Raw genomic sequence first — 115,343 nt, 5'->3', positions numbered from 1 at the left:
GTAAAAATATCCATGCCCACAGAGACCAAAATCTATAGGAGTAACAGTATCTTCATGAACAATAAGGTTAGTACTCGATAAATCAGCATGTATCAATCCCTTGGAATAAACAGTTCTTTTATCAAGCTCTCCCATAAGCTCACAAATTTTTGTTGCACCATTTTGTATAATTCTATAATGGTCTGCGTCCATAAGCCCTAAATCAACTGCCTCTTCGATTGAAGCTATTGCAGATCTTACTTTAGATGTGTCATATTTATGTCTCTTAAGTGTTCTACCTTCATCCCAATTAGATGAAAAATCATGAAGCTTTGCGACCATAATTCCTGTTTGATACGCTTGCTGCTTCCAATTAGGATTTTCATAACTCATTGTTTCGCCTTTAATCCATGTTAGGATTGTTGCATATATAATTTTATTGCTATACGGGTCAATTATTTCTGAGATGAATGAGTCATTTTTATTAATAACTGGTTTTTGCATGGGTATATCAGTATTTTCTCCAATAGCCTTAATAAAAGTGAGTTCTGAGTATAAATTATAATATGTATGCTGTGTAGTCTTCTGTGAAAATCCTTCTATTGGTGTATGGAGTCTATTGGCACATTTAACATTCTGTAAATCCTGACATTTCGTCTTATAGTTATCTTTTCCATAATGCCGTTCTTTCTACTTAAGTTCTATTCCAATAAACCTCTACTGGTTTGTATCCACCCGCTATGATATTTTTTACTATTTAATGCTTCAATAATTTTTCTTGAATTCTCTTCTATGCTCTCAAAAGCCGTATTTATTTCTATGTCGTAGATTTCAGCTTTATGTACATACTCCAACTGTTTTTTAGCCTGTCCAATGTTTCTATCTCCCCTTGCTCTTTCTCTTCGTTCTAGCTCCTCTAAAGGACAATGAACACCAACAAATAAAACTGGATAATCTGCTAAAATCTTAAAGCAATCCTCCCTAGTAAAATTATCATGTAGAATATGATCTACCACAAGATTAACTCCTTTATCTGAAAACATAGCTACTGTACGATGGAAAAAGTACTCTGTTTCAACAGGTATCAAATGATCTCCTTCTCTATCTTCCATTCTCTCTATAAATACATCAAAATCATCTATACTAATATGAAAATAATCTGGCATCAGTTTAACTAACTCTCTTGATAGTGTTGATTTTCCTGAACTTGAAACTCCATTTAGAAAAATAATTTTCCCTTGTCCCATTTTTATCTCACCTATCTATCTTGACTTTATCTGTTCAACATAATCTACTATTTCTCTTAACGATTGAATAGTCCACTCATCTTTCGATTTATTGCTTCTATCAATATGAAATGATGTAAATCCTAAAATCCTTGCACCATCGGCTTCTATATCGTAATCATCAACATAGATACTTTCTTCTGCCTTTACACCCAAAGATTCTAAGGCTACATTATATATCTTAGAATCTGGCTTCATAACACCAACTATATCTGAACAGGTATAGCTGTCAAAGTATTTTCCTAATCCTAGGTTTTCAAGTGTTAATTGTAATGAAGGAGAGGTGTCACTAATAACCCCCATCTTGTAGCCCTGACCTTTAAAATATTCCAGTACATCGATTACTTCTTCAAATAACAGCCGCTCATTATTACACCAGAACTCAGTAAACAACAAATTTGACCGTTCTTCTAAATCCTTTTCAATACCTTCGCCTATTAACATTTGCAAATAATAGCGCTTCCAAAATTCAATTTCATCTTCAACCTTTTTAAACCCGTTTTTATCATATTCAGCCTTGTCAAACAAATCCATCATTTTATCATAATCCATCTCAAATGTCTTCCCTGACCAGCTTTCAATAGTAGTCTTTCGCCATTCAATCTTTTGTGGATTTGCATAAGTTAAAGTGTTATCTCTATCAAAAAATATAGCTTTATATTTCATCCTTTACCTCCTTTGTTACTAATAATAATGTAACTTGAACTTAACAGTTACCATTTAGGATACAATTCACCTGTTCCACTTCCTGCAGAGTATCCTTGGTTGGCTTCATTGCTAAAAGAAGCTATTTCTTCGCTGTAAAAAATGCCACCTTCTGTTTTAATTTCTACCCATACAGCATATGAACCTTCCTTTTTAAGATAATCGCTTAAGTCTACATTAAAGTAAATAGCCTCATCTAGTTCATAAATAAATGACTCCTTGATTTCTGTTGGTTGCATTTCTTTTCGACCTATCTCTGTATCGGTATAGTTGTCTCTTATCACTATTGTTGCAGTAGGGGTTCCCTTTAATAGAGAGCTTGACTTTTCATCTTGAGTATACACCACTAATGTGAGAATTTCAGTATTTCTTACTAGAGGAGTATTCTCAGCATCCCATCTACTTTCATATCCTAATGCAAGCAATTTATCGATATTGATTTCTGGTAAAACTTCTTGCCTTATTCCTGTCGGTGATTCAAATGAAACCGTAGGAATAATTTGTCGAGGCATTTCAAATACAAATGTTGCAGTATATTCTGAATCATTAACAGTTGAAGTCTCCTTCTTTTCATCTCCTATAGATAGATAAACTGTTTCATCAGAACGTTTTTCTTTTGGCACGACTTTAACTGTGACTTCAAGTCGTTCGTTTTTATATTCTACCTCTGTTTCAAAGGAAGCTAGCAGGCTATCCCCTTTTTCAATTGCATCTAGTAGTTCATTTTGCATATTATAAATGTTTCGATTAGCATAATTTATATCATTGCTAAAGTTAGAATGCATCCTTCCAACCTCGTTTTTCAGATTCTTTACCTGGTCTTTCAATGAAAGCATTGTCCAAATATTTACAACCATAAATATACAAACTATAATAACTGCAATTTTTTTGTATTTATTCATTTTGTAGTCCTCCTATTAAAGCACTGTTATGGTTATAAATCATTTCTCTAGTTAATTCTGATGATTAAATCAACACCTAAAATAATCTTCTACGCTAACTTATCCAAACATTTCTGTCCCATATAACTCATCTTTTAACTGATTATTAAAATGAGTAATGAATTTTCTTTTTTCACTCAATATTGATTCGCTAGCCCTATTAAAAGAATCCCTGCTTAGCATTGTCATTTTAATTTCTCTAAACAACTTCTTAATTCACTAATAAATAGAGTGAGTACTGTTTGTATCTATTTACTTAATTCTTTCCCCACAAATAGACTGTGTCTATTGGCCCATTTTCGGTTTTGGAGACAAACTCAACTTCATATCCTCCTGTATCATACACAATAGTCCACGTTCCATATGCCAATTCCGATTCCTCATTTTGCTCAAGGGTATTTATGTAAGTTGGTTCGCCTAATATTTCTTTAATTTCATCAAAGGTCATACCTATTCTTACGTTAAAGACTTCTTTGTCTTCCTCAAATATACCTATACCTTTTACTTGACCATGTATTATTTCATCATTGATGTTTTCGGCATTAGTAAAGAACAAAGTGTTTTTGTCACCATATCTAAATTATAGTCCTCCTAGAAAATAATCATATATCTCCGGAAGGCCCCATTCTTCAATAATTTCATTAGTAGGAGAATCTATTGCAAAATCAATACCATCAATTCTTCCTTGACTTGCTAATTCTAATAATGGATTGTCTTCATGAGTTATAAGTGTGGTATCCTCGTTTTCTTCATTGTAATTCTCTTCATTATTATCCTCATCATTGCTAATTTCTTTCTCATCGCTATTTTCCTTGTCATAATCCTCCCCAATGTTATTGTCACTGCTAGGTTCGATTTTGTCTTCAGGCTGTATATTCACTTCCTTCTCCACTTCTCTTATATTATCTTCTTTATTAGAAGCATTTCTATCACAAGCAGTTATAGATAAAAGGCTCAACATTATGAGCAGCACAATTATTTTTTTATCATATCATTGCTCCTTTCATTAGTATTATGTTGTGCAACTTTTATATAGGTAGTATTGTAATGATGTAACCACCAGCAATTAAACTTAATAAATTAGCTACAAAAACATATAATATCCTTCGAAGCTTAGAGTGTTCTCTTATAAGTCTTAAAAATAATAATGTCTCAACAATAAATACAATTATTTCAGCAAATATTAGTGAAAAAATCAAATAGCTACTAATAGGGAAAAATCCGTTAATCCAAATATTTAGTGCTCCTTGGGTAAGTAGATTTATTATAAGAAAAGTTGACCATGATCTTTGTTCTCTAAAACCAAATATCATAAAAACAACTGCTTCAATTATAATTGTCGAGACAATACGCATAGAAACTAATAGAATTGATCTTGATAGTAACCTTCCAGGTATAAGCGTTTGAGCCTCTAAATCTAATGTATATATATTGCTATACATTCTCAATGGTTTCTCTAATGTTATTTCATAATCTATGTCTCCTGTACTAATGTTAAATGTATAGTCAGCAGCCTTTTCAAGCTCTCGAGAATAAAAAGTGTAATAGGTTTCAATTATCTTGTCTGTTTTACCTGCCTTTGTAAAAGCATTTCCATCTCCGATGCTTATTTCCAAATCATCTGGCGCATCAGGAACTATAATCAGAATTGACGGTGGCTCAGCTGAGTTCCCATAGCTAATACTTGGTATAGATATAGATATAAAAATGAGCAAAAGTAAAATAATTAACACCTTGCTTTTCTTAAACATACTAATATACACTTTTTTTGCCCCCTTTTTCATTCGAAGAGCCTACTTATGATTTTCTTAAAATATAAATATTGAATTAGGGCTCCTAATTGACATTGACAATATCCTTGTGTAGCCAATCCAATAACTCATTAAAATTTCCCCTAAGCCATCTCTCATATTTTGCCATAATCATACTCCTTATTAGAAAATAATATATTGATGTGGTATATATCAGCCAAAATTCTATAGCCCTTTTTCAAGTTCTAACTTAATGCCTTTGATGTAAATGAAGCTATATTCATTATACTGTGAATCAATATACTAGGGATTAAGCTTCCATTTGCTTTCTTTTCATTCAACCAGAATTGTAGATAACCCACTATTCCAGCAGTTATAATAAGAGTTATGCCAACAACAGATTCTTTATAAATAATCATAAATGGTAATCCATGCGGTAAGCCAAATATTAATGCTTGAATAATATTGCCTGCTAAATATCCAAACTTGTTAGTAATTCCTTTACCTATAAGACCTCGGAAAAATATCTCTTCAGATAAAGCTGTTTGAATTATAGCTTTTAATAATATTATAATTACAATGCTAATACCTAATCCCTGTTCGCTTATAGTTTTGTCATAAAACATTTCAGCAGTAATATATCCTAAGTATTGAAACAAAGCAAGCGGTCCAACCATTATAAATAAAGATACTACAAAAACTACGATGCTACTTTTAATCCAATTCCTATTTCGAGGCAAACATAGTCCAATCCAATTAAAGAAACCATTCTTTTTTCTACACAACACAAGATAAGAAATTAATTCTAATGTTAAAACAAAAGAAATCTGTATTCCAGCTGATATTAAAACATCATTCATAAATTCTCTCCTCTAACTTTATTAAAAGATTATATTTTTTATTGTTTCTATAGAAATAAACCTAAAGCTTCATATACAGGGGCAGTGTCAACTTTGCAAACTGTTATCAGTCCTGTTCAGTTAAAATCAGTGGACCATTCTTGGTAATAGCAATGGTATGCTCATACTGAGCTGATAAGCAGCCATCAGCTGTCCTAGCTGTCCATCCATTCTCATCAATTGTAAGGTTGTAAGAACCCAGATTTATCATAGGTTCGATAGTGAAAACCATACCTTCACAAAGCCTCGCCCCCCTGTTGGGAAGACCATAATGGAGTACTTGTGGATCTTCATGCATTTCATTACCTATACCATGTCCTGTAAACTCACGTACTACAGAAAACCCATTGGATTCAGCATTGACTTGAATTGCATGTGAAATATCACCAAGCCGATTTCCGATAACTGCTTTTTCAATGCCAATATAAAGGCATTCTTTAGTTACCTTAAGCAATTTTTTAGCTTGTTCAGATATTTGACCTATCGGATAAGACCAAGCAGAATCAGCCAGCCAGCCATTGAGATTGACAACCATATCAATGGTGACAATATCTCCTTCGTGGAGAGGAATTTGGGTGGGGAATCCATGGCAGATTTCATCGTTGACTGAAGCACAGGTCGCAAAAGGATAACCTTTGTAGCCTTTTTGCTCGGCCTTCGCCCCGTGTGATTGGATGAATTCATCTACGAAGTGATTGATTTCCATAGTAGATATACCTGGACGAATAATCTTACGAAGTTCTCGGTGACAAGCAGTTAATATCCTACCTGCTTCAGCCATCTTTTCAATTTGTTCTGGGGTTTTTATAATAATCACTCTTTTTACCTCCTAGTTATAATAGTTTTATATTTTCCTATATATATATTTTATTTTAACAAATTCTCTATAACCTAAAAGTGTGTCTTTCATATAATGATCCACGATACTAAAGCCTATCTTTTTATAACAATTTATCACTCTTTCATTGAAAGTACGAACTTCTAAAACAATCATTTATATGTCGACCTATACATTCACAATGTATAATGGATTTATGTCAATAGTTTGGACAAAAATTTAGGTTTTTTGTAGATCTCCGCCACCATTAACAATCCAAACATAAATGTTCTTAAATTCTCACCGAAGGCGATGAACTCAAAGCAAGCTATACTTCCTGCCTTCCTGATATAAACCCATCCATCATAATAATTGTATATGGTTCTATGCCACTAGGAAGTTCTACTTCATAGGTTACTGTAGAAAAGCTCTTCCAAATATATGGTCCACAAAATCCTGATGTATCCCCACATAAACATTCATAACCTTCTCTTTTAACAATCCTTTCAATTTCTTCTTCAATATTATCATCATCTAACAAGTCTGACTTTGATCCACTGAAGGTTTTTAATTCTTGAGAAGCAGTTTTTTAGCCTCTTCATTTTACAGATTCATCTAAAATACATTTCTGTAATATTTTTGATGGATTTTTCTATATCTCCAATATTCTGATTATCTGTTCTTTTATAATATTGTCCTTCTTCAAAAATATTTATATATTTCTGAAGCCAGTCTTTTCTATCTTGGAATTTACTGAGGTAATTTACTGCCTCATGTAATTTCCCTTTCCACAGATATGATTTAAATTCAAGTTCATAAAATTTACTCATGTTTTATTCCCCCTAAAAACTTGCCTTATTATTAAGCATCAATATATTGCTGCGACGCTTAAATCTACTATTACGTAGCTCTTGTTTTTCAAAAAATAGACCTCCAAAGAACAACCTAGATATTGCCATTGCACATAACGTTCCAGTATTTGCGGCGTCTCTGAACCGGACCCCGGTAGATAGACCCCCTTTGGCAGAGCTTCACTCCCGGTGAAGGGATGTGGTACACATTACCCTAAGATTGTGCCCGAGTGCACCTTTACGCAAATACATTGTTAGATAATGTTCAATAAATTGACCCTAACATAAAATCTGTTTATTTCCAAGTATATTATGATATAATACTATTAATTAAATTTGTAAAGCGAGGTGTTTTGCTATGAGTATTAAAGTGACCGTCGTTGTTCAAAAAGAAGACAACTGGTATGTTGCAAAATGTCTTGAAAATAGTGTTGCTTCACAAGGCAAGACTATTGAAGAATCAATTGATAACCTACGAGAAGCACTTGAGTTGTTCTATGAAGATACAACACCAGAAAACGTCAATGTTCCTACCTTTGTCACTACAATGGAGGTAGCGTTGTAATGGGTTCAAAATATCCTGTATTATCACCTAATGAAATCATTAAAGCCTTAGAAAAAACCGGTTTTCAAAAGATTTCTCAAAAAGGAAGTCATGCTAAATATAAAAAATTTGGAAATCCTTCAAGAGTTGTAATAGTACCAATGCATGATGAGATTGCCAAAGGCACTTTAAAAAGCATTTTAGAACAAGCTGACTTACCACTTAAAGAGTTCTTGAATCTTTTATAATAGCCCATTCTTACGAATGGGTTTTCTTTTACCCGTGAGATTATTGAATGTCATCTAACGTTCCCGTATTTGCGACGTCCCTGAGCCGGACAGCAAGAGCTAGACCGTCTTGACGGTGGTCACACCCGGTGAAGTGATTTGGTCTGACTTGCCTACTTGACGTTCCCTCTAAGACCCTTGTGTGAACATGTTGTTAGGAGATGTTGTTTTCTCAGTTTCAATTGCTTGCTATAACTTTATTATTTATTTCTTTTTTAATTAATATCTAACCATTTTTCTCTAGTTAATTTATAATAATTCCGTTTAAGTATTTTTTCTTTTTTCTTAAATAATTCTTCTGTAGTTTCAAATAATTCATAACCGACAGATTCTAATGACTTACAAGAGTTTATATTATCTCTTAAAGCGTCAGCTATAAGCACTTCTACACCTAATGTATTAAAAGCATAGTTATACATAAGTTTTCGAGCTTCTTTCATATGTCCTTTTCTCCAATAATTAGAATGTAGTCTTTGAGAATCACCTGCTATTAATTTCCCATCATTTTTTTCAGGGAAAGAAAGTCTCATCATTCCAATAACTTCATTGTTTGACTTCTCTTCTATCATCCATACATATAGTACCTTTATATATATGTTTAATAATTCTTCGATTTCATCTACTGTTTTTGGAACTGTGTTACCAGTCCATTCATGCATTTTTTCATCTTGGAAAATTTATAATAGCTATACTTGTCCTTGTCAATTTCCATCGGACGCAAGCGTATTATATTTCCTTCTAAAATTGGTATTTCTATCATTTTTCTACCTCCTAAAATCCCTGATTTTTAAATTACAAATATAATCTATATACATCATCTTTAAGAACCTAATAGATATACTCTGATATGAGAAATCAATTTCTCCTAACGTCCCGCATCTGCGACGTCCCTGAACCGTGCCCAAGAGATAGACCTCCTGCTTGAGCTTCGCTCCCGGTGAAGGGATATGGTGCACATTGCCCTAGGCTTGCGCCCGAGTGCACACTTGTGCAAATGCATTGTTATCGGATGGACTATGCCAATTTCCCATTACAAAAACTCACCCAACAAAAAAACCTCAAGAACTTCTATCAAATTTCCCAAGGTTTTATATTTCTTAAATCTCTTGTTCCGTGTACAATTGTTAAAATTAGTATATAGTTTTCATCTACTTTATAAATAATACGGTAATTGTATAGTAGTATTTCCCTAATTTTAGGATCATTTACTTCTGGAACTTCTCTCCCAATATTAGGAAACCTCGATAGCTTTTCAATAGCGTCGAATATTCTTTCTACTACAATTAATCCGTAATATTCTGAGTCTCTTGATATATAATCTCTAATATTCTCTAAATCAATAACTGCTGGTTCAGTCCATTCTATCCTCATTTCTTCATAACTCTCTTCCTTACATCTTCATGGGGCATAATTCTTCCTTCTTCTGCAGCATCTAATGAATCTGTTATTTTCTTCTTTAGATAGAATTGGTACATTATATCGTCCCATGTAGCGTGTTCAGGCAAACTCTCAATTATCTTTCTAGCATCGTCCTTAGCATAACTCAAATTATCCACCCCATTTCAAATGTAATTTTCTAACTTAATTATATCATAAACCATCTTTATGATTCACTAATATTCAAATATTTTCCTATAAAATTCACAAAGCCTTTCAGTCTGTCCGATAACGTTCCGTATTTGCGACGTCCATGAGCTGGACCCCAGAGATAGACCCCCCTTGGTGGAGTTTCGCCCCGGTGAAGGGATGTGGTGCACAACGCCCTAAGATTGTACCCTAGTGCACCTTTATGCAAATACATTGTTAGGCGATGGAACACGTTGACCTGCAGAGAACCACCCTAACAATTCTTTTTATACATTGTCAAATCAACTAAATCAATAATTACACCTACTGACCTTAGGAAATCTAGACCTATAAGTCCATTAACCCTCTCATAAGGATCTATCTCTCCAAAATCAATCTTCATATTTGTTAATGAAATATCTCCAATTGTTACTTTATCAATCTTTTTCCGTACTGAACTCATCTGTAATCCACCATATCCTGAAGATTTTACAAGCTCGTCATCTTCTGTAAATTCAGCATCTAAATCCTCTAGATAATCTGTTAGAATAATTGTATGATATGCACCTGTGTCAACTATAACATCTTCAACAATAATAGACTTGTCCCCTTCCTGTAAAATAATAGAAGCATATAAAAGTCCATTTTTATAATGTAGATTATACATACTTTATACGCTCCTTCTAATGCCTATATGTTTTACTAGGTCAATTATTAATTTTTCGTTCTTAGTGCTATAAATATATTCCCCTTCTTTACGTTGTATAAATTCTTTCATAGCTTCTTTACCGTCTTCAATAGCTTTTATGATAGCAACTTCATCAACGTATTCCTTATTTCCTTCAATATGAGACTCTATTATTTTGAACTTAACAAACTGATCAGGATATAACTTTCTTACTTCATCCCAAGTCATAAAAATCTCCCCTTTTATATATTCCATACTATAACTTTATTATATCAAACTTTAATAATAAATACTCTTCTCAATTAGCTAAAAGCAGGTGCAACTACTCCAGCTAAAATAATCAAAAGAGAAATAGCCGCAATCAATATATTTTTCCCCGAAGCATTTTCATTTTTTATAATTTCAGCAAGACCAAAAGCAAAAGAAAAAACGAATACAAAAGGCCAAACAAACCAAGTCCAGTAATAAAAAATCCCAATTCCCTTCATAAGCTCAATTAACATCTTGATTCCTCCCAACTTCATTAAACATAAATAATCACTATTTGATGCTATCATACATTCCTAAGTTACCTGCCCTACTAATACAAACTGACCCTAAAGCCTATCTACAAACGTGCTTTGTCGCATAACGTTTAGGCATAGGAGACGTTTCAAAGACTTTGCTTAGCCTTTGAAATGTGTGCTGGACTACCTCAGAGCTTGGCCCTCTTCAGCACGAACTCCCATGCGGTGTTAGCAGACGCGATAAATTTTACCTATTTCTTAAATAGTACATACGATTTATCATATTATATTGTTTATATTCAATCACTTCGTATTTTTCAATAATGAAAAAGGGATCAATGTTTTTTTCTACCATTTCATTGGTTAGATTCCATAAATATAATCCTGAATCTTCTTTATAAAATTCATGAGAAATTTCTATAAACTTATATTCTTCTCTTTGTTGTCTACTAATATATGGATTCAGCTTTAATAAAATCTTACCATTTGATTTAACTATTCTATGTATATTTTTAATTAATTCAATGGCATCTCCTGGTGTTAAATTATCTAATATATTAAACAAAATAGCACTTTCATAGCTATTATCATTAATTTCACTTAATTTTTCTATTCCGCCACATATTACATCAGCTTTATCTTTATAATTGAATTTCTGTATAACGCTATTAGCTATTTCTATTGCATTATTACATATATCTATTCCATAAACATATTTCATCCCTTTGTTCAAACAACGGCATAGTACTCTTCCATTCCCACACCCAAAGTCTATTGTAGATTTACTGTTTTCTACAAGCCAGCTAATTCCATTTTCAATCTCTTGTACCTGTATCATTTGAGTAGGATTATATTCTATGGCTTGTCCAAAAATACTATCCCAATATTTTATTGTTTCATCATAACTATTCACCATTTTACTCCCCCACATTTTAGCTTAGTTCTCTCTATACTCTTATCTGATTTAATGTCTGCTAACGTTTCCGTATTTGTGGCGTCCCTGAACCAGACCCCAGAGATAGACCTCTTGGCGGAGCTTTGCTCCCAGCGAAGGGATGTGGTACACATTGCCCTAAAATTGTGCCCGAGTGCACCCTTACGCAAATATTATTTTCGTATTATTAGCTTATACCAGTTTAATCTTGGTATAAGCTTTTTTAGTCAATAATCTATGTATAAACTAGGTAAAGAACGTATATTTTGTTGGGGCCTAGACCCCGCCACATAAACTGTTCAAGCCTGGGCTAGATAAGTTACCTCGATTAAGCTGGTTTGGGGCTTTGACCCCGCATTACTTCGCGAACCTGCGGAACTGTCGATGCTTAGGACCTAGTAAATAAAGGAGGTATTCTATGAATCCAATTTTGTCCATTGATGTATCTAAATCTAATAGCTATGCTACTGCATTTCTTTCTAATTCTAGTCCCTATACTAAGCCATTTAGGTTTAATCATTCTCCAAGCGAATTAAATAATCTTTTGTCTTTATTAGCTGAAATGGAGAATAAAACAGGTGCTTGTCCTAGTGTAGTTCTTGAAGCTACTGGCAACTACTCTAAACCTATTGCTACTTACTTTATGAGCCATGGTTATGATGTTGTAATACTTAATCCTCTTCAGACACATGAGCTTAAGAAAAAAACTATACGTAAGGTTAAGACTGACCCTGTTGATGCTAATAGAATCGCTAAAGTGTATTACCTTAATGACTTCAAGCCTGCTAAGTTGCCTGATGATATAATTATCAATCTCAGAAATATTTGTAGGCAATATGAAGGCTTTAATATCCTTTACACCGAGGCTGTTCTCAGACTAAGGAGTATTTTAGATGTTGTTTTTCCTAATTACGATAAGCTCTTTTCTTCTGTCTCTAGCAAGATTTCTCTTAATTTTTTATCTAAGTTTAAGACTCCTGAAGACGTCTTAAATGCTGATTTCAATGACCTTGTAAGTGCTCTAATAGTACGTAGTAGATCTAAATCTTGGTCTATTGAGAAGGCTAAGTTAATAGTAGAGACTGCCAAAGAAAGCTTACCAGATAATACGTCCCAGCAGTCCAATGTTTGTGCTTTAGATGAGTATATTAAGTTACTCACTTGCATACAAGGTATATTGGCTGATGTACGGGATCAAATGATTAAATGGGCTAAGCTTTCTCCTGAGTTTGAGCTTCTCCTATCCATTCCTGGTGTGGGAGATATGACAGCCTCTACTATTCTCTCAGAAATTGGTGATGTTACTAGATTCCCTACCGAGAAACAACTTGTTGCATTTGCTGGACTTGATCCATCTGTTTATCAGTCTGGAACCTTTAGAGCTTCTAATAACAAAGTATCAAAACGTGGGTCAACATATCTTAGAAAGGCTTTGTATCAAGCTACGTGTGCTGGAATTTATAGAAGATCTAGTGGTTATTCTAATACTTTATTAAGAGCTTATTATGATAAAAAAATTGCTGAAGGAAAGCCTTCTAAAGTAGCTATTATTGCTACTTCTAATAAACTGTTACGAATTGTTTATGGCATCTTAAAAAATAGTAAACCTTTTGATTTAAACTATTAGTTAGTATAGATTATTACCTTGCAGTTGCATTTTTTAAACCTATTTTCCTATAGGTTTATTTGCTATGCTTATTTTTACTATATTCTACATTTTTTCAAAAAAACCTTGACAACGATTAGCTGGTTTATGTGATGTATAGCCCCTAAGATTAAGACCTAAAACAACTCTTAATTGTATAAGTAAACCTTGTATTCCAACGTATTTTCAATTAAAGTCTAGAGCCTTCCTTCTATCATTGGCTATTTGTTGCAACATCTTTACTCATACTCAATTCCGTTATCTGCACACCATTCAATTGCTATAGTTCTCAATGCTTTATCCCGATACTCATACCAATCTTCTTCAATATTATACTTTCTAATATTGTCTTTAAATTTACGAAAAGCACCATTTCCCTTGATAGAGTAATACATAATATCGCTTAAGTTATTGTTCTTTATAGATAAACAAAACCTTTCCATAATACTGTACTCATGTATGTCAAACTTTGAAGGTAACGGAATCCATAAATCCCCAAACAATATTTCCTCGGCTATTTTGATATTTTCTTGCTGCCAATCTGGAAATTTTTCAATTGGTTCTTCATCTTCTACTGCACTAAACTCTTCATATGAAATACTTACTATCTCTTTAGTCTCCTTATTAAAAAAAGATCTTGTCTCATCAAATTGAAAATCCATTTCCTCCACTATTAAATCTAATTTAACATGACTATCCACTTGTTTTTTACCTTCTTTCTAGAAATAATCTCTCTCCTAAGAGATTCATTTAAAAAAATTAGACCACAAGGACCTGCCCCGATAGGCTATATGTCCTATAACGTTCCGTATTTGCGACGTCCCTAAGCTGGACCTCAGAGATAGACCCCATAGTGGAGCTTTGCTCCCAGCAAAGGGATGTGGTGCACATCGCCCTAGGCCTGTGCCCTAGTGCGCCCTTGCGCAAATATTTTGTTATAGGATGTGATGACACTTTGCATGCCAATATTCCTTACATAATATAAAGAATACGTCTTAACTACCACTATCTATCTTTTACATCATAGCTTACAATCTTATTATTTTTATATGTCATTAGTATAAAAGTCCCCGATGAATCATATGCTTTTACCTTTGTCTCTTGTCCCCTTATACTTCCAAAAAAGTTATCAGAATAAACTTCTAATCCATGCATATCTAATTCTTCTTCTAAATATTTTTGTGCTACTAACTCTTGTTTAACCATAATTCTACCTTCAGAGCCAGATAGTTTATAATAAGAAAACATGAATGTTGCTGCAATAACAATTCCTATTGCAAGTGCAATATTTTCTTTTACAGACCCTTTCCGTTTAAACGTAAAGCATAGAATCGTATTTATTACGAGTAATAATAAAAGAAAATATTGTGGATGAATAAGCATATTTTGGATAGCCTTGATTAACAAATATACCATAAAAGGTAGTCCTACTACATATGATGAATACTTAAGCCATTCTACATTACTTCTGTCATTAACTATACTTATTAAAATAAAAGTAATAGTACTTAAAAATACATATAAAACTCCAATAGCAGTATCTGTTATAATATAAGATATTAAAAATAATAAACAAGTAATCAGCACTCCAATAAACAATCTCACTTTGTCCAAACCTTTATTCTTTTTTATATAAATACTTCTTTCTAATCCTGCTAATCCTATTAATATTATCGATAATATTAATACAATCATGCTATATCCCCTTTCTGAAAGTAAGTAATTGAACTATTTTAATTTAATTCTAACTATATGAATATTTGACATAGATGACGCCATAATCTACAAATATGTCATAGGCAGTTCCCTAATATCTGCCCTCTTTTCAAAGTTTTATCAAACAAAACCCGCAAAGAACTGTCCAGATATCATCATTTCCTAGTCACGGTAGACGTGCTGGTTACCCAGCACACCCCGCACGGATCCCGGCGTGCAGATTTCCCGCACCGGGCTCTTCAAATATATTCGCTTCCGTAATCTAAGCAAAACAGTCTTCTATCCTTATTTGATTATCTATCTTTTCTGTTATCTTCGGTCTGATAAGCCCATACCATCTCATTTTCTTATCGAACTCTTCCCATGTAAAGCTTCTTCTCTGACTTCTTCTATTTAACCATTTATAGAGTATTTTCATTGCTGGTCTATAAAAATCATATAGTCCTTTGCTGTTTCCTATTACTCCGTAGTAATTAAAATATCCTCGTAGCTTTACATTTAGTTCTTCTACTATGCGTTTTATCCTATTGTGCCTGTTTTCTTTGCACCACTGTGTAAACGCCTTCAGCGATTTCTTTAACTTTTTCCTACTTGTCCTTCTTGCTATTATGTCTTTACCTTTGCTTGATACTCTCCAGCGAAACTCAAATCCTAAAAACTCAAAGCTTGTATTCTCGTATTTTCTAAATCTAGAGAAACTTATTATCTTTGTCTTTTCTTCTGCTAGCTCTAGGTTAAATTTTGATAGCCTTTTTCCTAAAACTCTATAAAACCTGTCTGCCTCTTCTTTGTATCTAAATGCACATATGAAGTCGTCTGCTACTCTACATAGATATGCTTCTCCTTTACATCTTGGTTTTACTATCTTTTCAAACCATAGGTCTAATGAGTAGTGTAAGTATATGTTTGCTAATATTGGACTTATGACTGAACCTTGTGGACATCCTGTTTGTGGGTTTATTACCTTTCCATCTACATCTAGTATGCCTGCTTTTAGCCATTTCTTTATTAGTTTTATGAAGGTCTTGTCTTTTATCCTTTCTTGTAGCATCCTGATTAACCGCTCATGATTTATGTTGTCAAAGAAGCTTCTTATGTCTGCTTCTACTATGTAGCTATATTTTCCCATCAGTTCTTTTGTCATTTCCCTTACTGCTTTTTGTGCTCCCGATTTTGGTCTGTACCCATAGCTACTCTTTAGAAAGTCCTGTTCATATATTGCTTCTAGTATGGTTGTTGCTGCTCTTTGAATTATTTTATCTCTTAGTGCTGGAAGTCCAAGAGGTCGAGTTTTTCCTTCGCCTTTTGGTATGTTTACTCTCTTTACTAGTCTTGCCTTATACTTTTTACTTTTTAGCTCTGTTAGTATGGACTCTATGTTACTATCTAGATTTCCTTTGAACTCTTTTGCTGTTTCTTTGTCTATTCCTGGTGATGAGCTTTTCTTAATGTTCTTCCATGCCATATACAGTGCTTGTTTATCTATCATCGTGTATAAGTTACCGAATTTGTATTTACTGTCTTGTTTTGCTTTTCTTGCTATTCCCTGCAGTGATGTTTGCATTATTTCCTCCAGTCCTGCAGTCTGGATAATGTTTCATTTGCAGGCTGCATATATTTGTTAGTCCCTTCCCCATGTAATCGGCGCTACCGTTTCAGAGTACTATGGACTAATCCGAATTCCTACGAGCATTGGTCGTCCTCTTTTTCGATTGGATGGACCTACCGACTTTGTTATCGGAGCTATAGGATACCTCCCAAGTTCCTGTACAATTCTCTTCATACATGCCACGTTCTCTGACCCCGACAGACCCTCGGAAATCTCACCTTTAACGATTTCTCTGTATTGGCTTCCGTGACGTTAAACACGTCGCCATCTGTATTTAAACGGTTACGAGGCTGAATATACTTCAGGGATTACGGTTTCCCCTATGGCCTGCATGATTCCCTGTGTACGCTTAACCTAACTGTTGCCAGCTTCAGTCCAACACTCGGTATGGGTGGTTGGCTAGACCTTACCCAACAAGGACTTTCACCCTGTAAGAATTGCCAAGCTTTCTTGGCGCACTAACGTCCCGTATTTGCGACGTCCCTGAACCGGACCTGAAAGATAGACTTCCTGGCGGAGCTTCGTTCCCGGTGAAGGGATGTGGTGCACATCGCCCTAGAATTGCGCCCTTGCGCAAATGTTTTGTTATAGGGCGTGATGATAATTTTACCCGCCATAAACCTTCACATAATATAAAATATGTATCATAAGTCTTAACATTAAATGCTTTCTTATAATCTTTATCCACTAGTTATTAATCCAAAATTTCTTCTACCTGTATTAATACGTTCGTATGGTGTCCCCCAAATATAGCTTCAAATAAAGTTCCCTGGATTCTCACCCTCTTACCTATATAATTATCCAATAACTCGGTTTTTTCTTTTCCAATAGGTACTACTTGTATTTCAGTAACTTCAAATACATCTGAGTTATAAGTATCATCTTCCTCTGCTATGACATCAATTGGATTATCTAGTTGCAAAATAAAGGGATATTGCTTAGTATCAGTATCAGGATTCTCTCCATAATTTGGTGGTCCATAATACATTCTTGTAATTAATTTTCCTTCGATTATTGATATACTTGGCTCAAAATAGTATTTATCTAGATTTTTTATCATTACACCATCGTTTACTTCTTTTTTACAAGAAATTAAAGAAAGTATTGATATCATTATAATTATACATATAGTAGTTTTTTTCAAATCATAACCTCCTATTTTAAAATTTGTGACGTATAAAATTACAAAAGCGTCACAAACGGCTTATTATATATAATATCCTTCTTATTTATGTACCTTTTTTGAAACAAGACCCCCAGAGAACTGCCCTGATATCATCATGCCCTATAACGTCCCGTATTTGCGACGTCCCTGAACCGGACCCCAAAGATAGACCTCTTGGCGGAGCTTTGCTCCCGGTGAAGGGATGTGGTGCACATTGCCCTAAGATTGTGCCCTCGTGCACCCTTGTGCAAATACATTGTTAGACGTCGTTATTTAATCAAATCCTTTGATAGTTCCATTCTCTTTTTAATAATGGTATAATATAGATAATAAGAAGATTATGAAAGGATGAAATCTATGCCTACAATATCCATGTTCTTTGGCATTATTATTAGAATGTATTGTGCTCCAGGTGAACATAATCCTCCACATTTTCATGCATATTACCAAGATTATAAAGCTATAATAGATATAAATTCTTGTGAAATTACAGATGGTTCTTTACCTAACAAACAACAAAAACTTGTATTAGCTTGGGCCGAAATTCACAAAGATGAACTGCTAGCTAATTGGGCACTTGCAATGAACAGCGAATTACCTTTTAAAATTGAACCTTTAAAATAGGAGGTGTACGAATTATGTATTTAGCTATTAAGAATGTTAAACCACTAAAAAATTATTTTTTACTACTAACATTCGAAAATAACGAAAAAAGAATATTTGATATGTCTCCACTATTAGATAAAGGTGTTTTCCGTCAGCTTCAAGATGTAGATTTATTTAATACAGTTAAAGTAAATTTTGACACAATTTCTTGGGACAATGAAGCAGATTTGTGTCCAGAGCTACTTTATGAGCAAAGTCAACCTTATATGAACCCCTAAAGATATCCAGCAAAGGATATCTTTTTTATTAACGACAAGTTTCTATGCCCTGCTATAGTTCTTTTAATGATGTCTAACGTTCCCGTATTTGCGACGTCCCTGAGCTGGTCCTAATAGATAGACCCCATAGTGGAGATTTACTCCCAGCGAAGGGATGTGGTGCACATTGCCCTAAGATTGTGCCCAGGTGCACCCTTGCGCAAATATATTGTTAGACGAAGTACACCTTCAGCTAATCCATCTCACTTACCTTCTGTATAAATGCTTTTGGATTAATTATACAACCTCCATTGAATGGTGTACCAGTTTCTCTTAAATATTGATATATCTCTTCTTGTTCAAGATTTGGATTTATCTGAAATCCCAAGGCAATCACTCCAGCTAAATATGGAGCTCCCCAACTTAATCCACCTTGAGCCCAGAATGTATAGTCATTTTCTCCTTTATAATCTGCTGTTGCCCTATTATCTATTGGAACAAACAAAAAGTCTCTTGATTTTAAAAACGAATCATTGTTTGCAAAATAACATATGTCATAGTTTTCAGGATTATCTCTATCTTCATATAACTTGCAACCTACCCCGAAAAAATCTTCAATTCCCTCATCAGAGCAATGAACTACTATAACTCCACTTTCCTCAGCTTCTTTAATTTTCTCCTTCCACATTGATAAATTATCTTCATCTGGGCTAAATCCTTTTGAAACACTAACTACTCTTATTCTCTCGTTTAAAGGTTTGTTTTTATTGTGCTCTATGATTTGACCTAAAGCAGTTGTTCTATATATATAGTCTCCTTTCCAAGAAGGTTCTGCCCAATAATATAGTGATGCACTAGGCGCAACTCCGCAGTCCTTTCCGACTAATATACTGGCTACTGCTGGACCATGCATTTGCGGTCCTACATCCTCGCATTCTATGGCAGTATATTTTACCACTTTATCTTTATATTCTTCATGTCCTAGTAACAATGGTTGGTCAATGATTGCCACATTTATTCCTTGCCCTGTAATGCTTTGATTATGTAAATCTCTTATCCCTAAGCCTGGATTTTTGCCTATTTCAATTATTTCTTGTGGATTAAACTCTTTTGGTAATTTGTCTTTTGATGGCCATTCAGTACGTGTGTCAAAGGTCACTTTAAGTAAAGTATCATATCTACCTGATAAATCAAGATCTTTTATGGATTTTCCTTCCATTACCAATACATCTTGTCTTAAGTCAGAGAACTCACTAATTTTCAAATCTATATTTTCTATTTTTTCCTCAACTGTATCCGATTCATTGTCTTCCGTATTCAGGTGTGTCTCAACATGTTCTGTTTCAATATTATTTTCCTTAGTACAACCGCTAAATACTAAACTTATTGAAACTATCATAAGAAAAGTACATACTAATATTTTCTTCATCTTAATCCTCCTAGCTTTTTTAATCTTTATTCAACTAAAGTATGCGATTTGTTTTTCGTCTTACGTTCCCGTATTTGCGACGGTCGGGTAGAAAAACAGGCGCGCACATTTTCTTTGAGTAAAATCACGTTTCCTGTAGCCCCCCTCTCATCCCGGACGGTCGGATTTCCCGAGTCCGGTTGGCGGTAACAGCTTTTCTTACGAGATACCCTTCCTTTACTATCCTAGGCTTAAGTGGCTACTCACATACACCCATTGATATTAAAGTTTGATACCTTGCTAGATATGCATTGAGGTTGGCACTGTTAATCCGTTCCGGCAGTACGGACAGTGTTTCCTTTACTATATCCTCTGTTTACCGAGAGTCCCTTTGCCTACTTATGGTGTTACCATTAATTAGAGCAATGTCTTGCATTGCTTCGGTCAGAGTTACCTGACCTTCTTAGCTCCTACGGGCTCATGCGCCAGACCATAATCCTCCTACCATCTTTGTTCTCCTTATAATCATAGGTCTTTACAGTTGTTCGTAGCTACCTGCTGGAAGATGGCCCTTCCCGTCGTTATCTCTGAGAATCTTTCACTACATGCCAGAACCCCTATCCCGGTTGCTTCTATGGTGCATTTAACCGTTTCTTCCCATAGAACTTCGGCCTTCCACATCAGGGAATTGTGTCGGCGCTAAACAAATTTCCTTTCAACAGCTTCTGAAAGGAGTCCAATTTCGGGACTGCAGTATTCGTTAATTCCTTCTGGCCTATAGCTTTGCTTGCCACGCAGGCTGTTCCGACCCTATGTTCTCTACATAGGCCGCCGTGACTTTTACTTCCGGGCACACCATGGTTTGTTACCTCCCCATGTTCCGGATATACTAGTTACCTGAATCGGTCAATTGGTAACAGGAGACTTTCACTCCATTAGATTCTCAGCCTTGAAGGCTGCTCCTCCCTGAGCTGGACCTCAGAGATAGACCCCATAGTGGAGATTTGCTCCCGGTGAAGGGATGTGGTGCACAATACCCCAAAAACTTGCCCGAGTGCACCCTTGCGCAAATATTTTGATATAGGATGTAGTTACTTCTTTTCCATTAAAGTCTAAACTTATGTCATGGAATTATATGTATATTAAAAATCTAAAGCCATACCTATTTCATCTTCAGAATCATCGCCTGAAAAATAAAATCCACAGCTTTTATAGAATTCCATTGCACCAACATTTTCCCTTGAGCAGCCAAGCTCAACCCTACTATACTTTCTCTCTTGTTTCATTATATTAATAACAAGCTCTAGAGCTATTTTCCCATATCCTCTCCCCTGAAACCGCTCATCAACCATAAACTGATCAAGAATGTAACATTTTGGTGGTTCATCGTAATTTCTATACATAAGAATCCCAACCATCTCATCATCATTATAAATAATATAAGTACAACTTCCCTCGTTTCTATAGGCATAAGCTCTTGCTAAAATTGCGACATTAGGTGCAACACTACGATTTTCCTTTTGTTTTTCACTAACTTTCAAGGCACAACATTGCCTGTAATTTTGCCAATTAACCTCTTCTAGATGTACCATATTTATTTTCCTCCCACTGTAAAATAATCTTTATTTTATATCTCCATTAATTTCTTAAACCAAGTTTTTAAAAATAGACCTCAGAGAATAGCCCTGATATAACTATGTCCTATAACGTTCTGTATTTGAGACGTCCCTGAGCTGGACCTCAAAGATAGACCCCATAGTGGAGCTTTGCTCCCGGCGAAGGGATGTGGTGCACATCGCCCTAGAATTGTGCCCCAGTGCACCCTTACGCAAATATTATGTTATCTGGTGGCTCAACCTTAGGCCCAGACTAACAATAAACTTCCTTCTATATTAAATTGCCTTGATATCTATCAATCTTTCCTTTATCCTTTTCATTGTTGGAAAAAATTGTTCCCGCTTTATGTATTCGCTCCATGTATTTTCATCATCTAGTGAACACCATACTAAATCTAATATCTTCCTATAATCATCCGTTTCGTTTCCAACCCTTCCCACGTTTTTATCTTTGGGAACACACAAAAATGTAACATATCTTTTATAAACATCAATTCCAGTTCCCTTGTCATCAAGTAGTATATCTATTACATCTACATCCATATTGGCTTCTTCTTTTATTTCTCGTTTTACACATTCTTCTTCTGTTTCATTGTTTTCTAGGCCCCCTCCAGGAAGCATCCAGTATTCTTCTTTTCTAAGAGAATTGTACTGTCTCATAACCAAAACCTGTCTATCTTTAAGAATCACGCCCTGACATCTTACTTCTCTTCCCATATTCCCCTCCAAGTTATTATGTTATTTTTGATTTTAAATGTCACGTATGTATTAGTTCTTAATTTTTTCCGTTCTTTCTGTTTTTTCTCGCTCCGATAGTTCTGCCCCGAAATTGAGCTATCAGATAACGTTCCGTATTTGCGACGTCCCTGAACCGGACCTCAGAAATAGACCTCTTGGCGGAGCTTCGCTCCCGGTGAAGGGATGTGGTACACATTGCCCTAAGATTGCTCCCCGTGCACCTTTACGCAAATATTTTGTTATAGGGCCGTGATGATTTTTTACCTTCCACAAGTTTTCACATAGTATGAGAGATACACTAGAGTAAAAAATGGGAAACTAATTCTGTTTATCTTGCAATAATTGTTCTATCTTCCTTTCTAATTCATCAATCCTTGAATACTGATTTATAAAAAGTTTAACTAATATAGCTAACATAAAGGATGCCAAAATAATAATTGCCCATATATTTGTAAATAATAAATCACCTAAGAAAAGAATAGCAAGCAGGCAAAATATAAAGCACCCTAAAAAAATGCCAATAAAATCCTTCATTTTACCAACTCCTTTCAATAAAAATTTTATTAATAAAATCCTATTATTGTAACGTTGTATCTACTTAAACAAGTATCCAAATCAAATTCCCTAACGCTATGTCCCTTTTTACAGTTGTTGCTTTATTTATATTACAACCCTATATCCTTTTTCTATATTATTCCACCAAGCATACTTACGCAAGTTTGCCACAAATGGCCTTTTAGATATATCATCTTTGTCTTTTATGTATTTTTTTCAAATAAAACCCCCAGAGAACTGCCCCGATATCATCATGTCCTATAACGTTCCAGTATTTGCGACGTCCCTAAGCTGGACCTCAGAGATAGACTCCCTGGTGGAGCTTCGCTCCCAGTGAAGGGATGTGGTGCACATTGCCCTAGGCTTGTACCCTGTGCACCTTTGCGCAAATACCTTGTTATAAGATGTAGCGACCTCTTTTCCCTATAATTCTTCATATTAGAAAATATTACGAAATATCCTCAATACTATAAATTGATTTTATAGCATTTGACTTCTTATTTCTTCTTCGTTTTCAGCCATAAATTGATAGCTCATATCCATAAATTTTTCTATGGAATTATTAATATAAATTTTATCTAAATAATCATATAATGGTCTACCATTAATAATCATATTGTAAAAATAAGGATAGGCATTTCCGTTTTTATGATAAGGATTAATTCTGTCAAATTCTTCATCTCTCAAAATCTGTTCTACCACAGCTTCACTTAAAACCCAAACTAAACTAGGAGACTCATACTGCTCATATGAACCCTCATACTTTTGATTCCATAAATAAAACCATAGATAATGAGCAATCTCATGTAATGCAGAACCCAGTGAACCTTCATCACTATTCAAATAAAACACATCAAAAACACACTCCCTTAAATATCTAGGACTTATAGGATTCAATGTGATATTACATATTAAACTATTAAAAACCTTATTAGTATCAAATTTAAATATTGAAGAGAAGCGCTCATTGATTAGTTTTTCATGACAATCCCAATTTTCTTGATATGAGATAACTTTACTCTGTATTTCTTTTTCTCTTGATTTATACAATTCAACAACTGTTCCTGAAATCTCTTTAACAATATCCTTATTATCAGTACTCTTATTATGCAAGCCTTTGAATTTTAGTAATTCGGGAAAAAAATGAAAAATTGGTTCACTCCAAAATTCATCCTGTTTTATAAACTCTGAAATTGAATTTGCAGAATATTTGTATCCTGGATCTCTATATATCAATTTCATTCTAATGCCCCCTTCAAATATTGTTTGTGCGTCTAATTCTCTCAATGTAAAAAGTTCATCAACAGAAATGCCCATCGTAATCCTCCATAATGTATTTCGCAATAACTTACAAATATGCCACAAATGACTTCTTAAATATATTATTTTTGTTTTTAAAGTATCTTTTCCAAACAATACCCCAAAGAACTGCCCCAATATCGCTATATCGTATAACGTCCCAGTATTTGCGACGTCACTGAACCGGACCTCAGAGATAGACCCCCTTGGCGGTGCTCGCACCCGGTGAAGGGATGTGGTGCACAATACCCCAAAAACTTGCCCTAGTGCACCCTTGTGCAAATACATTGTTAGAAGATGTGGCGATGTCTTTTCCCCAACGATTCTTCGCATAAGATAAATAATGTTCAACTACACTAATTGAAATATTCCTATACAAAACTAAAAAACTAAAAACAAGTACCTACGTTATTCCAATAGTATATCTTTATGCCTTTTTCATACCTAGTAACCTCTACAAAAAATCTCTACTGCATATATATCTACAATTCTATTGTATCAGTATATGCTTCCAAATTCTAACTATAAAAAAATAAAATTTTTATTCAACACAAAAAAAGATAGCTTACAAGCTATCTAAAAATGAGTATTAATTATCTGTTTAAGAAGGTTTAAAGATATGCCATAAAAAAATAAGAAAAGGGACTCCAAAAGTAAAAAATATCACTGCCTTAAAAAAAGTCTCCTCTTTTACTTCTTTTCCTGTTACAAACTTATAAATCCCTGATATTGCCATTAATGACAAGACGACTAATATGAAGTAAAAAGAACCTCCTTCTTCACCAGTAGGTGCCATAAAAAGACCTCCTTGATATTAGTTATCCTAAAAATTTATTTATTAATTCGCTTTTTCTTTCATTGAACTCATCATCATTTATAAGATTGTTTTCCTTTAATTCCTCAAGTTTTTTGAGTTTGTTTTTTATTTCTTCTGAATAAGAATTGATTTCCGTTGCTTTTTCTATATCACTGCCAGCTTTATTCTCTACAGGTTCATTGCTTTTGGTCTTATTAAAAATAGTCCCACCTATAGATATAATTGCAACTACAAGCATTACAGTATAAAATTTTGTTTTCATATTTGTCATTTCATCAGCTAGAGATTCAGTAGCATTAAGCGCAGCTTGATATACCCCTCGTTCATAGTATATCGGAGGAAGACTGGTAATGGAACGATTACGTTCATGTTCCTTTATGTAAGGAACCAACGAAGAATTCATCACAAAGTATAATGCTATAATTATCGCTATCCCACCAAAAAGAAAAAACTTTTGTTTGCCATTCATTTTTATCCCTCCAAACATATAAGTACACAAAATATCAATATAGATATTTACTTTCCGATTAAATATTACCAAGTATTGAAGAATACGTCAACAAATTCTTAGAGCGTTTTAGAGCGTTTAGGTAGCCTACCATGACAGTAACTGATTGAGAGTAGAATGTTGACTACAATTACAGACCCCCAGAGAACTGCCCCGAAATCGCCATGTCTTCTAACTCTTTATTATAGAACTCCATTTCGTAAATACCAATAAATATTATGGTATTTACGAACTCATGTTCGGTAACTTTTACTTCTTGCTGTATTAATAACTTATTTTTATTCCTCACTGCCTAAAAGCCTGTCTAGTGGACTTTGAATTTTACTTAAACTTTTATTGCTTACATGAGTATATATTTCTGTTGTTTTTGAACTTTTGTGACCTAGCAATTCTTGTATATACCTTAAGTCTGTCCCTCCTTCCAATAAATGTGTAGCAAATGAATGTCTTAAAGCATGTACAGATACATTTTTGCAAATCTTAGCTTTTTCACATGCATTACTAAAAATCTTTTGCACAGACCTTTCAGTTAAAAAACTTCCCTCCTTTCTACCCGGAAAAAGCCATGTTTCTGGTTTATCTATAGCAGCATATTTTCTAAGAGCTTTTAATGCTACTTCAGAAAGCAATGTGTATCTATCGTTTCTTCCTTTTCCCTGTTTAACATGTATCATCATTCTTTCAGTATCTATATCTTCTACCTTAAGTCTTACTACTTCTCCTACTCTAAGACCAGAAGAATATACTAGATACAAAATAGCCTTATGCTTATAATTTTTTACCTGATTAAATATTTTTAGCACTTCTTCCTTATTAAGCACGCTTGGAAGCTTATTTTCTTTTTTGGGTCTGGGTAGCTCACATAATGGTTCATTTTTATTAAACACATGTTTGTATAAAAATTTGATTGCACTCAACGACTGATTTACATAGGAATGGCTATTCTGTTGTTGATTCAATAACTCAAACATGTATTTTTCAATATCTTTTTTTGTAGCATCTTCTCCTTTTTTATTAATAAACTGTAAAAAGCGTTTAGTATGCCCTATGTATGCTTTAATTGTCTTATGCGTGTATCCCTTTAATATTAACTGTTCTTTTAATTCATTTATTATTTTATTTGTATCATTATCATATGGCTCTATATTTGCACCTTTATACCAAAATATTTTTTCATTTTTGAAAAGGTTTTCTATTTGTCTTTTACTATTTACTGTATTTGGAACAATCCAGCACTTTCCTTCACTATCCCAACTACGCCCTGGTACTCTTTTTATTTTATTTATCCAATAGATATTGTATTTAAATGAAACAGCTAATTCCTTTTCATCGACCTCCTTGATGATTATCCCATGCTATCACCTCTTATATAAGTTTTAATTATGAAAAATATATTATATAAGTCCTATAATACTTCTACATATTTCATCCTAATCCTTCCACATTTTTAGTTATTTTACATAAACATGCAACCAATTAATATGATGCCACTCTTAAATTTCAAGACAAAAAAACCGGGCATATGCCCGGTTACTAATTTATACTCCTAGATTTCTTATTTGTTTAGTATACATAGTCTTTGCAAACACATAATAGAATGTCTGGAATACTAAGTATATTGCTGCTATAGTTAGAAAATATAAAGTAATATCGTCTGAAAGCAAATTGCTTAAAGCTATTAACGCAAAGGATGCATGACTAAATGTTACTATGAATGGTAAAAAGAATACAATAAATGATTGTGTAGATATGATTCTTCTCATTTCACCATTCGTCATTCCCATCTTTCTTAGAGATATGAACTCTTGTCTATCCTTTTGGATTTCATTAAACATTTTAAAGTATATAATACTGCCTGTAGCTATGAAAAACAGTATTGAAATAAAAGTTCCAATAAATAAAAACAATGAAGTAGTTTGCATTATGTCTGCAAAGTCTGTTATTTTTTCAGAAAAAAGAATGTTTTCATTTTGAGGAACTATAGATCCTATTTCTTTTACTGCATTACCAGACTTTAACCAGTCTTTAATATTATATCCATAGTACATAATTTGCTTTTCTTTAGGAGTATTAGCTTTAAACTTATCAAAGTCAGCATCACTTACTATGGCTACATTGGTTTTATTACTATCAGCATCTATTACTCCTCCAGTTGCCTCACCTACAAGTTTAAATTTATTTGGTTCTCCATTTATTATTAGCGTCAAGAACTCATTGCCAATAAATAGTTTCTCGTCTTTAGCCCCCATGATTACAAATTCATAAGAATTAACGTAAACCTTACCTTCAGTCAATGTTATTTTTTCTTTTCTAAATTGTTCTGCTAAAAGATTATAGTCAGAGTTAGACATTACATAGAAATCTTCTATATTTGGTTTACGATATGGGTTTTTCTCTTTATGGTCATTAACAGGTTTGTCTTGATTTTTAGCTTTCAGTAAGGAAACCTGATTTTTATTACTTAATTCATTTCCGTGCTTTTCTAATATCTCTTCTGATTTTTGTAGAATTGACATATCATTTAATCCTATTCCTGTTTCCATGAAGCTTATATCATGTGGATGACTTAATTGTACTTTTGCTTTTATACTTTGCTGAACAGAGTAAACACTAGCTGATGCAGTTAATGTAATTGCTCCAAGTATAGATACTATAAACAATACCTTTGCATTGTCCTTTAGCTTATATATTATCTGAGATAATGTAATCATATTAGTGCCATTGTAAAATACCTTTTTATTTCCTTTAAGCTTACTAGTTACAAATACACTGAATTGTGAAAATAAAAAGTAGGTTCCTGTAACAGTAAAAAACAAAACAGGAAACATTGTCAGAATTATCCACATTCCTGACAATACTGCCATTCCGTAGCCTATGCCAATAAATGAAATTGCTATAACTGTCTTTGCTACTGAAAATTTAGGTATAGGCTGAGCAACTCTAGCTCCTTTTAGTAATTCCGCTATATTATTGTTTTTAATTCTAAATGTAACTATAAAGCTTATTCCCTGAAATAGTGCAATGAAGCTTATGGCAGTAATAACCACAGCTTTAACAGATATTAGAAATGGCACTTCTACGTCTAATACCATAATGACTGTTATAGCCATAAAAAATAGTTTTGAAAAAAGTATTCCTAGCAAAAGACCTGAGATAATAGATATGAGGGAAACAAACAGATTCTCATAGATTACATATCTTCTTATCTCTGCCTTAGTGAGTCCAAACATGGACAAAAGTCCAAACTCCTTTTCCCTAGATTTGAGAAAGTTAGAGATTGAGTAGAAGGTAAATAAAAAAGTAAATACTAGTATCAAAACTTCACATACTATCATAGTATTAGCGGCTAATACTCCTTTAGTGCCTAATGTGCCTACTTTAGATACAGTAGGGTTAAATATGAAGTTAGCAAATATGAAGAATACTAATACTACAAGGGTGTTGCTTAGATAATACATTACATATCTATTGAAGTTTCCTTTAATGTTCTTATATGCTATATCACGCAATGTCATTATAGTTCCCTCCTAATAAAGAAAGAGAATCTAGTATTTCTTGGAAAAATGCTTGTCTGTTGCCACCCTTTACTATCTCTAAAAAGAATCGGCCATCCTTTATCATTACTATTCTATGGCAAAAGCTTGCTGCAAAAGGATCGTGAGTTACCATCATTATTGTAGCATTTCTCTCTTCATTTAGTCTTTTTATGGATTCCATAACTTCCTGTGAAGATTTAGAATCTAGGTTTCCTGTAGGCTCATCCGCAAGGATTATAGATGGATCGTGTACAAGTGCCCTTGCACATGCTGCCCTTTGCTGCTGCCCCCCAGATACCTCATAAGGTCTCTTGTTGAGTATATCTTTAATATTTAATAGTCCTGCTATATCATTTACCTTTTCTTCTATTACTCTTGCTCCAACTTTTTCTAATGCTAGGGGAAGTATAATATTCTCTTTTATTGACAATGTGTCTAAAAGATTATAGTCTTGAAAAATGAATCCTAGCTCTTTTCGTCTAAATAAGGCTGTATGCTTTTCGTCTAATTTCATAGGATTTGTTCCATTTATATAAAGCTCTCCCGAAGAAGGCGTATCTATAGTAGCTAATATATTTAATAGAGTAGTTTTCCCACTACCAGAAGGACCCATTACTCCTACAAATTCTCCATTCTCTATGCTGATGCTAAATTTATCTAAAGCCTTTACTGTTAGGCCTCCTTTTTTATTACCATATATTTTGGTTATGTTATCTGCTTTTAAAACTGACATATTCCTATACCTCCGTTTACTCTCTATATTTCTTGTTTACTAAATAAAATACTAAGAGAAACATTTGCAGAACATGATTGTAATTCTTAGCGAATGTAAATGAAAAATCTGTTAAGAAATTTGCATGTCTGAGCGTAGCGAGTTTGCAAATTTTAAGATTTTTCATTGGAATGAGCTTTAGAATTACTCATGTTCGAAACGTTGAACGTGTATTTTATTTAGTAAACACTCCTTTACCATCCCATGGGTTAGTTGTTTATATATTTATTATAAAGAAAAAAAGGAAATCTTAGTATCGATTTCCCTTTCATTATAATTGTATATCTTACATTATTGAAAGATTAAATATGTTTTTCCCTTTATAAAAGATTATAAAAAACTTGGTGCCTTTTCCTTCTTCTGATTCTAATGTCAAGCCATGGCCTAATTCATCGCATATTCTCTTAGATAAATACATTCCCATTCCTGTTGATTCAGAGGTTTTTCTTCCATTGATTCCTGTGAAAAAAGCATTAAATACTCTAGCTCTATCCTCTTTTGGTATTCCAATGCCTTGATCTTCAATAGACAAGATAGTCCTTGCCCCTTCATCTTTTATTTCAAATGTAATATGTTTATCTTCAGATGAGATATCTTTTGAATATTTTATTGCATTCACTAGGATTTGATTTGTTACAAAGTATATCCACTTATTATCTGTTTCTACAGTTATCTCTTCTTCACATATTATCTTAGGATATATGGAATTTCTTATTAGGGATTTTTTATTATCGTTTATCACTTTTCTTATAATGGATAGTATATCTACCTTTTCAACTTTAAAATCTAGATTAAATTGACTTAATCTTGCATTGCAAAGCATCATCTCTAATCCATGAGTTATCTTTTCATTTTCTTCAGAGATACTTTCAAGTATTTCCTTATAGTTTTCTTTATTTTTGTCTTGTAGCAATAGATTAATCACAGATACGGGGGTCTTCATCTGATGTACCCATTGATTGATGAAATATATATATTGTTTTTGGTTTTCTTCGTATTTGGATAGCTTATCACTATAGGACTTGTATGTTTCATTTAAGATTTTATTATACATTAGTTGCTCGTAGGTTCTGGCTTCTGTCATGCTTAAGATATTATCTAAATTATTAGATGAGTTAGCAGCTTTGTTAAGATAATTATAAAAAGGCCTGTTTTTAAAATAATCGTATGCCATAAAAAATAAAAATAATATCAATGATATCAAGAAAGAATAAAGTACATTTTCCTTTGGAAATTTCTTTTGATTAATGATTAAGGTTAGGTACATTACTAAAATTATCAGAAGCGTATTTGCAAAAAACGCCACTATATAGCTAATTCTATCCTTGATATAATTTTTAAAATTCATACACAGTACACCTCTATTCCTTAGGCTATCTACTCCAATTGTTTACTATTTTATAGCCCTGTCCTCTCTTAGTCTCTATAGCATCTTCTATTCCTATGTCCTCAAGTCTTTTTCTAAGTCTTGTAATGTTTACTGAAAGTGTATTATCATCTACAAAGTCTATATCATTCCATAATATTTCTAGCAGTTCTTCCCTTGAAACTATTTGATTACCATTTTTAAGCAGAGAATATAATAATAAAAATTCCTTGGTACTAAGCTCGGTTTTTTTATCATTATACTCTATTATATTTTGATGAATATACAGATATAAGCCATCTACTTCATAAACTTCACTATGACTATTTTCAGAGTACTCTCCATATACTCTTCTAATAACTCCCTTTATCTTTACTATGAGCAAATCATAGGAAAAAGGCTTGGTAATATAATCGTCTCCTCCATTTTCTATTGCCATGACCTGATCCATATCTGAGTTTCTAGCAGAAATGAAGATTATTGGAACCTTTGAAACTGTCCTTATATCTCTGCACCAATAAAAGCCATCATAATACGGAAGGTTAATGTCCATTAGAACTAAATGAGGATTATGATAGACAAACTCTTTTTTTATTTGCGAGAAGTCCTCAACTACACAGGTTTCATAGCCATACTTTCCCAAATGGTTTCTAATTAGCTCTTGAAGCTTTTTGTCGTCTTCAATTATCATTATCTTGTACATAATAGCACCTCTACTAAAATTATATGACTTGCAAATATAGAGTTTCACATTCGACTAATATAAGGAGATAAGAGATCCTTCGCTGGCTCTCAGGATGACAAAAATGTGGTTTTTCGTACCTCTGATATTTTCACAGCTTTTCTATTTCAATTTAAGCTTAGATAATGCATCTGCAAGTGCTGAATTTATTGGCTCATCCTTGCTTTTCTTTTGCTCCTTAAGATATCTAGACACATCTTTTTTGGAAACTGTATTTTTTGATTCTTTTCTTCTTTCATTAAATGCAGATAACTTTTCTCTATATCCACAGCTACAGACAAATATTTGTCCTTCTCCCTCGCCATGTAACTGCAATCTTTTTTTACAGTTCGGACATCTGGCATTAGTTTCTTTTGAGATGTTTTTTCTATGCCCGCACTCTCTATCCTGACATATAAGCATCTTTCCCTTCTTACCATTTACCTCAAGCATATATTTGCCACACTCAGGACATTTAGTTTTAGTAAGATTATCATGTCTAAATGTATCTTCACTTTTCTTTATCTCACCTACAACTGCTTTAGAATAGCTTTTCATTTCATTTATAAATGAATTTTTGTTTAAATGTCCTTTTGAAATGGCTCCTAGCTTTTGCTCCCATTCTGCTGTTAGAGTTGGTGATTTTAAATCCTCTGGTACTAGTTCAAGAAGCTGTTTACCTTTAGACGTAATATATATGTCTTTACCCTTCTTTTCTATTAAAAATGTTTTAAATAGCTTTTCTATAATATCTGCTCTAGTTGCTACTGTACCTATACCGCCAGTTTCCCCTATTATTTTGATTAGAGCCTTGTCTTCGCCTTCCATATATTTTTTCGGATTTTCCATAGCAGATAGCAAGGTTCCTTCATTAAAAGGTGCTGGTGGTTTAGTCTTTCCTTTGGTTTGTGTGATAGATGATATTTTTATTATATCTCCCTTATTTATATTAGGTAATATCTGTTCTGCAACATCTTCTTCATAATCTTCTTCAAAATTATTTGAATAAACTTCCTTCCAGCCTTGCTTTAGGACGATTTTCCCTTTAGCAATAAATGTCTCATTTCCAATGCTAGCTTTTATAGTGGTCTGCTCGTATTCAAAGGCTGGATATAACACTGCTAAGAAACGCTTTACAACTAAATCATATATCTTTCGTTCTCTATCATTTAGTTCATTTAAAAATACTGTCTGCTCTGTTGGGATAATAGCATGGTGGTCTGAAACCTTGCTGTCATCCACAAAGGATTTGTTTGTTTTTATAGGATTTCTTAGAACTTTAGTGGCTATAGCTGTATATGGTCCTACACTACAGGCTTTTATTCTGTCCTTTAATGTATCCACTATATCAGAAGAAATATATCTAGAATCAGTTCTTGGGTATGTGAGTACCTTATGGCTTTCATACAATTTCTGCATAATAGAAAGAGTCTCTTTTGCTGAATAACCAAAAATTCTATTTGCATCCCTCTGTAACTCTGTTAAATCATATAACCCCGGAGAGAAGCTTTTTTTATAGGACTTATCAACTTCTATTACTTTAGCATCTTTTCCCTTTATAGACGAAAGTATTTTATCACACTTTTCTTTATCAAAGGTTTTTATATCTTTTGTATGACTATCCTGCCATGTTAGCTTTAAATTCTTTGATAAAGCCTGGATTCCATAAAAATCCTTTGGTTTGAAGTTTTGAATTTCTTCTTCTCTTTTTGCAATCATAGCAAGCGTAGGAGTTTGAACTCTTCCACAGGAAAGCTGTGCATTATATTTGCAGGTTAAGGCACGTGTAGCATTTATGCCTACAATCCAATCAGCCTCAGCACGTGCCACTGCTGATGCATATAGATTTTCGTATTCTTTCCCGTCCTTTAATTTATTGAAGCCTTCTTTTATGGCTTTATCTGTAACAGAAGATATCCAAAGTCTTTTGATTGGCTTCTTTACATTAGCTTTATCAATTATCCACCTTGCAACAAGCTCACCTTCACGTCCTGCATCTGTGGCTATTACAATCTCATTTATATCTTTTCTATGCATTTGTTCTTTAACAGTTTGAAATTGCTTGCCACTTTGTTTGATAACCGTAAGCTTTAACGGCGATGGAAGAATGGGTAAATCTTCAATTTTCCACTCTTTATATTTTTTATCATAATCCTCTGGATCAGCTAAGGTAACTAAATGCCCTAATGCCCAAGTAACTACATACTTATTTCCCTCTAAAAATCCATTTTTTGAACTATTACAATTTAGCACCTTTGCTATATCTCTAGCTACACTTGGTTTTTCGGCTAATACTAATATTTTACTCATATCTACATTCCTTTCAAATAGACTATCGTCTCTTGTTTTTTTCAATCTCTTCCGCTAATTCATTTAAATAAACCCATCTTTGCATTTTTTCATCTAGTTGCTTTTCTAGGTCTTCTTTTTGTGCTAATAGTTCTTGTAATAGCACATAGTCACTAGCCGCTTCACTGATTTTAGCCTCTACATCCTGTATTTTCCCTTCAAGTTCGGCAATTATGTCATCTATTTCATCATATTCTTTTTGTTCTTTAAACGTAAATTTCAGTGGCTTTTCTTTTTTTGGTTTAGTTTTGTCACCTAAATCAAGATTTTTATTAGTTACATCTTTATTTTTATTTGAATAGTCATTAGAAGTATTATTTTCATCATCAATAATTTCATTTTCCTTAAATAATGAGTAATTTCCTGTATACTGCTTTATCCTTCCATTCCCCTCGAAAACGAAAATCTTCTCTGCCATTTTATCTAGTAAATATCTATCATGAGAAACTGCAATAACTGCGCCTTGAAATTCCTCTAAATAATCCTCTAAAATAGTAAGGGTTTCTATATCTAAATCATTAGTTGGCTCGTCTAAAAGTAGTACATTAGGTGCATCCATAAGCACTCTTAGCAGATGCAACCTTCTTTTTTCTCCACCTGAAAGCTTGCCTATTGGTGCCCATTGCTCATTAGGAGGAAATAGGAACTTTTCTAGCATCTGTGATGCACTTATTTTTTCTCCATCGGCTGTGGACACGAATTCTGCTCCCTCTCTTATATAATCTATAACCCTAAGATTCTCATCCATATGATATGTTTCCTGAGAAAAGAATCCGATTCTTACTGTCTCTCCTATATCTATTCTTCCACTATCAGACTCTAGTCTTCCACTTATTATATTAATAAGTGTTGATTTTCCAATACCATTTGGACCTACTATACCGATTCTATCATCTCTTAAAACTGTATAACTAAAGTCATCTATTACTTTTTTATCATCAAAGGATTTATTGATATTTTCTAATTCAATTATTTTTTTACCTAGACGGCTGCTAGCTACTGATATATCTAGCTTATCATTAGCTATATCAACAGCCCTTTCATTGAGCTTTTCAAAGCGTTCTATTCTAGCCTTTTGCTTAGTACTTCGTGCCTTTGCGCCTCTCATTATCCATGCTAGCTCTTTCCTTACTAGGCTTTGTCTTTTTCTTTCGCTTGCAGCTTCAATTTCTTCTCTTTCTAGCTTTTTCTCAAGGAAATAATTATAATTACCCTTGTATATATGGAGATTTCCAGTATCTATTTCAATTATTTGATTTACTACTCTATCTAAGAAATATCTGTCATGGGTAACCATTAGAAGTGCGCCTTTTCTCTTGTTTAGATATTGTTCTAGCCAATCTATGGTATCATTGTCGAGATGGTTAGTTGGCTCGTCTAGAATAAGTAATTCTGAAGGTGTAATTAATGCAGAAGCTAATGCTATTCTCTTTCTCTGTCCTCCTGACAATGTACCTACCTTTGCTCCAAAATCTAATATGCCAAGCTTTGTTAATACCGCTTTTGCCTCGCTTTCTATTTGCCATGCATTTGCTGCATCCATAGCACTTGTAAGCCTTGTAATTACTTCAGCTAGTGCAACTGGGTTTTGAATAGCTTTCTCATATTCTCTGATTACTTTCATAATCTCCGAATTTCCTCTAAAAACCTGCTCAATTATAGTAGCTTCTGGGTCAAAATCGGGATTTTGTGAGAGATATTCTATTCTTACAGAATTTCCTTTTATAATCCTGCCTTCATCTGCCATCTCTACTCCTGCAATTATTTTTAATAATGTAGATTTCCCTGTACCGTTTATGCCAATGACACCTATTTTATCTCCTTCATTTATTCCAAGATTTATATTGTTAAGCAATTGTTTTTCACTATATCTTTTTGTAATATTCTCTATACTTATAAGGTTCATACTGTTTTCCCTTCCTATTCATTTGTTTATAATTCTTTATAACATATACATAAGTAGATAGCAAGAATCTTTGATTCTAGGCTAGTCACTTATGCAGTAGCTTAATAAAAGCGCAAATGCGCCAAAAACAAACTATTTCCTAGCGCATTTACTATATCTTTCTACCTTTTTCAAATAACCTGTTTAAGTACTTTGCCTATACTCTCATTAAATGTCAAAGCTGCTCTACTATCATATTGCGTTTGGGATTTATTTATTAGAATTAGCTTATTTCCATTATAATACTGAACTAAATTAGCTGCTGGATAAACAGTTAATGAAGTCCCTCCAATAATTAGCACATCTGCATCGTGTATATACTTTAAGGCTCTATTTAATACATTCATATCTAGACTTTCCTCATATAGAACTACATCTGGCTTTACTATGCCGCCACACTGGTCACATGTTGGTACACTGTCAGATTTCATAATGTAGTCAAGAGCAAAGTATTTGTTGCATTCTGTACAATAATTTCTATAAACAGAGCCATGTAGCTCAAGTACATTTTCTGAGCCTGCCATTTGATGAAGTCCATCAATGTTTTGGGTAATGACTGCTTTAAGCTTACCTCTTCTTTCTAGTTCAGCTAGGGCAATATGAGCATCATTAGGCTTTGCATCTTTATATATCATTTTTGTTTTATAGAAATCATAAAAATCTTTCGTATGACTTACAAAAAAGCTATGACTTAACATCATTTCTGGTGGATATTTTAGATTGTTTTCAGTTGTATAAAGGCCTGAAGCAGATCTAAAGTCAGGTATATTGCTTTCAGTAGACACCCCTGCTCCTCCAAAGAATACAATGTTATTACTTTCTTCTATGATGTTTTTAAGTTTTTCAATACTCATTCCAATTCCTCCTTCTAATGGCCTAATCTAATTATATCAGATGCAACTTGCTATAGAATAATGGTCACATTTGTTAACTAAAACAATTCATCAAGAAGTATATAATAATCAATTCTTTCCCAATCTGGTTTTAAATCTAAATGTTTAAAGAACAAATCGGTATACTGGTCTGTTCCGAAGTTATGTTTTAAAGATCTGACGCATAAGGCTATATCTTGGTATATATCGGCTACTCCACCTCGCCCTAAATCTATAAACCCCTTAACTTTACCATCTTTGCAGAAAATATTAGGAAGACAATAATCTCCATGAGTAAATGAAGGTGTATAGGTTTTAAGTTTATTTTTCTTCAAATAATCCAGTAATTCTTGCGGAGTATTGTGTCTATTATTTTCCTCCCAATCAGACATATCTACAAGATTATTTTCTATATTATACAATGCTTCCTTTAGCTTTATTTCAAGGTCATTGTCAAAGGGACAATTATCAATTGGAATGGATTTAAGCATTTTTATTCCATCAGCTAGAAGTTTCACGGTTTCCTCTGGTTTGGATAATAAGTTGTCTGAGCAAAGCATTTCTCCATCTATTTCAGTCATAAGTAAATAATCAAAATCATTATAGGAGTTAAAATATATTATTTTTGGAACTGGTAATTTACCTCCCAACCATTCTATTATTTCTCGCTCTCTTTCAAGACCATGTAAGACAGGTTGAATCTTTAAATAATATGAAATTCTTTCATTATAATATCTATATACTCCTGCTGTTGAACAGCCAATATCATTTTTCTCACATTTCATTCCAGCTAGGAGCTTACTTAAATCTTGCGGATAGAGATTATTTAAAACGCTCATAGTATCACCTTCCTTTAGCATAAGTAAATATGTGAACTGTTATTCCTTATTTATTAGTTTGTGGTATGCATTTATTATTTCAATCATTTTATTATTATCTCCACCGCGATCAGGATGATGTTTTTTTGCAAGCTCAATCCATTTTCCTTGCAATGTTGAAAGTAGACACTATAAAAATATTCATCAAATATTTTCTCTAGCTCCTGCTGGTTTAGTTTTATGAGTTTCCACAATGGATACTTTACAGTTAAGTCATTAAATGATTTTGTAGAAAAGTAGTCTTCCCAGACATATTTCATAGGTATTGAGGATGACTGGTAATTAAAACGTATTCGTTTTTCTGTCTTCTTCAGCTCTCTCAGCTTACGTTTTAATTGTTCAATTTCCATATCTCCTATCCCTCCAAAATACAAAGACTTTAATTAATACATGTTTAAAGAATTATTAAGATTGTTTTTCTAAATATCAATTATTTCATAGATCTCCTAATGATAAGTATAACAGAAACTCCTACTATCGTAAGAAAAGCAAATATACCTGTAAAAAGATGTGGTGATGGTTGACTTGCGAGAAAAATACTTGTTGGTCCATCAGCTCCTCCTATAATTCCTATAGAGCTTGCATGATTAATTTCTCTTTTTAATTTGAATGATAAAAATATAGGCAACAAATATTCAAAACCTAATCCTATAACAGTGACTATTCCAGTAATAGCTGTAAATATGGCAACTATTTTTATTAATTTTCTTTTATCCAATTTAATTCACTTCCATTCTTTTTTCACAATTTGTTAGTGCTTAGTTAGAAATTTTTGTTATAATTCACTGTAAAGTCCTAATTTTCTTATTCTATAATTATTTCTATAATAATTACCTTTCTCCTTCTTAAGAAACATCTCTTATAAACTAAAAATCATGAAAAATGCGGTAAGATTTCACTTTCTCCTACCGCATTAATTATAATATAATACTAATATTTTAATCTAATGGAATATCAATAATCTTATTATAGGCTTGAGTATAAGCCATCTTTTCTATACTCAATTCATATTTACTACCTGTTTTAGGAAAATGCATTGTTCTTGTATGCATGATTGTTCCATCCTCTAGCTTTTTAAGATCACTACTAGTTGTTTCTTTAAGATTTATTCTTTCTCCATCTACTATAAGAACTACTCTAGTTAGTACAACATCTTCACTCGTAGTAAAAGTAACGTATGTGCTTCTATCTGATTCGTATACCTTATTTATCTCTATTTTCTGCCCCAAGACTTCAATTTCCTGATTTTCTAAATCTTCATTAATATCAACCTTCTTGTTTACATCCCTATCTACAGAAAAGCTAACTATATTTAATTGAACTGAGGTTAAATCATATGGCAATGCATCGTATTCGCTATGAAACCTAATTCCTTTCATATCTGTGCTCATTCCTCCTCCTTGAGGCTCCACGTCCTGTCCATTAGCTATCAATTTTACATCTACATTATTAGGGCGAAGTCTTTCACCAAGCATTTGATCCTTTGCAAGCTCAATAATGTTTTGTATTTTTCCATGTAGTACAGTTTTTGTAGGGGATGCTACAATTGACTCTATATAAATTTTTGTATCTCCTGCCTCTATTGTTTTATTGATTCTTTGCTTAAGAGTATGGCCCATTGCCTTGCTTGGATCTATTCTAAAGCTAATCTCTCCTCTTTCACTATTATTCTTATCAAATAAAGTAAGTTCAAATTTCAGTGTTTTCTCAAATGCAGAAGGCTTTTCGAAACTATGAACCCATTTTATTTCTGTTTTTTCATTGTTGATTTCTCCCTGTCCACTCTCTGGGTTATATTCTCTGATAAACCCTTTCATAGACATACCAATATGATTTATCTCATCAACTGCTCCATTAGGGTCCTTTACTGTGTAAAAGGCTAAAAGCTGATTTTCGTCGACCATTATTCCATCTAGAGTTACAGTTAAACCATTTTTAAAGGTATAGCTTTTTCCAATGGGTTGCCCCTTACCTAATTCATTTAATTGTTTCAAAGTACCATTCATTACACTATCATATCCAAGTAGCTTTTTTCCATAATATGCTAGAGCATTAAAGTTATATCCTATTAGTAGAAATACAATGCAGGCTGCTGCAACTACTGGCTTCCAATTTTTCTTCTTTACTCTAATTGACGAACTGCTTTCTAAAGCTTTATATAGTCTTGATTCTAACTCATCTGGCACCTCTATACTATCTATGTCTTTCTTTTCCTCGGCTAATATTCTTTCAACTTCTTTCATAGCCATCACCTCCAAGACTTTCCTTCAAATTTTTGAGACCTATAGAAATACGTGACTTTACTGTTCCAAGGGGTATTTTTAATATATCTGATATGGTCTGATAATCTAAATCTAGAAAATATCTAAGCTTAATAACCTCTTGGTGCTTCTCATTAAGTCTTGATAAATGCTCCTCAACCATAATTTGCTCTTCCTTTATGCTCAACTCACCCTCACAGCCCTGTTGTTCAACAGTGTCTAACAGCACTACCTTGCCTTTTTCCTTTATGAGCTTTCTACAGCAGTTTACTAAAATAGTCTTACTCCAGCTATAAAAAGATTCTGCTTTTTTAAGTTGGTGAATTTTCTCATGTAAAATCATAATCATGTCAGACATTGCATCTAATGAATCGTCTTTATTTTTCATATATATAAAGGCTAATTTATAATAATCCTGCTTTTTTTCCATAATTAACTGGACCAATGCATCCTTATCACCTTTTTTTGCTTTTTTCACTAGTAATTCTACGTCCACCTTAACACCTTCTTTCATATATAAGAGTATATCATTATAGAAAAAGTTCACTCTATTATTCAATTTTTAATAAAAAATAATAAGAACCCTAATAAGGATTCTTTATCAAGTTTACACCTATAAAAAATTAATGATTTACAACACAAGTTTAAATACTTATGCTTTAAATCTTTAACTAATTTAACTAATGCCATTAGAGTCATAAAGCTTATTACAATCTTCCATATCAACACCTCAATAATCTCTATTCCATAAAGTCATACAATAACTCCAACTTTTTCATATTATAACATTTACTATTGTTCTATATATTGCTAAAAATTCCTTTAAAATCATAAGAGTTTTGAAATATTGATTTTTATTAGTAAATTTAGACATTAAATAAAACAGCTTGAACTATTAATCAAGCTGTCTATTATATAAACTTATATGTTAAAGTAATTTTAATAACTAAAACGCTCTGCATCCTGTATTTCCTGGGAAATACTCCATGCGCTGTTCTTTTCAATCTTGTTTCAATTAATGCAAAACATTAACACATTCTATATTTTATACCCTGATAGCTTTTCCTTTTTTTTAACTCCATATCAATCTCAGATAATACTCTTAGTTTGTCTAAACTCCATAGTGGCTCTACTAATAATGCTCTTTTCCCATCTCCAGTTAACCTGTGAATAACCATCTCTGGGGACAGTTGCTCTATGCTGTCTACTATCAAGGATATATATTCATCACGAGACAATATGTGAAACGGTGAATTTTTATAGTATTCATGAAGATCAGTTCCTTTTTGTATATATAACAAATGAAACTTTACTCCCCAAGTGTTTGTATCAGCCACATATTTTACAGAAGATAATATACCTTCTCTAGTTTCATTAGGTAGTCCAAATATTAGGTGAGTTACCACCTTTATATTCCTTTTGCCTAGCTGCCTTATAGCTTCATCATAACAGTCTAGAGGGTAACCCCTTCGTATTAATTTTGCAGTTCTCTCATGAATAGTTTGTAGCCCAAGCTCAACCCAAAGAAAAGTCTTTTTATTAATCTCTTCTAGTAAATCCAATACCTTTTCAGATAGGCAGTCTGGTCTTGTGGCGATAGCAAGTCCTACTATTCCTTCCTGAGAAATGGCTAAATAATATTTTTCTTTTAGATCTTCATAGCTAGAATAAGTGTTAGTGAAGTTTTGAAAGTAAGCAATATACTTCCCACTATCCCACTTTTTAGATAAAAGCTGTTTTTGGCTTTCTATTTGCTTAGTTATATCTAAACATCTAGAAGCTGCAAACTCTCCTGATCCTTCTTCTCCACAAAAAATACAACCTCTATAACCTAGTGTTCCATCTCGATTGGGACAAGTAAAGCCTCCATCTAAGGATAGCTTAATTATCTTAGAGTTAAATATTCTTTTCATTTCAAAGTTGAAGGATCTGTATCTTTTATCTCCCCACATCATATTATCACTGCCTTTAGTTATCTTAAGTATTTTTTTATTTCCTCTGAAGATATTGCTTTTCCAACTACTTTAACTTCTTCATCAACTACAAGTGTTGGTGTTTGCATAACACCATAGGCTACCATTTCTCTTATATCTGTTACCTTCTCAATAGTGGCATCTATGCCTAGCTCTTTTACTGCATGTTTTACGTTTACCTCTAGCTTGTCGCATTTTGAGCATCCAGTTCCTAAAATTTTAATTATCATCTAACTTACCTCCTTATACTCTACATGATTCAAGATATTTTTCTGCATGTCTACTTTTATCAATATCCTTTTTTAAGGTTTCATAATTATCTTTATTATCTACAATGTTCTTAAGTATATCCATTAAGACTTTATCATGAATATTTAAGTCGTAAAAAATGAATTGCTCTTGGCGCTCATCTTTTACAAGTCCCATATCCCTGAGCTTTGCAAGATGCTTTGACACCTTAGGCTGTGACTCTTCCATTATTCCACACATTTCACATACACATAGTTCTTTATGATATAGTAAAACTAAAATCCTCAATCTTGTATCATCCGAAAGCATTTTGAAAAAATTAATTAGCTTATCAATAATTATCACTTCCTTTCTAATTTGACAAACTTCTTTATCGTAGCTTCATCTCTTTTCCCACTATTTCTTCCCAAGCACTAAATATAGGTCTAATAATTTGAGGTCCTATTTTAGATATTATTACTAGCTGAGAGTCTGGTTCTTCTTTATCCGTAGCTTTATAATCTATTCTCTTGCCAACTACATCAACTTGATTCCATCCATCTTCAAGCTTGAAGAAACCTTTTATCCTATAGCTATCCTTTTTAATGGTGTCAATAAACTGAGTAAGCTTTTCTTTAGTTATTTCACCATTATATGTTAGAGTTAGTGTCTTAGGTTTATTTTCTGGAGAATTTGTAGTGTCTTCAGTACCTACCCAATCATCCTCCATAAGATTTTTTTCTAAAAAGTTATAGTCCAGTCTTCCATTTATGGCAATTTGTATTTCTGCTTTATCATTTATCTCTCTAATTTTGCTTTTAACTTTATTTAAGGTTTCTTCATCTATTAGATCAACTTTGCTTATAACCACTAGGTGACAAAATTTAAGCTGTCTCTCTACTGTTTCAATATCTTCTATTTGTTCTAAGAAGTTTACACCATCAACTATGCAAATAGCCCCACTATAGTCGTATGCATCTCCCTTTGCGATTTGTACAGCATCTAAAAACTCTCCTATATTTGATGGGTCTGCTAATCCAGAGCTTTCAACAAAAACATACTCCATATTACGGTCTGCCATTTCTATAAGTGCCGATACGAAAGAAAGCTGCAGGCATGAGCAAAATATAGAACCTCTATTTATTTCTATAAGCTCCATATCATCCTTTTTGATAATAGTTCCATCTATGCCAACTTTTCCAAATTCATTCATTATGACTCCTACTCTTCTATCTGTTAAATCATTAAGTACATTAGTTAAAAATGTTGTTTTTCCTGATCCTAAAAAACCTGTAAGTAGGTATAGCTTTGTTTTATTTTCCATTTATGACTCCTCCTTAATAGTAAAAGTTTAATAATAAGCGACTAATTGCTTAGTCTAATCTAAAGCATACTCGTTCCAATCTCGAACATGAATATGACAGTATACTACAGTTCACATGTTTATATGCGTATATGGGTATATAAACATGATATTCTTTCTTGTGCATATTGTCAACGTTTTAACTAATAATTTAAGAATTATTAATCAAAAAAACAGTAAATCCTAGACTATAAGCCTAGGATTTTTGAAACTATTGTTGCCCTTTTTTAACCCAAGATGCAACTTCTAATGTACGCTTTGTTTGATGCTTAACTGCATCTTTTACGTCTTCAACCATATTACCTTCTCCATCTATAGTTACTGATGTTCCATAAGGATTTCCGCCTGACTTAAATGCAGAACTGTCGGTGAACCCAGGAGGAACTATTATGGCTCCCCAGTGCATCATAGATGTATATATTGCATGTACTGTAGCCTCTTGACCACCATGAGAATTTTGTGCTGATGACATTGCTGATACTACTTTATTTGTTAATTTACCCTGAGCCCATAGCCCGCCTTGTAAATCCATAAACTGTTTGATTTGAGAGGCTACGTTACCAAAACGTGTAGGTGAGCTGATTATTACTGCATCTGCCCATTCTAAATCCTCTGATGAAGCTACTGGCACATCCTTTGTCTCTTCTACATGAGCTTTCCATATTGGATTTCTTTCTATTGCTGATTCTAGTGCTAGCTCCTGTACCTTAAGTACTCTAACTTCTGCCCCTGCTTCCTTTGCTGCCTCCTCTGCCCATTTTGCCAATTTATAGTTGCTACCTGTCATACTATAGTAAATAACTGCTAATTTAACTTTTTCCATTATGTTTCTCCTTTCAATAAAATGTTTATTATTATTCAAATTATTGTCTTAACTTGTTAATTATAATATACCCTCTAATAATATTATTTAATCAAATATACTCCTAGGGAGTATATTTTTTCCCCATGTTCAATATTGAACTTAGACTATGATCAACAAGTACAAAAAAAAGCACCTACCTATAAACTGTAGATGCTTTTAAAGCTTAATCATACTACTTTATCCTATTTTACCCCATGCTCCTTGAAGCTACTAAATCTATTTCAGTTCCCAATATATTTTTTATAATAACCTGCCCAACCTTTATCGGTGCTTCGATTTCAAGTGAATTTATTAATTCCATACATTTGAAGTTCATATCCTTTGGTATAGCGCCATTAGTCTTTACAGGCAGTCTCTTTAGATGTGCATTGTTTATTTTAACAGTTGATGTAATTACCCTAGTAGGATTTGTCATCTCCAGTATTCCGTAGCGCTCTCCTCTTTTACACTGGTTCCCAGTTACTACATAACCATCGGGACTTGAAGTATCTTTTGATATAGTTAATCGGCATCCAATTGGACAGACTATGCAAATAGTTTCCATACTATTGTCCCTCCTTTTCTATTTCTACAACTAAAGTTTCTGCGACAGTATCTTTTAGGAGGTTAATATCTATATTTACTCTCTCCATTTCTCCTGGAGTGAGGGTTCTCTTCTTAATCCTTCTAATTACTTCTTCACCTAGCTTCACATTCAATGTTTCATTAGAATATACGTCATCTGATCTCATAAAAAGAGTTATTGAATTGTCTATATTTTCTAGTCTTATTGCCTGAGGTACTATATATCTAATCCCTTTTCCTGCTTTGGTTTGAATAACTCTTTCTGACTTACTAAAGCCTTCTAAGACATATTTGGCTGCATTTTTACCTGCTCTGCGTCCTTCCTCACTTACGTAATCAACCAGGTCATGAACATGAACTACATTACCGCATGCAAAGATTCCTTCTATAGTTGTCTCCATAAATTCATTAACTATAGGACCACCTGTTATATTATCAAGCTTTAGATTTGCACTCTTTGAAAGCTCATTCTCAGGTATTAAGCCTACAGATAATAATAATGTATCACATTCATAATATTTTTCTGTGCCTGGAATAGGTCTATTATCTTCATCTACCTCTGATAATTCTATTCCATCAATTCTGTCTTTTCCATCAATTCTTGTGATAGTATGGCTTAATAATAATGGTATGTTATAATCATGAAGACATTGAACGATATTTCTCGTAAGCCCTCCTGAATAAGGCATAAGCTCCGCTACTCCTATGACTTCTGCTCCTTCTAGTGTGAGCCTCCTTGCCATTATGAGTCCAATATCCCCTGAACCTAGTATAAATATTTTCTTGCCCACCATGTAGCCTTCCATATTTATATATCTTTGGGCTGTTCCTGCTGTAAATATACCTGCGGGTCTTGTTCCAGGAATGTTTATGGCTCCTCTAGTTCGTTCTCTACAGCCCATAGAAAGTATTATTGATTTTGCTATTATATTGATTAGCCCATTCTTTGAGTTTACTGCGCTTATAATCTTATCCTCTGTAATGTTAAGAACCTTTGTATCAATCTTGTATTCAATATTAAGCTCTTTTACTTGATCAATAAACCTTTCAGCATATTCAGGACCAGTTAATTCTTCTTTAAATTCATGAAGACCAAATCCATTATGAATACACTGTTGAAGTATGCCCCCAAGTTCTCTGTCTCTTTCTATTATAAGAATATTATCTACTCCACTCTTTTTAGCTTCTACTGCTGCTGCTAACCCTGCTGGACCTCCTCCTATAACTACAATATCATAGTCCACTCCATCACCCCCTTATTGCTCTCCTTTATTTGTTTTACCAGTCAATATATATGAATCTTCTCTATCCTTCACTATTTCATCCATATCCTTGTTAAGCTCTCTAGCTAATATCTCAACTACTCTAGGTCCGCAAAAACCTCCTTGACATCTCCCTGTTCCAGGTCTAGCTCTTCTCTTAACTCCATCTACTGTAGTTGCACCTGCATTTCTATGTATAATATCTACTATTTCTCCTTCTGTGACGCTTTCACATCTGCATATTATCCTTCCGAAACGAGGATCTTTTTTTATGAGCTCAGCTTTTTCTTCGTCACTAAGCTTGTCAAATCTAACGACTCTTCTTCTCCTTGGATTAAAGTTTTCCTTTTCTTTAAGTCCTCCCGCTATATCTTTCATTATGTCAACTACATATTCTGCTATAGCTGGTGATGAGGATAGTCCCGGTGATTTAATACCTGCAACATTAATGAATCCCTTTGCATCCTTTGCTTCTCTAATAATAAAATCTCCAGTACTTACCTCTGATCTTAGTCCTGAGTATGTAGTTATTACTTTATTTACAGGAACTGTATAAGCTGACCTTCTAGCAACTTCTTTTATGTATTCTAGGTTTTCTGCAACAGTTGCTGTGTCATCTTTATCTTCTATATCTTCTGCATCAGGCCCTAATAACAGATTGCCATGGATTGTTGGTGTCACTAATATACCTTTTCCAACCTTTGAAGGACATTGGAATACTACTGTATTTACAAAGTCTCCAACGCTTTTATCCAGTACAAAATATTGCCCTTTTCTAGGAGTTATCACAAAGGATTCACTAGATACCATATTATTTATTTTATCTGCATATACACCTGCACAGTTTATTACATATTTGGTATCTATCTCACCTTTATTTGTAATTATCTTGTAGCCTACTTCAGTTTTCTTAATATCTTGAACCTCGTTATTTAATAGAATCTCTATTCCGTTATCCGCTGCATTTTCTGCTAATGCTATAGTTAGCTCCCATGGACTAAGAATTCCACAGGTAGGTGCATACAAGGCCCCTTTTATTGTGTCACTTAGATTAGGCTCCATTTCTCTTACCTTGTCTCCGTCAATTATCTCTAAGTCTTCAATGTTATTCTCTTTTCCACGTTTATATAAGTCTTTAATGGTCTCCATATCTGCATCATCAAAGCCTATAACGAATGAGCCGATTCTTTCAAACTCAACGTCTAGCTCTTCACATATTTTATCGAACATAGGATTACCTAATGAATTGAACCTTGCCATATTAGTTCCAGGCTTAGCATCATATCCAGCGTGTATTATTGCACTGTTAGCTTTTGACGATCCATTGGACACATCATTTTCCTTATCTAGCAAAGTTATGTTAAGTTCATATCTAGAAAGCTCCCTTGCAATAAATGCTCCTATTACACCAGCTCCTATTATTGCAACATCATACATATATAAATCCCCCCTTTTTCTAAAATCCAGCAAATGCTGATATAATAGAAACACACACTCACGGTTTCGGTTGCGAATAATTCTATAGCTCATTCCGGTAAAAAATCCTACAACTTGCAAACTCGCTACGCTCAAACAGTGCAAGTTGCTTGACGGATTTTTCACCTACATTCACTAAGAATTATAGTCGCGCCCTGCAAATGTTCGCTTAGTGTTTCTATTATATCAGCTAAAAAAGCCGCACAAATCTACCCTATTCATCATAGGTGTAGACTGTACGGCTCTCTTGCTCTAGTCTTAAATATTATTATCTTTTATTGATAGCCTTAAACAAGAAGTAATCGCCTAGACCTATGCTTCTTCCCACTTAAGTGCTCTACCTACTGCCTTCTTCCATCCATCATATAATTTAGCTTTCTTATCTTCGTCCATTTCAGGATTGAATTCTCTATCTACGTTCCACTTCTTAGCTATTTCTTCTTTGCTTTCCCAGAATTCAACTGCTAGACCTGCTAGGTATGCAGCTCCAAGAGCTGTTGTCTCTATAACCTCTGGTCTATGAACAGGAACACCAAGAATATCCGATTGGAATTGCATCAAGAAATTGTTAGCTACTGCTCCACCGTCTACCTTAAGAGCTTGAAGATCTATACCAGAATCCTCTTGCATAGCTTCTAGAACGTCTCTAGTTTGATAGCAAATGGACTCTAAAGCTGCTCTAATAATATGATTTCTGTTTGCTCCTCTAGTTAGGCCTACAATAGTTCCTCTTGCATACATATCCCAGTATGGAGCTCCCAATCCAACAAATGCTGGTACTAAATAAACTCCATTATTATCTTCTACTTTTGTTGCAAAGTATTCGCTATCCTTTGCACTATCTATTAGCTTTAATTCATCTCTTAGCCATTGAACTACTGCGCCAGCAATGAATATACTTCCTTCTAGTGCATACTCAACTTTTCCGTCTACTCCCCATGCTATTGTAGTAAGAAGACCGTTCTTAGATGGAACCATTTCTTCTCCTGTATTCATTAGCATGAAGCATCCAGTACCATAAGTGTTCTTAGCCATACCTGGCTCAAAGCAAGCCTGACCAAATAATGCAGCCTGCTGGTCTCCTGCTATACCAGCTATTGGTATCATAGCTCCACCAAAGGTTGCCTCGTCTGTATAGCCATAGATTTCACTTGATGGTCTAGCTTCTGGAAGCATTGATTTAGGAATATTTAATTCCTCAAGAATTTTCTCATCCCATTTAAGCTCTTTTATATTATAAAGCATAGTTCTAGAAGCGTTTGAGTAGTCAGTTACATGAACCTTTCCTCTTGTAAGATTCCAGATTAGCCAAGTATCAATATTTCCAAATAACAAGTCGCCATTTTCAGCTTTTTCCCTAGCACCTTCTACATTGTCTAGTATCCATTTTACCTTGGTTCCAGAGAAGTATGCGTCTACAACAAGACCTGTATTTTCTCTAATATAATCTTCAAGTCCTCTTGCTTTTAAAGCATCGCATATGGAAGCAGTTCTTCTGCATTGCCATACTATTGCGTTATATACTGGCTTTCCAGTATTCTTATCCCAAACAACTGTAGTTTCTCTTTGATTTGTAATACCTATAGCAGCAACCTCATCAGGTCTAACTCCTGCAGTTTCTAGAACCTCTCTAGCCACTCCACTTTGAGTTCCCCATATTTCCATTGCATCATGCTCTACCCAGCCAGCTTTTGGGTATATTTGTGTAAATTCTTTTTGAGCAACATTTACTATTTTTCCATCATGGTCAAATAGTACTGCTCTCGAGCTTGTAGTTCCTTGGTCAAAGGCTAATATATATTTCTTTTCCATGTAGTTACCCTCCTTATTTCAGTTTAGTTCTTATATTTCAAATATTCAAGTGTGTTTTTTACAAGAAACAAGATAAAATAAATCCTCCTAAGGTGCCTCCTAATAATGCTACTATATAATTAACAGCACCTTTTCCAAATTTATCTCCACTTACTACTGAAGCTGTAAATAATCCGATTCCAGCTGCCCAAGCCATGTCTATCCATGCACCTGTTTGATAAATCATACCAACACCATGGTTTATAGTCCAAGCAAGACCAACTATAAATCCAGCTGCCATCCATCCTCCAATATTTCCCCAATTTTCACACATTTTTCCCCATAATAATCTAATTAGAAATGGGAATATAAATCCTCCTGCAAATGTTGCTATTGCCAATTTAACTGTCATCCTTAGCCCCCCTTTTTAATATATTTTGAATTTTCAATAAATTTGTTCCAAATCTATCCCTTTATTTTGAAGCTAAATACTTCTCGAGTTTAGCAGCTGTAAAACCGCCTACTATACCACCTATAAGTACTATTATTAAAGTTGGCAATGCATCTACAAATACCTGTCCTCCGTTCATAAATACGTCTCTCATTGTACCTGCCATTCCTATACCTACTGCCATGTCTACAAATGCACCATCATTATTGACTAGTCCTAATGCATGATTCATAAACCACATTGTGCCTATAATAAGAAGTCCTGCAAACCATCCGCCAGCAATTCCATATGCTCCAGCAAATGCTCCCCATACGCTCATAACGAACATACCTGCTATGGCAGTTCCTATAATTGTACCTAAATGTTTCATCATTACACCCCCTTATTTTTTTGTTTATACAACTAGGCTAATACCTAGACTGTACCCCATCACATATACCAAATCTCTTCCTTGCTTGTGGATACACCAATTGCTCCAGACTTTAGATTTTGAATTACATCATCTTTCTCGCTTATTAATCCCCCTGTAATCACTGGAATCCTAGTCTCGCTATGTATTAGCTTAGTTACTCTAGGCATTATTCCAGGTAGTATTTCAATGGCATCTGGTCTAGTGCTTCTAATTGACTTTATGCCAGTATCTAAGGATAGAGAGTCTAAAACAAATAGCCTTTGTATTGTAAAAATATTCATTTCCTTTGCAGCCTTTACTATGTTTCCTCTTGTGGTAATTATTCCATCTGGACCTATGTTTTCATTAATAAACCTTAGGGATATAACATCTTTTGAAAAGCCTTCCATTAAATCTATGTGAACATAAATAAGCTTGTGATTTTCTTTTACTCTTTCTACAATGCTTTTTATGTTAAATATGTCTCCAGCTAATAAAAATATTATTTTACAAGGTGAGTTAACAGCAGCCTCTGCTTTATCTATGTCATTTATAGCTGCAATTATTGGATTGTTAATGATGTTGCTAAAAAAAACATCCCCCATTTAACACACCCCTTTATATGTATGGATTGTCAAATATGTTGGTAATAAACATCTAGCTAACTGCTAACTTTATTCATATATTTTGCTTCCGTCCCAGCCCTTGTTATGTCCTCCAAATCATTTGAAATACATACCTGTATAGCCGCTGCCAAGCTACCTTCAACTATAGGTGCATCTAGTATAATAGTCTTTTCCCTTATTTTCTCTGGCAGCATCTCTATTGCCATTTCTGAACTCATTATAGAACTTCCCATATCTGCCAATATAACTACTCCATCACCACTATTGGCTTCTTCAATGACTTCCATTATTAGAGTTGCATCTGTCCCCAATCTCCCATCTCTAGTGCCACCAGCAGATATTATCTTTATGTCATCTCTTGCCATTTCCTTGCATAACTCTACTATTCCAGTAGATATTTTATTGCTATGGGATACTACGACTATTCCAATCATCTTAGAGCCTCCTACTTCCCAAGAAAGTCAATAATTGCTTTCATGAAGCTAGGTAAATCTCTAGGAGTTCTAGATGTTATCATGTTTCTATCTACAACTACTACGTCATCTACATAAGTAGCACCAGCGTTTTCTATGTCGTCGATTATTGCATTCACGCAAGTCATTTTATAGCCTTTGACTACCTTAGCTGATATGAACACCCAGCCACCATGACAAATTGTAGCCAATAGCTTCCCTTCATCTGCAAAATCTTTGACTAATTTCAGTATTCCAGGGTATCTCCTCAATTTATCTGGCGCCCAGCCTCCTGGCACGACAATTCCATCATAATCCTTTGATGTAATAGCATCATAATCTAAATCTACCTGCACTGTAGTCCCATATTTTCCCGTATATTTCTTTTGGCTTCCACTGCCTACTATGTCAACATGGTATCCTTCTTCCCTCAACCTTATAGCTGGGTACCAAAGCTCTAAATCTTCATAACCTTCCTCTGCTAAAACAACAATCTTCTTGTTCTTTTGTTCCATACTAATTAACCTCCTTTAGTGTATCTTTTATGACCTTTAAAATGATATAGCTAGATGTAGCCCCAGGATCTTGATGCCCTATGCTTCTCTCTCCTATATAACTAGCCCTGCCCTTTCTTGCAATAATAGTTTTTGTGTATTCTACACCTTCCTTTGCAGCTGTTACGGCTTTCTCAAAAGCTATAATTATTTCTTCTCCATTTTCCAAAGATTCCTTGAGCACTTCATATGCAGGAATTAATGCGTCAAGCATTGTTTTGTCTCCCTTATCAGACTTCCCTCTACTTTTGATTCCTTGTATAACTTCGAATAGCATTTGTACTGTATCATTTCTATCTATGTACATCTTTCCATTAACAACTGAAGCTGCTTTTAAGAAAGCTGTGCCATATAATGGCCCTGAAGCTCCTCCTACAGTAGATATTAATGTCATAGCTACTGTTTTTAATATAATGCCACAATCTTTATCTCTCACTCCATCGAGCTTATTAAGCACTGCTGAAAATCCCTTGCTCATGTTTATTCCATGGTCAGAATCCCCTATTGCAGTATCTAAGTCTGTAAGGAATTCTTTGTTCTCTTTTATTGCTTCTCCTATGTTGTTGATCATTGTTAAGAGTGCATCTGGCGTAATCATAGTTAATTCCCCCGTGAACAATAGTTGAACAGTGGTTGAACAATAGTTAAACAGTAGTTGAGCAATAGTTAAACAATCGTTAAACTATCGTTACACTATCGCTAAACTACGTTACACTATCTTTAATCAGCTTTACATGTCTATAATTGTTTAAATGCTGGTGTATCAGCACTTGCATCTAAAAGCTCTCTTAATTCATCATCTAGCCTAAGTACTGTTATTGATGCACCTGCCATTTCAAGAGATGTCATGAAATTGCCTACGAGAGTCTTATATACTTTTATTTCTTTTTCATTTAACTTCTTGTGGACTTCTCTATTGACTATATAAAGCTCCATTAGTGGTGTGCCGCCTAAGCCGTTAATCATGACAGCTACTTCCTCATCTTCCTTTAATTCAATGTCACCTAGTATTTTTTCTAGTAGATGATCTGCTATTTCATCTGCTGATTGTATCTTTTCCTTATGAGTTCCTGGCTCACCGTGTATACCTAGGCCTACTTCCATTTCATCTTCGCCTATTTCAAAACTAGGTTTGCCTACTGCTGGAACTATACACGGAGTTAAGGACATTCCCATGGATCTAACATTTTTAATAACTTTTTCAGCAATTCTTTTAACTTCACTTAGTTCTAGACCCTTTTCAGCAGCTGCACCAACTATTTTATGAATAAATACAGTTCCAGCAATTCCTCTTCTTCCTGTGGTATATGTGCTATTTTCAACTGCTACGTCATCGTCTACTACAACATTTTCAACAGTTATGCCCTCTGCTATTGCCATTTCTGCAGCCATTTCGAAGTTCATAATGTCTCCAGTGTAGTTTTTAATGATTAATAGTACTCCTACGCCTCCATCAACGGCCTTTATAGCTTCAAAAACCTGATCTGGTGTAGGTGATGTAAATACTTCACCAGCTACTGCTCCGTCTAACATGCCTGTTCCTACATATCCTCCGTGAGATGGCTCATGCCCACTTCCTCCACCACTTACCAAACCTACTTTACCTTTTATTGGTGAATCTTTTCTAACTAGTACATTGAAACCTTCTACTCTTTTCACATACTCAGGATAAGCTGCAACTATACCTTGAAGCATTTCTTCTACTACGCTTTCTCTGTCATTAATAATCTTCTTCACTACATCACTTCCTTTCAATAATTAAATTTACTAATAAAAACGCCTTTCTTTTAATTTGATTAATTTCCTAAGCCTTCACATAGCTTATAAATTCAGACTCTATGTTGTATTACATATATATTTTTAAGAACTTAAATTATGACAAGCCTTATAACTTTTTTGTTATGCAAAAAACCGCACTTATCTAGCCTTATGTTTTCATAAGTTAGATAGCGCGGTTCTCCAAATCTCCATTAAATATTTAATTAATATTATCTGTCCATTTGCTTATACTATAAATATGCCTCTCGTTCTAATTATATGCACAAGCCTTCAAATTTTTTATATATTATAGTTTCCTTAATAAAATAAACATTTTAAGCTGTTTCAGTGTGACTTCTCTTTCTTCTAGCATAGATTCTCTTCTAAAAAACCCAACACTTGACTGAGAGCCTCTATTGTTGCAAGTTTTTTCATATCATTATCAAATAAATGTCCTTCATTCTTAACAGTTATTAGCTTGTTATTTATTCCATATTCCTCTAACTTTTCTGCCATCTTAACCGATTGTTCATATGGCACATCAGTGTCCTTATCTCCGTGAATCAAAAGAGTAGGTGGAAAATCTGAACTTACATTATATATTGGACAAAAAGGTATTATCTTTTCTTTTTGAAATAATGTGTGATACCCACTTACTTCTTTTGTCCATATCCCTTTTTGTCTACAATATAAATAATATATAAATCTTTCTCTAAAACCCTGTGTTATAGCTTCATTGTTTATTACACCATAGGCTTCTTCTCTGGTAACTAAGGGCATTTTGCAGTAATACTCACTAGGCATACCATACCATTCTGCAAGTATGTCTCCATATCCGTAGAAAGATACTATTGAACTAGGTTTTTCTTCAAAAGTTCCAGAAAGTAAACCCAAATAAGCTCCAGCAGAACTTCCTACTACTACAATTTTATTGGGATTGATATTCAGTAAAACTGGTCCCTTTTCATCTAGCATATTATATGCCGAAAAAATTGTAAAGGTGGTATATTTTATGTATCCTACTTTTAATTGTATTAGTAAATCATCAGTTAATTTGATAAACAATTTCCGCATGCCATGGGGATAACATGCTGCTTGGGCAAGGATCGCTATCATAAGTACAGTCTTTAGCTTGCAGATGAGGACTTTGTTATAAAAAGACTTCTACGAAATCTACTTGACTTCGCATATGCCCTAAGACATTTCTATGGAGATATGATTGCGTCTAGATTTGGTCAGTTGCTAACAGAACATCTTACTATAGCAGCTTTATTGGTTGAGATGAAATTTGATTTTTAAATTGAGGTATGTCTATTATTAATTATGATTTGTCATAACATTAGAACATTAAGTTAAAATATATGATATAATTATTATTGATAATTTTATATAACTAAAAAATTCTACGAGATTGTGTTCCTACAGGCACTAGCTGCTACGGAAGCAATCCTATAGGGTATAATTGGAAACGATTATGCCTCCCTTTTGGAAAGTAGATAACTAATAAGCCAATCAATTCTTAATGGTTGACTCTGTATGTTACGGTTTCTAAAAGGAAGCCGTTTTTTTATTGCGGCTCTATATATTATTATACTAACTTTAAGGAGGAGTTTACTATGAGAAAAGAAACAAAATTATTCTCAACAATCAGTTTATTAATTGCTTTTTTAATGATGTTTTCAGTAATTTCTTTTGCTGACTCTACAGAAGGTGTTAAAGAAACTGAACAACCTCAATTCAATGAATGGGTACATAAGGGATGGTCACGTCTATACGAAAATGATACGTTTAATCCTGACAAAGCACTATCCAGAGTAGAATTTGTAGCTTTGATTAATAGCTTGTTTAATTTTAAAGAAACTGCAGCTATAAATTTTACTGATATACCAGAACAAGCTAACTATTACAAAGAAGTAGCTAAAGCTTTTAAAGCAGAATATGTTGTTGGAAAAGGTAACGACGTTTTTAGTCCTGATGCAGAAATTACTAAGGCAGAAGCTTATATGATGTTAGCAAGAGCATTAAAGTTAAATGTACAACAGGAAGCAGACAAGCTTTTACAGTTTAATGACTCTAAAGAAGTGCCAAAATGGGCAATAGGTGCTGTCGAAGCCTTATCCCAAAAGGGTTGGATAAATGATAAAAATAAAGTAAAACCTCTAGATAAAGTATTAGGTTCTGAAGCAGTTGTATTATTAGAAAAAGCTGTTGCCTCTAAGCCTGAAGAAGCCACAAAAGATGCTGAAGAAAGCATAACAAGCGAAGAGCCTTCTAAAGGTAATGGAAAATCTCCACTTTCATTTAAAGGAGCTTATTTTACATCAATTGTAGATAATAAATCCGTAGATTTAGCTAAGTTAGATGAAGGACTAAAAAACAATGAAAATATTATTATTAAATTAGAATTTGATCGTGGTATTGTCCGTGATAATTGGGAAAATAATCAGAAACAAATATTGCTTAAAGATAATGACGATCAAGAAGTATTAAATGAAGTATTTAGAATTAATGGTGTAGATAATGAAAAATCATATATATTTATTAAACCACTAACTGCTCTTGAAGCAGGTAAAAACTATAAAATTATTATGAGCAAGGATTTAAAAGCTAACAATGGTAGTTCCCTTGGTGAAGAAATAGTGGTTACTTTTTCAGTTCAGTAAAATACAGGGGGAGCTTGCTTCCCCTGTATTTTTATCATTATTAACTAGATAGGAGGCAAAAATGAAAAACAATAGACAATTTTATAAGATAATTATGCTTGTTTCAATACTCTTCTTTGTATCTATTGTCTCAGTTTATTCCAGCGAAGACGGAAAATCTATCCATTTAGACCTAGTAGAATCTATTCCTTCTAATGGAGAAGAATCAGTGGACAATGATGTACTCATACACCTTTTATTTAATAAGAATGTAGTTAATATGTCTGTTAAAGATAACAACGCAAATTGCTTTAAGCTACTAGATGAAAATCAAGAAGAAGTACCTATTGAAATTCTTTTTCCTGATGATCAAATAGAGCCTGAACGAAAAAGACAAATAGATATAAAACCAATAGATACCTTAGAAGAAAATAAATCTTATACCCTAGAAATCTCTTCAGAACTCAAGTCTAAAAATGGCATGTCCTTAGATAAAGTAGTTACTATTTCCTTTACTACTAAGGCATTAGAAGACAATACTTCCAGTACTTCTTCTGAAGATATTGAAAATGATAATATCAGTTCTACTGTGATAGCTTCCGAAGAAAAAGAGTCTCTTAATAAAGAGAATATAAGTGAAAATTCTTCTGATGAAGCAGCAAAGCAAAATGAAGCTTCAGATACCGAATCAGAAGAAAATAATAAAGATAGTAATGAAGAAAATACCAAAGATAATTCTAATGAGAAAAAATCAGAAAATAGTTCTAATGAAGATAATAACATTACTATAGAAAAAGAAGATTCAAATAATAATCCTTCTGACAATCTAGAAGATTCAAAGGAAGAACCTAGCATTAATACAGTATATTTACTTCTACCTATAGTAGCCCTTGGAATTGTATTAGCAATAGCAAAGGTGAAATCTAAAAAGAGGAATTCATAATGAAAAATAAATTAATTAATTTATTCATTTTTTTATCTCCATTTATATTAATTATCTTAACTCTTTTTATAGGTAGATATCCTATTCCCCTAAAAAATATAATATCTGTGCTTATTGATCCTCTTCTTAATAATCAATCTAGCTTACCTGAGCCCTTTTATACAATAGTCTGGCACATTCGTATGCCTAGAGCTATTGTAGCTGCATTAGTAGGAGCATCCCTAGCAGTTAGTGGAGCTGCCTTTCAGGGGCTTTTCCGTAACCCCCTAGTAAATTCTGGGCTACTTGGAGTAAGCTCTGGTGCTGGCTTTGGTGCTGCACTAGCTATAATATTATTCAACCAATCTTCTTTCTTTGTGTATATTTTTGCATTTTTATTTGGGGGATTAGCTGTATTGTTAAGCTATTTTATAGGACGAATTTACAAAACTACTCCCACTATAATGCTAGTACTAGGAGGAGTTGTAGTATCTTCAATATTTTCTTCTCTTATTTCTTTTGTAAAATACGTAGCAGATCCATATAATCAGCTGCCAGCAATAACCTTTTGGCTAATGGGTAGTTTTGCCTCTGCTAGGTATAAGGAATTAATAATAGCTGGAGTCCCAATGATAGTAGGGATATGTGGTCTTATACTTACTCGATGGCGTATAAACGTACTTTCTATGGGAGACCGTGAAGCACAAACATTAGGTATTAATCCAAGCTTTGACAAAGGTATTATTATTACATTTGCAACATTAGCTACTGCAGGAGCAGTTTGCATAAGTGGAACTATTGGATGGGTTGGCTTAATAATACCCCATGTTGGAAGGATGTTAGTAGGAAATGACAATAAAGTTTTGATACCTATCAGCTGTGCTTTAGGTGCTTCCTTCATGGTCATTATTGACAATATAGCCAGAACTCTCACTAGTGGAGAAGTTCCTATTGGTATTCTGACAGCTCTTATAGGGGGGCCTTTCTTTATATATATACTGAAGAAAACTAAAGGGGGAGCTTGGTAAAATGAGTGCATTTGCAATAGAAGTAAAAAATGCTTCCTTTAGATATGGTGAAAAAGAAATCTTTGAAAATATTAGTTTTTCTGTAAAGGCCGGTGAAATTTTTTGTATTCTTGGTCCTAATGGTTGTGGAAAAACTACGTTACTTGACTGTATTCTAGGAATTCTAAAGCTAAATAGCGGAGAAGTATTAATTAATCAGCTTTCTAAAAATAAGCTCAAACAAAAACAGTTAGCTGAGATAATGGCTTATGTCCCTCAAATACATGAAAGAACTTTTCCCTATACAGTAGAAGAAATAGTGTTAATGGGTCGTGCCCACAAAACAGACTTGTTCTCTTCTCCTACAAAAAAAGATAAAGAAATTGCTATGGAAGCCATGAAAAAGGTAGGCATAGAACAGCTATCTAAAAAGCCTTATACACAAATAAGTGGTGGTCAATGTCAACTAGTAATGATTGCTCGAGCTCTTGCTCAGCAGCCTAAGTTAATCATTATGGATGAACCCACCTCTCATCTTGATTTTAAGCATGAACTTATATTATTAGAAACTATAGTAGATTTGATAAAGGAAAAGAACATATCAATAATAATGGCAACTCATTTCCCTAATCAAGCCTACTATTTTGAAAATAACCATATTAACACTACTCTTGCATTAATGAATAATAGCTCCTTTGAAATAATAGGAAGTCCTGAAAAAGTACTTAACGAAGAAAATATCAGAAAAACATATAATGTAAATTCAAAGGTGATCATGTATGAAGTCAATAAAAAGCAAAAAATTAGACAAATTATGCCTTTATCCATTGATAGAAGAGATAGGTATCGATACTAGGAGGAATATTATATGATTTCATTCACTAGAAATAAAAAAACAGTAGCTCTTGTTTGTATATTAATATGTGTGTTCATTCTCCAAGGCTGTACTCCAAGAGAAATAGATAAAAATACTGTGAAAACTGGTACAGATAACAATACATATCCTGTGACTGTTGAAGATTATCTAGGTAGAAAAGTAACTATCTCAGAGCCAGTAAAGCGTATTGCTTGCGGATATGCCTATGTAGGCCATGTTACTACAATGCTTGATAGAGGAGAAGATATAGTAGCTGTAGTAGGTGGTTTGCAAAGAGACAAAATATTAACCTCCTTACATCCTCATATTAAAAACCTACCAGTCCCTTTTAGTGCTGGCGCAATTAATATTGAAGAATTACTGGCATGTAATCCAGATATTATTTTTATTAGGACCGAAGTTGCTCTTAACGAAAGTGAAGTCTCAAAGCTTGATAAAATAAATATACCTTATATAGTTATAGATTTTAATTCTATGGAAGAGCAAATGAAAAGTATTTTAACTATAGGCAAGGCTTTAGGTGCAGAAGAAAAGGCTATTAAATATATAGATTATTATAAAAAAGCTATATATGACACAAAGAAAATTTCTGACACAATTCCAGCAGAAGAAAAAGTAACCCTATATCATTCTGTTAATGAAGCAACACGCACAGATCAAGTAGATAGCTTACCTGCTGATTGGATTAATATAACAGGTGCAATCAATGTATCAGTAGGAGAAAAGCTAAAAACATTAGAAGAAAAGACCTTTGCTAGTTTAGAGCAAATATATTTGTGGGATCCAGACATTATTATTGCAAATGAAATCGGAGTACCTGAATACATCTTAACTAATGAGCAATGGGCTGCTTTAAGAGCAGTTAAAGAAAATAAAGTATATCAAATTCCAAACGGTATTTCTCGTTGGGGTCATCCTGGCTCCCTTGAAACACCCCTTGCAATAATATGGACTGCAAAGCTAATATATCCTCAGTACTTTGAACATATAGATATAATAAAGGAAACAAAAGAATATTATAGTTCGTTTTTTAACCTTGACTTAAGCGATGAAGAAATAAACAGAATATTATTAGGTGAAGGAATGAGAATACCCAAAAATATCAAATAGAAAAGGTGATAGGTATGAAAACTTTAGTGTGTATTGATGATACCGATAATCTAGAAAGCAGAGGAACCGGAAAATTAGCACAATTAATGATAGAGCATATTGAAAAAGAAAAGCTTGGAAATTGTTCATATATATCTAGACATCAGCTGTATGTTCATCCTGATATTCCATATACTTCTCATAATAGCTCCATGTGCTTTATGGTAGAAAATACTAAGGATTTAGCTGATTATTTGATATCTTACGGTTCAGATTTTCTAGTAAAAGAAAGTGCAGAAGGCTCTGACCCTGGACTTTGTGTAGTATCCTTAGAAAAGCTGAAAGACTACGATGCAATAATAGCCTATGGGCAAAGAGCAAAAAAAGAAGTTCTTACTAAAAAGCTTGCCTATGAAACAGCAAAAAGACTTGGTATACATCTTTCCGAGCATGGTGGAACAGGTCAAGGAGTAGTAGGTGCTTTAGCTGGAGTTGGTCTTCGTTTAAGCGGTAATGATGGACGTATTAAAGGAAAAATACATTTTGAAACTGAAAATGGTTTTTTAACTGCTAAGGAAATAAAGAAGCGTTCTAATATAGAGGTAATCCAAAGCTTAGACTATGAAGACATAGATGATAATGAACTGATAAAGCTAGGAGAAAAAGTAAAAGCAGTACTGCTATACAATAAACAGGTGTTACTAGTATATAAAAAATACGATGAAGAGATTCAGAAATATGTATGGCATTCATGTGAAAAAGAACATTATAAAAAATATTAATAAATACTCTTATCTCCTCATTTGTATTGATGTCCGGCTTTTGATTAGTACGAGCATATTATATTCTGTTTATGGTAAGATATAGCATTTTCAATTTTTGTGTGAAATGCTCATATTTAAAAATGCTATAGAAGTTGGTTAAAAAACTTCTATAGCATTTGATTGTCCTTTGGACTTATAATTTTTCTTAACAACAGCTTAAAGTGGGACAAGGTTCATATTTTCCTACCCACTAGTCTCAAACCATCATCTACCACTTTCTTGCAATTCTTTAGTATGTTCATCATGTAATCCCATGAGCTTGCAGATGATAGTAAAAGTTTCTCCTCTTGTTATGTTATTTTTGGGCTTATATGTATTATCTGGATAGCCTACGATTACTTTGCTTTCAAATCCTGCTTTTACACTTTCCTCTGCCCATTTAGAGATTTCATCTTTATCTTCAAAAGTTAATTCTAAACCTGTATCCTCTAGCTTTATTTCATAGGCTCTTGTTAAAACAGCAATCATTTCTTCTCTAGTAATATAATTATTCGCTCTAAACAACTTAAATGGATAGCCCTTGAATATTTTAGCCCTTGTTGTAGCTGTGATATATCCCTTAGCCCAACTTGGAATAGTATCTACATATTCTGTAGTAAATGAACTTTCTTCTGTTAATCCCAATGCCCTACCTATTAATACTGCAGCTTCAGCTCTGGTTATAAGCTTATCAGGAAGAACAGCTTCACGAACATAGATCTCTGGAGCTACTGTACCATTTCTATAATCTTCTATATTCATTGACTCATGAGGAAAACCAACTATAACTTTATGGTTTAGTAAAGTTATTATACAATCATGTGCCCAATGTGCTCCTATTATTTGTACAGGCTCAATTATAGCTTCTTTGTCATCCTTGTAGTCCTTATCATCATTATTATCATTCTCATCTATAATTGGATTTTCGTGAACATTTATATAAATTGGCATGGAGGCTATCACTGATTCTAGTTCTTCTCCTGTTTCTTCAACCATATGTAGCGTATATTTTAAGTCTATGGTTTCCCTTTTTTTTATAATAAAGCTATCCTTACTATCTAATGTAAACCCTCTATAGTTTTCATTATTTTGTTCATATAAAAAGTTTCTGAGACTTGTATAATCTACTAATGTTTTATTAAAGGAAAAAAATATTCCCTTCTCTATTTTGAGCTTAATATTATCTAAGAAAGAATTATAAACATCATTTCTTGGATAATTATTGTCTATTATTAATTCATCCTCTTTAATTCCTAGTCCTAAATTGCTAATCTTTATTTGACCAAATTGATTATTAATTCTAATGACTCCACTAACTCCACCGATTCCCTTTTCCGCATCTTCCACTGTACTTGGATATAGCAAACCATTATCAAATAGACTCCCTTCTTGTACGAAGTCACCATTGCTATTAATAGTAATAATAACATTAGGTTTTTTATCTATATTAGATGCAAAGGTTGACTGAACTAAATTAGTAGCAGCATAACCCACTGCTAATAAAACAACTAGAAATTGCAGTATCCTACTCAATATTTTCTTATTACCTTTCAATCTCTTCACCTCGTCAGTATTACATATACTTATCCACCATTATTGTATCCGTTTAATATTACATTTTCTCCATACATAAGGCTACTTTGTTGTACTACTTTTTAATGATTTAAATAGTACAAAGGAAGTATTATAAATAAAAAGTAGAGTCCTAATGGCTCTACTTTTAGATTAAGATTCTATTTTACTTTCTTCTTTTTTATCTTCTATAGATTTAGACTTAAACTCCTTTATTTTGTCCATAAGCTCTTCTACTTCATTAGATGCTTTCTTGTCTTGTTTCTCAGATTCCCCTGCGTTCAGCATACTATTTAAGTCTAGTATATAGATTTCTTCTTCATTAGTTACATAAAATTTATTTATCTCCTTATAATCAGGCCTATATTTATACATAATAGGCTTACCTACTTCGTCAGCAATCCTTACTAAGTCGTCTATGGATTTAACCATAACCGCACCTTCCAAGGTAACAGCTGGATTACTGTTCAAAGCTACTAGTCTATCTCCATGCTTTTTAAATATTTGTTTTAGAAGCTTCTCGTAAGGATCTTTAACAACTATAATAGCTTCTGTGAAGAATATTAATAAAGCTAATACTATAACTAATACTCCAAGAATGATTCCATAAAACATTACTTGATTTTTATTAACTGGTAATTGAACTTGTTTTGTTTCTTCTATAGCTCCCGGTTTTTCAATATTTGTATTACCACTTATTTGAAACATATTAGTATTAAGCGGTATCACTATACTAGGAGAGATGCTCTCTTCTATTTGATTGTTGTCTATACTTCCTTTGAGATTAATATTCATAATAACGTTTAGGTTAGTTTGACAGTTGATTTTAGTAGCTTCTGTAATTTGTTTAACAAAATCATTGTATTGATCAAGGCTTATATTTATTTCTTCTTTTATAGCTTTAGTTCTATCATTTATATTGAAGTTTTTTTGAGAAACTAATGTATAGTTTTTTTCCCATATGCTCATGACTTGTTCTTTCTCCATGTTAAAACCTTGAACCTTTGCTACTATGTCATATGTTCCTTCTATGTTAACAGCTCTATCCCCACTAAACTCATAGTTAAAGGTAGTCTTTATATAGTCTACGAACTCTGTTAGATAAATCATGCCTTCATCAAGTGAGTTAGTTGGGTATAACATATTTGGTTTTAGAAATATCTTGTAGTTGACAGTGCTTTTATTATTATAGCTGTATAGTGGAATCTTTTGTTCCTCGATGACTGGATAGTTTACTTCTTTGAATAATAAAAAAGAAATAAACCCAACTGATAATACTAAAATAGATATTAAGCCAATCTTAAGCTTTTTATTGATTTTTATCTTCATGCCCAACACTCCCATATTTATAGGTCTTTTGTACTATTTATTCTATAAAATATAAATATTTCCTGCATTTATTGTGCGACAAATTAGGTCGTAATGTTACAAATAATAAGTTAATGATTATTTCTATATTTAGTAGTCATATCTACTTTTAAGACAGCTTATATCTATTAACCGAATTTAATAAAAGCCCCTATGTATTATAGGAGCTTCCAGTATTGGAGTTATTCAATTGCTCTATAAATTATGTTACCATTCTTATAATACTACTTATTAAACTGCTTAAATGAGAATGTTAAATCAAATTGTTGGGATGATAAGTTTTGCAAGTCATTTCCTGTACTATATGGAAGATGATAAATCAAACAATTATTAGATTCAGGATCATATCCAGGGACAGCATTTGCTATAGCCTGCTTGATTTCATCTAGATTTTCAGGTAGATTATGATAATCCGCTCTAGGTACATCAAATAAAATATTGTCTCCTATCTTAATATTCCAACCTTTCATTCCATCTAGTACAGTTTCTAGTTCACTAAGTTTAATATCTATAATTGGTATAAAATTCTCTACCCAGTCTACGTCGCCAAGTATAGGTACTTTTTTCTTTGTCAAATGGGTTACAAAACCGCTTACTCTTAAATTTTCATCAAGCAAGTCATTGGTTTTGCTCAAATCAACTGTTACATCCTCTACTATTGCTGGAATTGTTCCAACATTCTTAGCTCTCAAGTCGTATAGAAAAGTAGTTCCAGGATATAAGCCATCTACAGTTACAGATACTGTATTGGTATCTTGATCCACTTCTGTAAATCCAAAATAATCATCCTCCAAGAGCAAATTATCAAAGCTACCAAAAATAGGATGAATGACATCTGATTGAAATTCAATTGCTAACTTACCTGTTGCTACTACATTATCTATTTGTAATTGTTCTTGCCAAGCCGCATAACCAGCTCCCATCAATATGACTGCAATTACAAGAGAAAGTGTTAAAAGCTTTGTTTTTTTCATCCCCTTACTCTCCTTTTATATTTATTTCTATTATATAATGAGCAGAATTTTTCCTGCTCATTATATATTTTTCCACTTCTTAATTCCATTGATTATAATTTGTTGTTATAGTAAAAGTAGCAGATAAATCTTCATTATAATCCTCTGGTGCATCGTCTCCTACTACCATTGTAACAGTAATAGTACCATCTTCCCCAACTGCTAATTCATCAGCTTCTGCAAAATTAGTTGTTACAGTTAACCATTCTGGTGCATTAGTTACTATAGCATCAGCAGCATGAACTACTGGTATAGTACTATTGTTTTTAACATTAATTGTAGCAACTGCTATTGCACCAGGATAAAGATTAGTTACTGTTATTGTTGCTTGTTGTTCTAATGCCTCTACCTCTTCTGTACGGTTGTTTAAATTATCTGTAGTTACATTTACTGAGCCACTAGTCATATCAACGTCAACGTTACCTGTTGATACCTTATTGGTGATCACTAATGTTTCATTCCATGCTGCATACCCTGCACCCATTAACATTACTGCTACCGCAAGTGCCAATGCTAAAAATTTTGTTCTTTTCATTTTATAACCTCTCCTTTTTTATATGTATTATTTGAGCATTTTTAAAGCCCTTTCACATATGATTATAGACCCCTTATACTTTCATTACTCCATTCAAAAGTGTACTTTTGCCTTATAATTTAGTGGTGATATACTAGTGCGAACGTCCTATATGTCTACTACTTTTGTGCTATACGAATGAGATTCTTCATTTTACTTCGTTTCATTCAGAATGACATGAACCCTGACTTTTTTAATGACATAAAAATAGCAGGATATTAAACCCTGCAATACAATCATATTAAAATTCTATCTCATCTAATGGTATATCTTTATCACTCTTTATTAAAAGTGTAGGCCAGCCTATTTTAGGTACAGTATATACAACTATTCCTTTTATATCCTGTGGCTTTACTAATTCTATATCAACACCTGAGTTGTTATCTCCTTTTGTTCTAAAACTCATACCTTCTTTCTCGTCACTTATAATCTCTATGATTCTGTGAGATATTAATACACTATCTCTTTTAAACTGTATTACGTCTCCAACCTTTAGAACATTAATTCCTTTCATATCAACTATTTTCTTTACTAAAATAACATCTCCAGGCTTTATCATCGGTTCCATGCTTCCAGTGGCTATTACTGACGGATATATAGGAAAAACACCCACTGCAAACCAAATAATTGCTATAGATACTATACTTGTGAGCATCCAGCTAAGTGGACTTTCTTTATCTTTATCTTTTTCTTTTATTTTCATTTGTTTAGACTCATTTTGATAAATTGCCTGCAATGACATCATAAAAAAAACTGGACAAAGTATTCCTATTAATGCAGTAGTTATCCATTTTAAGTCTGGAAGTATTGGTGAAAACCAATGAAAGCCTTGTATGATGCCAAGATATATGATAGATGCTGCAGGTCCTCCTATATATACTAAATAAGATGCAAATAGGTTTTGTGCAAACCCTGGTGCAAAGTATTGAGCTATAAATTGTACTAAACCCTCAAGGTCTTTTATATTAGTATACTGATTAATAGAGAAGTCTATAATAGTCATAAATAAAGCAACTAATATAAATACTAGATATTTTTCTTTTTTAGTAAAGCTATTCACTAGATAACTTCTTATGAATTCTCTACCTACTAGTGCAGAACCTACAAATATTATATTAGTCAGAATTCCTGTCAATGAATGATTATATGGGCTCTTACCTAATGCATCAATAAATCCTGCAAATATTGAAACAACTATATATATAATGGCAAAATTTATTGTCCAGAAGTAAATAGTACTTCTTAACTTTAGTAGCCCCTTAGATCTCACATGTGGAAAGATCAAAACTAAACAAGCTAACCCAATCCACAGTATTGGCCTTATTATATAGTTAAATATAGTGCTGTCTATAAATGATGTAATATGAGAGTTTTCTAATATGTATATACAAATTACTAATCCAATTAAAATAAAACACTTTTTAATCGAATATCTTGTTGGCAAAAATTCTTGTTTTATAACCATACTTGTCCCCCATTTGTATATAATTTAAACAAAGGCTTCCATAAAGCCATTGAGGCTATAGAAACCTTTACTAAGATACCTAATTATTATTAATATCTTCTTCAGTGTCACTATCCTGTTCATTTTGATCGTTTACAATATCATCTGTAGCAGTAATAGTATTATCTTCTATATCTGATTCATCTGTAGATGATCCAACATTTATATCTTCAACTGTAGTCTCTTCAATAATAGTTTCTTCGTTACTTTCATCATCTTCTATTATATTAGGTTCACTATTTTCATTTTCTTCAAATTCAATTTCTTCTTGACCCTCAGGTGGTGTAGTGTTTTCTATATCCTCTGGCTCCTCGTATTCACTACTTGGGCTAGTATTATCTGTCTCTGTTGGCTCTACTGTTCCTGGTGTTTCTATCACTTCTGGTGTTTGTTGCTGCTGGATTTCTGCAAAGGCTAGCTCATGTAATCTTTGCAGTTCATCTAATTTCGCGTTCAGTTGTTGACTTTGATTTTCTAATGACCTTTGCTCATTGGATAAAGCTTCTTCTAATGCCGCAATAACCTCAGGATCTTCTCTAAGCGTCAAATTCCCTTCTATGTTTAACTCTTCCGTCCACAATCCATAGCCTGCAGTCATAATAATAAAACTAGTTGTTAAGCTTATAAGAATAACTATTACTTTTCTCAACTTTATTCCCCCATAAATTACATTGTATGAGTTGTCGTATAAATCTCAATTACATTAATGAATTTGTATATATTGAATACTATGATTAAATGAATGCTGCTCGTTTATACTATTTGCCTCATTTATTAACTTTTCTAAAGCACTAATTGTCTCTTGATGCTTATTAATTGAACTTTCAAGGCTTTGAATTTCCTCCTGACAATTCATAATGTCTGCTAGATAGCTACTATCTTGATAGTCCTGAATATCACTATCAGAAGTTGTAACTCGATAAGTTTGAATACGATTTTCGTGTTGCTCCGTGTCGTAAGCATATAGTGGTGTTGGTTCTCTATCAGATTGTATATTAATCATAAACTCCTCATCTGATAGTTCCTGTAAATTGCTTATGCCAGTATTAAATGACATGGTTCTAACTGCCTTATTGTTATTCAAAACAACAGGTATACTACCTTCGTTTTTAACACCTATGCTTATATCAATAATAGAGCTTGGATAATAAATTCCTTCTATGAATAACTTCTTCTTATCCTCTGATAAAGTTGTCTTTACTTCACCATTTTCTGATACAGTTGATACACTATCAAATCCCGGGTCAATATCACCTGTTGTTATGGAGACATTCATATTATGAGTCTCTTCCCACATTGCATAGCCTAATCCTATAAAGTTCAGTGCAACTATTGCTGAAATATATAAAATCGAACTGCTCCTGAATCTTTTTCTAGTTTTTCTTCTTCGCAATTATATCACGCTCCCACCACTTAAAACTTAATTTAAGTTGCTATACTTATTAAATATTGTCAAAAATTAGCTAAATTATTCATTAATAATGCAGCTTGAGTTCTGTGAGTCAATTCTAGCTTTGATAGTATATTACTTACATGCTTCTTTACGGTATGTTCTGATATAAATAAATTCTTTGCTATCTCATAATTACTTAGTCCTTTGCCTAGCTCTATAAGTACATCCTGTTCTCTAGGCGTTAATTCATCTAAATATGTATTTTCTGAAGCATTTGTTACTTCATATTTAATAACCTCTGAATCAATAAACCGTTTACCCCTTAAGACTACATGTAATGCATATAATATATCTTCTGCAAAAGCTTCTTTAAGTATGTATCCATCTACACCTATTTCTTTAGCTCTTATATAATCTTCCTTTTTTATAGATGAAGTAAGAATAACAAATTTGGTTTTAGCTCCATCTTTTCTAGAACTTGATACTATTTCTAATCCATCTTTATTACCTAAATTAAGATCTACTATAGCTAGAGTAGGTTTTTCAGTTTGTATTATCTTAATTGCTTCCTCTACATTAGAAGCTTCTAGTATCCTCTCTATGTTCTCCTCAAAAGACAAGGTAGATGATATCCCTTTTCTCACCAATGGATGGTCGTCAACAATGAGTATTTTCATACAATAGCTTCCTTTCCTTTTACTATTAAAACATTATTAGGTACCGAAACTTCTATTTCAGTACCAATACCTAACTTACTATCAATCTTTATTTCTCCACATAAAGACTCTGTCATTTGATATAGATTCTGAATACCTAATCCCTTTGCATTACTTTCACTTACTTTGTCTAAATCAAATCCCTTGCCATTATCAATTATGATCAATGTAATATTGTGTGAATCTATCTTTAAGCTTACTTCTATCACCTCTGCTTTTCCATGGCGAATTGCATTTCCTATTCCTTCACATATCATTCTATGCAAGGCTTTCTTTTGTTTACATGATAAAAGTTCATCGCTTCCTACGATACTAAACGGAATAATAACATTGTTTAATTTTTTAATATCCTCAATATATCTTTTAATATCCATAGCAAAACTACTAGATCCTGATTTCTTCCAGCTAAGACTGTATATTTTAGCCCTCAACTCTTTCATTACAGTATCTGTTGTTTTTCTAATAAGGTTTAGCTCTTTTTGTATCTCTTCTAAGGAATATTTATCTAACTTTTTCATTAGTGAGAATACCCCACAAGACATGCTAAAAAGCCTTTGAAGTACACTATCATGTATTTCATTTGCGATCCTATTCTGCTCTTCTGTAATTAATAATCTTTCGTTTATCTCTTCCAAATAGAATCTTTCAAAGGCTATTGATATTAATTCGGATAAAAACTGGAGTTGATGCATATTATTCTTATAAATAATATTTTCTTTACTATTAGTTGCTTCAAAGCCTAATATGCCATAATCTTTGTAGGCAGATTTTACTGGTATTATTTTAAATCTTGTATTTAATACATGCATTTCCACAGGTTCTTTATATTCAAGTATTTTTTTTAAATCCTTTGTTATAATCTCCTCTAGGAATTTTAGTAAATCATTATTGCCATCTAAAGTTACTTTATTATAATCTGATGATAAATCATAATAAAATACAGTATTACTTCTAGTAATCTTTTTAGCATATTCAAATAATAATTTTATTAGACCTTCTTTATTTCCTTGATTAGTTAAAATATTAACCGACTGGTATAGTGCCATTATATGGTCAACCGATTCTAAAATTATTTTATTAGCCGATTCTAATTGAATGTTAACTTCTTCAAGTTTCCTGTTTTTATACTTAATTTTTTTTACATATATAGACCATACTTGAACCGCTGCAGTAATCATTAAGAAACTAAGCATAAGATTGGATTCCTCATTTAAAAATTTTGGTATATCCAAGTCAATGTCATTACCAAAATAAACTATTATGCTGGAAGTCAATATGTAAGCTAAAATGTTAATCCAACAATATCTTTTCTTTAAAAATAATGAGCTTATCAAGATAGTGTTGAGGGTGTACCAAATAAATGGACTATTAACCCCTCCTGATGGTATTAATAGGATTGAATTACCTATAGTTTCTATAAAAATTAAAATCATAATATTTTTATTTGACTTCTCATATACAAGATAGAGATATGATAACATTACAGCTGATATAGCGAGACAACATATTATAAATATTTTTTTCTCAATTGAATGTTCAGGATGATTTAAAAAATAGAATGCAGAAGTAACAAATAAAGATATGTATCTATATATGAATAAAATTTGTGATTCTTCTAATCTTTTTCTTAAGAAGGAGAAATTTTTTGTTAAGATTTTTAGTATCAAAGCTGGCCCTCCTTTTTGTATAGTATATTGATTTATTATGTCTAGACTTTTATAAATATGTCTTTTTACCTCCAAAATCCAAAGCAATAATAGAATAAAACATAGTATCCATTAAATAGAAATATATCCAATTAATCAAGAAGTATACAATCATTTTAAACTCACATACTATAAGTTATTTTTGAAAAATAATAAAAAACCAGCCAAATATTATAGCTGGTCGGTTGCACCATTTACTCCATACATTCCAGGTGCCCATATACAGAATGTATTTCATAGTACCCTTATTTAATTATTTATTAAAATTATATCAATCACATAAAATGAAAAATGTAAAATCCTGTTTCTCATTTACAGATTTACTACTGTTTTTAATTACAAAAATTACCCTTAAATCTTAGCATATGTCCTATTTCTATAAGTTTTTCTTAAAAATAACGCGCAAACTAAGCATTTTTTGACGATTTAAGTAAAAGCCACTAAAAGTTTACCTCTCCACTTGAATCTAAATCTAGTATATTTTCTTCTTGATAAATTTGAAGCCTTCATTTAGTATCAACCTAAGTTATCAGAAATAAAAAATACTATATACCAGATAATTTTTAGCTACTATTTTGTTTTTTCTTTTTTATCAATCCTACAGTTAATAGAATCAAAGGAAGCAACAAGCCCATAATAAATATAAGAGACGCCCATGTAAATGAGTCCCACTTTTTTTGATAAGCTACATCAGGATAAGCAATAAAAGATAATCCTAATGCAAGAATACCTAGGGCTGTAGTTATATATTTATAATTCTTAAGACCAAATATATGAGATAGACCTTTTAAAGTTGTATACATATAGAGAAAGGTTCTATAAAAAATTGAAACTATCCATATTACAGCGATTATTGGCTCCAATCTTTGAAAAAACTGTAGCACATTAACCTTTTTTGCTAGCAAATAAGTAGGAAACTGTGATTGTGAAGTAGTCTTGTAACTCAATACAAGTAAACAAAACAGCACGGTAATAAATATAATAAATCCACCTATAATGTATCCTATAAAAAAAGACTTTTTATAATCTTTTAGGCTATTAGTCCATGTTGATGGTATGGTCAATAATATAATTAACGGAAGACATAGTATAGTTATTTCAAATATTGATGAACTTAGTATAGGCTTTACTCCATATTCAAAAAGCGGTTGTAAATTTTCATATTTTGATTGAGGTGAAACTAGTAAGATTACTAAAACAAATAGCAAAACAATCACTGGAAAAATAAGTTCAGAAGAGCGTGCCATAGTCTCTAATCCTAGTCTTGCTCCGTATATTATTACAACTAAGTATATAATATGTATTGCATAAATAGGAGTATCAACTAAAATATGAGTTGTCATAAAATTCCCAACATACCAAGTTAATTGTGATACTGAAATAAGTGATACAAAAATAATAAAAATAGTAGCAATCATACCAACCCATTTTCCAAGTACAATTTCAATAATTTCAAAAATATTTTTATTTGGATATAAACTAACGATATTCATATATAACCATATTACTATAATACCTATTCCCATGCTTATGAGAGGTACCATCCATGCATCGTTCTTTGCCCTACTAGCTACAGCTGCAGGAGTAACTAAAATAGTTGTACCTATTGTAAAAACAGCAATAATAATTGTTAATTGTCTGCTACTTATTTTAGTCTTTTCCATAGAGGTATACTTCCTTTCCTTTTCTATTCCTCCTGTTTATATTCTAAAAACAAATTATATTACAACTAATTAGGCCATAAAACATAGTTCATCTCAAAATAATCTATAGAGTCTTTTCTAAAAAATTATTTAATTACTTATTTTTATTTGTTTTCTTTTTTATCAATCCTAAAATTAATAAAACTAAAGGAAGCAACAACCCTACAATTAGTATAATAGTCACCCATATTGTTGCATCCCATTCCCCTTGATAGGCTTTATTAGGAAAAGCAATAATAGACAATCCTAATGTAAGTATTCCTAAAGGTGTAGTTATGAATTTATAATCCTTAAGACTAAATATGTGAGATAACCCAATTAAAGATATATACATATAAAAAGATGTTCTGTAAAAAATCGAAACTATCCATATTATGGCAATTATCGGTTCCAATCTTTGAAAGAAATCTAGTGCATTAACTTTTTTGGCTAGTATATAAGTTGGGAACCGTTGCAATGAAGTTATTTCAAAGCCTAATACAAGTAGACTAAATAAGGTTGTTATAACTATAACCACTCCACCTATTATATATCCCATAATAAAGTTCTTTCTATAGTCACTTACAGGATTCACCCATGTAGAAGGAATAGCTAATAATATGATTAATGGAAGACAAAGTATGGTTATTTTTAATAATACCGTACTTAGTATAGGCTTTATTCCATGTTCAAAAAAAGGCAGAATGTTTTCATATTTTGATTGAGGTGAGACTAGTAAAATTACTAAGATAAATAAAAAAATAATCACTGGAAAAACAATTTCAGCAGAGCGTGATATAGTCTCCATCCCAAGTCTTGCTCCGTATACAATCACAGCTATGTATATAATATGTGTAGCATAAATAGGGATATCGGTCAGAATTTGGACACTAAGAAAGTTCCCAACATACCAAACTGTATGTGTCACTGTAATAAAAAAAACAACAATTAAAAAAATGTTGACAAGCATACCAAGGATTTTTCCGAGAATAATCTCATTTATTTCGAAGATATTTTTATTTGGATATAAGCTTACTATAGACGTATATAGCCATATCACTAGAACACCTACTCCTATGCTTATGATAGGCACCATCCATGCATCATTTTTTGCTCTACTAGCCACAATTCCCGGAGTAATTAAAATAGAGGTACCTATTGTAAAAATAGCTACAATAATCATAAACTGTCTGCTGCTAATTTTAGTCTTTTCCATAGCTACAATACTTCCTTTCCTTATACTATAGTATCCTTGACAATAAGCTATTTAGAGGGCTAAAAATTTTCTCAATAATAATTGAAGGACTTGTAACATTTATACCTAAACTTAAAAGTGAAAGTAGTCCCAACCCTGTCACGAGAAGAAATATATATAATATTATTTCTTTATTTAGATTTTGCCTTCTCATCTTTGGTACTTCTAAAGCTGATATTATGACCCCAATAATAATAAAACCCAATGTTTTTACCATAACACTACTCCATTTCTTCCTTTGTAGGTAAATTAATGATTGTTCCAGTTTCTTTAATATCAACATTAACAGTAATCTTTACTGGTATGCTGTCAAACTCATTACTCCAATCTTCTTTTAATTCCCTCCAAATCTTGGGGTAAGTTCTATGTATAGCTTCTCCAAATCCAAAAATATCTGTTTTTAATTCATTTTGAGCTTTTTTTATAGAACTTTTACATAAATATTCAATTTTTTCTTCTGCTAGTTTTTCTATTTTATTTATACTATCTACATTAGCCAGATCTGTTTGTATCTGCAGCTCTTCTATATTAGCTTCTACTTTAATATTCACATTTATTACTGGTGCACCATCAGATATCTCTGCCTTAATCTTAGATTTTGTTTTCTTTACTTCAATAGCTATTATCCCTTCCCCTAATCCTTCTAACGATTCAACAGTGCCTTCAATTTTACCAACAATATATGAATATCCTTTACTTTCATCTTCATCAAGCCAACCTATAAGCTTATCTTTTTTGAATGCAGCTATGTATTGCAATCTCAGCACATTAGGTGGAGATGTTTTTTCTAGACTTTTTGCTTCTTCTCCTTTTTTTTCATCACCTAATTCTAAAACCCCTGCTAATACAAGACTTTGTCCCTCTAAGCTTAATATTCTGACAAGCTCATCTAGTTGAACATCTGTAGTAGTCCCCCAAATTTTCCTAGACACCCCTACAAATTCATGTATATGATTTGCAGGTACCTTCTCTATGGGAGTTAAAGTATTCAATATGTTATATGCTGTATTATTCTTTGCAACTAGAACATAAAAATCTGTCCGAAATTCATGCTCCCTTGAAATAAAATCTATAACCTTATTAATACCATCCCTAGCAACTTCCTCTCCAAACACTAATACTTGTATATGAGATACATATATTTTCCTAGACGTCTCTCTAGACATCCTACGAAAAGCTTCAAAAATAGTTGTGGCAGTTGCTGTGTAAACAGTTATAGGTGATTGGCCTTTGGAATATCTTGAAGAAATTTCACTTGGAATAATAATCTGTGCAGTTACTCTATATCCGTTCTCTGCTTTATCTATTCCAATAGCTGCTGCTATTGCAAGCTTATCTATTTCGTTGCTACTTCCACAGCTACATAAGATTATATTTAGCAATATAATTATTATAAAAAAAATAATTCTTCTATTCATAGTATCTCTCCTAGTATTTTACTGTTTTTTTCTAGGCTTATGTGGAGCATCCTTACCTTGTCTTCTTAAATTCTTTTTACTAATGTCTCTAGGTCTAAATATCATACTCCATATTGGAAATCTGAAAATACTATCCTTCATTTCGTCACCGATAAATGGAGATAAAGGTGATGTATAGGGTACTCCAAAGGACCTAAGGCTACATAAATGTAGTATTAAGGCTATTAGGCCCATAGCTATACCGTAGAGCCCAAAAGTAGTAGCTAAAATAATAAAAACAAAACGCAGTATTCTTGCAGATAAAGCCATACTATTATTGGGAGTAGTAAAGCTGCTTATGGCTGTTAATGAAACAATAATAACAACAAAAGCTGATATAATCCCTGCTTCTACAGCAGCCTGCCCAATAACAAGAACACCTACTATGGATATAGTTGAACCAACTGCCCTAGGCATTCGTAAGCTAGATTCTCTTATAATCTCAAAAGCAACTTCCATAATTATGATTTCAATAAACACGGGAAAAGGAACACCTTCACGTTGTGCTGCTATACTAATAAGTAATGGAGTAGGTATCATTTCCTGATGAAAAGTAGTCATGGCTATATAAAAAGCTGGAACAAGCATAGTTAAGAAATAGGAAAAATATCTTAATATACGAATAAGTGAGCTAGTAAAAAAGTAATTATGATAATCCTCATTAGCTTGAAAAAATTGAATAAATAAAGCAGGAACTATTAGTACAAATGGAGAGCCATTTACAATAATTGCAACTCTACCTTCTAACAAACCAGCTACTACAGTATCAGGCCTTTCTGTACTAAATACAGTAGGAAATGGTGTATATGTATCGTCTTGTATTAGTTCCTCGATATTACCGCTGTCAATTATGCCGTCTATGTCAATTCTCTCCAAGCGAATACGTACTTCTTTAACTATTTTTTCATCTACGATTCCTTTTATATACATCATATTTATATCTGTTTTCGTAGTTCTGCCAATGGAATATGTTTCTATTCTTAGGTTCTTATCTTTGATTCTTTTCCGAATAAGAGAAGTATTTATGTCAATATTTTCTATAAAACCCTCTTTAGAGCCTCGAATAGCTGGTTCTGTTGTAGGCTTTTCAACTTGTCTGCCTTCGATATAACTAGTATTTATTGCTATGGATCTTTCATAGCCTTCTTGCATTATAAGAGTGAAGCCCGATAAAATCTTTAGTATTAAGGATTCGAATTCATATATTTCTTCAGTCTTTCCAGCAAATAAAGGAAAAGATATCAGGTGATCAAGTAGATTTCTTTTCGAACTAATAGAACTATTCTGATTTATAATACTATTTGCTATTTCAAGCAAAAAGTCTTGGATAAAGTTTTTATCTACTAGCCCCTCTATATAAATTAACGCAAACCTTATACTAGAATTTTTATTTAGGTTAAATTCCCTAATAACTAAATCCTTACTTTCTCCTATTTCCTCTTTAATGTACCTGATGTTGGCTTCAAGGCTTTTATTAATACTTGAAGTATAGTTATTATCTCCTCTACTATTTTGCTTGTATGTCATTTGGCTATAGCCCCTTTAATCTTTTTTAAAAATCATATGCTCGTTAATGTTAGTTTTTTCATAATTCGTTAATTATATTCAAAAATAAAAACAACCATACTTTTAATAATACTAGTAAGGTTGTCTATATCTAATTTGAACTTATATAAATTTTTATTCTAAATGTTAGGCCTCTGCACTCCTAACTAATGTCTCAGCTCTTGCCACGACAAAATTTAAAGTTGTGGAGTATCCCTAAAGGGAGATATAATTGATTTTATTCTTTTACCCTATTTCAAACAAGGTGTGCTAACAGGAATCTTTCTAAAATGCGTTGCTTGTTCAAAAGCATATGCAATTTCGATTAACTTTGCTTCATCCCATTCTCTACACAAAATCTCTAGTCCTACTGGAACTCCAATAGGTGCTGAATCTGTTGGTTTTGTGAAGCCAGCAGGTACTACACAAGAAGGGAAACCTGTTACCGAGCCTATTACTCCATTTCTTTCAGCTTGTGGCTCTCCTACCTTTACTACTGGTCTTTTTTGATGAGGATAAACTATTGCATCTAAATCGTATTTTGCCATAAGCTTCATGACAAGGTCCCTAAGCTCCATTCTTTTAATAAGGCGCTCATTATATGCAGGAGTATTTATGTCTAAAGTTTCTGCAAACTTAATATTTTCTTCTATTCCCTCATGATATTTACCTGAAGCTATGACTTCTGCAAGAGAGTTTACTTTAGCACGTGAGCCTAAATCCTGTAAGTATATATTTAAATGAGCCTTTAAATCATAAAGATGTACGCTTACTTCTTTAACAAGCTTATCTGCATCTATATTTTCTTCAATCGGTACTAAAGTAGCTCCATTTTTCTTCATTTCTTCTAGGCTGTTGTTAACAACATGGTTCACTTCTTGATGTATATCCTTCTTTCCAAAAAAGCTATTTAATACTCCTATTCTCTTTCCCTTTAATCCTTCTTTATTCAAGAATGCCGTATATGTTTCTGGAATATGTCCTATAGACCATGCTGTTTGAGAATCGGCAGGATCGTATCCAGCTATTACGTCTAACACTTTAGCTGCATCTTCTACTGTTCGCATAATAGGGCCAGCAGTGTCTTGGGTAAATGAGTAAGGTACTATACCATCTCTACTAACTAATCCAACAGTTGGTCTAAGTCCTACTAAGCTACATGCTGAAGCAGGAGAACGTACTGAGTTAATAGTATCAGTTCCTATTCCTATAATACCAAAGTTAGCAGAAATACCTGCTCCTGTACCACCACTAGAACCACCTGGTGTTCTAGTTAAATCATATGGATTTAAAGTCTGACCTAAAATGGAGCTAGCTGTTTCACCCCATACTGCGAATTCATGTAAGTTTACTTTTGCAATTATAATAGCTCCTGCTTCCTTTAACTTCTTAGTAATGAAGGCATCATCCTCTGGAACTACTCCCTCCAAGCTAAGTGATCCTGCTGTGGTTGGCATATCTCCTGTATCTACATTATCCTTTAACAATACTGGTATTCCATGAAGTGAGCCAACAAATCCTGATTCTTTAAATTTCTTGTCTAGCTCGTCTGCTATTTCTAGAGCCTTTGGATTTATCATAATTACAGAATTAAGTGAAGGTCCTTTTTTGTCGTATGCTTCTATTCGTTTAATATACATTTCTACTAGCTGGCGACAAGTTAATTCTCCTCTTTTCATTGCAGTGTGAACTGATGAAATTGTCGCTTCTTCTAAAATAAAACCTTTTTTCTCCATACTCACAATATCACCTACTAAATAAATTTTTATTTCTATGTTAATAAAAACGTTTACATTTCGCCTTATACCTATTATACATTTATATCTCCTATATAATCATTGTTATTTGAATACAAAAAAGATGTTGTAGTCTTATGAGTTTTCCATAAGTAAAAAACCTTCTAGATTTTCTCCAAAAGGTCGTAAAAGGTCCAATTAATGTTTGCTAATCTTTTTCATTAAAATTATTTAAAGTCTCAGTCCAATTCTCTACATAATCTCCTGTAGCCCATTCAGCCATTATTACAGCTTCATTATCTTTTAAATCTATCCTCTTTAAAGGTGCTTTCCCTATTTCACCTTTTTCAATTCCATAGACCATTATTTCTTTTCTTGTAAAAACAAGGACTATATCTCTATTAGGAGAAGTAAATGCATCAATTGCTTCTGGCACTCTATTCTTTATATTAGTCCAAGGAATGTTTAGGTCATCATAGAATACCAGCTTATAAGGTGGAATAATATTAATATTATAATCTGCAAAATGGAATCCATCATCGAACATATAATTTATTCTTCCCTTAAAAACCCAATGTCCCATTTTTCTCTCTAGACCAAAGCTATCTAAGAATTTTTCTTTATTTATAAGGTCGCTTTCTTTAATTTTTAGTTTATCAGTTATTTTTTCTATTCCAAGCTTTAAAGATGAAAAGTCCTCTTCTCCAGAAATATCAGTAAACTTAACGTTTTTTTTGCTAGAAAGACTATCTATAGGCAAAATGTTAAGAGTATTTTCATACCACTTCTTACCGTTATGCTCATAGCTTCCATTTCCCACTGCTTCAATAGAAACATAGTCATTACCAATATAATCAATGCGCTTATGAATCTGTCCTAGTTTTCCTAGCCAGTTTAAATAATCAATTTGTAGTTCCTTTACTTCATCTATATTATCCGTAGAAATATTGTAAGCAAATAAAAAGTCTTCTATTCTTTCAGATTCAATATTTCTTTTTGTTTCTATTTTCCAAAATCCACTTCTTCTTGGAAATATTATTCCTTCTGTTTCCAAAACAGGATTTAATATTTTGTTATTTGACGAAATCCATATGGTTCTATAGGAATATTTATTAGAATCATTAGAGCGTAAGCCTAATAAGACACCAGAACGAGTGAGAGAATCCTCCTTATAGGTTAAAAGATTGTAGCTATTAGTATCATTTTGATTCTCTTGTGCTTTTAGACTAGTTTCTACTTCATTATATATCTTTTTTAAGTGAAAACTATAATTGTTAATGCTCAAGATTAATTCATCTTCATTAATTCTAATAATTTCGCAAAAGTATTTGTCCTTATCTATTACTGTTATAACCTCTATCTCAGCATCAGGAATATCAAAGTTTTTCAAAAATGGCTTATGATTATATAACATATAATCTTTTCCATTTACTTGTTTAACTTGATACCTAGGACTCTCCAAATAATAATCCCCTAATGACATATATCCCTCTGAAAATTCAAGGGTTTTCTCCTTCCATTCTTTATCATTGGGATTTTCAGTGTTTAAATTTCCTTCAACTACTTTTATTATCTCCCAAGTCCCTGAAACAGGAGAATAGTTGTTTTTGGGAGATGAAATTCTATCAGTTGATTCGGTAGGTAAAATAGCACATCCTGACATTATTAAAGTGCTTAGTATGATTAAAATAAAAAATCTAATTCTTCTCATTTACTCACGCTCCTGCAAAGGGAGTGTAATTATTACTTCAGTCCCTTTATTACACTGACTCTTTATCTCTAAACTTCCATTCATCAAGTTGACTATTTCATCGCATATAGATAATCCAATTCCATTTTTAGATTTACTTGTTTTACCCTTATAAAACTTTTCTTTAATCCTTGGCAGCTCTTCTTTAGGTATTCCACAGCCTGTATCCTTTATATAAAAAATGTAATTAGGATACTCATACTTAGTTTCAAATATGACTTCCCCTCCAGATAAAGTAAAGTTAAAGGCATTATCTAATATGTTTATGAACACTTGCTTTAATCTGTTTCCGTCAGAATAAGTCTTTGGCAAGTTATCTTCATAAGATACATGAAAGTCAATTTGATCTCTTATAGCCCTTGGAGTCAGTTGTTTCTTGATATGTTCTATAATGTCTACTACATTAACTAGCTCCCTTTCAAGAATAATTTTACCTGATACGAATTTTGAAAAGTCAAGTAACTCCTCTACCATGAAAGTAAGCCTATCGCTTTCTTTCTCAATTATATCAAGTCCATCTGCTAGAATTTCTTTTGTTTCATATCCTTGTTTTAATGTAATAGCCCACCCCTTTATAGAAGTAAGTGGAGTTCTCAATTCATGGGAAACAGAAGAAATAAAGTCAGTTTTAAGCTGTTCTCTTTTCAAAATCTCATCTGACATATAGTTTAATGTATCAGAAAGCTTTCCTATTTCATCATCATATTTTTTCATGCTTTTGGTTTTAAAATCTCCTAATGCCATTTTCTCAGCTGCAGTAGTTACTTCTTTTAATGGCCCAATTATTGAATTAGCAAATAAAATGCTTACAAAGCCTGAAATTAAAACTACTACTAATCCAAGCCATAAAAAGACTGATGCTATTTCTTTGATATCACTATTTACTTCTCTTAATGAAGTAATAAACCGTAAAACTCCAACAATATTATCTCTTGATTTAAGAGGATATGAAATAGCCATAACCTGTTCACTATCATAGTCAACCTTTCCAATCCATTTGCCCTTCTGTCCGTTAAGTGCCTTATTTACGTCCTCCATCTTTGTGTCATCAAAAGATGTAACTCCTATGGAATCCATTATAATATTCCCACCTAAGTCAATAATCTGAACTTGAGCTGTAGTTTGTCTCCAAAAAGTATCTACATTATTTAATACATTTTCATAGAGAGTAGCATCTGAAAAATATTGATAGTAAAGGTCAGAAGACATCTTTATTTGATTATATAAATTATCTTCTAAATTCTTATAATAGTTTTGCTTTACAGTATTGATTAGAAATATCTCTAGTGTTACAACTGTAATTATTATGATAAACATGAAATAAATAACTAATCTCTTTTTAATACTCTTCATGTTATTTCTCTCCTCGCAACCTATATCCCACTCCCCATACAGTTTCAATTATTTTAGGATTAGAAGGGTCGTCCTCAATTTTTTCTCTAATTCTCCTAACATTTACATCTACAATTTTTATATCACCAAAGTAGTTTTTACCCCAGACTAAATCCAATATTTCATGCCTGCTCAATGCCTTGTCAGGATTTTGAAAGAACATCTCCATAATTGCAAATTCTGTAGGAGTAAGTTCTATTTCTTCTCCTTTTCTATAGAATCTTTGAGCATCTTTGTCAATTTCCATGTCCAATAAACTAAGTCTTTGTTCCAATGGTTTTCTTACATTATGAATTTTTCTTAGATTTGCATTTATTCTTGCAATTAACTCCATAGGATTAAAAGGCTTTACCATATAATCATCTGCTCCAATTTCAAGGCCACTTATTTTATCAGTATCTTGACCCTTTGCAGTTAGCATTATGATAACCATATTTGATGATTTACTACGTAAATAACTACATAGTGTAAAACCGTCAATCCCAGGTAGCATTACATCTAAGATTGCTACCATCGGTTTAAATTCGTTAATTATCTCTAATGCCATTTCACTAGATTCTGCCTCCATCACTTCAAAGCCAGCCCTGTTTAGATTAAGTGCAATAAATCTTCTAATAGAAGCCTCATCCTCGACTACTAGTACTCTTGTTTTTATTTCATCCACAATTATCACTCCAGAATTGTATCTTTCTAATTATAATTATACCTTGAATGTTTTTATCATGTAACCATTTTTCAAATGTAATAATTCCCTTTTGTTTTTCTCATACCTACTTAATTTCAAATGTTCTATGATATTATGATAAACCTTTGTGTATTTTAAAGCTTTACAAAAAAGTTACGATTTATCTTTACTAGATAGCTTTGTATGAAATATTGATTTATGCTAATAAATTAAATATAATAATATATGTTAGGAGTCACTCATTCTTCGGTTTTACTTACTTAGTGGGAAGGAGAGAATTTATGATATTAGATAATATTGATGAAAAAAAATATAGTCTTATTATTACTATAGTTAAAAAAAACTTAGGACAAAATATTATAGACATATCAAAGAATTCAGGTGCAGAAGGTGGAACCGTAATTTTAGGTAGGGGAATAGCAGAGCAAAATATTTACCTTGATATTTTAGGAACTGATTTTGACCCAAATAAGGAAATAATTCTCACTTTAGTTAAAGAGGAAGATGTTGACAATGTAATAAGTACAATTTCTAATGAAGCCAACCTAAGTAATCCAGGCAATGGAATTGCTTTTGTAATAGATGTAAAAAATCACCGTGGTATTGCCCATTTACTAGAAAAATGGACAATCAAGAATGGGGGGATTTAGGATGGATGATAATAAATTCGATTTAATCATAACTATAGTTAACAAAGGATATTCATCTGATGTAATAAATGCTGCAAAATCAGCAAGAGCTGAAGGTGGTACTGTCATTAGTGGCAGAGGTTCTGGAATACATGAAGTTGCGAAACTATTTGGTTTTCTTATGGAACCAGAAAAAGAAATAGTATTAACACTTGTAGATGCAAGAAAAACAGAAGAAATATTAAATGCAATTTCTGATAAAGTAGGTATTGATAAACCAGGTAAAGGTATTGCCTTTGTCATTGACGTTAAAAAGACTGTAGGATTAAGCAGCTATCTTAATAACAATTAATATTTTACTTTAACAGTTAAAGCCTGCATTGCTTATGTAAAGTCAGTTTGCAGGCTTTTGGATTTTATAAGAAGAAGGATTGAGCAAATTGTTGATACTTCTTCTTATTTATAGATTAAACCTTATTTAATTTGCCTATCAATCAAATTTTTAACTTCTTGCGGAGTTAACCCATCTGCATTTACTACCGGAGTTTTAGTTTCTGTTGTACTATGCCCCATCATATCTGTATCCAATCCTGCAGTTACTATAACATCTAGTCCATCTAGCTTTGAAAGGTTTTCTTTTATTGAACCACTTAATTCTTCTACAGAATAACCTTCATTAGTCAAAAATTCTGCAACATTACTTAATCCTTTTTCTATACCAACTTTTTTCACAAATATCACCTCAAAGTTATTTTGTACAGATGTATGTTAATATATGCACTGCCTTTTGGGAATACTGAAAAGTCTTATTTGGTCATCTTTACTATTATTAAAAATCTATATGTTTAACGATTGTTAAACTATCGTTTAGCTGTTGTTCAAATATTGTTTAATAGCTTTATAGCTTTAAAAATAAACTATATATGATAAAATGATTATATAAAAATTTATGTGGATTGGATGGTGTCTAAAAGTGTTCAATGATATTTATAGAAATTTATCAGAAGAGTTATCATCTGGTAACGAATCAGTTATCTTAACTTTTATGAAACCTGTTAGTAATAAAAAAGGTTCAATAAAAAATAAGATAGTTTTAGTTAAAGACAATTTAGAAAGTAATCCATTGTTCATGAATATGGACGAAGCTCTTCGCCAGAAAGTATTATTTGCCTTTAATTCAGGGAATCTTCAACTTATTGAAGATAAGGAAGAAGTTATCTTAATCGAACCCTATTTCCCAAAACCACGCTTAATTATTTTAGGAGGCGGACATGTTGCTAAACCTGTAGCAGAACTTGGAGCTAAAATTGGATTTTCTGTTGTAGTTGTAGACGATAGACCGAGTTTTGCAAATCCTGGTCGTTTTCCTGAGGCTGATGAAGTTATCTGCGAAAGCTTTGAGAACTGTTTTTCTCAACTTAATATTAGAAAATCAGATTTTGTTGTAATAGTCACAAGAGGTCATAGGCATGATGGGATTTGTTTACGTAACACATTAAGCTATAACTCTGCATACATAGGTATGATAGGCTCAAAACGTAGAGTAAAAGCTATGAAGGAAGAATTGCTAAATGAAGGCTATTCAAAAGAACAAATAGATAGTGTTAATGCTCCAATTGGACTAGATATTGGTGCTGTTACCCCTGAAGAAATAGCTATTTCTATAATTGCACAAGTTATTAGTTTTAGAAGAGCTAGGGGAAATACTGCAAAGGAATCTGGTGTGAAGTTTAACTGGCCTGAATTTGATGATGCTGTAGTTGATGAAATGACAAGAGAATCAGAAACTCCTAGAGCACTTATTACTATAATCTCCTCAAAGGGTTCTGTTCCTAGAAAAGCTGGAGCAAAAATGATTGTTTGGCTTGATGGCAAGATTATGGGAAGTATTGGTGGAGGCTGCAGCGAAGCAAGTATAATAACCATCGCAAGAAATACAATACTAAATAAAGAATATACCATAGAACATGTTGATATGACTGGAAATGTAGCTGAAGATGAAGGCATGGTATGTGGTGGAATAATGGATGTGCTCATCGAGTCTTTCTAATGGATTTATTGAAACCATTAGTTTAAACTAAGTTTCTACTCCCTCTTGCTGGTCCTAGAACTTTTAGCTTTAAGATAAACTTGAAAAGGTGATAACACTAGTAAAATAGTGCCATCACCTTTTTTATGAAATAATGTAAAACAATCTGTGCTTTTCTATAATAAATATTCTTTAGGGCAATAATTAAAATAGGATAAAAGTTCTCTTCTTTTTCACCTGATTTTATAAAGAAATTCTTTTCATCTTCATTAAGAGCTTTAATTTGCTCTTTTATTTTGCTATCAATTATTTTTTTATAGTCAACGTCTTCTTTAAATAAATCCTTAAGCTCAATTAGATTACCTGTTTTTAAATCAATGTTATAAGCAATATCATTATGACCTCCATGAGCTCCACCAGTATATTGATAGTATGTTACATATATACTAAGTAGCTCTCCTTGGTTTCTTTTTTCTTCAAAGCTTACATATGCAGAGTATTTATTTAAATTGTATCCACTTTTTTGAGCATCTTCATGGCCTTCCTTTGCAAGACCCTTAATTTCATCTCTAAACTTTAAAGCTTCTTCTTCAAATCTTTTATTGATTAAGTCTTGTACTTTCTCGTCCTCTAGTCCAGAAATAACTGGAGTCTCTATGTCTGCCACAAAATGCTCATTTGATTCTTTAGTCGTTTTTACATCTACAGATACTGCACTAGGCTCCAGCTTAGGTTGAATATTTATCCCTTCTTTAAAAGCTTGGAAAGGTATTTCGTATTCATCTTTTTCATTTGATTCTTCATTTGCCACATATTCTTGGAAGAAAATAAATAGCTTGCCATCTCCTAAGTAATACTGATTGTCTCTAATATCTGATTTCCTTATGTTGCTTTTTGTCTCATATTTTTCTTCAATATAATTCTTAATAGTTTCCTTATAATCTTTACTACCATTTATTAGCTTGTCTAATGAAACATTTCTTCCGGTCTTCAAATCAAAAGTATATGCTGTTTTGTTTTCAAAAGAATAGTCTTTTTCATCCTTTACTTTTTTGGAAATCAGGATACTAATGAGATTATCACTTTTAAATGTAACCTTTGAATCAGCTGATACGGATAGCTTCGTAAAATTCTTATCTTCCTTATAGTATTCACTTGAAGACTTTTGCTCATCAACAAATTTCATAATATCATTTTTTAGAGTAGAGTTTATCTTTTCTTGAACCTGTACATCATTCTTTGCCACCTGTGGACTATTAGCATTGGCAGAGGAATAGCACCCTGTCATTGGTATACATAATGTTGCTATAAGTACTAGCGTTAATGTTTGATAAAATGATTTTTTCTTCATTTCTTATTCCTCCTTTTATATTTATATCTCTTAATAATATTATTAATCCTTTATATTACTTAATGCGTTACAGAAAAGTTACGGTTTATTAATCTACAATACAATTATCTAAGTATCGACTAAACAAATCGCCAATAGACAACTTATTGAAATATTCTATACTGCCTCCAATCAATTGATATGCGGTTTGTCCCTATGTTAAAATCACATTGGTAAAAGATTTTCAATATTAATGTTAATAAGGGGGAAATGCAATTGAAAAGGTTATTATCCATTTTATTAGTTATAGTTTTGGCTTTTTCTATTGTAGCATGCAACAGCAAAGATGCTACTAACGAAAATGTCCCACAAGACAGCTCCCAATCAGTAGAAAATAGCGCTGATGAAGCTAAAGAAAGTACTGAAGAAAGAATTCTTAAAATAGACGGGGATAATTTAGGTTATCCATCTGTATATACTGTTTCTTCTAAGGGCCGTGGTTATTTATTAACCAGCTATATATTTGACACTTTAACTTGGAAAGATGAAACAGGAATAGTTCCACTAATTGCTAAAGAGTGGAAGGTCTCAAATGATAACAAAACATGGACCTTCTATCTAAATGAGAATGCAAAATTTACAGATGGAAAAGAATTAACTTCAGAAGATGTCAAATTTTCCTTTGAGTACATAAAAGAACATCCTTATCAATGGGTTTCCGTATCGCCAGTTAAAGAAGTTAGGGTAATAGATAAGTATACGGTTGAAATTGAGCTTAACGACATATATGCCCCATTCATTACGGACATAGCAGGAAATGTGCCTATTATGCCAAAACACATATGGGAAAATGTAACTGAGCCTGAAAAGTTTAATACAGAAGATGCTGTAATAGGCTCAGGTCCATTAAAACTTGTACAATACGACAAGGAAGCAGGCAGCTATATTTTTAGTGCCAATGAAAATTATTTCTTAGGAAAGCCTGTAATAGATAAACTCATAATATCTGCATCTAATAATCCTAAGGAAGCTTTAGAAAATGGTGAACTAAATGGTGCTAATAATATTAAATATGGTGAAGCTAAACAGCTAAAAGAAGCTGGTAAGTTTAAAGTTATAGAAGGACCAGGTTTCTGGGTTGGCAGACTATATTTTAACTTTGCAGTAGAAGAGTTTAATATTAAAGAATTTAGACAAGCGCTTTATTATGGAATAGATAGAGATGAGTATGTTACTAAGGCCTTGAAGGGTGGGGCTGATCCAGGAAACCCAGGACATATTCACCCTAAATCTGAATGGTACTATAAAGACGTTAAAAGCTATGAATATAATCCTGAGAAATCAAAAGAGTTATTGAGTAATCTTGGTATGAAGGACACTAATTCTGATGGGATATTAGAATATAAAGATAAAGAATTAAAATATGAATTAATTGCATCAGAAGGTGATATTCCACAAACTGAAATGCTAAAAAAATATATGAATGATATTGGAATTGACCTTGAGGTTAAAGCGTTAGACTCTAAATCCGTAGATTCAATGATTAAAGAAGGTAAATTCACCCTAGCTCTTAGTGGACACGGCTCTTTTGGTGGGGACCCTGTTCTTCTACAGAGATTCGTTTCTAGTCCTTCTAGCGGCTCAACTCCAGAAATAACCACTCAGGGCGGTGCAAACTGGAGTAATGAAGAGTTTAACAGGATTTTTGAAGAACAATTGAAGGAATTAGACAAAGATAAAAGATATAACCAAGTCGCAAGGCTTCAGGAAATCATAGCAGAGGAGCTCCCAACTTTAACTCTAAATTATAGAAAAATAACTTTTGCTTATGATGATAATATATTTGATGGCTGGTTCTTCACAAAAGATGGAGTAGCTATTGCAGTTCCTACAGTACAAAACAAGTTAGTATTCATAAAGGGGACATGGAATAAATAATGGAAAGATTTAAGGATTTGTCTGGGCCCAAGTATTTTTTATATATTGTTTTAATACTAGCACTTAGTTTTTTTCTTCCTAGAATTATACCTGGAAGTCCACTGTCACTAAGTGAAACAGATACCTATATACTTAATCTATCTCTGCCAGAAGATACATTCAATGCCTTTAAGGATTATTATTCTCCAGACAAACCTTTAATAAGTCAGTTTTTAATATATATAAAGCAGATACTTACACTTGATCTAGGATATTCCTTTTATTTCAAAATGCCTGTATTAGCATTGATCTTAGGGAGAATACCATGGACACTTTTTCTTTCCATGGTCTCCCTAGTGTTGTCTTTTTCTATAGCAGTTCCATTAGCCATTAATGAAGCATTAAACAAAAAATCCTCTAAAATAAAGCTTATATCCATCATTTCTCTTCAAGCCATACCAATGTTTTTGCTAGGTTTAATAATTCAGCTTATTTTTTCTTACAGGCTTAGGTGGTTTCCATCTGGAGGAGCCTATACTGTAGGAATTGAGTTTTTTACCAAAGACTTTTATATGGATGTACTAAAACATTCATTTCTTCCATTAGTAGCTCTAGTAATGGGTGAAATACCCTCACTATATATAATGGCTTACAACAGCGCAAAGAAAATAAATAAGGAAAACTATACTTTAATGGCCAATTACTTAAATATAGAGCCAAAGGATATAAAGAAAAAGTATATATTTTACAATATGATTCCCGAGATGCTTGGTAAGCTTAATATTCAATTTATATATGCTATCACAGGCTCTATTTTTGTAGAATCTATTTATTCATATCCTGGAATGGGTCAGCTTTTGAAAATAGCAGCCTCTGGCAGAGATTACCCATTGATGCAAGGGATATTGCTATTGATAGCTTTTTATGGACTTTTCGTTACTATAGTCTTTGAATCACTTTTAAAAAGATTTAAAATGAGGTACTAATTATGAGTTTAAAGAGAATTTCATTTTGGATTTTAGTTATATTTTTACTTATCGCAATATTTAGTCCTATTATATCACCTTATGAAGTTACAGACTTTAGCTTCGATCCATTACTATCTCCTTCTATTAAGCACTTATTGGGGACAGGAGAAATGGGACATGACTTATATACATTGCTTTTATATGGATTTAGAGTAACTATAACTATATCCTTAGTTTCAGGTTTTTTTAGCACGGTTTTTGGAAGTCTATTAGCTATTATAGCAGTGTATTATAAAGGCTTTTTAGATAAAGTCATTCTAAGAATTTCAGACATGTTTTTGATGATTCCTGAAATAATTGTAATACTGTTTTTTGCTACATTTGCTAAGCCCTCTTTAGAAAACACATTATATGCCATTGTGTTTTTTTCATGGGGTAGAGTCTTTAGAATAGTAAGGTCAAAACTTATATCTGTAATTGGCAAAAATAAAGTTAAATATACTCTTCTCCTAAAGGGAAATGTTTTTGATATATTTAAAAAATTATGGTATGACATAAAGCCAATACTTGCTACTATGTTCATACTTCAATGCAGCAAGGCTGCTGTATACGAAACTACTTTATCATATTTTGGGATAGGCGATCCCCTAATAAAGACTTGGGGAAAAATGATAAGAACTGCGATGAATTACGAGGGAATATTCTATGATGGTGTTTATATTTGGTATTTGCTTCCACCGATATTCTGTATATGTATATTTATAATTTCTCTAAGCTGTTTAACCTTTGAAGAAAGGTAGGATATTATGAGCACACAAAAAATACTTGATTTGAAGGATTATAAAATAACATATAAAGATGGAAAGACCTTTGAATATAAGGATATTGAAATATATGAAGGTGAATTTGTTGGAATAATGGGAAACAGTGGCTGTGGGAAAACATCCCTATTAAACTCTCTTTTTTCTTTAGACTTTCCTGGATCTATTGAATACGAAAAATGCCTGCTTCTAGGGCGAGAGCTTAAATCTTGGAAAAGGGATAAATTCTCATATTTCAGTTACATGCCTCAGTTTTCTCAGGACGCACTAAACCCTAGTATCACTGTAGAAGAGCATCTAAAGTTAACCCTAAAAGGAAATAAGCTAAATTATGAACTTAATAAAACTATAGAAATATTAAAAGCCTTAAATCTTGATGAAGACGTCTTAAAAAAATATTCCTATGAGCTAAGCGGTGGTATGAAGCAAAGAATCTTATTGATGCTTTGTTATATAAAAGAACCTAGAATACTAATATTAGATGAACCCTCCTCAGCCTTAGATTTTATAACATTAAAAATCATCATTAAATTTCTTAAGCAGATTGAAAACACATTAACTATAATTATAGTATCCCATGACGAAGGCTTTTTAAAAAACATCTGTAATAAAGTAATCAACATTTAGGAGGAATGGGCAATGCTTAAGATAGTAGAACTAAATAAGTCCTACGGAAGTAAAAAAATATTACATAGCATAAATTTAGCCTTTAAAGAAGGAGAAATGACAGCAATCATTGGAGAAAGCGGAAGTGGGAAAACAACTTTAGCTAAAACCATAATAGGTTTAGAGCACTTAGATGAAGGTAAAATATTATACAAGGAAATCCCTCTAATGCCTTTAAGGAAGAGGAACTTTGATACATGTGCAGATATTCAATATATATTTCAAGATCCTTATAGTTCCTTAGAATCTGAAAGAAGTCTAAGAGATGAGCTAGAAGAGCCAATTAAAATTTGCAAAAGACATAACAGAGAGTTTATGAGTATAGATATAGCCTTAGGCTTAGTTGATCCAAGATTACACTCTCTACTAAATAAAAGGGTATCCACCTTGAGTGGTGGTCAACGTCAAAAGGCTGCCATTGCAAGAGCTCTAATCCCTAATCCTAAAATAATTATTGCAGATGAATGCACATCAATGCTAGATGAAGAAAGTAGCAGAGATATATTTAAAAGCTTTAACAATATAAGACTTAAGGGTAGTACAACATTAATTACAATAGTACATAATATAGAGCTTCACGGTGGATATTGGGATAGGATTATAGTCATGAAGAATGGAAAGATTGTAGATGATGAGAGTTACAAGGATTTTTATATAAATGCTAAAAGCCAATATAGCAAAGAGCTAATAGAAAGCTATCGATATATAAGGGGGGCAAATAATGAAGAAACTCTACACCATAGATTTATCTCATGAGAATATCTCAATCGAGGATTATGATTTAAGTTCCTTAGGGCATTATGGAAGAGGTCTTGCTGGATACTTAGTTGAGAAAAATGTAAGAAATAATACAGATAGATTTGATGAAGATAATGTAATAGTCATGGTTCCTGGACTATTTACAGGCACTAATGTACCTAGTACCGGAAGAATTGTCTTAGCTACTAAAGCTCAAAGAGAAAAGGGCTTACAAATAAATAATATTACTGGGGCTATGGCACAAAAGCTTTCATCTTTGGATGTGGCTGCTGTGATTATAAAAGGAAAAAGCAAAGACAAAAATGCTGTAATAACTATTAATGCAGATGGGTGTAAAATTTCACACGAAAATAATCTGAAAAACTTAAAAGTAAGTAGTACCATAGATTATCTTAGAAAAATTTATGGAAATAATTCTGCTGTAGTAGGCATAGGACCTAGTGGAGAAGCTCAGCTTCCTTTAAGCACTACATTTAGCACTTATCCAGAAGGTGAGCCTGTATATTACTGTTCTAGGGGATGTTTTGGTGATGTTTTCGGAAGTAAGGGACTAAAGGCTATTGTAGTTCAATCAGATAGCTATTTTAATAGTAGTGTGGCTGATAAAGAGGCCTTAAGAATAGAAGCAAAAAAGCTAGGAAAGATTATAGTAGGAGATCCTATTTGTGGTGGAGCTTTACCAGGCTATGGTTCCATAACATTGATGAAAATGCTGAAGGATGGCAGGAATGTACCAATTAAAAAGAAAGAGAAAAAAGCTACTACCAAGCGCCTAGATAAAAAAATTAATAGAACCTGTGCTCCCTTGTGTGTTATAGGGTGTTTGAACAGACATAGTAATAGCCATGATAATATGTTTTCCTCCCCAGCAGAAAGCGAAGCTTATGCAGCATTAGAGGGAATATTCGATATACATGATATGGCTTTTACAAAGGAATTTAATAGGAAAGCTTTTGAATTGGGGTTGGATTCTATAGAGCTTATATTTTCATGTGCTCTTTATTTAAAAGCAGAAAACATCACTGGAACTAAGGAAATACTAATGAAGCTATTGTCAGATGTAGAAGAGTTAAACATTACTGGCCGAGTTATAGGAAGCAAAACCCAAGGTATATATAAGCTATACAGTGAAAAATCAGAGCTTTTACCTATGGTTTCAAGACCTTCAACTACAGAAGAAAAAGATTTTAATGTAAAACTAGCCATGAAGTGTAAGTTTGATGATATCAGCGATTTAGAACTACTCTATAGTAAAATTATTATGCTTGAAAATCTAGGTTTCTGTCTATTTTCATCATTTGCATTAATAGACAATGAAGAAGCATTAGCTATTCTGAAGGATTTGTATTATTATGCAACAGGAATAGAAATCGAAGCTAATCAGCTAATTAATTATGGACTAAAATCCTTGGAAAAAGAATTGGATTTTGAACGCAGAGCAAAGGGCATCTCTGCCCAGAAGACAATACCTGAATTTGTAAAGGTACTTTATAGGTATTTTGATGGTGAAAATTAGAATTAATATAATATGAGTTGTTTTAAAGCTCCTTCTTTTATGAACTATAGTTAATAAAAGAAGGAGCTTTTGTTTAATTATGGCTTATTTTCTTCTAAAACACTATTGCGAATTTCATAAAAAGTAATAAAATGTTATTGTAGCTTTTTAATGTAAAAGCTAAAGCCTAACTGTTTTTTTACTTAGTAAGCACTTTTTAATAGTTACTTGGAAAGGATGATTATGATGAAAAAATTTGAAATACCTTTCAACTTTGATATAGAGCTTTTAAACTTTTTGGATAATAATATAGATAAAAACTGGATTGAGTTTTTGTTTTTATCTCCTTTTAAGGAAGATGGCATAAATGCCAGGAGCCATGTGGAAAATGTAAATGTAAATGGCTGGACTTATAAGGTACCTGAATCTAGAGATGAATATACTAAAATAATAGAAGAAATGCTAAGCAGAGGTTATAGACCTTCTATACTACTTCAAGAAACTGAACTAATTCCAATGGAAAAACTAGATTATTATTTTAAATTAGGTATAAAAGACTTTGTAGTAAATAATGATCAGGTTGCATTAAATATAAAAAATAAAGATTCAAACTATAATGTGGTAGCTTCTATAACTAAGACTCTAAGTGCAAATGATATAGCTGAAAATGACTATTCAATGTATGACAAAATTGTACTTCATTTTCCTTTTAACAGAGCATTAAGTAGGCTAAAGGAACTGCCTCAAAAGTATAATTATGCAATACTAGCAAACTCCTACTGTAGCTATAAATGCGCCGTTGCTAAAAAACACTGGTACAGCAATTCTGAAGAAGCGAAAAAAATAAATTGTGTTAAGCATGATAATAAAGATACTTTAGTATATATACCGCCAGAATATATACACCTCTTTGAGCCTTATGCCTCAAGCTTTAAGCTTCAAGGAAGAGAATATTCTACACATGTACTGGCAAATGAAATATATTATTATTATAACAAGCTTCATAATCCTATGGCTGGAGTTATATACAACAGGCTAAGTCCCTTTAATGAACAACAGTATTTTAATGAAACTAAGGATTTAAGTTTTGTAATTAATAATAATTTTACACCTAAAAGTCCAACTACACCAAATTCAACTAATGGTCTTAGAACTTCTGCATAAACTTATTTCTTTCTCTCATCTTCTAATATCTCCACAAATCTAGTAGAGGAAGGTGAGAGAGATACACTTTTCAAGGAGCAAACTCCTATACTTCTTTCTGGGATTTCTTCAATTAATTTCACCTCATAAAGTAAGCCTTTTTGTAAATATTCATTTGAAAATTCCCTAATAACACAGGATATTCCTAAGTTAATCTTCGCAAATTCTAATAGTAACTCATGGGAGCCAAGTTCTATTTCTGGTTCTATTTTTATACCCTTTGACAAAATATATTTCTCTACGTACTGCCTTGAATTTGAAGTATATTCAAGCAATATTAATGGAAGCTTTGTTAAGTCCTCAAAGCTCAAGGGCATAGGTATCTTATCTCTGTAATTAGCTCCACAGACAAAAATATCATGAATAATCATCAATTCTTTTACTTCTATAGAGGAATCTTCAATAGGTAGATTACATATTGCAATATCAATTTCCCCAGACTTTAGTAAAGCACAGAGTTCTATAGTTGTACGGTTAATGATTTTAAATTTAATATTCGGATATTTATTATGAAACTTTTCTAGATAAGGCAACAAAAAATAGCGTGAGATAGTATCTCCTACTCCTATTTTCAAATCTCCTACCATTAAGTTTTTGGTTTCTATGAGCTTTTTTTCCCCTACATCAATTAAGTTAATCGCTGAATTTGCATATTCAAATAATAGCTTCCCTTCATTTGTAAGAATGACTCCCTTTGGTGTTCTAGTAAAAAGTCGTACATCTAATTCACCTTCAAGCTGCATAATTGATTGACTAACAGCTGGTTGTGTCATATAAAGTGATTTTGCAGCCTTAGAAAAGCTATTATATTTAGCTACTTCACAAAAGATTTTATATAAATCTAATTTAATTGACATATAAGCACTCCTTATACCTATTATCAAATCTATTTATTTTACTTATACCATAAAATGTTGTATATTACAAGTGAAGGATAAATGCTTCTTCTAAAATAAGAATTCAAGGAGAGATTGAAATGGAAAGAGTCGTTGGAACTGTTGTTAGAGGTCTTCGTACTCCAATTTTTAAAGAAGGAGACAACATTTCAGAAATAGTTGTAGATAGTATATTAAAAGCTTCGAAAGTAGAAGGTTTTTCAATAAATGATAAAGATATAGTTGCTATAACTGAATCTGTAGTTGCTCGTGCTCAAGGTAACTATGCTACTATTGAGACCATTTCAAAAGATGTTCATTCAAAATTTGACGATGACACTATTGGAGTAATATTCCCTATTTTAAGTCGTAACCGCTTTGCTATTTGTCTGCGTGGTATTGCAAAAAAAGCTAAAAAAATAGTACTAATGCTTGGGTATCCATCAGATGAAGTAGGCAACCATTTAGTAGATATAGATTTACTTGATAAAAAAGGTGTTAATCCTTGGACAGATGTTTTAACAGAAAGTGAATTTCGTAATTATTTCGGATACAACAAACATGCTTTTACAGGTATTGACTATATAGATTATTATAAATCTATAATCACAGAATATGGTGTAGAATGTGAAATTATATTCTCAAATAATCCAAAAACTATTTTAAACTATACAGCAAGTGTTCTTGCTTGTGATATTCATACAAGAGCTAGAACAAAAAGAATATTAAAAGAAAATGGCGGAAAGAAAGTTTTCGGTCTTGATGAAATCTTAACTTCTTCTATTGATGGCAGCGGTTATAACGAAAAATATGGCCTTTTAGGTTCAAATAAAGCAACAGAAGAAAGCATAAAGCTTTTCCCAAGAGACTGCCAACCTGTTGTTGATAGTATTCAAGCTAGACTAAAAGAAAAGACTGGGAAAACTGTTGAGGTTATGATTTACGGAGATGGTGCATTTAAAGATCCTGTCGGTAAGATTTGGGAGCTTGCAGACCCAGTTGTATCTCCTGCTTATACAAAAGGTCTTGAAGGTACACCTAATGAAATTAAGCTAAAGTATCTTGCAGATAACGACTTTGCAGATTTAAGAGGCGAAGAGCTTAAAAAAGCTATCTCTGAACATATTAAAAACAAAGGCACAAATCTTGTAGGAGCTATGGAAGCACAAGGTACTACTCCTAGAAGACTTACTGACCTTATAGGTTCATTATGTGATTTAACTTCTGGTAGTGGAGATAAGGGTACTCCAGTTGTATACATTCAAGGTTACTTTGATAATTATACAAAATAAAAAGGGGTCATAGGCCTTTATAATTATATAACTTTCTAATATAATAATAAATCAAAATGGACAGTTCGAGACTACTGAAAAAAATATTTATGTCATACTAATCATCGAAGAAAAAGCTCTTATGTACTAAAAACTTGAGATTCTTCGACTTCGTCTCAGAATGATACACATAAAAATATGACTTTTTCAGTGGTTTCGGACAGTTATCAATTCAATCCTTTGACTCGTTTTCTCTAATCTTAAATCATCCTTTTCAATACTACTTCTTATAACTTCTTCTTTTTGCTTCCCACTTAATTATGATACTGAGCTTGCTATCACATAGCTCTACAGAGATTTTATGTCCCATCTGCTCAACTAATTGCTTTGTTATAGCAAGACCAAGTCCAGTGCTTTTTCCACTCCTCGTACGATCAACTGTAAAAAAACGTTCAAACAGATGACTTGCATCTTCTTCACTTAAGTTAGGTGCATCATTTGTAAATGTTGTCACAACATACTCCTTATGTTCCTTTAGTGATATAGATACAAAGTCATTTCCATATTTTAGAGAGTTCTGTATTAAGTTTGAAAATATTCTTCTTACTGCATTTTCATCGGCAATTACTGAAGATGCTTTTTCATCTACATCAATGACAGGCTCTATGCTTTTATTTGAAAAATCTTTATAAAAAGATGCCATTAAATCATATATTATATTCTTTAAGTTCAATGAGTTAAGTTCAAATTTATATTCTCTTGCTTCAAGCCTTGATAAGTCATAAAAACTAGATATTAAAGTTTGTAATGACTCTGCTCTCTTTCTAACAATATTAGCATATTCTTTCTTCTCATTATAAGATAAGCTGTCATCCTCCATAAGCTGTATATATCCCATTATAGATGTAAGGGGAGTCCGTAAATCATGGGACATATTTGCAATAGCCTGTCTAAGCTCTATATCCATTCTCTTATGTTCCAATTCTGATTTTTGCTTTTCCTCTAAGGTCTTATTTATCTCTAAAGCTAAATTCTCCAATATTTTATTAGGTGAAGAAAGTAGTATTTTTGAGTTAGTATCATTTTTATTAATATTGTTTAGTTGATTTGTTATGCCTTTAATCTCTTTACTTGAAAAAATATAAAGGATGGCAAATATACTCGATATAGCCACAAGAAAAACATTTATTAAAATTTCCATAAAGCTCACCATCCTTTTTATTTAAAGTAAAATCTAACTTGCAGAAATAATTCATTACTTCTTGTTTTTTGTATTTGTACTAGCAACATAAATAACAACACCAGTTAAAATCAGAATGATCCCTACGACCATATTTATAGGCATGAGTTTCACCATCTTTATTTAACTTCTTTTTTGCTGAAATGCAGAATGCTCAAAATTGAAAATACCACCGTATATATTACACCTATTACAACAGCGGAAATTAAACTATCAGTTGTTATGGCTTGAATGCTGTTAGCAGGTGTCATAGTTAGAGCGCTTAATGTTTTTATCTTTGTTGTAATTAGTACATTATGAATATACATAATTTTATCAGAAATAAAGAAAGAAAGAACCTTTAGCATAGAGCTGATTGAAACAAACATAAAGGCATAAGCAAAGGCAAATATTGTATTGTTCTTGAAAATAAAGCCCATTAGAGTTCCAACTGATATAGCACCAATCCACAATGGAATCGCTGCTAATAGCCTCAATAAAAAGTCTTTAAATAAAGCTAGAGAAACTCCCTCTACTCCAAACAATATTGCTCCGCTTCCTAAATAGAAGGTCAGTATGATAACGGCTGCTATAAAAGAAAGAATAACAGTTACTATGATTTTTGATAAAACTATCTTTCTTCTAGGTAAACCAAATGACACTACATTTTTTAAAGTCAAATTCTTTATTTCTTCACCTATTACCATGTCAATTACTATTCCAACTAAAAAAATTGGTACATTAAGCATTCCAATCCCCATTTGAAGCAGCATAGATAAGTTTCCTGAATCAACAGACTTCATTAGTATATTGAATACCAATGCTAGAATAGATGTTATCCCTGCAAAATTCCAAAAATATAGTCGGTTAAAATTCCTGTAAAGCTCCGCTCTTATATAATTAAGCATTATGAGCACCTCCAATCAAATCAATAAAATAGCTCTCTAAATTTGCACCAATCTGATTAATTGAAGATACCATAACTCCACCATTTATAAGAGTCTTTGTTACTATTTCCGGAGTATCTACATACTCATAAAATTTTATTTCATTATCATTAAGAACCTGATATTTATTAGAATCAAGCTGATTTTCTATTATAACTGCAGCTTTTCCAGTATCGTTTACCTTAATTGACAAACAACGCTTACACTTTTCCTCTAGGTCTTTTGCTGATACCTGCTCCACAAGCTCACCCTTATGAATAAAACCATATGTGGTCGCAATTTGGGAAAGTTCTCCTAATATATGACTTGAAATAATTATTGTAATATTTCTTTCTCTATTAAGCTTTAGCAATAGTTCTCTAAATTCTACAATACCAGTTGGATCCAGTCCATTTATAGGTTCATCTAGAATAAGTAAATCCGGGCTTCCCATTATTGCATATGCCAAACCTAATCGCTGCTTCATACCAAGAGAGAAGTTTTTATATTTTTTCCTTCCGGTGTCTTCAAGTCCTACTGCTTTAAGGACATCCTCTACACATTTTTTCTCTACGATACCTTTTTGTATTCTATAATATTCAAGGTTTTTCTTTGCAGATAAGTAGGGAAAGAAGTTTGGCGTTTCAATTATACAACCTGTTCTCATTCTTGCTTTGTTTAGCCCATCTTTAGATGTTTCATGAAACATCTCTATTTCTCCACTTGATGGCATTGTAAGCCCACTTATAGTTCTAAGCAGAGTTGTTTTACCTGCTCCGTTTTTACCTACAAGTCCATATATATCTCCTTGTTTTACATCCATATTAACATTGTTCACAGCAATATGGCTATTGTATTTCTTTGTGATGTTTTTCGTCTTCAATACTATCTCAACCACTTATAGGTCAACCTCCTTTTTCTTGTATGATTATATATTAAAACATAATCTACAAGATACAATAAAGAAAAACTTAAGAAAGTCTTAAGTTTATTCTCCCATCTTAAATCCAATTCCCCATACTGTGCTGATATATTCCGTATCTGGAGCTGCTTTAGCTAGTTTTGACCGAAGGTTGCTTATATGAACATTTACTGTGTTGTCGTCCCCTAAAAACTCCTCATTCCAAACATGTTCAAATAAATTAGCCTTTGTAAAAACCTTATTTGGAAATGTCATCAATAACTCTAATATGGCAAATTCTCTTGCTGTTAAAGTAATCTTCTGGTCTTTAACCTTTACTTCTACTGTTTCAAGATTTAGAGTTAAATCCTTATGCTTTAGAACATTTAGCTTTTCAGTTGCATTAGAAAAAACCATATATCGTCTTAGCTGAGCCTCAACTCTTGCTAAAACCTCGTTGACATCAAAGGGTTTTGAAATAAAGTCATCAGCTCCAAGCTTTAATACTTCTATCTTTGTCTCCTGTCCCAACTTTGCAGAGATAACTATAATAGGCATTGTTTTAATTTTTCTTATTTGTGAAATTATCTCTTCTCCTGATATGGCAGGAAGCATTAAATCCAATAAAACAAGTTGAAAATCATATTGTCCAAAACACATTTTAGCTTCTGAGCCTGAAAAAGCTGCTCTTACGCTATAGCCCTGTTTACTTAATATTTTACAGAGCAAGTTGTTTATGTCTACATCGTCTTCCACTACTAATATGTTTATGTTTTCGTTCATATGGACCACCACCACTTTATTTTTACGTTTTTGCTTATCTTTATATCAATTAAATGTCATAGATATATTATATACGATATATCAGGTTGAAGACAAACTATGCTTAGAAGTCTCAAATGGAATTTGAATATATAATAACACAAAATAAGACTCTATTCTAAAAGGCCTTTTCCCCTCTGAATAGAGCCTTGACGTTTCTAGTCTCTAAATATAAACAAGTTTATTTTTAATAGAATTGCACAGACTTATCTTCCTCTAGCCTCTCTGTCCATATCATTTTCATTATCTCTAATTCTTCTGTATAATCTGCTTTTTCTTCTTTTTCATCGTACTTTAATTCCTCAAGCACTTCAATAGAAAATGCTTCTTCACCATATCCATTCCAGTCCATCTGTAACTCTTTTATTTTATGAATTCCTGATTTCAGCTGAAATCTATGACGGTTTATAATGCTCTTTGTGTCTTTACTTACATCTATAAAGACTTTCCCGTTTATATTATTCTTTATTATAATTGCTCCCATAGGGGTTTTCATTTCTTTGTATTTTAGTTTTAGTTCCTTTTTTGTATCCATAGATATCATTCCTCTTCTTTTCTATTAATATAACTATTATACTAAATATCTATATACATTTATATATGATTTTTTATTGTACTTAAAGGGTAAAATATTATAGTCTATACATAAGGTTTTACTTTTGCTTTAAATTTTGTTTTTAAGTCGGTGATAAAAATGGATAAATACTACATAGATACTATGAAAGAATTGAATCAATGGAAAAATAGAATGGAAAAAAAGCCTTCTATAATAAATAAGGCTTCAAAGGGCGTCCAAAATAAGATTAATAGCATACTACCTGACAAATATCATGAAATTCTTACTTCTGCTATAAAAAATATGGTTAAAGCTGTATTGTCAGGCTCACAATATATAACTAAGAAGTCCTATCCCTTTATTATGTCTCTCGAGGAAAGAGAAAAACTAGCCAGAGAAAAAATAGGTTTTTATAAAAAAACTGCTATGCTAGAAGGTGCTGGTACTGGAGCTGGTGGCTTTCTAATGTCTCTTGCTGATTTTCCACTGCTCCTTAGTATAAAAATAAAGTTTTTATATGATGTTGCAGCTATTTATGGTTTTGATATTACAAATTATAAGGAAAGATTGTATATTCTTAAAATATTCCAGCTCGCTTTTTCTAGTCAAGCTGTAGTAAACAAAGTATTCTATGAAATAGAAAACTGGGAGGAATATTCTAAAACTCTTCCAAGCAATATAAACCTTTTTGACTGGAGAGTATTTCAACAGGAATACAGGGATTATATAGATATAGCTAAGCTTTTGCAAATAATTCCTGGAATAGGTGCAGTGGTAGGTGCTTACACTAACTCAAAGCTTTTAGATAAGCTTGGAGCTACTGCCATGAATGCTTATAGGATGAGAGTCATTAAATAATAATAGAGAGCTCTTTGCTCTCTATTATTGCTTTACTCAAATGTCACTATAGATTCTGGACGTTTAATTCTTAGTAGAATTGTTTCTAATATTCTAAATACATGATTAAGCTTTTCAGGACCAATGTATCCTGTTATTAAATCTTGACCAATGACAAGATCCATATTTTCCATTCCTTTTTCTAATAGAACTGCTTTATTCTGTCCCAAAATTGGTGTTTGATATACATTTCCATTTATTAATTCTCTAATTCTTTCAAGTTCTAGTTTCCCAGTTCCTGGCTGAATTCTTTGTAGTTGTGCATACAAATCAGGACTTACAACGAGAACATATGGGCCATAGAAACCTTTTCTCACAAGCTTTTCAAGACCTGCTACCATATCTGAAAATGCATTTTCGCCTTCATTCCAGTTGTTTTTTTCCATAGTTTGTCTTCCATCTACATTCATTAAACCTTTATAACCCCACTCTTCATCTCCAAAGAATATGACTTGGTTCTCTTTATGAGCACATGCTGCAGCTGTAATAGCTACAGGAGCAAGGTCTAGTGGTAAACCCGTTTGTTTACTGTTCTCTACATCTCTCCATGATATAAAAAAGTCTTTAAATATCATAGGTATTTCAACGTATCTACGATTTTGAACTTTGACTAATTCTGTATCCTCTTCTCCATTCGAACTAATAACAGTATCATTGTTTACGTTGTATAAATTAATATTTATATTTTGTACGCCTGCACCTAATGGTCCATATATAGGTATAAACTTTCTTCCTACTAATTGTTCTTTTGCTTTTTTAACAACAATTTCGTCTATCTTTTCCCATAATTCATCTTCAAAGGGTGCATCTCCTCTTAATAGAAAATCCATCTCTTTCCCTCCTTACTATTCCAAAAGGCTTCCAACTGTTTTAATATTGCTTGTCTTTGTATCAATCTCTGCTTCAACTATACCTAAATCCTCAAGCATTTCTCTTACTTCTTCCTCACCTTCTGCAAAAAGCTCTCCTTCACGTGGGTCAAGTATTCTAAGTAATGCCATTAATTCTCCAACATGGGCTTTTTCCTCATCTCTGATGTCTGCCAAAACTTTTTTTGCAATTGGATTATCGGTGGCTTGAACATGAGCATCATAAATATATATTGCCTCCAATTCACCAGCTATATCCAAACGTATTGCTTGAATTAGTTCTTCCTTTGTAATTTTTCTCTCTACATTTGCACTAAATGGGTTACCAAAACTAGGCATAAAAACACGCTCCTTTGTTAATTATTTAGTATATTCTTACCCTATAGGCAAAGAAATAATCATAATATCACAATAATGTATATGATTCCCTACTAAGTTTAATTCTTGTAAATATTAGGAACAGATTTTGATCAAAAAAGCCTATAACATATGCTATAGGCTTTTTAACGTAATTGTATCTTGTTCAAGAACTTTAAAAGTTTTATATGTTTTATTAATTAATTATCATGTCAGATTTGAAAAGCTTTAATCCCTTCATTTCAGGGTTCCTTTTTAGCATGATTAGATACCAAGTAGTTAACACTATTCCCTTAAACATGCTTGATATGCTTATTGCCCACCATACTCCATTAAGTCCAAGACTAGTTGAGGAAAGTATAAGTGCAGCTGGTATTCTAAGACCATTAAATAGTATACCCACAATTGATGGAGGAACTGTTTTCCCCAATCCATTAAAAGCACCAGCTGTAGTTGATTCTATACACATAAATAACTGTGAAAGCCCTAATATTCTCAGATATACAATTCCATATCTAATAGATTCTTCCTCTGGTATAAAAATAGAAAACAAGGGCCTTGCAGCAAAGATTAAAAGACATGTAGCAAATATTCCGATTATGGACATTATTGCTATTCCAACGAAATATCCCTTAAAAACTCTTTCCCATTTTCTAGCTCCATAGTTTTGTCCCACAAAAGCACTCATTGCTGTCTGAAATCCACCTGCAGTCATCCAAGATATAGCCTCTATCTGAGAGCCTACCTTTTGTACTGCTATCGGAATAGGTCCCCATTGTGCAATTATCCTTGCTATTACCATTGCAAATATGGAAAAAAGTCCACTTTGTAGTGCAACAGGGAGTCCTAGATTTACTATTCTTCTTATATGCTCCATATCAGGTCCTTTTAAGATATTAAGGCCTGAAAAAAGCTCTGAGCTTTTTCTTACTCTCGTGATAAAAATTATAGTAACCATTAACTGAGCTATTACCGTCGCTATAGCAGCACCTGCAACTTCAAGTCTTGGAAAGGGTCCTATACCTAAAATTAATAAAGGGTCTAAAATCATATTCACTACAAGTCCTATTGTATTAATGGTAAAAGGTGTTTTACTATCTCCATATCCATTGAATATTGCTGTAAAAACAGGGTTTATAAAATAAAACACTAATCCGCAAGATATAATAACAAGGTATCTAATAGCATTGCTTACTATATCTTCTTCTCCAAGGTTAAAAAATCCTATTAAAGGCTTTCTAAGGGTTATAAGAATAAATGCATAGAATAATGCAAGACAAATAATCATCTGAATGCTGTGTTTTATATAAAGTTTTGCTTCATCTATATCTTTCTTGCCTACTGACTGAGCTACTCCAACCTCTGCACCTATTTTTGGTATAAGGATAAAAGCCATGCCAAGCCAAGTAAAAAAACCTGCAGTTCCAACTGCAGCAACAGCTCTGGAACCAACCCTTCCAACCCAAATCATATCTGTCATGTTGTATGCCATTTGGACAAAGGATGTACCCATAATTGGAATAGCAAGCTTAAAAAGTGACTTAAGTATACTTCCTTCTGCTAAGTTATTCATCTTATTCATGTTTACCCCCCTCAAGTTTCAATTATCTTTTGTAAACAAAACATGGATACAGGTTTATTATTTCTATTAAATTATCTAATCAAGGCACCTATCCCTATGATTAACCTCATGACTGAAGTCTATTTTAACTGGTTTGTCTATAGTGATACTATTTTCTGATACAATAGAATCGTAAGCAAGTATCTCTACACCATTTTCTTTTGCTAGTTTAACTGATTCAGAAAAGGCTCTATCCATTTGCCAATTTGGTCTAAACACATCAGGCTTTTTCATCTGGATTAAAAAGAAGAGTGCTCCTCGATAACCCTCTTTAACTGCCTCTATCATTTCCAATACATGTTTAGTTCCTCTTTCAGTAGGTGCATCTGGAAACATAGATACTCCATTATTTTCTAATGTAACGCCTTTTATTTCAATAAAACCTTTTTGCTCTTTTGATTCAAAATATATGTCATATCTAGACTTTCCATAGGTCACTTCTCTTTTTAAATATGATATATCTTCAAAACCCTTAATTTTACCGTTTTTGAGCGCCTCAAAAACCACAGCATTAGGAATCTGAGAATCCATGTTTACTAGCATAGCTCCCTTCCAGACTGCAATAAGAGAGTATCTTGTCTTTCTATTTGGGTTATGCACGCAATCCTCTAATATAACTTTTACCCCTGGCACCAGTAACTCTTTGCATCTACCAGTGTTCTTTACATGTACTGTTTCTTCTTTTCCATCTATTAATACTTGTGCTATAAATCTGTTAGGTCTCTTTACGAAAACTCCTTCTATTGTTCTATGATATCTCATTTACTTTCTCCTCAGTTCTTAATAATTCAAGTGGATAGGTACTGACATGATTCCTTGGCTATCCCAGTAATTAAAACCTCTTCCTGTATCCACACTTTCTGCATAGTTCTTCAACTACCTCTCTTCTTGAGAAGCCATGGATTATATTTTTAGCCCTGTCGCTTTCTATTATTTCAGAAAAACAAGTCTTATTTATATTCCCAAGATTAATTATTCCTTCTCCATCAAGACAACAAGGCACTACTGTTCCGTCTACTAATATGGCTACTTGATTTCTAAGGCCATAGCAAAAACCTTTACCTTTGTCTTCTTGTTCTTTTAAGTCGGGCCACTTGAATTCATAATCTTGATTTAAATATACTCTATCTGATATTTTAATACCTCTTCCTGGAAGCACTTTTTCTTCTATTTTATAGTCCAAATTAAAAGCTTTTTCAATAGATTCAAGAAGTTGCCTATTTCTTTTCTTTGAATGTTGGTCTCATTGTCTTTGTCTAAATTCCATAATCTTAAAGAAACTAAAATATTAGTTTTATCAATTGCTTCTTTTACAAATGAAAGGATATTATTAATATATTCATCTTTGTTATGAAGTCCCTCATTCCCATCAAAGCTGTGTAGTGAAAAGTTAATCTGCCTTAATGCAGGCTTCATTAATATTTTATCTTTAGCCTTATTTAATAAAGTTCCATTTGTAGTTATGTTAACTTTAAAGCCCTTTTCATAGCTTAAATCCAAAAAACTGTCTATTTCTAGGTGAAGTAATGGTTCTCCTTTTACGTGAAAATATACATAATCAGTGTATGGTTTAATTTGATCTAATATTTTGCTAAAGGTTTCTAGTTTCATAAATTCAGGTTGCCTTATTGTTTGCGGACAAAATCTACAAGCAAGATTGCATACATTTGTAATTTCTATATATAACTTTTTAAATTTTTTCATAAATTTATACTCCCATGTAATATATCATTTTATGAGTTTTGATAATTCTTTAAATACAGGAGTGCCTGATACTTTTAATAAATCAAATAAAATAGTCTCAGTATTTATGATAGTAGCACCCATTTTGTCCATAAGAAAAAGTCCATTTTGATAATTTTCCTTTGTTCGTGAACATACACCGCCTTCTACTACGAAAACTTGGTATCCATTGTCTATCAAATCTCTTACAGTTTGAAAAACACAAACGTGAGTTTCCATTCCTGTAATAATAACCTTTTTTCTTCCTAGCTCATTAAGAACTGATTTTACCTCTTCTGTGTATCCAGAAAAAGATATTTTTTCATACAATTGAGCTGTATTTATATTAGCACTTATTTCAGGTACTGTTTTTCCTAATCCCTTTGGATATTGTTCAGTGCCTATAATAGGAATGTCTAGCTTTTGTGCGGCACTTATTAAAATATTAGTATTATCAATAACCTTTTTCCCATATTTCATTGCAGAAACTAGACGTTCCTGGATATCTATTATCATCAATATCGCATCTTCTTGTTTTAATGTAAACTTATCCATTTACATTCACTCCCTTTATATTATTAGCAATATACCCTCAAAAGGATTTTAGACTTCATTCTTTTATAATATCATTTTTCATAAATATTATCAGATGAATTCTATTATTGATTATATATCATAGGATATAGTTTTTCATGCAAAATATAAAAATACTAGGAACTATCCAAATGCCTTTAATCATAAAAATATTTTACTACCTGTCTTCAAAGCTATGATACAGCACAGTGTTAATTGATTAACAATAATTATTAAACTAAATGCTAGGGAAAACTCCCTAGCATTATTGTGTTAGAGTAAATCAAAAAGCCTAACTCCTTTACACAACAAGAAACAACTCTATTTTAATTCTTCAATTCTATCTATCAACTTTGTCGGATTAACTATTTTCCCAAGTTTATCTTCATTATTAACAGATACTGTTTCACCTGTACTAAGTGCTTCTTTCCAGAATATTTCTGGCGTAGTATCAGGGTTAACTTGACATGCTAATGCATATAACCCTGCGACATATGGAACTGACCAGCTCATACCTCCTTCTCTGTAAAACACATAATCATTCTCACCTGTGGGACTTGCAGTACATCTTGAATCCATAGGAATTAAAAGTTCATCGTTATTATAAGAATATCCATTACTACTCCAGAACTTTCCTTTTGAATATGAGTTAATATCATCTGCATTTTCTAATGGTTCACGTCCTAATCCCATGAAAGGGTTGCTACCAACATATACAGTATATATACCTTCCTGCTTTGCTTTTTCTACAGATTCAAGTGCTTTTTCATAACCATTCATCCCTCCACCTATTCCTAGTGAGATTGATATGACTCTGATTTTTTCTCCTTCTGGTAATATCCTATTGATTTCCACAATACGATCTATTGATTTTGCAAGCCATGTAAGATCCCATTCAAATTCTCCTTGTTTAAATACTCCATGAGTTTCAGCAATGTAATAAAGATCAGCTTCAGGTGACACACCAACTGTCTTACCTACAGCAATAGATGCAACTGCAGGACCATGCATCATTGCAACATCATCAGAGCAATGAATTTCTTCATATAATTTTAATTGGTCCTTATATTCTACATGGTCAACTAACAATCCCTGATCAATAATTGCGATACCGATTCCCTTGCCTGTGATCCCTTTATCATGAAGCTCTCTTACCCCTAATCCAGGATTCTTTCCCAATTCCATAATTAATTCTGGATCAAAACCATCAGGTAATTTTTCAGGCCACTTAGTCTTACTATCAAAGTCGGCATTTATCAGGTCTTCAAATTTTTCCTCTAAATCAAGCTCTGATAAATCGCTACTTCTAAAATCTCCTTGCCTCATTCCACTTGGTAACTCAATCATTTTCCCAGGATTAATGAAAGAATAATCTGCTGCACTAGGTTTTCTCACAATACTCAATTCATTGTCTGGCGAAAGTAATGTCTTATATAGTCCTGACTCATCTGATTGTTCTCGATTTTCAGATTGTATTTCTTGTTCAGATTGTTCAAGTTTTCCAACGTTTTCTTGGTGCTCAGGTTGTTCCAATTGCTCTAATGACCCTATCTGTGCCTTCTGTGACGGAGTACATCCAGTAAATAAAATAGCTATCCCAATGAATAAACACAATAATCTTTTCATTTTACTCCCCCCATATTAGCCAATTACTTACTTACAACCTATACCTAAATCATTGTATTGTCAATATTTTCTTGTAGACATGCGCCTACTTACTTAACAGAAGCCTATAACCCCTAAGTAAAAAAGAGCAGGCTCCTAGGTCTATATAACTTTGCGAGTGAAGAGTCCCTAAACTCTAAATATATTAGTTGGAAACATATTTTATAATTACAAATAATAATAGACCTAAAGTATTATCTAATACCTTGGGTCTATTTGTTATTACTATTTGTTATTACTATTTATTATTCAGATAACAACCTTTTCTCTCCTGTTATCTCTTGTATCGGCTTAATATTCTGTGTTACTTCGACAGTTCCCATATATTCTCCATTCTTATCTCTTACTGCAAAGTATCTAATGTATATATATTCTCCTCTTAGCTTAATCCAAAAAGCCTCGCTGTCCTTTTCTCCACTTTTGAGATCATTTAATATTTTCTCTACTGTTTTTACACTGGCATGTGGGTGACAGTTTTGTACTGTACGTCCTATTACTGACTTAGTTCTTGGGAAAAATCTTTCTGCTGGTTGTGAGAAGTATTTTACTATGTCATCCTTATCTATAAATGTTATATCAAATGGAAGAGTATTTAATAATATTTCAAGCTCTTCAACCTTTAATATTCCTGAATCAAACTTAACATATCCAGCTGGTCCGCCTACTGTCTCTTCTTTGACTATTTTCTCTACAGGTGCTCTTTCTGGTCTCCATTTTTCACTAGGTGCTACTATACAATAGCCAATTTCTTCACTATCCTCTGCAATTTTTAGCCATTCGTCTTCAGTAAGTACATCTACTAGCATAGGTAGCATTATGCTTTCTTCTTTGAAAATCATATCTAAAATTTTATTTGCCATGACTTCAGCTTTTTTATCTATTTCCTCCATACCCTTCATATCTATATCATCTTGAAGTAGTAGTGCTTTAAATTCCTTAATATCCCTACGGATTTCATCATCTACTCCCCACATTACCTTTGGTGGGGCTGTGATTCCGTACTTCTCCATGTAAGGGAATAATATATTTTCTTTTCTACTATAATGCTTTTCTATGTCCAATAATAGATTTACATCTTCTATAATACTAAACTTTACTTTCCCCATCCCATTTACTACAAAATCCTTTACCTTAGGAAGTATGTTGTTCTTTATTAAATCTTCTATTGCAAAATTTTCTTCTTTAAGTACTCTAACTGGATGACCTGGTTTTTCTTCTTCTTTTGCTTCACTATGGATTTCTTCAATTGAGCCTTTGAATATCTCTGCATGAACATCACAAAGCCTTTGGATTTCTTCAACTGGCATCCCGTCCTTTATTAAGCCAGCCTCCATTTCAGATATTTCACTGGCAGCTACTCCACTAATAAGGTTTGCAAATTGGTCTTTAACCTCTTTAGGGTCCTTTCCATCATGTAGTTGCATGATTATTTCTTTTAATATAGCCTGCCTTTTTTTCTTATTAGGGTCTTCTAATACTTCTCTGTTATTAATTAATTCACTCATTTTTCTCTTCCTCCTTTAAATTAATTCAAAACCATTCTCTTTTAATTTTTCTTTTATCTTTTCTATATCAACATTTTTCATCTGTGCACCTTTAGGTATGGTCATTATTCTACCTGCAGTATTCATCATTATAGGATTTGCTATGTCTTCAAATCCTAATCCTTTTAAAATCTCTTTTATCTCTGGGTATTTAGTACATAGTTCATAGATAGTTTCGTTTAAGGATATAGTCTTATTCATAATATTCCTCCAAAACCTATTTTATATATCTAATATAACCTTATCTCACTATAAATTATGTGATTGAAATCAATTCTCAAGTAAAAGTTAGATACAATATAAAATTTAAATTATAATTACTATATATTATGTTTATATTGGTTTTAATAACATAATCGCCACTAGTCTATGACCGAAATCATAAATTAGTGGCGATTTTTAAAATATTACTATTTTATTTTATTGAGATCTAAGTTCCAAGGTAGAGTCGTAAAAGGGCTTTTTTCATCTTTTAGAATTTTTTGGTTTAGCTGATGACGCCTGTAGGCTTCTGTTTTTTCATTATTTTTATCTTGTCCCGACCAAAATTCAAATCCAAGCATATAATGTTCTGACATATCCTCCCAAGAAGAATAAGTTTTCTGTAGTTCTTTTGCTGCATCTATAAGGATATCGTATGCCTCGTCAATAGATATATACCCCGCAACATAACTCCAACCTGTTATCTGAGTAATACGACAATAATCCCATGCTATTAAACCTTTGTCTTTTAGCTTATCTTTATTTTTTATATAAAATTTAACTATTTGTGAAATTTCTTGATCTTTCTTCATTATAGTCTCTAATTGACTTGGGTTAAATGCTGATAATTCTGCTTCTATATCCCTATAATATTTATTATGCCCTTCTTCCTTTAACCACTTTAAAGCTGCAAAATAGTCTTCCCTACTGTAAATATTCCATCCACCTTCTAAAGCGCTTCTTACTGATAAAACATGAGCTCTAAATCGGTAATTTCCTCCTATTATATTGTAGCCACCATAATTATAAAGGTTAATGTTTGTACTTGGTGCTAGTGCCCATTTTCTCTGATCTTCCGAATATTTAATTTTACTCTCATCTTCCACAATAATAATAGCAGGCTGTACTAATTCCTCATATACCTGTGATTCACCCCGGCTTACTTTTTGCCCTAGCGCCTTTGCTACAAAGTTTACTGGAATTAAAATTGAATCATTTCGTAAAACTGGATCTACATAATATTTTTCAATAAGAATTGGTGCTGCTGGTAGCGTAATTTTTTTATCATTTTCATATCCTACATTACTGCCAACTTGTAAAGTTAGTTTTTTTCCAAGCTTATATATAGTCACAGTCTTTGTCGATTCTTCCAATTCTACTTTGGCTCCTAAGGACTCTGCCACTTCCCATGCAGAAGTTAGTACCTCTCCATTCTGTACTACAGTTTTTATTCCCCATATAGGTTTGTTATCTATTACTAATAGAACACCTATTAGGTTATAGAATTCATCTGTACCTTTAATAGATGAAAAAACAGGGTCATCTTTTAACTTATTCGAGTACACATAATCTCGTTGCAAATCCAATGCTTTTTCTACATTTTCTAAAGCACCATCTTTATTTCCTTTTATGAACTGAACTCTGCCTAGATAGTAATTAATTGAAGCTAATTTATTATTTAAACTACGCTTATTCTCATAAATATTTTCACTTATCTCTGATGCAGTTTTTAAGTATGCTTCTGCTTCATTGCTCAATCCCAATTCGTAAAGTGATCTCCCTTTATAATACATTGCTTGGAATAATGAATACCCATCAGGGCTTTTATCTAATAATTCATCGCAAGCAGTAACTATTTCCTTGTATTTCTCTATGGCTTTGTCTTTATTAGATTGTTGTTGCAGATTTTTAGCTTCCGTAAATAGTCTTCCTATATAATTTATACCATTGCTCGACAATCTGTTGCTTTCTACCTTTTCTTTATCCGTATATATGCTCTTACTTTCACCAGTTAATACATTGTCTATAGAATCTATGAATAAATTTTCTGTATCAGACCATAAGATTTGATTTCCTGTTATAAATGCTTTATCCAGATATCTTACAACTGGCAAAGCTATTGATTGCTCAGTCATTTTTTTCATATCGATCAATACTCGTTTGTTATTTTTTGTCATAAGTAGTAGGTCTCCTGAAAATGCTATGATTCTATACTTTCCTAGTTCATTCGTAAGTTTAATCTCTGAGTCACTATGTACATCATACATATATACTTGGCTATAACCGTTATAATCCTCTAGCCATATTACTTTTCCATTTTCAACTACAACATCTTTGTCCTCTCCTAGACTATAAGTTAACCGTTTTTCTTCTTTTCTTGAAATATCATATATCCAAATGTCACCATCACCATTGCTTCTGTCTATCCATGCTATTATGTTGCCATCAAATGATAATTCTCCATAGGTTTTATCTATATCAGATGATACCTTCTCTATAATCTTTTTTTCTATATCATATACCATTATATCTGAACATCCATCTTTATAAGTCACCCATACAACTTTATTATTACTAATTGATGGTAATCTATGATTTCCTTCAGTATTAGATATTACAAGTTCCTTTTTCGTTCTTATATCATATAAATATATATATCATAATGTTTTTCCTTGCTACTTGCTGTATCTCGCTCACCTTGCCACACTATGTAGTCTTGCCATATATCAGGATTTGATTGTAGCTTAAATCCACTGGAAACTTTTGTTTCAATTCCAGTTGATATGTCTAAATAATAAATGTCTCGAATCTCATTTGAACCAAATTCCCATACAGCTCTACTTCCATGAAACCTAGCGCTACGAGTCGGTTTGTTTTTTATCTGTGTAGTATCTCTATCACCATATGCAATGTTAGATATTAAAAGAATAAGTACCATTAATAAAAGCATAACTTTTCCTTTTTGGTTTCTCATGATTAACCCCCTTGTAATTAAGATTTAAATGTTTTATTTGCCAAACTAAAGCTTTTAAAAAAGCAGTTAAATGCTTTTGCACTCATCTTTTATATTCTTTATATTTATTTAAAGTCCTTTCCTTTTTCACAATATTCTGCATAAACATACAAATTAGGATAAAGGTACTATGCTTAGTATGTTGAAAATAATCGAGGAAACACAAGTGTACAAGCAATAAAAATTCCAACTAAATCCTCGTTTCCAAATAAAGCCGAAGCGATAGACAAAAATAAAAAAGATGCAATCACCTTTCTTAATGTTTTATATTTTCGATTGTCTTTGCCATACTTTATTTCATACGAGTTCCAAAATACAAATATCAAGCCACTTTTTATTACTAATCCTGTTAGTGCACCTAAAATGAATATAAAAGACATTTTTAATGCACTGCTTTCATGTGAAATATGTTGATAATAAGCTATAGAATTTAAAATTCCACTTCCAAGCAAAAATACTATTAATATCAATACAACAAAATCTAATACCTTTATGTCTTTTTTTCTCATAAGTCACCCCGCAAGCTCTTTATAAATATCCTTAAAAGCAAAATAAGTTCGTTGGTGTTGGTATAATAGTAACCTCTTCTGCTTTTTCCTGCTTTTTTATTCTCTATCAATGATGTAATTGTAACCCAATGCTCTTTATAAGTAATTGTATAAGTTTTGTTGCTTTCAGGATTCGTATATTGTATCTCAACAGGAATATATCTAAGTAATCTTTTTCTATTAATTTTCTAGTAAAAACTGAAAAAGGATTCTCTAGCAGAAAGTTTAAGTTGCAATTACTACACAATCTGCCATACTCTTGTTTTATAAAGCAGTAACTTCATGCCTATTTGTTTCACCCTTTATGTTTCAATTTTTTCCCACACTGAATAACCTTTAGTAGTTAATTCAAACCAAAAATCAAATATTTGATCATCATTTAAATTTTCAAATTCTATCTTACCTTGACTTGGTGGTTCACTTATTCTTATTAATTTATTTTCCATTAATTCCAAAACCACTTGTCTTAATAGTTTTCTGTCAAATTTGACAGTTAAATAGCTTAAATATTCTTCAATTTGTTTAATACTTTCACAACCATCTGCCAATGAATCTAATATACTTTCTTCAATTGTCATTTTTGGTTTCATAAATATATTCCCCCTCTATTACTAATTTTGTTTAGAATAAGGTCTATAATGTAGTTCTTCAATAAGTTTCCCATCTTTATTGTGAAGTTCATGCTCCTAAATTTTCTGATATAATACTTCCAAAGTATACAGTCTAATCAACTAAAAACAGACTATCTACTTGGAGGTATCATATCACTGTGTCTTAGACTCATTTTCGGATGCGCATTTTTTCCTATTACTTTGTTATACTTCCTAGTTCGTCGTGTGGGTAGTATAATCTTGTCCTATCCTACATCCAACTATATCGCGTATGAAGCAGTTATTCCGTACCCTTGCTTCTTATATTATAATTATTCATTAATTACTTTTTCTTCTTTTCTATCTGGAAAGTACTTACTATCGCAATTACTTCCTTGTAGGTGTAAAGTCCCGTGTATTCCCTTTATCTCCTTTTTGTTTACTTTATTGCTATACAACTTCTCCCAAAATCGTTGATTTTCAACCTTCTCGAAGTCTAAATATTCTATTAAATCTTTAAAAAATATAACATCCTTATCATTATTGAAAATTTTACCAAAAACTTCCTCGTCTACGCTATATACTTCAAAAACACTATTTAGATAGGCTATACTAAATAGGACAAGCTGATTCCGAACATGATATAATAATAATAATAATAGTTATCACGGGGAGGAATTTTAATGGCAAAACATTATGAAGAACCATTCAAAAAGCAGATAGTAGCTTTATATAATAAT

The 115,343-nt window shown here is 32.6% G+C and carries 121 protein-coding genes, 1 pseudogene and 2 riboswitches (1 of these 124 running past the window's edge); of the genes and pseudogenes, 23 read left to right on the top strand and 99 right to left on the bottom strand.

Annotated features, from left to right (window positions below; genetic code table 11):
* The 11 genes from ABV008_RS15245 to ABV008_RS15195 all read right to left on the bottom strand — a co-directional run.
* Positions 1 to 483, bottom strand: the 5' portion of a protein-coding gene (locus ABV008_RS15245) for a phosphotransferase enzyme family protein (RefSeq protein ID WP_352420697.1). It extends 264 nt beyond the left edge of the window; only the first 483 of its 747 coding nucleotides appear in the window; the start codon lies at positions 481 to 483; its stop codon lies beyond the left edge, outside the window.
* Positions 484 to 680: 197 nt separating this feature from the next.
* Positions 681 to 1,226, bottom strand: a complete 546-nt coding sequence (locus ABV008_RS15240) for a chloramphenicol phosphotransferase CPT family protein (protein ID WP_352420696.1) — start codon at positions 1,224 to 1,226, stop codon at positions 681 to 683.
* Positions 1,227 to 1,241: 15 nt separating this feature from the next.
* Positions 1,242 to 1,931, bottom strand: coding sequence for an HAD family hydrolase (locus ABV008_RS15235; RefSeq protein WP_352420695.1), 690 nt, complete (start codon positions 1,929 to 1,931; stop codon positions 1,242 to 1,244).
* Between the two features lie 47 nt (positions 1,932 to 1,978).
* Positions 1,979 to 2,872: a hypothetical protein gene (locus ABV008_RS15230; RefSeq protein WP_352420694.1), complete on the bottom strand. Its 894-nt coding sequence runs from the start codon at positions 2,870 to 2,872 to the stop codon at positions 1,979 to 1,981.
* A 295-nt stretch (positions 2,873 to 3,167) separates the two neighbouring features.
* Positions 3,168 to 3,467, bottom strand: coding sequence for a hypothetical protein (locus tag ABV008_RS15225; protein WP_352420693.1), 300 nt, complete (start codon positions 3,465 to 3,467; stop codon positions 3,168 to 3,170).
* Positions 3,468 to 3,491: 24 nt separating this feature from the next.
* On the bottom strand, positions 3,492 to 3,872 hold the full coding sequence (locus tag ABV008_RS15220) for a hypothetical protein (RefSeq protein ID WP_352420692.1): 381 nt from the start codon (positions 3,870 to 3,872) through the stop codon (positions 3,492 to 3,494).
* A 67-nt stretch (positions 3,873 to 3,939) separates the two neighbouring features.
* Positions 3,940 to 4,662 (bottom strand): hypothetical protein, encoded by a 723-nt coding sequence (locus tag ABV008_RS15215; RefSeq protein WP_352420691.1) that lies wholly within the window; start codon positions 4,660 to 4,662, stop codon positions 3,940 to 3,942.
* Positions 4,663 to 4,907: 245 nt separating this feature from the next.
* A complete protein-coding gene (locus tag ABV008_RS15210; RefSeq protein ID WP_352420690.1) occupies positions 4,908 to 5,522 on the bottom strand; it encodes a CPBP family intramembrane glutamic endopeptidase in 615 nt (204 codons plus the stop codon).
* 106 nt (positions 5,523 to 5,628) lie between these two features.
* Complete coding sequence (map, locus tag ABV008_RS15205) at positions 5,629 to 6,378, bottom strand: type I methionyl aminopeptidase (protein ID WP_352420689.1); 750 nt, start codon at positions 6,376 to 6,378, stop codon at positions 5,629 to 5,631.
* A gap of 328 nt (positions 6,379 to 6,706) precedes the next feature.
* On the bottom strand, positions 6,707 to 6,919 hold the full coding sequence (locus tag ABV008_RS15200) for a hypothetical protein (protein ID WP_352420688.1): 213 nt from the start codon (positions 6,917 to 6,919) through the stop codon (positions 6,707 to 6,709).
* 70 nt (positions 6,920 to 6,989) lie between these two features.
* On the bottom strand, positions 6,990 to 7,208 hold the full coding sequence (locus ABV008_RS15195; RefSeq protein ID WP_352420687.1) for a hypothetical protein: 219 nt from the start codon (positions 7,206 to 7,208) through the stop codon (positions 6,990 to 6,992).
* Between the two features lie 379 nt (positions 7,209 to 7,587).
* Between ABV008_RS15195 and ABV008_RS15190 the strand changes: the two genes are divergently transcribed.
* Both ABV008_RS15190 and ABV008_RS15185 read left to right on the top strand, forming a co-directional pair.
* Positions 7,588 to 7,794: a type II toxin-antitoxin system HicB family antitoxin gene (locus ABV008_RS15190; protein ID WP_091726125.1), complete on the top strand. Its 207-nt coding sequence runs from the start codon at positions 7,588 to 7,590 to the stop codon at positions 7,792 to 7,794.
* Positions 7,794 to 8,021, top strand: a complete 228-nt coding sequence (locus ABV008_RS15185; RefSeq protein WP_352420686.1) for a type II toxin-antitoxin system HicA family toxin — start codon at positions 7,794 to 7,796, stop codon at positions 8,019 to 8,021. Before ABV008_RS15190 ends, ABV008_RS15185 begins: the two co-directional genes overlap by 1 nt.
* Positions 8,022 to 8,275: 254 nt before the next feature.
* Here ABV008_RS15185 and ABV008_RS15180 read toward each other — a convergent pair whose 3' ends face one another.
* From ABV008_RS15180 to ABV008_RS15150, 7 genes are all read right to left on the bottom strand, one after another.
* The gene (locus ABV008_RS15180; RefSeq protein WP_352420712.1) at positions 8,276 to 8,737 is read right to left on the bottom strand and encodes a GNAT family N-acetyltransferase; all 462 of its coding nucleotides are present in this window, start codon (positions 8,735 to 8,737) and stop codon (positions 8,276 to 8,278) included.
* 394 nt (positions 8,738 to 9,131) lie between these two features.
* Positions 9,132 to 9,431, bottom strand: coding sequence for a type II toxin-antitoxin system RelE/ParE family toxin (locus tag ABV008_RS15175; protein ID WP_352420685.1), 300 nt, complete (start codon positions 9,429 to 9,431; stop codon positions 9,132 to 9,134).
* On the bottom strand, positions 9,428 to 9,616 hold the full coding sequence (locus ABV008_RS15170) for a hypothetical protein (protein WP_352420684.1): 189 nt from the start codon (positions 9,614 to 9,616) through the stop codon (positions 9,428 to 9,430). The genes ABV008_RS15175 and ABV008_RS15170 overlap by 4 nt, the downstream gene beginning before the upstream one ends.
* Positions 9,617 to 9,900: 284 nt before the next feature.
* Entirely contained in the window at positions 9,901 to 10,293 is a 393-nt protein-coding gene (locus ABV008_RS15165; protein ID WP_352420683.1) for a retropepsin-like aspartic protease, read from the bottom strand.
* A gap of 3 nt (positions 10,294 to 10,296) precedes the next feature.
* Positions 10,297 to 10,542 (bottom strand): hypothetical protein, encoded by a 246-nt coding sequence (locus tag ABV008_RS15160; protein ID WP_352420682.1) that lies wholly within the window; start codon positions 10,540 to 10,542, stop codon positions 10,297 to 10,299.
* Between the two features lie 74 nt (positions 10,543 to 10,616).
* On the bottom strand, positions 10,617 to 10,817 hold the full coding sequence (locus tag ABV008_RS15155) for a hypothetical protein (RefSeq protein ID WP_352420681.1): 201 nt from the start codon (positions 10,815 to 10,817) through the stop codon (positions 10,617 to 10,619).
* Positions 10,818 to 11,067: 250 nt separating this feature from the next.
* Positions 11,068 to 11,736 carry a class I SAM-dependent methyltransferase gene (locus ABV008_RS15150; protein WP_352420680.1) on the bottom strand — a complete coding sequence of 223 codons (669 nt, stop codon included), beginning with the start codon at positions 11,734 to 11,736 and terminating at the stop codon, positions 11,068 to 11,070.
* 436 nt (positions 11,737 to 12,172) lie between these two features.
* On the opposite strand from ABV008_RS15150, the gene ABV008_RS15145 reads away from it, so the two are divergent.
* On the top strand, positions 12,173 to 13,381 hold the full coding sequence (locus ABV008_RS15145) for an IS110 family RNA-guided transposase (RefSeq protein ID WP_352420679.1): 1,209 nt from the start codon (positions 12,173 to 12,175) through the stop codon (positions 13,379 to 13,381).
* A 257-nt stretch (positions 13,382 to 13,638) separates the two neighbouring features.
* Here the strand turns inward: ABV008_RS15145 and ABV008_RS15140 are convergent, their stop codons facing one another.
* The 4 genes from ABV008_RS15140 to ABV008_RS15125 all read right to left on the bottom strand — a co-directional run bounded on the left by ABV008_RS15140 (position 13,639) and on the right by ABV008_RS15125 (position 17,868).
* On the bottom strand, positions 13,639 to 14,100 hold the full coding sequence (locus tag ABV008_RS15140; protein ID WP_352420678.1) for a UPF0158 family protein: 462 nt from the start codon (positions 14,098 to 14,100) through the stop codon (positions 13,639 to 13,641).
* A gap of 304 nt (positions 14,101 to 14,404) precedes the next feature.
* Complete coding sequence (locus ABV008_RS15135; protein ID WP_352420677.1) at positions 14,405 to 15,094, bottom strand: hypothetical protein; 690 nt, start codon at positions 15,092 to 15,094, stop codon at positions 14,405 to 14,407.
* Positions 15,095 to 15,377: 283 nt separating this feature from the next.
* Positions 15,378 to 16,679 (bottom strand): group II intron reverse transcriptase/maturase, encoded by a 1,302-nt coding sequence (ltrA, locus tag ABV008_RS15130; RefSeq protein ID WP_352420676.1) that lies wholly within the window; start codon positions 16,677 to 16,679, stop codon positions 15,378 to 15,380.
* 739 nt (positions 16,680 to 17,418) lie between these two features.
* A complete protein-coding gene (locus ABV008_RS15125) occupies positions 17,419 to 17,868 on the bottom strand; it encodes a DUF4431 domain-containing protein (RefSeq protein WP_352420675.1) in 450 nt (149 codons plus the stop codon).
* 378 nt (positions 17,869 to 18,246) lie between these two features.
* Between ABV008_RS15125 and ABV008_RS15120 the strand changes: the two genes are divergently transcribed.
* Positions 18,247 to 18,513: a DUF4160 domain-containing protein gene (locus ABV008_RS15120; RefSeq protein WP_352420674.1), complete on the top strand. Its 267-nt coding sequence runs from the start codon at positions 18,247 to 18,249 to the stop codon at positions 18,511 to 18,513.
* Positions 18,514 to 18,527: 14 nt separating this feature from the next.
* Positions 18,528 to 18,773 carry a DUF2442 domain-containing protein gene (locus tag ABV008_RS15115; RefSeq protein ID WP_352420673.1) on the top strand — a complete coding sequence of 82 codons (246 nt, stop codon included), beginning with the start codon at positions 18,528 to 18,530 and terminating at the stop codon, positions 18,771 to 18,773.
* A 232-nt stretch (positions 18,774 to 19,005) separates the two neighbouring features.
* Here the strand turns inward: ABV008_RS15115 and ABV008_RS15110 are convergent, their stop codons facing one another.
* The 37 genes from ABV008_RS15110 to ABV008_RS14930 form a co-directional block, all read right to left on the bottom strand.
* The gene (locus ABV008_RS15110; protein ID WP_352420672.1) at positions 19,006 to 20,181 is read right to left on the bottom strand and encodes a S8 family serine peptidase; all 1,176 of its coding nucleotides are present in this window, start codon (positions 20,179 to 20,181) and stop codon (positions 19,006 to 19,008) included.
* Between the two features lie 1,121 nt (positions 20,182 to 21,302).
* Positions 21,303 to 21,752, bottom strand: coding sequence for a GNAT family N-acetyltransferase (locus ABV008_RS15105; RefSeq protein WP_352420671.1), 450 nt, complete (start codon positions 21,750 to 21,752; stop codon positions 21,303 to 21,305).
* 300 nt (positions 21,753 to 22,052) lie between these two features.
* Positions 22,053 to 22,493 (bottom strand): NUDIX domain-containing protein, encoded by a 441-nt coding sequence (locus tag ABV008_RS15100; RefSeq protein ID WP_352420670.1) that lies wholly within the window; start codon positions 22,491 to 22,493, stop codon positions 22,053 to 22,055.
* 339 nt (positions 22,494 to 22,832) lie between these two features.
* Positions 22,833 to 23,048 (bottom strand): hypothetical protein, encoded by a 216-nt coding sequence (locus ABV008_RS15095; RefSeq protein WP_352420669.1) that lies wholly within the window; start codon positions 23,046 to 23,048, stop codon positions 22,833 to 22,835.
* Between the two features lie 501 nt (positions 23,049 to 23,549).
* On the bottom strand, positions 23,550 to 24,485 hold the full coding sequence (locus tag ABV008_RS15090) for a hypothetical protein (RefSeq protein ID WP_352420668.1): 936 nt from the start codon (positions 24,483 to 24,485) through the stop codon (positions 23,550 to 23,552).
* Positions 24,486 to 24,969: 484 nt separating this feature from the next.
* The gene (locus tag ABV008_RS15085; protein WP_352420667.1) at positions 24,970 to 25,164 is read right to left on the bottom strand and encodes a hypothetical protein; all 195 of its coding nucleotides are present in this window, start codon (positions 25,162 to 25,164) and stop codon (positions 24,970 to 24,972) included.
* Positions 25,165 to 25,186: 22 nt separating this feature from the next.
* Positions 25,187 to 25,654: a hypothetical protein gene (locus ABV008_RS15080; RefSeq protein WP_352420666.1), complete on the bottom strand. Its 468-nt coding sequence runs from the start codon at positions 25,652 to 25,654 to the stop codon at positions 25,187 to 25,189.
* A gap of 317 nt (positions 25,655 to 25,971) precedes the next feature.
* The gene (gene xerA / locus ABV008_RS15075; protein ID WP_352420711.1) at positions 25,972 to 26,805 is read right to left on the bottom strand and encodes a site-specific tyrosine recombinase/integron integrase; all 834 of its coding nucleotides are present in this window, start codon (positions 26,803 to 26,805) and stop codon (positions 25,972 to 25,974) included.
* 426 nt (positions 26,806 to 27,231) lie between these two features.
* Entirely contained in the window at positions 27,232 to 29,208 is a 1,977-nt protein-coding gene (locus ABV008_RS15070) for an FtsX-like permease family protein (protein WP_352420665.1), read from the bottom strand.
* A complete protein-coding gene (locus ABV008_RS15065) occupies positions 29,195 to 29,962 on the bottom strand; it encodes an ABC transporter ATP-binding protein (protein ID WP_352420664.1) in 768 nt (255 codons plus the stop codon). The genes ABV008_RS15070 and ABV008_RS15065 overlap by 14 nt, the downstream gene beginning before the upstream one ends.
* Positions 29,963 to 30,287: 325 nt before the next feature.
* Positions 30,288 to 31,349, bottom strand: coding sequence for a sensor histidine kinase (locus tag ABV008_RS15060; protein ID WP_352420663.1), 1,062 nt, complete (start codon positions 31,347 to 31,349; stop codon positions 30,288 to 30,290).
* 25 nt (positions 31,350 to 31,374) lie between these two features.
* A complete protein-coding gene (locus ABV008_RS15055) occupies positions 31,375 to 32,070 on the bottom strand; it encodes a response regulator transcription factor (protein ID WP_352420662.1) in 696 nt (231 codons plus the stop codon).
* A gap of 141 nt (positions 32,071 to 32,211) precedes the next feature.
* The gene (locus ABV008_RS15050) at positions 32,212 to 34,398 is read right to left on the bottom strand and encodes a DNA topoisomerase III (RefSeq protein ID WP_352420710.1); all 2,187 of its coding nucleotides are present in this window, start codon (positions 34,396 to 34,398) and stop codon (positions 32,212 to 32,214) included.
* A 22-nt stretch (positions 34,399 to 34,420) separates the two neighbouring features.
* Complete coding sequence (locus tag ABV008_RS15045) at positions 34,421 to 36,343, bottom strand: ABC-F family ATP-binding cassette domain-containing protein (protein WP_352420661.1); 1,923 nt, start codon at positions 36,341 to 36,343, stop codon at positions 34,421 to 34,423.
* Between the two features lie 170 nt (positions 36,344 to 36,513).
* Positions 36,514 to 37,236, bottom strand: a complete 723-nt coding sequence (locus ABV008_RS15040) for an NAD-dependent protein deacylase (RefSeq protein ID WP_352420660.1) — start codon at positions 37,234 to 37,236, stop codon at positions 36,514 to 36,516.
* Between the two features lie 77 nt (positions 37,237 to 37,313).
* Positions 37,314 to 38,093 carry an APH(3') family aminoglycoside O-phosphotransferase gene (locus ABV008_RS15035; protein ID WP_352420659.1) on the bottom strand — a complete coding sequence of 260 codons (780 nt, stop codon included), beginning with the start codon at positions 38,091 to 38,093 and terminating at the stop codon, positions 37,314 to 37,316.
* Positions 38,094 to 38,176: 83 nt separating this feature from the next.
* Positions 38,177 to 38,482 carry a hypothetical protein gene (locus tag ABV008_RS15030; protein ID WP_352420658.1) on the bottom strand — a complete coding sequence of 102 codons (306 nt, stop codon included), beginning with the start codon at positions 38,480 to 38,482 and terminating at the stop codon, positions 38,177 to 38,179.
* Between the two features lie 80 nt (positions 38,483 to 38,562).
* On the bottom strand, positions 38,563 to 38,850 hold the full coding sequence (locus ABV008_RS15025) for a sodium ion-translocating decarboxylase subunit beta (protein ID WP_352420657.1): 288 nt from the start codon (positions 38,848 to 38,850) through the stop codon (positions 38,563 to 38,565).
* Positions 38,851 to 39,070: 220 nt separating this feature from the next.
* Positions 39,071 to 40,375, bottom strand: coding sequence for a DUF4179 domain-containing protein (locus tag ABV008_RS15020; RefSeq protein WP_352420656.1), 1,305 nt, complete (start codon positions 40,373 to 40,375; stop codon positions 39,071 to 39,073).
* Positions 40,362 to 40,907, bottom strand: a complete 546-nt coding sequence (locus ABV008_RS15015; protein WP_502929796.1) for an RNA polymerase sigma factor — start codon at positions 40,905 to 40,907, stop codon at positions 40,362 to 40,364. The genes ABV008_RS15020 and ABV008_RS15015 overlap by 14 nt, the downstream gene beginning before the upstream one ends.
* 514 nt (positions 40,908 to 41,421) lie before the next feature.
* Positions 41,422 to 42,345: a tRNA modification radical SAM protein MnmL/YtqA gene (gene mnmL, locus ABV008_RS15010; RefSeq protein ID WP_352420654.1), complete on the bottom strand. Its 924-nt coding sequence runs from the start codon at positions 42,343 to 42,345 to the stop codon at positions 41,422 to 41,424.
* 20 nt (positions 42,346 to 42,365) lie between these two features.
* Positions 42,366 to 42,596: a thioredoxin family protein gene (locus ABV008_RS15005; RefSeq protein WP_352420653.1), complete on the bottom strand. Its 231-nt coding sequence runs from the start codon at positions 42,594 to 42,596 to the stop codon at positions 42,366 to 42,368.
* A 13-nt stretch (positions 42,597 to 42,609) separates the two neighbouring features.
* Complete coding sequence (locus ABV008_RS15000) at positions 42,610 to 42,924, bottom strand: ArsR/SmtB family transcription factor (RefSeq protein WP_352420652.1); 315 nt, start codon at positions 42,922 to 42,924, stop codon at positions 42,610 to 42,612.
* A 61-nt stretch (positions 42,925 to 42,985) separates the two neighbouring features.
* On the bottom strand, positions 42,986 to 43,918 hold the full coding sequence (locus tag ABV008_RS14995; RefSeq protein ID WP_352420651.1) for a CobW family GTP-binding protein: 933 nt from the start codon (positions 43,916 to 43,918) through the stop codon (positions 42,986 to 42,988).
* A gap of 250 nt (positions 43,919 to 44,168) precedes the next feature.
* Complete coding sequence (gene wrbA, locus ABV008_RS14990) at positions 44,169 to 44,780, bottom strand: NAD(P)H:quinone oxidoreductase (protein ID WP_352420650.1); 612 nt, start codon at positions 44,778 to 44,780, stop codon at positions 44,169 to 44,171.
* 229 nt (positions 44,781 to 45,009) lie between these two features.
* The gene (locus ABV008_RS14985; RefSeq protein WP_352420649.1) at positions 45,010 to 45,366 is read right to left on the bottom strand and encodes a DUF1667 domain-containing protein; all 357 of its coding nucleotides are present in this window, start codon (positions 45,364 to 45,366) and stop codon (positions 45,010 to 45,012) included.
* Position 45,367: 1 nt separating this feature from the next.
* Positions 45,368 to 46,630: an NAD(P)/FAD-dependent oxidoreductase gene (locus tag ABV008_RS14980; RefSeq protein WP_352420648.1), complete on the bottom strand. Its 1,263-nt coding sequence runs from the start codon at positions 46,628 to 46,630 to the stop codon at positions 45,368 to 45,370.
* Positions 46,631 to 46,642: 12 nt separating this feature from the next.
* Positions 46,643 to 48,085 carry an NAD(P)/FAD-dependent oxidoreductase gene (locus ABV008_RS14975; protein ID WP_352420647.1) on the bottom strand — a complete coding sequence of 481 codons (1,443 nt, stop codon included), beginning with the start codon at positions 48,083 to 48,085 and terminating at the stop codon, positions 46,643 to 46,645.
* 351 nt (positions 48,086 to 48,436) lie between these two features.
* Positions 48,437 to 49,936, bottom strand: a complete 1,500-nt coding sequence (gene glpK / locus ABV008_RS14970) for a glycerol kinase GlpK (RefSeq protein WP_352420646.1) — start codon at positions 49,934 to 49,936, stop codon at positions 48,437 to 48,439.
* Positions 49,937 to 49,994: 58 nt separating this feature from the next.
* Positions 49,995 to 50,327: a Lin0368 family putative glycerol transporter subunit gene (locus ABV008_RS14965; RefSeq protein ID WP_352420645.1), complete on the bottom strand. Its 333-nt coding sequence runs from the start codon at positions 50,325 to 50,327 to the stop codon at positions 49,995 to 49,997.
* 61 nt (positions 50,328 to 50,388) lie between these two features.
* Positions 50,389 to 50,736 (bottom strand): Lin0368 family putative glycerol transporter subunit, encoded by a 348-nt coding sequence (locus ABV008_RS14960; RefSeq protein WP_352420644.1) that lies wholly within the window; start codon positions 50,734 to 50,736, stop codon positions 50,389 to 50,391.
* Positions 50,737 to 50,795: 59 nt separating this feature from the next.
* On the bottom strand, positions 50,796 to 51,362 hold the full coding sequence (locus ABV008_RS14955) for a glycerol-3-phosphate responsive antiterminator (RefSeq protein ID WP_352420643.1): 567 nt from the start codon (positions 51,360 to 51,362) through the stop codon (positions 50,796 to 50,798).
* A 56-nt stretch (positions 51,363 to 51,418) separates the two neighbouring features.
* Positions 51,419 to 51,817: a dihydroxyacetone kinase phosphoryl donor subunit DhaM gene (gene dhaM, locus ABV008_RS14950; RefSeq protein WP_352420642.1), complete on the bottom strand. Its 399-nt coding sequence runs from the start codon at positions 51,815 to 51,817 to the stop codon at positions 51,419 to 51,421.
* 11 nt (positions 51,818 to 51,828) lie between these two features.
* The gene (locus tag ABV008_RS14945; RefSeq protein WP_352420641.1) at positions 51,829 to 52,350 is read right to left on the bottom strand and encodes a type 1 glutamine amidotransferase domain-containing protein; all 522 of its coding nucleotides are present in this window, start codon (positions 52,348 to 52,350) and stop codon (positions 51,829 to 51,831) included.
* 1 nt (position 52,351) lies between these two features.
* Complete coding sequence (gene dhaL / locus ABV008_RS14940; protein ID WP_352420640.1) at positions 52,352 to 52,987, bottom strand: dihydroxyacetone kinase subunit DhaL; 636 nt, start codon at positions 52,985 to 52,987, stop codon at positions 52,352 to 52,354.
* A gap of 140 nt (positions 52,988 to 53,127) precedes the next feature.
* A complete protein-coding gene (gene dhaK / locus ABV008_RS14935) occupies positions 53,128 to 54,126 on the bottom strand; it encodes a dihydroxyacetone kinase subunit DhaK (protein ID WP_352420639.1) in 999 nt (332 codons plus the stop codon).
* A 387-nt stretch (positions 54,127 to 54,513) separates the two neighbouring features.
* Complete coding sequence (locus tag ABV008_RS14930) at positions 54,514 to 55,221, bottom strand: prolyl oligopeptidase family serine peptidase (RefSeq protein WP_352420638.1); 708 nt, start codon at positions 55,219 to 55,221, stop codon at positions 54,514 to 54,516.
* A gap of 317 nt (positions 55,222 to 55,538) precedes the next feature.
* Positions 55,539 to 55,661, top strand: a riboswitch (molybdenum cofactor riboswitch).
* Positions 55,662 to 55,763: 102 nt separating this feature from the next.
* Here ABV008_RS14930 and ABV008_RS14925 point away from each other — a divergent pair.
* From ABV008_RS14925 to ABV008_RS14900, 6 genes are all read left to right on the top strand, one after another.
* On the top strand, positions 55,764 to 56,810 hold the full coding sequence (locus ABV008_RS14925) for an S-layer homology domain-containing protein (protein WP_352420637.1): 1,047 nt from the start codon (positions 55,764 to 55,766) through the stop codon (positions 56,808 to 56,810).
* A 61-nt stretch (positions 56,811 to 56,871) separates the two neighbouring features.
* Positions 56,872 to 57,732, top strand: a complete 861-nt coding sequence (locus ABV008_RS14920; protein WP_352420636.1) for an Ig-like domain-containing domain — start codon at positions 56,872 to 56,874, stop codon at positions 57,730 to 57,732.
* Positions 57,732 to 58,739, top strand: a complete 1,008-nt coding sequence (locus ABV008_RS14915; protein WP_352420635.1) for a FecCD family ABC transporter permease — start codon at positions 57,732 to 57,734, stop codon at positions 58,737 to 58,739. Before ABV008_RS14920 ends, ABV008_RS14915 begins: the two co-directional genes overlap by 1 nt.
* Position 58,740: 1 nt before the next feature.
* Positions 58,741 to 59,574, top strand: a complete 834-nt coding sequence (locus ABV008_RS14910; protein ID WP_352420634.1) for an ABC transporter ATP-binding protein — start codon at positions 58,741 to 58,743, stop codon at positions 59,572 to 59,574.
* Between the two features lie 12 nt (positions 59,575 to 59,586).
* On the top strand, positions 59,587 to 60,705 hold the full coding sequence (locus ABV008_RS14905) for an ABC transporter substrate-binding protein (RefSeq protein WP_352420633.1): 1,119 nt from the start codon (positions 59,587 to 59,589) through the stop codon (positions 60,703 to 60,705).
* Between the two features lie 14 nt (positions 60,706 to 60,719).
* On the top strand, positions 60,720 to 61,466 hold the full coding sequence (locus ABV008_RS14900) for a hypothetical protein (RefSeq protein WP_352420632.1): 747 nt from the start codon (positions 60,720 to 60,722) through the stop codon (positions 61,464 to 61,466).
* 246 nt (positions 61,467 to 61,712) lie between these two features.
* Here ABV008_RS14900 and ABV008_RS14895 read toward each other — a convergent pair whose 3' ends face one another.
* The 18 genes from ABV008_RS14895 to ABV008_RS14810 all read right to left on the bottom strand — a co-directional run bounded on the left by ABV008_RS14895 (position 61,713) and on the right by ABV008_RS14810 (position 82,814).
* Positions 61,713 to 63,041: an S-layer homology domain-containing protein gene (locus tag ABV008_RS14895; protein WP_352420631.1), complete on the bottom strand. Its 1,329-nt coding sequence runs from the start codon at positions 63,039 to 63,041 to the stop codon at positions 61,713 to 61,715.
* A 171-nt stretch (positions 63,042 to 63,212) separates the two neighbouring features.
* A complete protein-coding gene (locus ABV008_RS14890) occupies positions 63,213 to 64,388 on the bottom strand; it encodes a DUF5305 domain-containing protein (protein ID WP_352420630.1) in 1,176 nt (391 codons plus the stop codon).
* A 263-nt stretch (positions 64,389 to 64,651) separates the two neighbouring features.
* Entirely contained in the window at positions 64,652 to 65,401 is a 750-nt protein-coding gene (locus ABV008_RS14885; RefSeq protein ID WP_352420629.1) for a hypothetical protein, read from the bottom strand.
* Between the two features lie 79 nt (positions 65,402 to 65,480).
* The gene (locus ABV008_RS14880) at positions 65,481 to 65,975 is read right to left on the bottom strand and encodes a SipW-dependent-type signal peptide-containing protein (RefSeq protein WP_352420628.1); all 495 of its coding nucleotides are present in this window, start codon (positions 65,973 to 65,975) and stop codon (positions 65,481 to 65,483) included.
* A 280-nt stretch (positions 65,976 to 66,255) separates the two neighbouring features.
* Positions 66,256 to 67,479 (bottom strand): signal peptidase I, encoded by a 1,224-nt coding sequence (locus ABV008_RS14875; protein WP_352420627.1) that lies wholly within the window; start codon positions 67,477 to 67,479, stop codon positions 66,256 to 66,258.
* Between the two features lie 79 nt (positions 67,480 to 67,558).
* Positions 67,559 to 68,167, bottom strand: a complete 609-nt coding sequence (locus tag ABV008_RS14870) for a hypothetical protein (RefSeq protein ID WP_352420626.1) — start codon at positions 68,165 to 68,167, stop codon at positions 67,559 to 67,561.
* Positions 68,168 to 68,221: 54 nt separating this feature from the next.
* Positions 68,222 to 68,911, bottom strand: coding sequence for a hypothetical protein (locus ABV008_RS14865; RefSeq protein WP_352420625.1), 690 nt, complete (start codon positions 68,909 to 68,911; stop codon positions 68,222 to 68,224).
* 59 nt (positions 68,912 to 68,970) lie between these two features.
* A complete protein-coding gene (locus ABV008_RS14860) occupies positions 68,971 to 69,588 on the bottom strand; it encodes a response regulator (RefSeq protein WP_352420624.1) in 618 nt (205 codons plus the stop codon).
* Complete coding sequence (locus tag ABV008_RS14855) at positions 69,585 to 70,820, bottom strand: sensor histidine kinase (RefSeq protein WP_352420623.1); 1,236 nt, start codon at positions 70,818 to 70,820, stop codon at positions 69,585 to 69,587. The genes ABV008_RS14860 and ABV008_RS14855 overlap by 4 nt, the downstream gene beginning before the upstream one ends.
* Positions 70,821 to 71,503: 683 nt before the next feature.
* A riboswitch (cyclic di-GMP riboswitch) is annotated at positions 71,504 to 71,587 on the bottom strand.
* A 309-nt stretch (positions 71,588 to 71,896) separates the two neighbouring features.
* A complete protein-coding gene (locus ABV008_RS14850) occupies positions 71,897 to 72,997 on the bottom strand; it encodes a GerAB/ArcD/ProY family transporter (protein ID WP_352420622.1) in 1,101 nt (366 codons plus the stop codon).
* A gap of 133 nt (positions 72,998 to 73,130) precedes the next feature.
* Entirely contained in the window at positions 73,131 to 74,231 is a 1,101-nt protein-coding gene (locus tag ABV008_RS14845; RefSeq protein WP_352420621.1) for a GerAB/ArcD/ProY family transporter, read from the bottom strand.
* Positions 74,232 to 74,256: 25 nt separating this feature from the next.
* A complete protein-coding gene (locus ABV008_RS14840; RefSeq protein WP_352420620.1) occupies positions 74,257 to 74,487 on the bottom strand; it encodes a hypothetical protein in 231 nt (76 codons plus the stop codon).
* A gap of 4 nt (positions 74,488 to 74,491) precedes the next feature.
* On the bottom strand, positions 74,492 to 75,688 hold the full coding sequence (locus ABV008_RS14835) for a Ger(x)C family spore germination protein (RefSeq protein WP_352420619.1): 1,197 nt from the start codon (positions 75,686 to 75,688) through the stop codon (positions 74,492 to 74,494).
* An 18-nt stretch (positions 75,689 to 75,706) separates the two neighbouring features.
* Positions 75,707 to 77,254: a spore germination protein gene (locus tag ABV008_RS14830; RefSeq protein ID WP_352420618.1), complete on the bottom strand. Its 1,548-nt coding sequence runs from the start codon at positions 77,252 to 77,254 to the stop codon at positions 75,707 to 75,709.
* 269 nt (positions 77,255 to 77,523) lie between these two features.
* Positions 77,524 to 79,008 carry an amidase family protein gene (locus ABV008_RS14825; RefSeq protein ID WP_352420709.1) on the bottom strand — a complete coding sequence of 495 codons (1,485 nt, stop codon included), beginning with the start codon at positions 79,006 to 79,008 and terminating at the stop codon, positions 77,524 to 77,526.
* 208 nt (positions 79,009 to 79,216) lie between these two features.
* On the bottom strand, positions 79,217 to 80,719 hold the full coding sequence (locus ABV008_RS14820; protein ID WP_352420617.1) for a hypothetical protein: 1,503 nt from the start codon (positions 80,717 to 80,719) through the stop codon (positions 79,217 to 79,219).
* Positions 80,720 to 82,111, bottom strand: a complete 1,392-nt coding sequence (locus ABV008_RS14815) for a HAMP domain-containing sensor histidine kinase (RefSeq protein ID WP_352420616.1) — start codon at positions 82,109 to 82,111, stop codon at positions 80,720 to 80,722.
* Between the two features lies 1 nt (position 82,112).
* Positions 82,113 to 82,814, bottom strand: a complete 702-nt coding sequence (locus ABV008_RS14810; RefSeq protein ID WP_352420615.1) for a response regulator transcription factor — start codon at positions 82,812 to 82,814, stop codon at positions 82,113 to 82,115.
* A gap of 302 nt (positions 82,815 to 83,116) precedes the next feature.
* Here ABV008_RS14810 and ABV008_RS14805 point away from each other — a divergent pair, with 302 nt between their 5' ends.
* The gene (locus tag ABV008_RS14805; protein WP_352420614.1) at positions 83,117 to 83,485 is read left to right on the top strand and encodes a P-II family nitrogen regulator; all 369 of its coding nucleotides are present in this window, start codon (positions 83,117 to 83,119) and stop codon (positions 83,483 to 83,485) included.
* Between the two features lies 1 nt (position 83,486).
* Entirely contained in the window at positions 83,487 to 83,816 is a 330-nt protein-coding gene (locus ABV008_RS14800; RefSeq protein WP_352420613.1) for a P-II family nitrogen regulator, read from the top strand.
* Positions 83,817 to 83,938: 122 nt separating this feature from the next.
* Here the strand turns inward: ABV008_RS14800 and ABV008_RS14795 are convergent, their stop codons facing one another.
* Positions 83,939 to 84,196, bottom strand: coding sequence for a YkuS family protein (locus ABV008_RS14795; RefSeq protein ID WP_352420612.1), 258 nt, complete (start codon positions 84,194 to 84,196; stop codon positions 83,939 to 83,941).
* A 241-nt stretch (positions 84,197 to 84,437) separates the two neighbouring features.
* On the opposite strand from ABV008_RS14795, the gene ABV008_RS14790 reads away from it, so the two are divergent.
* Positions 84,438 to 85,514, top strand: a complete 1,077-nt coding sequence (locus ABV008_RS14790) for an XdhC family protein (RefSeq protein WP_352420611.1) — start codon at positions 84,438 to 84,440, stop codon at positions 85,512 to 85,514.
* A 97-nt stretch (positions 85,515 to 85,611) separates the two neighbouring features.
* On the opposite strand, the gene ABV008_RS14785 is transcribed toward ABV008_RS14790, so the two are convergent.
* The gene (locus ABV008_RS14785) at positions 85,612 to 86,844 is read right to left on the bottom strand and encodes a PdaC/SigV domain-containing protein (RefSeq protein WP_352420610.1); all 1,233 of its coding nucleotides are present in this window, start codon (positions 86,842 to 86,844) and stop codon (positions 85,612 to 85,614) included.
* Between the two features lie 255 nt (positions 86,845 to 87,099).
* Between ABV008_RS14785 and ABV008_RS14780 the strand changes: the two genes are divergently transcribed.
* From ABV008_RS14780 to ABV008_RS14750, 7 genes are all read left to right on the top strand, one after another.
* Positions 87,100 to 88,761 (top strand): ABC transporter substrate-binding protein, encoded by a 1,662-nt coding sequence (locus tag ABV008_RS14780; RefSeq protein WP_352420609.1) that lies wholly within the window; start codon positions 87,100 to 87,102, stop codon positions 88,759 to 88,761.
* The gene (locus ABV008_RS14775) at positions 88,761 to 89,726 is read left to right on the top strand and encodes an ABC transporter permease (RefSeq protein WP_352420608.1); all 966 of its coding nucleotides are present in this window, start codon (positions 88,761 to 88,763) and stop codon (positions 89,724 to 89,726) included. The genes ABV008_RS14780 and ABV008_RS14775 overlap by 1 nt, the downstream gene beginning before the upstream one ends.
* A 2-nt stretch (positions 89,727 to 89,728) precedes the next feature.
* Positions 89,729 to 90,508, top strand: a complete 780-nt coding sequence (locus ABV008_RS14770; protein ID WP_352420607.1) for an ABC transporter permease — start codon at positions 89,729 to 89,731, stop codon at positions 90,506 to 90,508.
* Positions 90,509 to 90,514: 6 nt separating this feature from the next.
* Positions 90,515 to 91,156: an ATP-binding cassette domain-containing protein gene (locus tag ABV008_RS14765; protein WP_352420606.1), complete on the top strand. Its 642-nt coding sequence runs from the start codon at positions 90,515 to 90,517 to the stop codon at positions 91,154 to 91,156.
* Between the two features lie 12 nt (positions 91,157 to 91,168).
* Entirely contained in the window at positions 91,169 to 91,951 is a 783-nt protein-coding gene (locus ABV008_RS14760; RefSeq protein WP_352420605.1) for an ABC transporter ATP-binding protein, read from the top strand.
* A complete protein-coding gene (locus ABV008_RS14755; protein WP_352420604.1) occupies positions 91,917 to 93,470 on the top strand; it encodes an aldehyde ferredoxin oxidoreductase N-terminal domain-containing protein in 1,554 nt (517 codons plus the stop codon). The genes ABV008_RS14760 and ABV008_RS14755 overlap by 35 nt, the downstream gene beginning before the upstream one ends.
* Before the next feature lie 225 nt (positions 93,471 to 93,695).
* Positions 93,696 to 94,613: a hypothetical protein gene (locus ABV008_RS14750; protein WP_352420603.1), complete on the top strand. Its 918-nt coding sequence runs from the start codon at positions 93,696 to 93,698 to the stop codon at positions 94,611 to 94,613.
* A gap of 2 nt (positions 94,614 to 94,615) precedes the next feature.
* On the opposite strand, the gene ABV008_RS14745 is transcribed toward ABV008_RS14750, so the two are convergent.
* Positions 94,616 to 95,509 (bottom strand): LysR family transcriptional regulator, encoded by an 894-nt coding sequence (locus tag ABV008_RS14745; RefSeq protein WP_352420602.1) that lies wholly within the window; start codon positions 95,507 to 95,509, stop codon positions 94,616 to 94,618.
* 119 nt (positions 95,510 to 95,628) lie between these two features.
* Here ABV008_RS14745 and ABV008_RS14740 point away from each other — a divergent pair, with 119 nt between their 5' ends.
* The gene (locus tag ABV008_RS14740) at positions 95,629 to 96,819 is read left to right on the top strand and encodes a coenzyme F420-0:L-glutamate ligase (RefSeq protein ID WP_352420601.1); all 1,191 of its coding nucleotides are present in this window, start codon (positions 95,629 to 95,631) and stop codon (positions 96,817 to 96,819) included.
* A gap of 259 nt (positions 96,820 to 97,078) precedes the next feature.
* Here the strand turns inward: ABV008_RS14740 and ABV008_RS14735 are convergent, their stop codons facing one another.
* The 5 genes from ABV008_RS14735 to ABV008_RS14715 all read right to left on the bottom strand — a co-directional run bounded on the left by ABV008_RS14735 (position 97,079) and on the right by ABV008_RS14715 (position 101,201).
* Complete coding sequence (locus ABV008_RS14735) at positions 97,079 to 97,999, bottom strand: sensor histidine kinase (RefSeq protein ID WP_352420600.1); 921 nt, start codon at positions 97,997 to 97,999, stop codon at positions 97,079 to 97,081.
* Between the two features lie 158 nt (positions 98,000 to 98,157).
* Positions 98,158 to 98,925, bottom strand: a complete 768-nt coding sequence (locus ABV008_RS14730) for an ABC transporter permease (RefSeq protein WP_352420599.1) — start codon at positions 98,923 to 98,925, stop codon at positions 98,158 to 98,160.
* Positions 98,918 to 99,841, bottom strand: coding sequence for an ATP-binding cassette domain-containing protein (locus ABV008_RS14725; RefSeq protein ID WP_352420598.1), 924 nt, complete (start codon positions 99,839 to 99,841; stop codon positions 98,918 to 98,920). The genes ABV008_RS14730 and ABV008_RS14725 overlap by 8 nt, the downstream gene beginning before the upstream one ends.
* Positions 99,842 to 99,931: 90 nt before the next feature.
* Positions 99,932 to 100,627: a response regulator transcription factor gene (locus ABV008_RS14720; RefSeq protein WP_352420597.1), complete on the bottom strand. Its 696-nt coding sequence runs from the start codon at positions 100,625 to 100,627 to the stop codon at positions 99,932 to 99,934.
* A 226-nt stretch (positions 100,628 to 100,853) separates the two neighbouring features.
* Positions 100,854 to 101,201: a GIY-YIG nuclease family protein gene (locus ABV008_RS14715; RefSeq protein WP_352420596.1), complete on the bottom strand. Its 348-nt coding sequence runs from the start codon at positions 101,199 to 101,201 to the stop codon at positions 100,854 to 100,856.
* Between the two features lie 159 nt (positions 101,202 to 101,360).
* Between ABV008_RS14715 and ABV008_RS14710 the strand changes: the two genes are divergently transcribed.
* Entirely contained in the window at positions 101,361 to 102,080 is a 720-nt protein-coding gene (locus tag ABV008_RS14710; RefSeq protein ID WP_352420595.1) for an EcsC family protein, read from the top strand.
* Between the two features lie 32 nt (positions 102,081 to 102,112).
* Here ABV008_RS14710 and ABV008_RS14705 read toward each other — a convergent pair whose 3' ends face one another.
* The 14 genes and pseudogenes from ABV008_RS14705 to ABV008_RS16315 form a co-directional block, all read right to left on the bottom strand.
* The gene (locus ABV008_RS14705) at positions 102,113 to 102,949 is read right to left on the bottom strand and encodes a family 1 encapsulin nanocompartment shell protein (RefSeq protein ID WP_352420594.1); all 837 of its coding nucleotides are present in this window, start codon (positions 102,947 to 102,949) and stop codon (positions 102,113 to 102,115) included.
* A 15-nt stretch (positions 102,950 to 102,964) separates the two neighbouring features.
* The gene (locus tag ABV008_RS14700) at positions 102,965 to 103,327 is read right to left on the bottom strand and encodes a demethoxyubiquinone hydroxylase family protein (protein WP_352420593.1); all 363 of its coding nucleotides are present in this window, start codon (positions 103,325 to 103,327) and stop codon (positions 102,965 to 102,967) included.
* Between the two features lie 214 nt (positions 103,328 to 103,541).
* Positions 103,542 to 104,927 (bottom strand): MATE family efflux transporter, encoded by a 1,386-nt coding sequence (locus ABV008_RS14695; protein ID WP_352420592.1) that lies wholly within the window; start codon positions 104,925 to 104,927, stop codon positions 103,542 to 103,544.
* Positions 104,928 to 105,002: 75 nt separating this feature from the next.
* The gene (gene sfsA, locus ABV008_RS14690) at positions 105,003 to 105,728 is read right to left on the bottom strand and encodes a DNA/RNA nuclease SfsA (protein WP_352420591.1); all 726 of its coding nucleotides are present in this window, start codon (positions 105,726 to 105,728) and stop codon (positions 105,003 to 105,005) included.
* Positions 105,729 to 105,798: 70 nt separating this feature from the next.
* Positions 105,799 to 106,670: pseudogene (locus ABV008_RS14685) on the bottom strand (radical SAM/SPASM domain-containing protein).
* Positions 106,671 to 106,694: 24 nt separating this feature from the next.
* The gene (locus tag ABV008_RS14680; RefSeq protein ID WP_352420590.1) at positions 106,695 to 107,243 is read right to left on the bottom strand and encodes an isochorismatase family protein; all 549 of its coding nucleotides are present in this window, start codon (positions 107,241 to 107,243) and stop codon (positions 106,695 to 106,697) included.
* 339 nt (positions 107,244 to 107,582) lie between these two features.
* Positions 107,583 to 108,887, bottom strand: coding sequence for a S8/S53 family peptidase (locus tag ABV008_RS14675; protein ID WP_352420589.1), 1,305 nt, complete (start codon positions 108,885 to 108,887; stop codon positions 107,583 to 107,585).
* Positions 108,888 to 109,171: 284 nt separating this feature from the next.
* The gene (locus ABV008_RS14670; RefSeq protein ID WP_352420588.1) at positions 109,172 to 110,431 is read right to left on the bottom strand and encodes a DUF438 domain-containing protein; all 1,260 of its coding nucleotides are present in this window, start codon (positions 110,429 to 110,431) and stop codon (positions 109,172 to 109,174) included.
* 15 nt (positions 110,432 to 110,446) lie between these two features.
* Positions 110,447 to 110,671, bottom strand: a complete 225-nt coding sequence (locus ABV008_RS14665) for a DUF1858 domain-containing protein (protein WP_352420587.1) — start codon at positions 110,669 to 110,671, stop codon at positions 110,447 to 110,449.
* Between the two features lie 209 nt (positions 110,672 to 110,880).
* A complete protein-coding gene (locus tag ABV008_RS14660) occupies positions 110,881 to 113,007 on the bottom strand; it encodes a DUF1266 domain-containing protein (RefSeq protein ID WP_352420586.1) in 2,127 nt (708 codons plus the stop codon).
* 80 nt (positions 113,008 to 113,087) lie between these two features.
* Positions 113,088 to 113,426: a hypothetical protein gene (locus ABV008_RS14655; protein ID WP_352420585.1), complete on the bottom strand. Its 339-nt coding sequence runs from the start codon at positions 113,424 to 113,426 to the stop codon at positions 113,088 to 113,090.
* 173 nt (positions 113,427 to 113,599) lie between these two features.
* A complete protein-coding gene (locus ABV008_RS14650; RefSeq protein ID WP_352420584.1) occupies positions 113,600 to 113,974 on the bottom strand; it encodes a hypothetical protein in 375 nt (124 codons plus the stop codon).
* A gap of 341 nt (positions 113,975 to 114,315) precedes the next feature.
* On the bottom strand, positions 114,316 to 114,603 hold the full coding sequence (locus tag ABV008_RS14645; protein WP_352420583.1) for a hypothetical protein: 288 nt from the start codon (positions 114,601 to 114,603) through the stop codon (positions 114,316 to 114,318).
* Between the two features lie 332 nt (positions 114,604 to 114,935).
* A complete protein-coding gene (locus ABV008_RS16315; protein ID WP_502929795.1) occupies positions 114,936 to 115,214 on the bottom strand; it encodes a DUF8220 family protein in 279 nt (92 codons plus the stop codon).
* Between the last annotated feature and the right edge of the window lie 129 nt (positions 115,215 to 115,343).

Origin of the sequence: Proteiniborus sp., assembly GCF_040308045.1 — a bacterium.
Taxonomy (GTDB): domain Bacteria; phylum Bacillota; class Clostridia; order Tissierellales; family Proteiniboraceae; genus Proteiniborus.
Note: the sequence above shows the minus strand (reverse complement) of the source record. Positions and strands in the feature narration are given on the sequence as shown.

What these genes read in the sequence shown, in the direction of transcription:
- ABV008_RS15240 (WP_352420696.1), bottom strand. Translation starts at nt 1,226, where the DNA reads ATGGGACAAGGGAAAATTATTTTTCTAAATGGAGTTTCAAGTTCAGGA.
- ABV008_RS15235 (WP_352420695.1), bottom strand. Translation starts at nt 1,931, where the DNA reads ATGAAATATAAAGCTATATTTTTTGATAGAGATAACACTTTAACTTAT.
- ABV008_RS15230 (WP_352420694.1), bottom strand. Translation starts at nt 2,872, where the DNA reads ATGAATAAATACAAAAAAATTGCAGTTATTATAGTTTGTATATTTATG.
- ABV008_RS15220 (WP_352420692.1), bottom strand. Translation starts at nt 3,872, where the DNA reads ATGTTGAGCCTTTTATCTATAACTGCTTGTGATAGAAATGCTTCTAAT.
- ABV008_RS15215 (WP_352420691.1), bottom strand. Translation starts at nt 4,662, where the DNA reads ATGTTTAAGAAAAGCAAGGTGTTAATTATTTTACTTTTGCTCATTTTT.
- ABV008_RS15210 (WP_352420690.1), bottom strand. Translation starts at nt 5,522, where the DNA reads ATGAATGATGTTTTAATATCAGCTGGAATACAGATTTCTTTTGTTTTA.
- ABV008_RS15195 (WP_352420687.1), bottom strand. Translation starts at nt 7,208, where the DNA reads ATGAGTAAATTTTATGAACTTGAATTTAAATCATATCTGTGGAAAGGG.
- ABV008_RS15190 (WP_091726125.1), top strand. Translation starts at nt 7,588, where the DNA reads ATGAGTATTAAAGTGACCGTCGTTGTTCAAAAAGAAGACAACTGGTAT.
- ABV008_RS15185 (WP_352420686.1), top strand. Translation starts at nt 7,794, where the DNA reads ATGGGTTCAAAATATCCTGTATTATCACCTAATGAAATCATTAAAGCC.
- ABV008_RS15175 (WP_352420685.1), bottom strand. Translation starts at nt 9,431, where the DNA reads ATGAGGATAGAATGGACTGAACCAGCAGTTATTGATTTAGAGAATATT.
- ABV008_RS15165 (WP_352420683.1), bottom strand. Translation starts at nt 10,293, where the DNA reads ATGTATAATCTACATTATAAAAATGGACTTTTATATGCTTCTATTATT.
- ABV008_RS15160 (WP_352420682.1), bottom strand. Translation starts at nt 10,542, where the DNA reads ATGACTTGGGATGAAGTAAGAAAGTTATATCCTGATCAGTTTGTTAAG.
- ABV008_RS15155 (WP_352420681.1), bottom strand. Translation starts at nt 10,817, where the DNA reads ATGTTAATTGAGCTTATGAAGGGAATTGGGATTTTTTATTACTGGACT.
- ABV008_RS15150 (WP_352420680.1), bottom strand. Translation starts at nt 11,736, where the DNA reads ATGGTGAATAGTTATGATGAAACAATAAAATATTGGGATAGTATTTTT.
- ABV008_RS15145 (WP_352420679.1), top strand. Translation starts at nt 12,173, where the DNA reads ATGAATCCAATTTTGTCCATTGATGTATCTAAATCTAATAGCTATGCT.
- ABV008_RS15135 (WP_352420677.1), bottom strand. Translation starts at nt 15,094, where the DNA reads ATGATTGTATTAATATTATCGATAATATTAATAGGATTAGCAGGATTA.
- ltrA (WP_352420676.1), bottom strand. Translation starts at nt 16,679, where the DNA reads ATGCAAACATCACTGCAGGGAATAGCAAGAAAAGCAAAACAAGACAGT.
- ABV008_RS15120 (WP_352420674.1), top strand. Translation starts at nt 18,247, where the DNA reads ATGCCTACAATATCCATGTTCTTTGGCATTATTATTAGAATGTATTGT.
- ABV008_RS15115 (WP_352420673.1), top strand. Translation starts at nt 18,528, where the DNA reads ATGTATTTAGCTATTAAGAATGTTAAACCACTAAAAAATTATTTTTTA.
- ABV008_RS15110 (WP_352420672.1), bottom strand. Translation starts at nt 20,181, where the DNA reads ATGAAGAAAATATTAGTATGTACTTTTCTTATGATAGTTTCAATAAGT.
- ABV008_RS15105 (WP_352420671.1), bottom strand. Translation starts at nt 21,752, where the DNA reads ATGGTACATCTAGAAGAGGTTAATTGGCAAAATTACAGGCAATGTTGT.
- ABV008_RS15100 (WP_352420670.1), bottom strand. Translation starts at nt 22,493, where the DNA reads ATGGGAAGAGAAGTAAGATGTCAGGGCGTGATTCTTAAAGATAGACAG.
- ABV008_RS15095 (WP_352420669.1), bottom strand. Translation starts at nt 23,048, where the DNA reads ATGAAGGATTTTATTGGCATTTTTTTAGGGTGCTTTATATTTTGCCTG.
- ABV008_RS15085 (WP_352420667.1), bottom strand. Translation starts at nt 25,164, where the DNA reads ATGGCACCTACTGGTGAAGAAGGAGGTTCTTTTTACTTCATATTAGTC.
- ABV008_RS15080 (WP_352420666.1), bottom strand. Translation starts at nt 25,654, where the DNA reads ATGAATGGCAAACAAAAGTTTTTTCTTTTTGGTGGGATAGCGATAATT.
- ABV008_RS15070 (WP_352420665.1), bottom strand. Translation starts at nt 29,208, where the DNA reads ATGACATTGCGTGATATAGCATATAAGAACATTAAAGGAAACTTCAAT.
- ABV008_RS15065 (WP_352420664.1), bottom strand. Translation starts at nt 29,962, where the DNA reads ATGTCAGTTTTAAAAGCAGATAACATAACCAAAATATATGGTAATAAA.
- ABV008_RS15060 (WP_352420663.1), bottom strand. Translation starts at nt 31,349, where the DNA reads ATGAATTTTAAAAATTATATCAAGGATAGAATTAGCTATATAGTGGCG.
- ABV008_RS15055 (WP_352420662.1), bottom strand. Translation starts at nt 32,070, where the DNA reads ATGTACAAGATAATGATAATTGAAGACGACAAAAAGCTTCAAGAGCTA.
- ABV008_RS15050 (WP_352420710.1), bottom strand. Translation starts at nt 34,398, where the DNA reads ATGAGTAAAATATTAGTATTAGCCGAAAAACCAAGTGTAGCTAGAGAT.
- ABV008_RS15045 (WP_352420661.1), bottom strand. Translation starts at nt 36,343, where the DNA reads ATGAACCTTATAAGTATAGAGAATATTACAAAAAGATATAGTGAAAAA.
- ABV008_RS15040 (WP_352420660.1), bottom strand. Translation starts at nt 37,236, where the DNA reads ATGAGTATTGAAAAACTTAAAAACATCATAGAAGAAAGTAATAACATT.
- ABV008_RS15035 (WP_352420659.1), bottom strand. Translation starts at nt 38,093, where the DNA reads ATGAGCGTTTTAAATAATCTCTATCCGCAAGATTTAAGTAAGCTCCTA.
- ABV008_RS15030 (WP_352420658.1), bottom strand. Translation starts at nt 38,482, where the DNA reads ATGGAAATTGAACAATTAAAACGTAAGCTGAGAGAGCTGAAGAAGACA.
- ABV008_RS15020 (WP_352420656.1), bottom strand. Translation starts at nt 40,375, where the DNA reads ATGAAAGAAGTTGAAAGAATATTAGCCGAGGAAAAGAAAGACATAGAT.
- ABV008_RS15015 (WP_502929796.1), bottom strand. Translation starts at nt 40,907, where the DNA reads ATGAAAGAAGGTGTTAAGGTGGACGTAGAATTACTAGTGAAAAAAGCA.
- mnmL (WP_352420654.1), bottom strand. Translation starts at nt 42,345, where the DNA reads ATGTGGGGAGATAAAAGATACAGATCCTTCAACTTTGAAATGAAAAGA.
- ABV008_RS15005 (WP_352420653.1), bottom strand. Translation starts at nt 42,596, where the DNA reads ATGATAATTAAAATTTTAGGAACTGGATGCTCAAAATGCGACAAGCTA.
- ABV008_RS15000 (WP_352420652.1), bottom strand. Translation starts at nt 42,924, where the DNA reads ATGCTTTCGGATGATACAAGATTGAGGATTTTAGTTTTACTATATCAT.
- ABV008_RS14995 (WP_352420651.1), bottom strand. Translation starts at nt 43,918, where the DNA reads ATGGAAAATAAAACAAAGCTATACCTACTTACAGGTTTTTTAGGATCA.
- wrbA (WP_352420650.1), bottom strand. Translation starts at nt 44,780, where the DNA reads ATGGAAAAAGTTAAATTAGCAGTTATTTACTATAGTATGACAGGTAGC.
- ABV008_RS14985 (WP_352420649.1), bottom strand. Translation starts at nt 45,366, where the DNA reads ATGGAAACTATTTGCATAGTCTGTCCAATTGGATGCCGATTAACTATA.
- ABV008_RS14975 (WP_352420647.1), bottom strand. Translation starts at nt 48,085, where the DNA reads ATGTATGATGTTGCAATAATAGGAGCTGGTGTAATAGGAGCATTTATT.
- glpK (WP_352420646.1), bottom strand. Translation starts at nt 49,936, where the DNA reads ATGGAAAAGAAATATATATTAGCCTTTGACCAAGGAACTACAAGCTCG.
- ABV008_RS14965 (WP_352420645.1), bottom strand. Translation starts at nt 50,327, where the DNA reads ATGACAGTTAAATTGGCAATAGCAACATTTGCAGGAGGATTTATATTC.
- ABV008_RS14960 (WP_352420644.1), bottom strand. Translation starts at nt 50,736, where the DNA reads ATGAAACATTTAGGTACAATTATAGGAACTGCCATAGCAGGTATGTTC.
- ABV008_RS14955 (WP_352420643.1), bottom strand. Translation starts at nt 51,362, where the DNA reads ATGGGGGATGTTTTTTTTAGCAACATCATTAACAATCCAATAATTGCA.
- dhaM (WP_352420642.1), bottom strand. Translation starts at nt 51,817, where the DNA reads ATGATTGGAATAGTCGTAGTATCCCATAGCAATAAAATATCTACTGGA.
- ABV008_RS14945 (WP_352420641.1), bottom strand. Translation starts at nt 52,350, where the DNA reads ATGGAACAAAAGAACAAGAAGATTGTTGTTTTAGCAGAGGAAGGTTAT.
- dhaL (WP_352420640.1), bottom strand. Translation starts at nt 52,987, where the DNA reads ATGATTACGCCAGATGCACTCTTAACAATGATCAACAACATAGGAGAA.
- ABV008_RS14930 (WP_352420638.1), bottom strand. Translation starts at nt 55,221, where the DNA reads ATGCGGAAATTGTTTATCAAATTAACTGATGATTTACTAATACAATTA.
- ABV008_RS14925 (WP_352420637.1), top strand. Translation starts at nt 55,764, where the DNA reads ATGAGAAAAGAAACAAAATTATTCTCAACAATCAGTTTATTAATTGCT.
- ABV008_RS14920 (WP_352420636.1), top strand. Translation starts at nt 56,872, where the DNA reads ATGAAAAACAATAGACAATTTTATAAGATAATTATGCTTGTTTCAATA.
- ABV008_RS14915 (WP_352420635.1), top strand. Translation starts at nt 57,732, where the DNA reads ATGAAAAATAAATTAATTAATTTATTCATTTTTTTATCTCCATTTATA.
- ABV008_RS14910 (WP_352420634.1), top strand. Translation starts at nt 58,741, where the DNA reads ATGAGTGCATTTGCAATAGAAGTAAAAAATGCTTCCTTTAGATATGGT.
- ABV008_RS14905 (WP_352420633.1), top strand. Translation starts at nt 59,587, where the DNA reads ATGATTTCATTCACTAGAAATAAAAAAACAGTAGCTCTTGTTTGTATA.
- ABV008_RS14900 (WP_352420632.1), top strand. Translation starts at nt 60,720, where the DNA reads ATGAAAACTTTAGTGTGTATTGATGATACCGATAATCTAGAAAGCAGA.
- ABV008_RS14890 (WP_352420630.1), bottom strand. Translation starts at nt 64,388, where the DNA reads ATGAAGATAAAAATCAATAAAAAGCTTAAGATTGGCTTAATATCTATT.
- ABV008_RS14885 (WP_352420629.1), bottom strand. Translation starts at nt 65,401, where the DNA reads ATGAAAAAAACAAAGCTTTTAACACTTTCTCTTGTAATTGCAGTCATA.
- ABV008_RS14880 (WP_352420628.1), bottom strand. Translation starts at nt 65,975, where the DNA reads ATGAAAAGAACAAAATTTTTAGCATTGGCACTTGCGGTAGCAGTAATG.
- ABV008_RS14875 (WP_352420627.1), bottom strand. Translation starts at nt 67,479, where the DNA reads ATGGTTATAAAACAAGAATTTTTGCCAACAAGATATTCGATTAAAAAG.
- ABV008_RS14860 (WP_352420624.1), bottom strand. Translation starts at nt 69,588, where the DNA reads ATGAAAATACTCATTGTTGACGACCATCCATTGGTGAGAAAAGGGATA.
- ABV008_RS14855 (WP_352420623.1), bottom strand. Translation starts at nt 70,820, where the DNA reads ATGCTTAGTTTCTTAATGATTACTGCAGCGGTTCAAGTATGGTCTATA.
- ABV008_RS14850 (WP_352420622.1), bottom strand. Translation starts at nt 72,997, where the DNA reads ATGGAAAAGACTAAAATAAGTAGCAGACAATTAACAATTATTATTGCT.
- ABV008_RS14845 (WP_352420621.1), bottom strand. Translation starts at nt 74,231, where the DNA reads ATGGAAAAGACTAAAATTAGCAGCAGACAGTTTATGATTATTGTAGCT.
- ABV008_RS14840 (WP_352420620.1), bottom strand. Translation starts at nt 74,487, where the DNA reads ATGGTAAAAACATTGGGTTTTATTATTATTGGGGTCATAATATCAGCT.
- ABV008_RS14835 (WP_352420619.1), bottom strand. Translation starts at nt 75,688, where the DNA reads ATGAATAGAAGAATTATTTTTTTTATAATAATTATATTGCTAAATATA.
- ABV008_RS14830 (WP_352420618.1), bottom strand. Translation starts at nt 77,254, where the DNA reads ATGACATACAAGCAAAATAGTAGAGGAGATAATAACTATACTTCAAGT.
- ABV008_RS14825 (WP_352420709.1), bottom strand. Translation starts at nt 79,008, where the DNA reads ATGGAGAAAAAAGGTTTTATTTTAGAAGAAGCGACAATTTCATCAGTT.
- ABV008_RS14820 (WP_352420617.1), bottom strand. Translation starts at nt 80,719, where the DNA reads ATGAGAAGAATTAGATTTTTTATTTTAATCATACTAAGCACTTTAATA.
- ABV008_RS14815 (WP_352420616.1), bottom strand. Translation starts at nt 82,111, where the DNA reads ATGAAGAGTATTAAAAAGAGATTAGTTATTTATTTCATGTTTATCATA.
- ABV008_RS14805 (WP_352420614.1), top strand. Translation starts at nt 83,117, where the DNA reads ATGATATTAGATAATATTGATGAAAAAAAATATAGTCTTATTATTACT.
- ABV008_RS14800 (WP_352420613.1), top strand. Translation starts at nt 83,487, where the DNA reads ATGGATGATAATAAATTCGATTTAATCATAACTATAGTTAACAAAGGA.
- ABV008_RS14785 (WP_352420610.1), bottom strand. Translation starts at nt 86,844, where the DNA reads ATGAAGAAAAAATCATTTTATCAAACATTAACGCTAGTACTTATAGCA.
- ABV008_RS14775 (WP_352420608.1), top strand. Translation starts at nt 88,761, where the DNA reads ATGGAAAGATTTAAGGATTTGTCTGGGCCCAAGTATTTTTTATATATT.
- ABV008_RS14770 (WP_352420607.1), top strand. Translation starts at nt 89,729, where the DNA reads ATGAGTTTAAAGAGAATTTCATTTTGGATTTTAGTTATATTTTTACTT.
- ABV008_RS14765 (WP_352420606.1), top strand. Translation starts at nt 90,515, where the DNA reads ATGAGCACACAAAAAATACTTGATTTGAAGGATTATAAAATAACATAT.
- ABV008_RS14760 (WP_352420605.1), top strand. Translation starts at nt 91,169, where the DNA reads ATGCTTAAGATAGTAGAACTAAATAAGTCCTACGGAAGTAAAAAAATA.
- ABV008_RS14755 (WP_352420604.1), top strand. Translation starts at nt 91,917, where the DNA reads ATGAAGAAACTCTACACCATAGATTTATCTCATGAGAATATCTCAATC.
- ABV008_RS14750 (WP_352420603.1), top strand. Translation starts at nt 93,696, where the DNA reads ATGAAAAAATTTGAAATACCTTTCAACTTTGATATAGAGCTTTTAAAC.
- ABV008_RS14745 (WP_352420602.1), bottom strand. Translation starts at nt 95,509, where the DNA reads ATGTCAATTAAATTAGATTTATATAAAATCTTTTGTGAAGTAGCTAAA.
- ABV008_RS14740 (WP_352420601.1), top strand. Translation starts at nt 95,629, where the DNA reads ATGGAAAGAGTCGTTGGAACTGTTGTTAGAGGTCTTCGTACTCCAATT.
- ABV008_RS14735 (WP_352420600.1), bottom strand. Translation starts at nt 97,999, where the DNA reads ATGGAAATTTTAATAAATGTTTTTCTTGTGGCTATATCGAGTATATTT.
- ABV008_RS14730 (WP_352420599.1), bottom strand. Translation starts at nt 98,925, where the DNA reads ATGCTTAATTATATAAGAGCGGAGCTTTACAGGAATTTTAACCGACTA.
- ABV008_RS14720 (WP_352420597.1), bottom strand. Translation starts at nt 100,627, where the DNA reads ATGAACGAAAACATAAACATATTAGTAGTGGAAGACGATGTAGACATA.
- ABV008_RS14715 (WP_352420596.1), bottom strand. Translation starts at nt 101,201, where the DNA reads ATGGATACAAAAAAGGAACTAAAACTAAAATACAAAGAAATGAAAACC.
- ABV008_RS14710 (WP_352420595.1), top strand. Translation starts at nt 101,361, where the DNA reads ATGGATAAATACTACATAGATACTATGAAAGAATTGAATCAATGGAAA.
- ABV008_RS14705 (WP_352420594.1), bottom strand. Translation starts at nt 102,949, where the DNA reads ATGGATTTTCTATTAAGAGGAGATGCACCCTTTGAAGATGAATTATGG.
- ABV008_RS14700 (WP_352420593.1), bottom strand. Translation starts at nt 103,327, where the DNA reads ATGCCTAGTTTTGGTAACCCATTTAGTGCAAATGTAGAGAGAAAAATT.
- ABV008_RS14695 (WP_352420592.1), bottom strand. Translation starts at nt 104,927, where the DNA reads ATGAATAAGATGAATAACTTAGCAGAAGGAAGTATACTTAAGTCACTT.
- sfsA (WP_352420591.1), bottom strand. Translation starts at nt 105,728, where the DNA reads ATGAGATATCATAGAACAATAGAAGGAGTTTTCGTAAAGAGACCTAAC.
- ABV008_RS14680 (WP_352420590.1), bottom strand. Translation starts at nt 107,243, where the DNA reads ATGGATAAGTTTACATTAAAACAAGAAGATGCGATATTGATGATAATA.
- ABV008_RS14675 (WP_352420589.1), bottom strand. Translation starts at nt 108,887, where the DNA reads ATGAAAAGATTATTGTGTTTATTCATTGGGATAGCTATTTTATTTACT.
- ABV008_RS14670 (WP_352420588.1), bottom strand. Translation starts at nt 110,431, where the DNA reads ATGAGTGAATTAATTAATAACAGAGAAGTATTAGAAGACCCTAATAAG.
- ABV008_RS14665 (WP_352420587.1), bottom strand. Translation starts at nt 110,671, where the DNA reads ATGAATAAGACTATATCCTTAAACGAAACTATCTATGAACTATGTACT.
- ABV008_RS14655 (WP_352420585.1), bottom strand. Translation starts at nt 113,426, where the DNA reads ATGAGAAACCAAAAAGGAAAAGTTATGCTTTTATTAATGGTACTTATT.
- ABV008_RS14650 (WP_352420584.1), bottom strand. Translation starts at nt 113,974, where the DNA reads ATGAGAAAAAAAGACATAAAGGTATTAGATTTTGTTGTATTGATATTA.
- ABV008_RS14645 (WP_352420583.1), bottom strand. Translation starts at nt 114,603, where the DNA reads ATGAAACCAAAAATGACAATTGAAGAAAGTATATTAGATTCATTGGCA.